Origin of the sequence: Brevibacillus sp. AF8 (genome assembly GCF_021270385.1) — a bacterium.
Taxonomy (GTDB): domain Bacteria; phylum Bacillota; class Bacilli; order Brevibacillales; family Brevibacillaceae; genus Brevibacillus.
This window is the reverse complement of the sequence record NZ_JAGQDN010000005.1, coordinates 1-115343: the sequence shown is the minus strand read 5'-3', so window position 1 is coordinate 115343 and position 115343 is coordinate 1. Positions and strand designations below refer to the sequence as shown.

General features: G+C 48.1%; 116 protein-coding genes, 2 pseudogenes and 4 riboswitches (1 of these 122 running past the window's edge). Of the genes and pseudogenes, 31 read left to right on the top strand and 87 right to left on the bottom strand.

Annotated features, from left to right (window positions below; translation table 11 throughout):
• From KB186_RS09860 to KB186_RS09835, 6 genes are all read right to left on the bottom strand, one after another.
• A protein-coding gene (locus tag KB186_RS09860) for a DUF4153 domain-containing protein (protein WP_221867900.1) crosses the window boundary here: on the bottom strand, positions 1-472 show its 5' portion. The gene continues 1010 nt to the left of window position 1, outside the view; 472 of the gene's 1482 nt are visible here — the first part of the coding sequence; its start codon is at positions 470-472; the stop codon falls past the left edge of the window.
• 122 nt (positions 473-594) lie between these two features.
• Positions 595-1512, bottom strand: coding sequence for a hypothetical protein (locus KB186_RS09855; RefSeq protein ID WP_370646663.1), 918 nt, complete (start codon positions 1510-1512; stop codon positions 595-597).
• Complete coding sequence (locus tag KB186_RS09850; protein ID WP_173610067.1) at positions 1487-2071, bottom strand: RNA polymerase sigma factor; 585 nt, start codon at positions 2069-2071, stop codon at positions 1487-1489. The genes KB186_RS09855 and KB186_RS09850 overlap by 26 nt, the downstream gene beginning before the upstream one ends.
• 99 nt (positions 2072-2170) lie before the next feature.
• A complete protein-coding gene (locus KB186_RS09845; RefSeq protein ID WP_232773509.1) occupies positions 2171-3412 on the bottom strand; it encodes a DUF5050 domain-containing protein in 1242 nt (413 codons plus the stop codon).
• Positions 3413-3572: 160 nt separating this feature from the next.
• Positions 3573-3932, bottom strand: a complete 360-nt coding sequence (gene erpA, locus KB186_RS09840; RefSeq protein ID WP_007716763.1) for an iron-sulfur cluster insertion protein ErpA — start codon at positions 3930-3932, stop codon at positions 3573-3575.
• Between the two features lie 150 nt (positions 3933-4082).
• Positions 4083-4304, bottom strand: coding sequence for an aspartyl-phosphate phosphatase Spo0E family protein (locus tag KB186_RS09835; protein WP_017251347.1), 222 nt, complete (start codon positions 4302-4304; stop codon positions 4083-4085).
• Between the two features lie 381 nt (positions 4305-4685).
• On the opposite strand from KB186_RS09835, the gene mqnE reads away from it, so the two are divergent.
• Complete coding sequence (mqnE, locus tag KB186_RS09830) at positions 4686-5789, top strand: aminofutalosine synthase MqnE (RefSeq protein ID WP_047072973.1); 1104 nt, start codon at positions 4686-4688, stop codon at positions 5787-5789.
• 103 nt (positions 5790-5892) lie between these two features.
• Here the strand turns inward: mqnE and KB186_RS09825 are convergent, their stop codons facing one another.
• On the bottom strand, positions 5893-6156 hold the full coding sequence (locus tag KB186_RS09825; RefSeq protein ID WP_047072975.1) for a DUF1450 domain-containing protein: 264 nt from the start codon (positions 6154-6156) through the stop codon (positions 5893-5895).
• Between the two features lie 173 nt (positions 6157-6329).
• Here KB186_RS09825 and KB186_RS09820 point away from each other — a divergent pair, with 173 nt between their 5' ends.
• Positions 6330-7397: an NAD(P)/FAD-dependent oxidoreductase gene (locus KB186_RS09820; protein ID WP_173610065.1), complete on the top strand. Its 1068-nt coding sequence runs from the start codon at positions 6330-6332 to the stop codon at positions 7395-7397.
• Between the two features lie 111 nt (positions 7398-7508).
• Positions 7509-8369 (top strand): MBL fold metallo-hydrolase, encoded by an 861-nt coding sequence (locus tag KB186_RS09815; RefSeq protein ID WP_232773508.1) that lies wholly within the window; start codon positions 7509-7511, stop codon positions 8367-8369.
• Positions 8370-8440: 71 nt separating this feature from the next.
• Here KB186_RS09815 and KB186_RS09810 read toward each other — a convergent pair whose 3' ends face one another.
• The 7 genes and pseudogenes from KB186_RS09810 to cysK form a co-directional block, all read right to left on the bottom strand.
• Entirely contained in the window at positions 8441-9199 is a 759-nt protein-coding gene (locus KB186_RS09810; RefSeq protein ID WP_173610064.1) for a carbon-nitrogen hydrolase family protein, read from the bottom strand.
• Positions 9200-9214: 15 nt separating this feature from the next.
• A pseudogene (locus KB186_RS28430) lies at positions 9215-9689 on the bottom strand (ATP-grasp domain-containing protein).
• Positions 9690-10230: 541 nt separating this feature from the next.
• Positions 10231-10572, bottom strand: coding sequence for a hypothetical protein (locus KB186_RS09795; RefSeq protein WP_173610062.1), 342 nt, complete (start codon positions 10570-10572; stop codon positions 10231-10233).
• A gap of 130 nt (positions 10573-10702) precedes the next feature.
• The gene (locus KB186_RS09790; protein WP_232773506.1) at positions 10703-11596 is read right to left on the bottom strand and encodes a hypothetical protein; all 894 of its coding nucleotides are present in this window, start codon (positions 11594-11596) and stop codon (positions 10703-10705) included.
• 245 nt (positions 11597-11841) lie between these two features.
• Positions 11842-12177, bottom strand: a complete 336-nt coding sequence (locus KB186_RS09785; RefSeq protein WP_232773505.1) for a YuzD family protein — start codon at positions 12175-12177, stop codon at positions 11842-11844.
• A gap of 29 nt (positions 12178-12206) precedes the next feature.
• Positions 12207-13340 carry a bifunctional cystathionine gamma-lyase/homocysteine desulfhydrase gene (locus KB186_RS09780; RefSeq protein ID WP_047072990.1) on the bottom strand — a complete coding sequence of 378 codons (1134 nt, stop codon included), beginning with the start codon at positions 13338-13340 and terminating at the stop codon, positions 12207-12209.
• 1 nt (position 13341) lies between these two features.
• The gene (gene cysK, locus KB186_RS09775) at positions 13342-14265 is read right to left on the bottom strand and encodes a cysteine synthase A (protein ID WP_007715789.1); all 924 of its coding nucleotides are present in this window, start codon (positions 14263-14265) and stop codon (positions 13342-13344) included.
• Positions 14266-14460: 195 nt separating this feature from the next.
• On the opposite strand from cysK, the gene KB186_RS09770 reads away from it, so the two are divergent.
• Positions 14461-14688, top strand: coding sequence for a NifU family protein (locus KB186_RS09770; RefSeq protein WP_007715787.1), 228 nt, complete (start codon positions 14461-14463; stop codon positions 14686-14688).
• Positions 14689-14739: 51 nt separating this feature from the next.
• Here KB186_RS09770 and KB186_RS09765 read toward each other — a convergent pair whose 3' ends face one another.
• From KB186_RS09765 to KB186_RS09755, 3 genes are read right to left on the bottom strand one after another with little or no spacing between them, the layout of a single operon-like run.
• A complete protein-coding gene (locus tag KB186_RS09765) occupies positions 14740-15660 on the bottom strand; it encodes an alpha/beta hydrolase (protein WP_232773504.1) in 921 nt (306 codons plus the stop codon).
• Positions 15657-16616 carry a 2-hydroxyacid dehydrogenase gene (locus tag KB186_RS09760; protein ID WP_232773503.1) on the bottom strand — a complete coding sequence of 320 codons (960 nt, stop codon included), beginning with the start codon at positions 16614-16616 and terminating at the stop codon, positions 15657-15659. The genes KB186_RS09765 and KB186_RS09760 overlap by 4 nt, the downstream gene beginning before the upstream one ends.
• Positions 16573-17658, bottom strand: coding sequence for a protein kinase family protein (locus KB186_RS09755; RefSeq protein WP_232773502.1), 1086 nt, complete (start codon positions 17656-17658; stop codon positions 16573-16575). Before KB186_RS09755 ends, KB186_RS09760 begins: the two co-directional genes overlap by 44 nt.
• 120 nt (positions 17659-17778) lie before the next feature.
• On the opposite strand from KB186_RS09755, the gene KB186_RS09750 reads away from it, so the two are divergent.
• Positions 17779-18294, top strand: a complete 516-nt coding sequence (locus KB186_RS09750) for a phosphatidylglycerophosphatase A family protein (RefSeq protein WP_232773501.1) — start codon at positions 17779-17781, stop codon at positions 18292-18294.
• On the opposite strand, the gene KB186_RS09745 is transcribed toward KB186_RS09750, so the two are convergent.
• From KB186_RS09745 to KB186_RS09725, 5 genes are all read right to left on the bottom strand, one after another.
• Positions 18289-19068: a TIGR01457 family HAD-type hydrolase gene (locus KB186_RS09745; protein WP_232773500.1), complete on the bottom strand. Its 780-nt coding sequence runs from the start codon at positions 19066-19068 to the stop codon at positions 18289-18291. The two genes, KB186_RS09750 and KB186_RS09745, sit on opposite strands and share 6 nt — an antisense overlap.
• Positions 19069-19287: 219 nt before the next feature.
• Entirely contained in the window at positions 19288-20529 is a 1242-nt protein-coding gene (locus tag KB186_RS09740) for a DUF4073 domain-containing protein (RefSeq protein WP_232773499.1), read from the bottom strand.
• A gap of 281 nt (positions 20530-20810) precedes the next feature.
• The gene (locus tag KB186_RS09735; RefSeq protein ID WP_232773498.1) at positions 20811-21377 is read right to left on the bottom strand and encodes a hypothetical protein; all 567 of its coding nucleotides are present in this window, start codon (positions 21375-21377) and stop codon (positions 20811-20813) included.
• A 105-nt stretch (positions 21378-21482) separates the two neighbouring features.
• Positions 21483-22112, bottom strand: a complete 630-nt coding sequence (locus KB186_RS09730) for a helix-turn-helix transcriptional regulator (protein WP_173610248.1) — start codon at positions 22110-22112, stop codon at positions 21483-21485.
• A 111-nt stretch (positions 22113-22223) separates the two neighbouring features.
• On the bottom strand, positions 22224-22658 hold the full coding sequence (locus KB186_RS09725; RefSeq protein WP_173610053.1) for a DUF86 domain-containing protein: 435 nt from the start codon (positions 22656-22658) through the stop codon (positions 22224-22226).
• Positions 22659-22929: 271 nt separating this feature from the next.
• Here KB186_RS09725 and glpX point away from each other — a divergent pair, with 271 nt between their 5' ends.
• The 3 genes from glpX to KB186_RS09710 all read left to right on the top strand — a co-directional run bounded on the left by glpX (position 22930) and on the right by KB186_RS09710 (position 24771).
• On the top strand, positions 22930-23904 hold the full coding sequence (gene glpX, locus KB186_RS09720; protein WP_173610052.1) for a class II fructose-bisphosphatase: 975 nt from the start codon (positions 22930-22932) through the stop codon (positions 23902-23904).
• Positions 23905-23916: 12 nt separating this feature from the next.
• Positions 23917-24186, top strand: coding sequence for a DUF3055 domain-containing protein (locus tag KB186_RS09715; RefSeq protein ID WP_048034538.1), 270 nt, complete (start codon positions 23917-23919; stop codon positions 24184-24186).
• 153 nt (positions 24187-24339) lie between these two features.
• Positions 24340-24771 (top strand): hypothetical protein, encoded by a 432-nt coding sequence (locus tag KB186_RS09710; RefSeq protein ID WP_173610051.1) that lies wholly within the window; start codon positions 24340-24342, stop codon positions 24769-24771.
• A 78-nt stretch (positions 24772-24849) separates the two neighbouring features.
• On the opposite strand, the gene KB186_RS09705 is transcribed toward KB186_RS09710, so the two are convergent.
• The gene (locus tag KB186_RS09705; RefSeq protein WP_173610050.1) at positions 24850-25515 is read right to left on the bottom strand and encodes a YutD family protein; all 666 of its coding nucleotides are present in this window, start codon (positions 25513-25515) and stop codon (positions 24850-24852) included.
• A gap of 79 nt (positions 25516-25594) precedes the next feature.
• On the opposite strand from KB186_RS09705, the gene KB186_RS09700 reads away from it, so the two are divergent.
• Complete coding sequence (locus KB186_RS09700; RefSeq protein WP_232773497.1) at positions 25595-26560, top strand: YhcN/YlaJ family sporulation lipoprotein; 966 nt, start codon at positions 25595-25597, stop codon at positions 26558-26560.
• A gap of 68 nt (positions 26561-26628) precedes the next feature.
• Here the strand turns inward: KB186_RS09700 and lipA are convergent, their stop codons facing one another.
• The 4 genes from lipA to KB186_RS09680 form a co-directional block, all read right to left on the bottom strand.
• Positions 26629-27531 (bottom strand): lipoyl synthase, encoded by a 903-nt coding sequence (gene lipA / locus KB186_RS09695; protein ID WP_173610048.1) that lies wholly within the window; start codon positions 27529-27531, stop codon positions 26629-26631.
• A gap of 101 nt (positions 27532-27632) precedes the next feature.
• On the bottom strand, positions 27633-29828 hold the full coding sequence (locus KB186_RS09690) for an ATP-binding protein (RefSeq protein WP_173610047.1): 2196 nt from the start codon (positions 29826-29828) through the stop codon (positions 27633-27635).
• Positions 29825-30952, bottom strand: a complete 1128-nt coding sequence (locus tag KB186_RS09685) for a metallophosphoesterase family protein (RefSeq protein WP_173610046.1) — start codon at positions 30950-30952, stop codon at positions 29825-29827. Before KB186_RS09685 ends, KB186_RS09690 begins: the two co-directional genes overlap by 4 nt.
• A gap of 136 nt (positions 30953-31088) precedes the next feature.
• A complete protein-coding gene (locus KB186_RS09680; protein WP_232773496.1) occupies positions 31089-31640 on the bottom strand; it encodes a DJ-1/PfpI family protein in 552 nt (183 codons plus the stop codon).
• A 206-nt stretch (positions 31641-31846) separates the two neighbouring features.
• Between KB186_RS09680 and KB186_RS09675 the strand changes: the two genes are divergently transcribed.
• The 3 genes from KB186_RS09675 (at position 31847) to KB186_RS09665 (ending at position 35121) form a co-directional block, all read left to right on the top strand.
• Positions 31847-32851 (top strand): M23 family metallopeptidase, encoded by a 1005-nt coding sequence (locus KB186_RS09675; protein ID WP_232773495.1) that lies wholly within the window; start codon positions 31847-31849, stop codon positions 32849-32851.
• A gap of 107 nt (positions 32852-32958) precedes the next feature.
• Complete coding sequence (locus KB186_RS09670) at positions 32959-33585, top strand: TetR/AcrR family transcriptional regulator (protein WP_232773494.1); 627 nt, start codon at positions 32959-32961, stop codon at positions 33583-33585.
• A gap of 6 nt (positions 33586-33591) precedes the next feature.
• Positions 33592-35121: an aldehyde dehydrogenase family protein gene (locus tag KB186_RS09665; protein WP_232773493.1), complete on the top strand. Its 1530-nt coding sequence runs from the start codon at positions 33592-33594 to the stop codon at positions 35119-35121.
• Positions 35122-35144: 23 nt separating this feature from the next.
• Here the strand turns inward: KB186_RS09665 and KB186_RS09660 are convergent, their stop codons facing one another.
• From KB186_RS09660 to KB186_RS09595, 14 genes are all read right to left on the bottom strand, one after another.
• Positions 35145-36269 carry a Ger(x)C family spore germination protein gene (locus KB186_RS09660; RefSeq protein ID WP_232773492.1) on the bottom strand — a complete coding sequence of 375 codons (1125 nt, stop codon included), beginning with the start codon at positions 36267-36269 and terminating at the stop codon, positions 35145-35147.
• Positions 36266-37354, bottom strand: coding sequence for a GerAB/ArcD/ProY family transporter (locus KB186_RS09655; protein ID WP_232773491.1), 1089 nt, complete (start codon positions 37352-37354; stop codon positions 36266-36268). The genes KB186_RS09660 and KB186_RS09655 overlap by 4 nt, the downstream gene beginning before the upstream one ends.
• Before the next feature lie 4 nt (positions 37355-37358).
• Complete coding sequence (locus KB186_RS09650) at positions 37359-38861, bottom strand: spore germination protein (protein WP_232773490.1); 1503 nt, start codon at positions 38859-38861, stop codon at positions 37359-37361.
• A 126-nt stretch (positions 38862-38987) separates the two neighbouring features.
• Positions 38988-39452: a 6,7-dimethyl-8-ribityllumazine synthase gene (gene ribH / locus KB186_RS09645; RefSeq protein WP_232773489.1), complete on the bottom strand. Its 465-nt coding sequence runs from the start codon at positions 39450-39452 to the stop codon at positions 38988-38990.
• A 16-nt stretch (positions 39453-39468) separates the two neighbouring features.
• The gene (locus KB186_RS09640; protein ID WP_173610038.1) at positions 39469-40668 is read right to left on the bottom strand and encodes a bifunctional 3,4-dihydroxy-2-butanone-4-phosphate synthase/GTP cyclohydrolase II; all 1200 of its coding nucleotides are present in this window, start codon (positions 40666-40668) and stop codon (positions 39469-39471) included.
• A 16-nt stretch (positions 40669-40684) separates the two neighbouring features.
• Positions 40685-41341: a riboflavin synthase gene (locus tag KB186_RS09635; protein ID WP_232773488.1), complete on the bottom strand. Its 657-nt coding sequence runs from the start codon at positions 41339-41341 to the stop codon at positions 40685-40687.
• A 19-nt stretch (positions 41342-41360) separates the two neighbouring features.
• On the bottom strand, positions 41361-42467 hold the full coding sequence (gene ribD, locus KB186_RS09630; RefSeq protein ID WP_232773487.1) for a bifunctional diaminohydroxyphosphoribosylaminopyrimidine deaminase/5-amino-6-(5-phosphoribosylamino)uracil reductase RibD: 1107 nt from the start codon (positions 42465-42467) through the stop codon (positions 41361-41363).
• A 131-nt stretch (positions 42468-42598) separates the two neighbouring features.
• A riboswitch (FMN riboswitch) is annotated at positions 42599-42743 on the bottom strand.
• Positions 42744-42855: 112 nt separating this feature from the next.
• A riboswitch (FMN riboswitch) is annotated at positions 42856-43003 on the bottom strand.
• 68 nt (positions 43004-43071) lie between these two features.
• Positions 43072-43740: an HAD family hydrolase gene (locus KB186_RS09625; RefSeq protein WP_232773486.1), complete on the bottom strand. Its 669-nt coding sequence runs from the start codon at positions 43738-43740 to the stop codon at positions 43072-43074.
• Positions 43741-43863: 123 nt separating this feature from the next.
• Entirely contained in the window at positions 43864-44796 is a 933-nt protein-coding gene (locus tag KB186_RS09620) for a c-type cytochrome (RefSeq protein ID WP_232773485.1), read from the bottom strand.
• 158 nt (positions 44797-44954) lie between these two features.
• Positions 44955-46334: a sigma-54-dependent transcriptional regulator gene (locus tag KB186_RS09615; RefSeq protein ID WP_232773484.1), complete on the bottom strand. Its 1380-nt coding sequence runs from the start codon at positions 46332-46334 to the stop codon at positions 44955-44957.
• 7 nt (positions 46335-46341) lie between these two features.
• Positions 46342-48528 (bottom strand): ATP-binding protein, encoded by a 2187-nt coding sequence (locus tag KB186_RS09610; protein ID WP_232773483.1) that lies wholly within the window; start codon positions 48526-48528, stop codon positions 46342-46344.
• Positions 48525-49520: an ABC transporter substrate-binding protein gene (locus KB186_RS09605; protein WP_232773482.1), complete on the bottom strand. Its 996-nt coding sequence runs from the start codon at positions 49518-49520 to the stop codon at positions 48525-48527. The genes KB186_RS09610 and KB186_RS09605 overlap by 4 nt, the downstream gene beginning before the upstream one ends.
• A gap of 293 nt (positions 49521-49813) precedes the next feature.
• On the bottom strand, positions 49814-50539 hold the full coding sequence (gene yunB, locus KB186_RS09600) for a sporulation protein YunB (RefSeq protein WP_173610030.1): 726 nt from the start codon (positions 50537-50539) through the stop codon (positions 49814-49816).
• Positions 50540-50606: 67 nt separating this feature from the next.
• On the bottom strand, positions 50607-51761 hold the full coding sequence (locus tag KB186_RS09595; protein ID WP_232773481.1) for an MFS transporter: 1155 nt from the start codon (positions 51759-51761) through the stop codon (positions 50607-50609).
• A gap of 402 nt (positions 51762-52163) precedes the next feature.
• Here KB186_RS09595 and KB186_RS09590 point away from each other — a divergent pair, with 402 nt between their 5' ends.
• Positions 52164-52649 carry a cysteine dioxygenase gene (locus KB186_RS09590; protein ID WP_232773480.1) on the top strand — a complete coding sequence of 162 codons (486 nt, stop codon included), beginning with the start codon at positions 52164-52166 and terminating at the stop codon, positions 52647-52649.
• A gap of 1 nt (position 52650) precedes the next feature.
• Here KB186_RS09590 and KB186_RS09585 read toward each other — a convergent pair whose 3' ends face one another.
• Positions 52651-53967, bottom strand: a complete 1317-nt coding sequence (locus tag KB186_RS09585) for a globin-coupled sensor protein (protein WP_232773479.1) — start codon at positions 53965-53967, stop codon at positions 52651-52653.
• Between the two features lie 128 nt (positions 53968-54095).
• Positions 54096-54887 carry a hypothetical protein gene (locus KB186_RS09580; RefSeq protein WP_232773478.1) on the bottom strand — a complete coding sequence of 264 codons (792 nt, stop codon included), beginning with the start codon at positions 54885-54887 and terminating at the stop codon, positions 54096-54098.
• Positions 54888-55327: 440 nt separating this feature from the next.
• Between KB186_RS09580 and corA the strand changes: the two genes are divergently transcribed.
• A complete protein-coding gene (gene corA, locus KB186_RS09575; protein ID WP_173610025.1) occupies positions 55328-56263 on the top strand; it encodes a magnesium/cobalt transporter CorA in 936 nt (311 codons plus the stop codon).
• On the opposite strand, the gene KB186_RS09570 is transcribed toward corA, so the two are convergent.
• On the bottom strand, positions 56264-57358 hold the full coding sequence (locus KB186_RS09570) for an HD-GYP domain-containing protein (RefSeq protein WP_173610024.1): 1095 nt from the start codon (positions 57356-57358) through the stop codon (positions 56264-56266).
• A 120-nt stretch (positions 57359-57478) separates the two neighbouring features.
• Here KB186_RS09570 and KB186_RS09565 point away from each other — a divergent pair, with 120 nt between their 5' ends.
• Complete coding sequence (locus KB186_RS09565) at positions 57479-58492, top strand: DUF2804 domain-containing protein (protein WP_173610023.1); 1014 nt, start codon at positions 57479-57481, stop codon at positions 58490-58492.
• A 73-nt stretch (positions 58493-58565) separates the two neighbouring features.
• On the opposite strand, the gene KB186_RS09560 is transcribed toward KB186_RS09565, so the two are convergent.
• From KB186_RS09560 to KB186_RS09540, 5 genes are all read right to left on the bottom strand, one after another.
• Positions 58566-58868 (bottom strand): YunC family protein, encoded by a 303-nt coding sequence (locus KB186_RS09560; RefSeq protein ID WP_047073052.1) that lies wholly within the window; start codon positions 58866-58868, stop codon positions 58566-58568.
• A 98-nt stretch (positions 58869-58966) separates the two neighbouring features.
• Positions 58967-59206, bottom strand: a complete 240-nt coding sequence (locus tag KB186_RS09555) for a DUF6154 family protein (RefSeq protein ID WP_173610022.1) — start codon at positions 59204-59206, stop codon at positions 58967-58969.
• Positions 59207-59253: 47 nt separating this feature from the next.
• Positions 59254-60708, bottom strand: a complete 1455-nt coding sequence (locus KB186_RS09550; RefSeq protein ID WP_232773477.1) for a bifunctional metallophosphatase/5'-nucleotidase — start codon at positions 60706-60708, stop codon at positions 59254-59256.
• Between the two features lie 24 nt (positions 60709-60732).
• Positions 60733-61557, bottom strand: a complete 825-nt coding sequence (locus tag KB186_RS09545) for a sulfite exporter TauE/SafE family protein (RefSeq protein ID WP_173610020.1) — start codon at positions 61555-61557, stop codon at positions 60733-60735.
• Between the two features lie 20 nt (positions 61558-61577).
• The gene (locus KB186_RS09540) at positions 61578-62435 is read right to left on the bottom strand and encodes a DUF72 domain-containing protein (RefSeq protein ID WP_173610019.1); all 858 of its coding nucleotides are present in this window, start codon (positions 62433-62435) and stop codon (positions 61578-61580) included.
• A 52-nt stretch (positions 62436-62487) separates the two neighbouring features.
• On the opposite strand from KB186_RS09540, the gene KB186_RS09535 reads away from it, so the two are divergent.
• Entirely contained in the window at positions 62488-62994 is a 507-nt protein-coding gene (locus tag KB186_RS09535; RefSeq protein ID WP_232773476.1) for a M67 family metallopeptidase, read from the top strand.
• On the opposite strand, the gene KB186_RS09530 is transcribed toward KB186_RS09535, so the two are convergent.
• The gene (locus tag KB186_RS09530; RefSeq protein ID WP_232773475.1) at positions 62925-64328 is read right to left on the bottom strand and encodes an aspartate kinase; all 1404 of its coding nucleotides are present in this window, start codon (positions 64326-64328) and stop codon (positions 62925-62927) included. The genes KB186_RS09535 and KB186_RS09530 overlap by 70 nt on opposite strands.
• Before the next feature lie 187 nt (positions 64329-64515).
• Between KB186_RS09530 and KB186_RS09525 the strand changes: the two genes are divergently transcribed.
• Positions 64516-65268 carry a polysaccharide deacetylase family protein gene (locus KB186_RS09525; RefSeq protein WP_173610016.1) on the top strand — a complete coding sequence of 251 codons (753 nt, stop codon included), beginning with the start codon at positions 64516-64518 and terminating at the stop codon, positions 65266-65268.
• 60 nt (positions 65269-65328) lie between these two features.
• On the opposite strand, the gene KB186_RS09520 is transcribed toward KB186_RS09525, so the two are convergent.
• The 3 genes from KB186_RS09520 to KB186_RS09510 all read right to left on the bottom strand — a co-directional run bounded on the left by KB186_RS09520 (position 65329) and on the right by KB186_RS09510 (position 68933).
• Positions 65329-66870 (bottom strand): flotillin lipid rafts scaffold protein FloT, encoded by a 1542-nt coding sequence (locus KB186_RS09520; protein WP_173610247.1) that lies wholly within the window; start codon positions 66868-66870, stop codon positions 65329-65331.
• On the bottom strand, positions 66870-67409 hold the full coding sequence (locus tag KB186_RS09515) for an NfeD family membrane protein (protein ID WP_221867872.1): 540 nt from the start codon (positions 67407-67409) through the stop codon (positions 66870-66872). The genes KB186_RS09520 and KB186_RS09515 overlap by 1 nt, the downstream gene beginning before the upstream one ends.
• An 87-nt stretch (positions 67410-67496) precedes the next feature.
• Positions 67497-68933, bottom strand: coding sequence for an aminotransferase-like domain-containing protein (locus KB186_RS09510; protein WP_173610014.1), 1437 nt, complete (start codon positions 68931-68933; stop codon positions 67497-67499).
• Positions 68934-69085: 152 nt separating this feature from the next.
• On the opposite strand from KB186_RS09510, the gene KB186_RS09505 reads away from it, so the two are divergent.
• Positions 69086-70027, top strand: a complete 942-nt coding sequence (locus tag KB186_RS09505; protein WP_232773474.1) for a DMT family transporter — start codon at positions 69086-69088, stop codon at positions 70025-70027.
• 50 nt (positions 70028-70077) lie between these two features.
• Here KB186_RS09505 and KB186_RS09500 read toward each other — a convergent pair whose 3' ends face one another.
• From KB186_RS09500 to KB186_RS09470, 7 genes are all read right to left on the bottom strand, one after another.
• Positions 70078-70542 (bottom strand): NUDIX domain-containing protein, encoded by a 465-nt coding sequence (locus KB186_RS09500; protein ID WP_229088160.1) that lies wholly within the window; start codon positions 70540-70542, stop codon positions 70078-70080.
• A gap of 16 nt (positions 70543-70558) precedes the next feature.
• Positions 70559-71095: a suppressor of fused domain protein gene (locus KB186_RS09495; RefSeq protein WP_232773473.1), complete on the bottom strand. Its 537-nt coding sequence runs from the start codon at positions 71093-71095 to the stop codon at positions 70559-70561.
• A gap of 334 nt (positions 71096-71429) precedes the next feature.
• Positions 71430-71594 (bottom strand): hypothetical protein, encoded by a 165-nt coding sequence (locus KB186_RS09490; RefSeq protein WP_173610010.1) that lies wholly within the window; start codon positions 71592-71594, stop codon positions 71430-71432.
• A gap of 558 nt (positions 71595-72152) precedes the next feature.
• Positions 72153-74750 (bottom strand): ABC transporter permease, encoded by a 2598-nt coding sequence (locus KB186_RS09485; protein ID WP_232773472.1) that lies wholly within the window; start codon positions 74748-74750, stop codon positions 72153-72155.
• Positions 74747-75430 carry an ABC transporter ATP-binding protein gene (locus KB186_RS09480; RefSeq protein ID WP_221868014.1) on the bottom strand — a complete coding sequence of 228 codons (684 nt, stop codon included), beginning with the start codon at positions 75428-75430 and terminating at the stop codon, positions 74747-74749. The genes KB186_RS09485 and KB186_RS09480 overlap by 4 nt, the downstream gene beginning before the upstream one ends.
• Positions 75431-75515: 85 nt before the next feature.
• The gene (locus KB186_RS09475; protein WP_232773471.1) at positions 75516-76517 is read right to left on the bottom strand and encodes a sensor histidine kinase; all 1002 of its coding nucleotides are present in this window, start codon (positions 76515-76517) and stop codon (positions 75516-75518) included.
• Positions 76510-77196: a response regulator transcription factor gene (locus tag KB186_RS09470; protein WP_221867866.1), complete on the bottom strand. Its 687-nt coding sequence runs from the start codon at positions 77194-77196 to the stop codon at positions 76510-76512. Before KB186_RS09470 ends, KB186_RS09475 begins: the two co-directional genes overlap by 8 nt.
• A 227-nt stretch (positions 77197-77423) precedes the next feature.
• Between KB186_RS09470 and KB186_RS09465 the strand changes: the two genes are divergently transcribed.
• Entirely contained in the window at positions 77424-77741 is a 318-nt protein-coding gene (locus tag KB186_RS09465) for a hypothetical protein (protein ID WP_221867865.1), read from the top strand.
• Positions 77742-77857: 116 nt separating this feature from the next.
• On the opposite strand, the gene sufB is transcribed toward KB186_RS09465, so the two are convergent.
• The 10 genes from sufB to KB186_RS09415 all read right to left on the bottom strand — a co-directional run bounded on the left by sufB (position 77858) and on the right by KB186_RS09415 (position 88308).
• Positions 77858-79255: a Fe-S cluster assembly protein SufB gene (gene sufB / locus KB186_RS09460; protein ID WP_048034589.1), complete on the bottom strand. Its 1398-nt coding sequence runs from the start codon at positions 79253-79255 to the stop codon at positions 77858-77860.
• Between the two features lie 39 nt (positions 79256-79294).
• Positions 79295-79732 carry a Fe-S cluster assembly sulfur transfer protein SufU gene (gene sufU, locus KB186_RS09455; RefSeq protein WP_007726380.1) on the bottom strand — a complete coding sequence of 146 codons (438 nt, stop codon included), beginning with the start codon at positions 79730-79732 and terminating at the stop codon, positions 79295-79297.
• Positions 79719-80945: a cysteine desulfurase gene (locus tag KB186_RS09450; protein ID WP_047073086.1), complete on the bottom strand. Its 1227-nt coding sequence runs from the start codon at positions 80943-80945 to the stop codon at positions 79719-79721. The genes sufU and KB186_RS09450 overlap by 14 nt, the downstream gene beginning before the upstream one ends.
• Complete coding sequence (gene sufD, locus KB186_RS09445) at positions 80945-82243, bottom strand: Fe-S cluster assembly protein SufD (RefSeq protein ID WP_047073087.1); 1299 nt, start codon at positions 82241-82243, stop codon at positions 80945-80947. Before sufD ends, KB186_RS09450 begins: the two co-directional genes overlap by 1 nt.
• Positions 82244-82264: 21 nt before the next feature.
• Positions 82265-83053: a Fe-S cluster assembly ATPase SufC gene (gene sufC / locus KB186_RS09440; RefSeq protein WP_047073088.1), complete on the bottom strand. Its 789-nt coding sequence runs from the start codon at positions 83051-83053 to the stop codon at positions 82265-82267.
• A 531-nt stretch (positions 83054-83584) separates the two neighbouring features.
• On the bottom strand, positions 83585-85168 hold the full coding sequence (pckA, locus tag KB186_RS09435; RefSeq protein WP_173610002.1) for a phosphoenolpyruvate carboxykinase (ATP): 1584 nt from the start codon (positions 85166-85168) through the stop codon (positions 83585-83587).
• 292 nt (positions 85169-85460) lie between these two features.
• Positions 85461-86603: a M20 peptidase aminoacylase family protein gene (locus KB186_RS09430; RefSeq protein ID WP_173610001.1), complete on the bottom strand. Its 1143-nt coding sequence runs from the start codon at positions 86601-86603 to the stop codon at positions 85461-85463.
• A gap of 59 nt (positions 86604-86662) precedes the next feature.
• On the bottom strand, positions 86663-87004 hold the full coding sequence (locus KB186_RS09425; RefSeq protein WP_173610245.1) for an SCP-2 sterol transfer family protein: 342 nt from the start codon (positions 87002-87004) through the stop codon (positions 86663-86665).
• A 448-nt stretch (positions 87005-87452) separates the two neighbouring features.
• The gene (locus tag KB186_RS09420; protein ID WP_007726371.1) at positions 87453-87845 is read right to left on the bottom strand and encodes a VOC family protein; all 393 of its coding nucleotides are present in this window, start codon (positions 87843-87845) and stop codon (positions 87453-87455) included.
• Positions 87846-87867: 22 nt separating this feature from the next.
• A complete protein-coding gene (locus KB186_RS09415; RefSeq protein ID WP_007726368.1) occupies positions 87868-88308 on the bottom strand; it encodes a hypothetical protein in 441 nt (146 codons plus the stop codon).
• Positions 88309-88614: 306 nt separating this feature from the next.
• On the opposite strand from KB186_RS09415, the gene KB186_RS09410 reads away from it, so the two are divergent.
• On the top strand, positions 88615-90669 hold the full coding sequence (locus KB186_RS09410) for a methyl-accepting chemotaxis protein (protein WP_221867864.1): 2055 nt from the start codon (positions 88615-88617) through the stop codon (positions 90667-90669).
• A 55-nt stretch (positions 90670-90724) separates the two neighbouring features.
• Here the strand turns inward: KB186_RS09410 and gcvH are convergent, their stop codons facing one another.
• From gcvH to KB186_RS09375, 7 genes are all read right to left on the bottom strand, one after another.
• Complete coding sequence (gene gcvH / locus KB186_RS09405) at positions 90725-91105, bottom strand: glycine cleavage system protein GcvH (protein WP_047073101.1); 381 nt, start codon at positions 91103-91105, stop codon at positions 90725-90727.
• 59 nt (positions 91106-91164) lie between these two features.
• Positions 91165-91617 carry a redoxin domain-containing protein gene (locus KB186_RS09400; protein WP_173609999.1) on the bottom strand — a complete coding sequence of 151 codons (453 nt, stop codon included), beginning with the start codon at positions 91615-91617 and terminating at the stop codon, positions 91165-91167.
• 34 nt (positions 91618-91651) lie between these two features.
• The gene (locus KB186_RS09395) at positions 91652-92842 is read right to left on the bottom strand and encodes an aminotransferase class I/II-fold pyridoxal phosphate-dependent enzyme (RefSeq protein WP_221867862.1); all 1191 of its coding nucleotides are present in this window, start codon (positions 92840-92842) and stop codon (positions 91652-91654) included.
• Positions 92839-93204: an arsenate reductase family protein gene (locus KB186_RS09390; RefSeq protein ID WP_041749627.1), complete on the bottom strand. Its 366-nt coding sequence runs from the start codon at positions 93202-93204 to the stop codon at positions 92839-92841. The genes KB186_RS09395 and KB186_RS09390 overlap by 4 nt, the downstream gene beginning before the upstream one ends.
• A 58-nt stretch (positions 93205-93262) precedes the next feature.
• Positions 93263-94108, bottom strand: coding sequence for a hypothetical protein (locus KB186_RS09385; RefSeq protein ID WP_232773470.1), 846 nt, complete (start codon positions 94106-94108; stop codon positions 93263-93265).
• Between the two features lie 81 nt (positions 94109-94189).
• Complete coding sequence (locus KB186_RS09380; protein WP_173609996.1) at positions 94190-94381, bottom strand: hypothetical protein; 192 nt, start codon at positions 94379-94381, stop codon at positions 94190-94192.
• Positions 94382-94427: 46 nt separating this feature from the next.
• Positions 94428-95240, bottom strand: a complete 813-nt coding sequence (locus tag KB186_RS09375; protein WP_232773469.1) for a DUF2797 domain-containing protein — start codon at positions 95238-95240, stop codon at positions 94428-94430.
• Positions 95241-95381: 141 nt separating this feature from the next.
• On the opposite strand from KB186_RS09375, the gene KB186_RS09370 reads away from it, so the two are divergent.
• Positions 95382-96083 (top strand): polysaccharide deacetylase family protein, encoded by a 702-nt coding sequence (locus KB186_RS09370; RefSeq protein ID WP_106785280.1) that lies wholly within the window; start codon positions 95382-95384, stop codon positions 96081-96083.
• Between the two features lie 59 nt (positions 96084-96142).
• On the opposite strand, the gene KB186_RS09365 is transcribed toward KB186_RS09370, so the two are convergent.
• The gene (locus KB186_RS09365; RefSeq protein ID WP_217367100.1) at positions 96143-96871 is read right to left on the bottom strand and encodes an amino acid ABC transporter ATP-binding protein; all 729 of its coding nucleotides are present in this window, start codon (positions 96869-96871) and stop codon (positions 96143-96145) included.
• 206 nt (positions 96872-97077) lie between these two features.
• On the opposite strand from KB186_RS09365, the gene sppA reads away from it, so the two are divergent.
• The 6 genes and pseudogenes from sppA to KB186_RS09335 all read left to right on the top strand — a co-directional run bounded on the left by sppA (position 97078) and on the right by KB186_RS09335 (position 101045).
• A complete protein-coding gene (sppA, locus tag KB186_RS09360; RefSeq protein ID WP_173609994.1) occupies positions 97078-98043 on the top strand; it encodes a signal peptide peptidase SppA in 966 nt (321 codons plus the stop codon).
• Positions 98044-98071: 28 nt separating this feature from the next.
• Positions 98072-98563 (top strand): RDD family protein, encoded by a 492-nt coding sequence (locus KB186_RS09355; protein WP_173609993.1) that lies wholly within the window; start codon positions 98072-98074, stop codon positions 98561-98563.
• Positions 98564-98681: 118 nt separating this feature from the next.
• Positions 98682-99692: a CAP domain-containing protein gene (locus KB186_RS09350; RefSeq protein WP_229088161.1), complete on the top strand. Its 1011-nt coding sequence runs from the start codon at positions 98682-98684 to the stop codon at positions 99690-99692.
• Between the two features lie 272 nt (positions 99693-99964).
• Positions 99965-100198: pseudogene (locus KB186_RS09345) on the top strand (DUF4280 domain-containing protein); the annotation flags it as partial.
• A 121-nt stretch (positions 100199-100319) separates the two neighbouring features.
• Positions 100320-100520, top strand: coding sequence for a hypothetical protein (locus KB186_RS09340; RefSeq protein ID WP_232773468.1), 201 nt, complete (start codon positions 100320-100322; stop codon positions 100518-100520).
• 15 nt (positions 100521-100535) lie between these two features.
• Positions 100536-101045, top strand: a complete 510-nt coding sequence (locus KB186_RS09335) for a DNA polymerase III (protein WP_221867856.1) — start codon at positions 100536-100538, stop codon at positions 101043-101045.
• A 228-nt stretch (positions 101046-101273) separates the two neighbouring features.
• On the opposite strand, the gene KB186_RS09330 is transcribed toward KB186_RS09335, so the two are convergent.
• The 9 genes from KB186_RS09330 to KB186_RS09290 form a co-directional block, all read right to left on the bottom strand.
• Complete coding sequence (locus KB186_RS09330) at positions 101274-101426, bottom strand: hypothetical protein (RefSeq protein ID WP_197245029.1); 153 nt, start codon at positions 101424-101426, stop codon at positions 101274-101276.
• A 132-nt stretch (positions 101427-101558) separates the two neighbouring features.
• The gene (locus KB186_RS09325) at positions 101559-102743 is read right to left on the bottom strand and encodes an MFS transporter (protein WP_221867855.1); all 1185 of its coding nucleotides are present in this window, start codon (positions 102741-102743) and stop codon (positions 101559-101561) included.
• A 28-nt stretch (positions 102744-102771) separates the two neighbouring features.
• On the bottom strand, positions 102772-104856 hold the full coding sequence (locus tag KB186_RS09320) for an ABC transporter ATP-binding protein (protein WP_173609990.1): 2085 nt from the start codon (positions 104854-104856) through the stop codon (positions 102772-102774).
• A 19-nt stretch (positions 104857-104875) separates the two neighbouring features.
• Positions 104876-106618, bottom strand: coding sequence for an ABC transporter ATP-binding protein (locus tag KB186_RS09315; protein WP_173609989.1), 1743 nt, complete (start codon positions 106616-106618; stop codon positions 104876-104878).
• 136 nt (positions 106619-106754) lie between these two features.
• A complete protein-coding gene (locus KB186_RS09310; RefSeq protein ID WP_173609988.1) occupies positions 106755-107330 on the bottom strand; it encodes a GNAT family N-acetyltransferase in 576 nt (191 codons plus the stop codon).
• Between the two features lie 98 nt (positions 107331-107428).
• Positions 107429-108469 (bottom strand): S-methyl-5-thioribose-1-phosphate isomerase, encoded by a 1041-nt coding sequence (gene mtnA, locus KB186_RS09305; protein WP_173609987.1) that lies wholly within the window; start codon positions 108467-108469, stop codon positions 107429-107431.
• Positions 108466-109695, bottom strand: coding sequence for an S-methyl-5-thioribose kinase (gene mtnK, locus KB186_RS09300; protein WP_173609986.1), 1230 nt, complete (start codon positions 109693-109695; stop codon positions 108466-108468). Before mtnK ends, mtnA begins: the two co-directional genes overlap by 4 nt.
• 158 nt (positions 109696-109853) lie before the next feature.
• A riboswitch (SAM riboswitch) is annotated at positions 109854-109999 on the bottom strand.
• A gap of 96 nt (positions 110000-110095) precedes the next feature.
• Positions 110096-111283, bottom strand: coding sequence for an anti-sigma factor (locus KB186_RS09295; protein ID WP_173609985.1), 1188 nt, complete (start codon positions 111281-111283; stop codon positions 110096-110098).
• Positions 111283-111801: a sigma-70 family RNA polymerase sigma factor gene (locus KB186_RS09290; protein WP_217367099.1), complete on the bottom strand. Its 519-nt coding sequence runs from the start codon at positions 111799-111801 to the stop codon at positions 111283-111285. Before KB186_RS09290 ends, KB186_RS09295 begins: the two co-directional genes overlap by 1 nt.
• Positions 111802-111931: 130 nt before the next feature.
• Positions 111932-112109, top strand: a riboswitch (SAM riboswitch).
• An 85-nt stretch (positions 112110-112194) separates the two neighbouring features.
• On the opposite strand from KB186_RS09290, the gene KB186_RS09285 reads away from it, so the two are divergent.
• From KB186_RS09285 to KB186_RS09270, 4 genes are read left to right on the top strand one after another with little or no spacing between them, the layout of a single operon-like run.
• Complete coding sequence (locus tag KB186_RS09285) at positions 112195-113409, top strand: 2,3-diketo-5-methylthiopentyl-1-phosphate enolase (RefSeq protein ID WP_232773467.1); 1215 nt, start codon at positions 112195-112197, stop codon at positions 113407-113409.
• Positions 113406-114074 carry a 2-hydroxy-3-keto-5-methylthiopentenyl-1-phosphate phosphatase gene (locus tag KB186_RS09280; RefSeq protein ID WP_173609983.1) on the top strand — a complete coding sequence of 223 codons (669 nt, stop codon included), beginning with the start codon at positions 113406-113408 and terminating at the stop codon, positions 114072-114074. Before KB186_RS09285 ends, KB186_RS09280 begins: the two co-directional genes overlap by 4 nt.
• 3 nt (positions 114075-114077) lie before the next feature.
• A complete protein-coding gene (locus KB186_RS09275) occupies positions 114078-114734 on the top strand; it encodes a methylthioribulose 1-phosphate dehydratase (protein WP_064201529.1) in 657 nt (218 codons plus the stop codon).
• Between the two features lie 13 nt (positions 114735-114747).
• A complete protein-coding gene (locus KB186_RS09270) occupies positions 114748-115260 on the top strand; it encodes a 1,2-dihydroxy-3-keto-5-methylthiopentene dioxygenase (RefSeq protein ID WP_015893125.1) in 513 nt (170 codons plus the stop codon).
• Positions 115261-115343 lie beyond the last annotated feature (83 nt).

The following is a 115343-nucleotide window of genomic DNA, read 5'->3' as shown; positions in this document are numbered from 1 at the left end:
ACTTCTCCTGGTCCACCCTGTCCTTGATCCGTTCCTTTGTCAGCCTAAATGGCAGGCGCGTATACTTCGGGGTGTAAAGGAGCAATGTCTCCACCATCTCCATGAAAAAGCCTGCTTCGTACCATTTCGCTTGATGACGCTTGGTGATTAGAATCGTTTGGATCACAAATAAAAACGGAATCAGTACCAGGTTGAACAGATGAAAATGAGGATTGGAAAATAGAAAAAAGGTTAGCGCCAGTAGAAAAATCGGAAGCGTCCATATCCAGTCGAATACTTGCTTTCGAGAAAAGCGTAAATGAATGCGTTGCCTAGCCTGCCAAATAAAAAGACCGTACAGGCCCATTACGAACAACAGATAAGAGATGCCAAAGCCTTTCCCGTAAAACATCCAGTCAAACAGTATGCCGATCCCAAATGCCCCTAGCAAAAGCCACTGCAAGCCTTTTTGTTCTTGCGTAACATCAGCCAAGCTCTTCACTCCTTACGACTTTTTGCCCCAAAAAATAACGTAAGAGCAGACTCCATAAAAGAGCTGCTCTTGTAAGTACGTGCATAATTGGTGAAATGTTACAATTTTTACCCAAACTGTTTTTACTTTAAATTCTCGGCAATCAACAGCAATTCTTTTTTCGTCAACGCTGGATTCATGGCACCCACTTCAATGAGCCTGTTTTTGTCCTCTTGATAAACCTTTACAAGTTTTTGTTCGGTTCCATCCAATAGCTTCTGAGCTACATACATTCCCTCATATTTTTGGACTTTCACTTTTTCTACAATTGCATCCTCTCCTGCTGCTTCTTCGATCCATTTCACACCTTCAAAGTTCGTGATGGCAATGTACACGTCCCCGTCCGTCCCTGCTCCTTCACTCCCTTTGTACAACGTAAAGACTCTATTTATTGTCGGCTTAGGAGATACTTTTCGCATGACGATTTGTTTCTTGTCCTTCTCCGCCTCCTTGTGCATTTCTGCGAATAATTCTGGTTGGCTATAATCAAATGGATACTCGACATGTCCTTTTAAGAATTTGTAGCCACCCGCTATCTCTGCTGGTACCTCATAAAAGCTGCCCACTTCTTTCTGCAATGGTGGTGTGGCCAAATGTTCAACAGGAATATATGTGAAGGAAACACGTTTTTTCGGATTGTCCGGTCCAGGTATATAAATAGCTGCCCCTTCTCCTTGCTTCAGCGAGTTTCGTGCGTCTTCAAAAGTTTTCATTGTTTCAGCGCTGCTTTTTTCCTGTGGAGTAGTAGTCTGCTGCACTTTTACTACTGCTTCCCCTTTTTCATTCTTCAATTCGTATACCTTCATGGCTGCATATGCGGATGTTCCTCCAAACACAAGAATAGCCGCAACCAGTAATCCCAATCTTTTTTTCATCTGTTTTCCCTCCGGTATATTTTTTCGTTCCTTAATTTTTTGAAGGACTTGATCCTTGACATCGAAATCATCGGCGGCTGCTAGTAACTGCTGTTTCCAATCATCGGGTTGCTGAGATCGAGTCATGTCTATCACCGCCTTCACTCACGAGCATGTAAGATTTACATTTTTTCAATGCACGCTCATACTGTTTTCGCAGCGTAGCTGGCTTTGTATCGAACAATAAGGCCAGCTCGTCGTAGCTGCGTTCTTCCACCACACGCAAGATCAGGAGATTCCGCTCCTTTACGGATAGCTTTGATATCGCTACATGAAGAGGGTTGTTCAAGTACTCGGTATCTTCTATCTTCTTTTCACCCTCATGGCGACTAACCGTCTGAATTCCCGCTCGCAAAAAAGTGACCACGCGATTCAGCTTCGCCCTGTTTAACAAGTTCAAGCAATGATGATACGCGATCTTATACATCCATGCCGAGAAAGAAACGTTGTGTCGATAGCTGTCCAACTGCTCGAATGCCTTCAAGAAAACCTCCTGGACAGCATCCTCTGCTTCCTGCCGGTGTCCCAGCATGTGATAGCAATACACGAACAACGGCTTTTGCATCGCATCGATGATCAAACCAAATTGGTCGATATCCCCGGATCTGACCTCCTTTAGCACTTGCTCCATTTCCCTATGATCCAAGCCCTCTCACCTCCGATTCGCACGTATAACAAACAAAGGCGTCATTTTGTGACAGATTGCCGCAAAAAAAAATCCATACCGAAGTATGGATTCCTTGTGTTATTTCCACTGAACCTTGTAAAGCTCATTGTTCGTTTTGGCATAAAGAATGTATTGTGCGGGTACGTTTATCTCTACAATCGCATCGCTCTTCAAGTCCATGATTTTCTCTGTTTGATCTGAAGCGAGCTGTGTCCGGTATAAAGCTTTGTCGCTGTCCAGATAGAAAATGTTTCCACCTACGACATCGACGATTTTTCCCTTGATCTGCTTGCCATCTTGCAAGTGTTTACCCTCTTTTGAAATCAGTACATGCCGAAAGTTGCTATCTACGTAGGAAATCGCGTCGGTATAAACCTCAAAGCTGCCGCCTTTACTTACATCTATTTTCGTGTCATCTTTTGTAAGCTTCGTTTTTTCTGACCCATTCAGCTTCATTTTATAAAGTCCGTGATCAAGGCTGTCATGGAAGTAATACCAGCCATTCGAAACCGTTGCTAAGTCTACATTTTCAAGCACTTCCTCTATTTTGTCCGAATTGGTTTTCGCTTTATACAGCATCGCGCGGTTGTCGTCCGTATAAGCCGTAAAGTACATATCGCTTTCATCCAAGACAAAGGACGTAATCTTGTCTCCCACAAATTTCACAGCTTCCGGCGCGCTGCTACCTTGCTTTACTTTGTAAAGAGAGCTTTGCTGCAGCCCTTTTTCCGCTGCTGGATCGTTGACCTGCAAGTAATAAATCTCTTGATTTCCTCGATAGATTTTACCGGTCACCTGATTGGCTGGAGTCACTTTCATCGGACTCTCATTGACCAATTTATCCTTGTAGATCGTACCCTTCAGCTTGCTGTCAGCATCTGCGACAAAGAAGAATTTCCACTCGTCTCCTACCCGAATGATGCCAGACGCCGCACCCTGTATCTCCTGCTTGTCCTCGCCCTTCATGGTTAGTGTGAGTTTAATCTCATATTTTCCTTTTTCCGAGGGAGTAAAGGTTCCTGTTATCTCATACTTCTCTTTTCCTTCCGTGACCTTCACGTCTTCCATCACGAGATCCTCATCAGGACCAGTGAAGTGAAACTCCGCATCCCCTTTTATCTTCCCGTGTTTTGCAATCGTTGCTGTTACCGTGACTTTCTCACCCACATTCACATCGAGTTGTGGAAATAACGTCAGATTGCCTGCCACATATCCTTTTGACTTCATCTGTGGTGCCGCGTCAATGGTAGCTGGAATAGCCGTACACAAAAGGATAGTCGAAAATACGCAAGCAGTAAGCCATTTGAATTTCTTCACCATAACAATCCTGCCCCTCATCCTTTCATTTCACTTCCGATTATTACCAACTATAAATGTCAGTTCATATTTTGTAAATTTCTTTTATTTCGTACAAAAAAATACCCCTTCAACTCGTGCGCAATCATTCACACAAGTCGAAGGGGTTCTGTCCTTATCCTTCTTAGTCGTCACATTTCTCCGCTTTTCCTTCAGCCAACGCTGTTTTGAACGAAGATCCACAGCCACAAGAAGCGACTGCATTCGGATTCTCGATGGAGAAGCCTCCACCCATCATCGATTCCTTGAAATCGATCTCTGTACCTTTAATGTATGGGTAGCTGTCCTTATCGACAACAATTTTCACACCGTTTTGCTCGAAGGTCTCGTCGCCTTCTTTCATCTCTTCGTCCCAGCCCATCCCGTAGGTAAAGCCGCTGCAACCACCAGTTCTGACACCTACCCGCAAAAACACATCGGGCTTGCCTTCTGCTGCCAGCATTTCTTTTACTTTCAGACTGGCGCGCTCTGTCAATGTAATCATGCTTCTTTCCCTCCTTCACAGGCTCATCATTCCTGCACTTGTTACAACCAGTATATTCAGTTTACTAAGAAACGCTTCTTCCCACAAGGTTCCCCTGCACTTTACGCGTTCATTCTCTCTTTCCAAATAAAAAAGAAGGGTTTCCCCTTCCTATGCAAAATGTGCATTGTTTTCCATTAAATAAAATCTATACGCTTTCTTCCGGTTCCCTGCCTTAGACAGACTATGATCGATCTGGTTCAGTTCGTTGTGTAGTTGATCAATTTGTATACTGTATTCTAGGACATCTGGATGATCTAACCCAAACTCTAACCCCATATATACCATACGCTGTCGAAGGAGTTCGATTTTCTCGAGCAAAACGTCCCGCATTTGAAGCTCCTCCTAATAATAGATCAGGCTTTCTTACTATATTTTACAAGAACAGCTAGAATTTCGCAAACGGAAAATTCCTACTTTCCCCAATTAATGCCGATATTTGTTAGTTTTTTACAATATTCCGTACATAGAAATAACGACTTTTCATGAACAATGGAGTGGAAAATCGGGCGAAGAGGAGCCGAGTGTAGAGTTGGAGAACTTATGATATTGTTCGTACTTACCAAGAGGTTTATAATATAGGTGCTCTTGTTGCCCGAGATTCGCTTTATTCCTAAGAGCTTATCCACTCCCATGGAACGAATATCGATTGGGTACGACTGGATTAAAGCTCTTTCATCTAAGAACCATTGACTTTGAAAGGAAGTGTTTGGAATGGCGCTTGAAACGATTGCCATACAAGACAAATCTCTCGCCGGAATTGCAGAAAAAGTTATGCATGGCGAAAGACTTACCTTGGAAGACGGTGTCACCCTTTTTAATTCCAACGATCTTTTGACGATTGGACAATTGGCTAACGTTGTTAACTATCGCAAGAATCAGGATAACGTTTACTTTTTGCAAAATCTGTACATCAACCCAACCAACGTATGTGAAGCTCATTGCAAATTCTGTGGCTTCCGCCGCGATGAAGGGGATGAAGGTGCCTACACGATGAGCATGGAAGAGTTGCTTCATTATGTAGAAACGCGCTTCCATCCGGGTATCCGTGAATTCCATATCGTTGGCGGACATAACCAGCACAAGCCATTTGAATACTACCTCGACACCCTTCGTACCTTGAGAAAAGCGTACCCGGATGTGACGATTAAATCGTATACAGGTGCTGAGATCGAGTTCTTCTCCCGTATTTCCGGTCTATCCATCCGCGAGGTTTTGCAAGAGCTGATGAAAGCTGGTCTGCAAAGTCTTACTGGTGGTGGCGCTGAAATTTTGACTGAGCGCTATCGTATGAAAATGAGCCCGGAAAAAGCAAGCACAGACATGTACCTGCAAGTACACCGCACGGCTCATGAGTTGGGCTTGAAAACACATACCACCATGCTGTACGGCTCCATTGAGACGTTGGAAGAGCGCGTGATTCACATGCTCCGCCTGCGCGAGCTGCAAGATGACACAAACGGCTTCATGGTTTTCATTCCATTGGCTGTTCAACCGATCAAAGCAACAGCTGGCATCAAACGCCGCAACTCTGCCATTGATGATTTGAAAACAATGGCAATCAGCCGTCTGATGCTCGATAACTTCCAACATATCAAAGCATACTTCATCAACATCGGTACCCAGCTCACACAGCTTTCTCTGCAAATGGGAATTTCCGATGCTCACGGAACCTTGATCGAGGAGCGCATCAGCCACTCAGCCGGTGCACTTACCCAGCAGGCTCTGACAGTAGATGAGTTGGTTTGGTTGATCAAAGGCGCAGGAAAACGCGCCCTGGAACGCGATACCTTCTACAACGTGATCAAAGAACATTAATCCATAAAAAAGCTGATGCTCCAAATCACTTGGGCATCAGCTTTACTATTTTGATACGTGCACGGTTGATCATGCTCCCCGATGAACATCCTAAGAGAACAATCTACAGAGGAAAATCTGCATCCAGCAGTTCTTCTTCCTCCCGTAATTTATTCTTGATTTTCACCAGTAATTCATCCGCTGTTGGAGCTTGTACCAATGTGCCGTTTACAAGCGCGAATGGTTCCATGTAGCATTCACCGCAATACCCTAGACAGCCGTACTCGAGTACGTCCACATCCAGATCAGGATCATTTTCCAATGCATCCACGACGGATTGCGTATAAGAGGAAACATTGCTCGCGCAAAATTCTACTAGTGGTTTCATCTATTGTCACCTACCGATTATTTCGACATCATCACGTACTTTATTGTACCGCGACTTTGATAAAAATCCAGCGGAGAAAACGGGAAAAAGATTCTGCTTGCATTTTTAGTGAAAGAGACTAAAAATAGAGTGGGTGCTGTAAAAAACGGACAGAAGAAAGGACTAGACCTTCTATGAAACGACTTGTGATCCTTGGAGGAGGATACGGGGGTCTTCGTATTATTGAGCGAGTCCTGTCCCCTGATTTACCAGATGACGTATTTATAACCCTCGTAGACCGTATGCCGTTTCATGGCTTGAAAACAGAGTATTACGCTCTGGCGGCAGGTACTACACCGGAATCCCACCTGCGTGTTACTTTTCCAAATGATCCACGCCTGACCGTCAAATACGGAGAAATTGCTGGCGTGGAATTGGACGAGCAGGTCGTCAATTTTGCTAACGGGGACACCCTCTCCTACGACTGGCTTGTAATCGGATTGGGTTGTGAGGATCGTTACCATGATATCCCTGGTGCTGATCAATTTACGTGTTCGATTCAAACCATGGGAGCTACTCGCAACACATACATGGCAATCAATAATGTGAACCCATACGGCACGGTTAGCGTTGTAGGCGGTGGTCTTTCCGGGGTGGAAATGGCTGCTGAGCTGCGCGAGAGCCGTCCCGACCTGAATGTACGCATCATCGACCGCGGTCAAAGCATTTTGAGCCCATTCCCGAAAAAACTTCAGGAATATGCTTCTCAATGGTTTATTGAGCACGATGTACAGCTTGTTTCCATGGCGAATGTCACTGGTATCGAGCAAGGGATCGTGTACAACCACAACCAGCCTGTTGAAAGTGATGTTATCGTATGGACAGCAGGTATTCAAGCGAACAAAATCGTGCGCTCTCTGCCGATCGAAACAGACAACATCGGACGCGCCAAACTAAATCAGTATCATCAAATCCCATCCCATACGAACGTGTATGTGGTAGGCGACTGCGCAAGCACCATCATTGCGCCGAGCGCACAAACAGCTGAGATCCAAGGCGATCAAATTGCCCTGATGTTGAAAAAAGACATCAAAGGTGAGGAGTATCCAGCCTCATTGCCTGTTCTCAAGCACAAAGGCTTCCTCGGTTCCCTCGGCAAAAAGGAAGGCTTTGCCAGCATGGGGAAAATGTCTCTGGTCGGTCAGATGGCTCGTGTCATCAAGAGCGGTCAGCTATGGATGTACAAAAAGCATATGGGATAGTGTACAAGCCTGTTGGCCGGATGGTCTAACAGGTTTTCTTTTTGTATATAATCTCCAAGCTGAATCGGCATAATATCGTAGACCGTAATAACCAGCTTGGAGGTTTTTTTAGTGGAATCAAACACATATGAGGATATGAATGATACGCTGGCTGACAACTACATGCCGATGACTTCCTTTCGAAGTGGAGTCGAAGAGACAGTCAGATCAGATGTAGCATGCTACACCATTCAAATTGTGAACATCGCGCTGGTCGGAGGTTCACATTCATGGGTTCTGATAGATGCGGGGATGCCGCAATCGGCGGAACAAATCATCGAGATTGCCCGGGAGCGCTTTGGTGAAGAAGCAAAGCCAAGAGCCATCCTGCTCACTCACGGTCATTTCGATCATGTCGGGGCAGTCGTCGAGCTCGTAAAAGTGTGGAGGGTTCCCGTCTATGCCCATTCGCTTGAAATCCCTTATTTGACAGGTCAAAAATACTATCCGGAGCCAGATGGAACGGTTGAGGGCGGGCTGCTTGCGAAGATATCACCGTTGTTTCCAAATGAACCAATCGATTTGGGCAGCCATGTTCATCCTTTGCCCGAAGACGGGAGTGTTCCCGGAATGCCTGGATGGCGCTGGATACATACGCCTGGACATTCGCCCGGGCACATTTCGTTCTTTCGTGATGAAGACAGAACTCTTCTCGCAGGAGACGCTTTTGTTACGGTAAAGCAGGATTCGTTGTATCAAGTCGTGACTCAGCAACGGCAATTGACCGGTCCCCCTGTTTATTTGACAACCGATTGGCAGGCAGCTTGGCAATCCGTCGAAAAGCTTGCCAATCTCGCCCCTGCGTATGCAATCACTGGTCACGGTCCACCTATGTATGGCCAGGAATTGGCCGATGGATTGGTCCAATTGGTTGCTGAGTTTGATCGGATAGCTGTTCCCAAGTATGGACGATACGTGGATATGGAGATGTAGACTGGTACAAAAGCTGACGTCGGGATCGTATGGACGTCAGCTTTTTATGGTTGGTAAGAAGATGCCTTTTCCTACTCAACCAACCTGGGCTGGAATCGCTGGGCCAATAATCGCGTAGCTTTCGCAGGATCAATCTCGAACACAAGCAGCTCTTCGCTCCCTGAAACCGCCACACAAAGCCGTTCCCCGGTCGGTGAGATCAAAGCTGTCGTCACTTGTTGATTTGGAATCGCGTAGTTCACACTGGCGAAGTAGATGTTGTTTTCCAAGCTTCGGCAAACCATTGCCCCGTTGTAAAAATCGGGATTGCTGACTTCTCCTGTAAACATCGGATGGAAAACGATGCTCGCCCCACGGCGTGCCGCCCACCGTACCGTCTCTGGATATCGCCATCCTTCATGGCAAATGACAATGCCAAACGCCACATCCTCTATCGTAAACATTTGCCGCCCTTCGCCGGGAATATAGTCAAACTGATCCTCATCTGGATCGATCTGATTTTTTATTTGCAGCCCAAGGTCTTCTCCCTGTTTCCCCACCACAAAGGCGACTAGATGATAGCCGCGCTCATCCTTCCATTCCATCGGTAAAATGACGGCGAGCTGGCGTTCCTTCGCCAGAGCACGAATCTCTTCCAAAGCTCTCCGTTGTACCTCATGATCGTATGCTTCCACTTCATAGCCAACACCGCGCAGCCCCGGAATCATCGATTCAGGAAAGCAAATCAGATCGCAATTGTTTTGCGCAGCATTTATCATCTGCTGCTTAATGATTGCAAGCCCCTCCGCCGCTGATTGGGGGAACCTCGTCTGAGCCAGGCCTATTTTCATGGGAAATCCCTCTTTCTATAGAAAATTTCTTTTTAACCTCGTGAAAAATTCAAATCTATCAGCCTGTTCAGGCAGAGCAGACACCTGTGCATCCCCTAGCTCAAGGATGGTCCACGAGCCATTTTCCAGCTTGGCGATATCCATAGTAAAAAAGCGGCTCTTGATTTTTTTCGCTACCTCTAAAAATGGCTTGAGATCTGGCAGCGTTTCGTCATATTGTCCTTCCTCCCAGTAATTTTCCATGTACATGGGTTCACCATCCAAAAAGAAAACGCGATATTCCTGGGATAATGGCATGTTGCTCTGCGAGTGATGGGTCAAAAATTGAAGCTTCAGAAATTCTCGAAAGACGACTCCCTCATTCAACTCATCCTGTTGCAGCCAAAAATCGGCTTGTCACTTTCTGTACCTTTTCATTATCGGAGGCATCGGGAATATAGCAGGCCTCATTCCAATCGTGTTTTCGAGATTTCACAAAATCTTTGATCATGATCGGAGCCTGTCCAAATCTCTTTACAATCCGATACACGTTTTCAAATGACGCGTCTATCTCTTCTTTGTGCAGCCAGACCGACAGCGGGGTGAAATCTTTGATGATCTCATAAGATTCAGGCAGGTAATGGCAATGCACGTACTTTTCGGGTGTATTGATTAACTCTATATTTTTGGCTAGCAGCGCGTCGTACAATTTTTGGTACAGGAACGGCTTTAGCATCCATCCCCTGTAGATAGCCGTTACTTTTTCAGGAGAGGGTTGGATTTGTTTCACTGCCCCTAACGGGTTGTCCTGGTATATCAGTTGTTCCAAGCTGATCAGATGAATGTCCAAGCCGAGTTGTTTTGCGCACGTATACTCATATTCATAGGTTTCATCGACTTTGTTTTCTTGAAATGGTTGACCGCAAAATAGGACTTTCATCTGCACGATCCTCCTCTCAGAAAAATTGGAAATATCATCCCATTATACAAGATAACTCTTTGAACGTAAAAACCGTCAAGACTAATCCTGACGGTTTTCTCATCTTGCTATTTTATCTCTTTTGGACACGTAAAACAGGCACTTTTTTCGGTTCAAAGGTGTCTGCCAGTATCTTCTCTTGAATGACATTCAGCTTGAGCAAGCTCGAAATTTTCCCGGTATCCGCCTTCGACATGAGGCGCCAAAGCGAAGGATCGGGCAAGGCGTTGTAAAGGCGATCATCGTTGTATTCTCGCCGCTCCTGATAGGAGATCAGCAGCTTGTATTCGCCTTCTTCTGCGCTGCCTGCTTCGCTGTAAGCTTCAATCAGTTTACTCCGCAGCTCGTTCAACTCTTCCTCTACCTGCTTCTGAATTTCCTTCAACTCGTAGTAGCGAGCAATCGGTTGGTCCATCCGCTTTTCCTCCTTTAGTTACCCCTGTACCCAAAATCCTTATGAGGAAAAGTCCGTTGGCAGAACCATTCGCTGGCAACGAAAAACAGCCTCCTTTTTTATAGGAGGCTGCGGTCAAGCTCTGCCATTATTATTTTTCAATTATCGTGTTGATCGCTTCACCCGGGTGTTTTTTCAAGAAAGTAGAATACTCTACTTCCCATGGATTCCATTTGCCTTCCCCTTGGTAGCCCCATACGGAATTGATGCGGGAAACGGTATCTGTGTTGTTCATCCCTACAAGTCGTTGCTCCCCGACGAGCTCAAATGTGCCGTTCGCATCCATATCGACTGGAGTCAAAGAGCCGAATGGATAGGAGAATACAGAAACAGCATCTTCTGTTGGCTGCACTTTGCCTGCTTTGTCATACAGCTTGGCAGCTACGTATACATCCTGGTTCGCACTTACGTCAAGCGTCAGGGGCTTATCCAGGTGGGAGCCTTTGCCCTCTACTTTAAAGCCATCTACGAATTTCCCCTCGTAACGAATTCCTTCGTTTTCCTTTTCACCAAAAATCACGGCTGGTTTGCTGTTTTCAAAGGTAGCGATTACGTGATTGTAGACACCGCCGCTTCCGCCAGTCGCTGTTTTCACGAAAGCATCCGCAACATGATCACCCGTGAAGTCTACGAGAGTCAGCTCGCCTTCATAGCCGCCCAGCTCTTTGATATCGGTTTGGCTATAAGCGCCTGATTTTCCGTCTTTCACTACAATGTTCATATTGGAGGAATAGATGTCATCCGCTTTTTCTTTTTCACCAATCAGATATACGACATCATCCTTCTTATCGCCATTCACGTCAGCCGTTTTTTGATCGATCACATAGGTGTTTTTCGCGAGCTTCAATTCAGTTGCGGCAGAGAACAGCTTTCCTTTTTCAGAGTCTGCGTGAGCTACTTGTGTATTCATTGCAGAAAATCCAGTAACGCCTACAACTCCTGCGAGCAGCAAATATGTAACAAGCTTCATCCATTTTTTATTCATCGTTATGGCCTCCACTAGATGGTAAGTTATTGGTTACATTTACTACTATAGGACGAAGCCTGCTCTAGTTCGTTACAGAATGTTTACGAATGATATACAAAAAGTAAACAGCACGTTATTTGTCGTTATCCAGCACACTTTTGATATTGCTGTCTCGCGGCTCCAGTCCCATACGCAATTGAAAAAAGCGACCAGGCTCATGCATCTGGTCGCTGTAAAAGATAATTGTCATTGCTCTTATGCTGTTATTCGGCATCTGCTGTCGAAGCAATCGGCCGCACGCCCATGCTCTCCAGCTTTTCATAGATATCCTTTAATTTCGGATTTCCCTCACCGACAATTTCCCCGGAAATTACGACAAGCGGATACCATAAATCTTCCTCGATAATGCGATTCGCCCAGCTTTTGTCATCGTCTGTCTGCGGCTGTTGAAAGTCGCTATAAACGATGCGGATGCTGTCACTCCTATACTTGCGAGAGAGTGCCGCCTCCAGCCACTCGGCTGTTTCCTTTGCAGATGGCAAATTGACGCAGCTCGCGCACAATTGCTCTGTCCCAAAAACCTTGATATCGACAGTCACTATATCCGCCCTCCCCCGGGTCAACTAGCTTAGGACAATGCTTGGTCGAGGTCCTCGATCAAGTCCTGAACATCTTCAATACCAACAGAGATGCGCACCAGGCCATCCGTAATGCCCAGCTCAGCACGGCGCTCTGCCGGGATAGAAGCATGTGTCATGCGTGCAGGTACGCTGATCAAGCTCTCCACTGCACCCAGCGATTCTGCCAGCGTGTAGTATTTTACCTTTGCCAACACTTCGTCAGCACGCTCTGCGCTGCCTACGTCGAAGGAAATCATGCCACCAAATCCACGCGCTTGTTTTTTAATCAGCTCATGACCGGAATGGCTGGACAGACCAGGATAAATGACGCGTTTGATGTCGCTGCGCTCAGACAGCCATTTTGCCAGCGTACGAGCATTGTGCTCATGCTCTTCCATTCGAATACCCAGCGTCTTCATACCGCGGAGCAAGAGCCAAGAATCTTGTGGTCCAAGCACACCGCCGATTGCATTTTGTACAAAATGGAGGTCTTCGCCCACTTGCGCATCTTTTGCTACGACCAGACCTGCTACTACGTCGCTATGTCCACCCAAATATTTCGTTGCGCTGTGGAACACGATGTCAGCACCGAGATCCAGCGGATTTTGCCAGTATGGCGTCATGAACGTGTTGTCTACCACGAGAAGCACGCCTTTTGCTTTCGCGATGCCTGCCAGCGCGCTGATGTCGCTCACTTTCAGCAGAGGGTTTGTCGGTGTTTCCATGATGATTGCTTTGGTTTCCGGGCGAATTGCCGCCTCTACTGCTGCCAGATCGCTCGTATCTACGTAGGTTGCTTCCAGACCCATACGGGAGAATACGCGTGTAACGACACGGTAAGTACCACCGTATACATCGTCACCTACCACGAGATGGTCACCTTTGTTGAACATGGAGAGGATGGTAGAGAGTGCCGCCATACCAGAACCAAATGCAAAGCCGCGTGCGCCGCCTTCGATTTCGGCGATGTATGTTTCCAATGCGTGACGGGTCGGATTCCCGGTACGGGAGTATTCAAAGCCCTTGTGAACGCCAATGGCTTCCTGTTTATACGTACTTACCTGGTAAATTGGAACGGATACGGCTCCTGTATGTGGATCTCCATCGATTCCGCCGTGGATCAGACGAGTTTTGATACGCATCTTAAATTCCTCCCTGGTAAATTTTCTTGCTTAGATAACGTTCGCTGCCGTCGGCAAACAGTGTAACGATATTCGTCCCTGGAGCTGCTTCTCTTGCTTCGCGCAATGCCGCTGCCATGGCTGCACCTGAGGAGCTGCCTACGAGCAAGCCTTCCTTGGCAGCCAACTGCTTGACCAGATCGAATGCTTCCACATCGAGAATCGTGTGAATGGCGTTAAAGTAGCTCGTATCCATGAACGGAGGCAAAAACTCCATGCCGATCCCTTCTGTTTTATGCGGGCCGGATTCTCCCCCATTCAAGATGGAACCTTCTGGCTCGACAATGACCGTTTTTACGTTTGGGTTTTGTTCTTTCAAGTAGCGAGCAGCCCCCATGAAAGTACCGCCAGAACCCGCGCCTGCCACAAATACGTTTACCTGGCCGTCCATTTGACTCCAAATTTCCGGACCTGTTGTTTTGTAGTGTGCGTCTGGATTCGCCGGGTTAGCAAATTGCTGTGGAACAAAAGCACCTGGAATCGATTCTGCGAGTTCTTTTGCCTTCGCAATTGCACCCTTAATCCCCAGCTCTGTCGGTGTATTGACGACTTCTGCTCCGAGGGCGCGCATCAGCTCTTGTTTTTCTTCGGAAAACTTCGCTGGTACGCAGAAAATGACTTTATAACCAGTTCCTACAGCGGCCAGCGCTACACCAATCCCTGTATTTCCTGCTGTCGGTTCAATAATGGTACCACCTGGGGCCAATTGGCCGTTCTCTTCTGCGGCACGAATCAGCTCCATGCCCAGTCTGTCTTTTACGCTGCCCCCCGGGTTAAAATATTCCAGCTTGGCGAACAAGCGGACACCCTCTGGAAGCTCAAATTGAGTAATTTCGACGATCGGCGTATTACCAATCAGTTCCTTCACATTGCGAAATACGTTCACGAAGATCTGACTCCTTATATTGAAGTACTTGCTTCTTTCTTTTTCATTATAACATGCAAAGATTACAAAAAGTCCATGCTGCTAAACTTCGGTGTGCCAACTGAACTTCAAAGTGTCAACAGGGCATGTAAGCCATGGATTTCTCACCATGGTATGATTATAATAAAGGAGAGGTTGGAAAGGAGTGAATGTAACATGGATATCATGGATCAAGTACAAGAAGTTCTCGATAAACTGCGCCCTTACCTGCAACGTGACGGCGGAGATGTACAACTCGTTGATGTAGAAGATGGCATCGTGAAGCTGCGCCTGATGGGTGCTTGCGGTAGCTGCCCTTCCTCTACCATCACCCTGAAAGCAGGAATCGAGCGTGCACTGGTGGAAGAAATCCCAGGCATCAAAGAAGTTCAACAAGTATTCTAATCCAGTCACATCGACATGAAAGCAGCTACAGCAACCGCGTAGCTGCTTTTTTCATTTTCCCTTTCCCATTCCTTTTTCCAAAAAGGCAATGACACGATTCTCATACTCTTCAGGAACTAACGCATAACTGCGGACGTGACCCGCTCGCGGTACGATCCAAATCTCGGAATCGTCGTCTTGGGTCAGCTCATACAGTCGTTCGCTGTTTACCATAGGAATCGTCGTATCGCCTGTCCCGTGTATAAAAAGAATCGGTTTTCTCGCTTGCTGGACTGCCTGATACGGATTGACGTCTCGCGGGTTGGCTCCGAGCAAAACGGGGCACAAGGTCAGAATGAGCCAGTTGAATGGAAACCGGGGCAGGCCCGTCCACTGCGGCAAGTTTTCAGTCAAGTATTCACGCAAGGAATAGAACGGTGAATCTGCCACAATTGCTGTGATGCGTTCATCCACTCCACCAACCATCAAAGAGGTTGCCGCGCCCATAGAAAATCCGACGAGACCGAGTCTGTGCTCCGGCTTCTTCGCTGCTGCAAAATCGATGGCCCCAAGGAGATCTTGCTGTTCTCGAAGACCGATCGTAGTCAGTGCTTTGCTGGACTCTCCCGCATTGCGAAAGTCGAACATCAAAACATCAAAGCCGGCCTGAACCAGTTTTGCAGCTAGTGACAAAGCAGGCAGATGTGGCTCTAATCTGTTTTGACTGTACCCGTGAGCAAAGACCAGCGTACTTCCATTTGAAACCTGCCCATTTTTTTCTGCCGACACGTACCATCCAGCCAACGAAATCGTCGTTTCCCTGCTCGAAAAAACAACAGGCTCCACCTGTTCGATTCCAAAGTCTTTGGGTTCCATGTGAAGCGGTTTTCGTACAGGATGCGTCAAGCGCCAGGTTACGTGAAACGAAACGGCTACTGCTGCAATCAAGAGAAGCACGAAGAGTCCTGAAATCAAAACAAAGAACGTGTTCATACCGCAGTCAGTGGTCCCCTTCCACTTAGCACCTCTACGATGTTAGCAGCAGCCAGCCTCGCCATCTCCGCCCTTGTTTGCACAGTTGCACTACCGATATGTGGCAAGGCGACTACATTCGGCAGTTGCAAAAGCGGGTTATCCATCGGGACAGGCTCGACCGCAAAAACGTCCAGGCCAGCCGCCCATATTTTTTTATCTACCAACGCCTGATACAGTGCGGACTCATCGACTGTCCCACCGCGAGAAACATTGATAAACACAGCGGTTTCTTTCATGAGCGAAAACTGTTTTTCCCCCATCAACATGCGCGTGTCCTCTGTCAGCGGTGTAAGCAGAACGACATAATCGGACTCTTTCAGAAGCTCCGCCAAATCCGCATACCGTGCTCCTGTCTCTTGCTCAGCCTGCGTTTTGCGATTCCGGTTGTGATACAAGATTCGCATACCAAATCCTTTGGCGCGTCTCGCCACAGCTTCTCCAATTCGCCCCATCCCGATAATCCCCAGAGTCGAACCATATACATTTTGCCCAGCCATGAGGGTCGGACTCCACGATGTCCATTCCCCCTGCAATAAAAATCGGTTGGCTTCCGTCAATCGGCGGCCTGTCGCCATCAGTAAAGCGAAAGCCAAATCGGCTGTAGACTCTGTCAGCACATCGGGTGTGTTGGTTACGATGACCTCGTGTCGTCTGCACGCTTCCAAATCAATATTGTCGTAACCGACAGCCATGTTTGCCACGATACGGAGTCGTTTTGTACTTGCCAAAAATTCTTCGTCCACTCGTTCTGTCAGCATGGTCAAGACGGCATCTACATGTTTAATCTTTTCCAGCAACAACTCACGCGGGATCGGCGCATTTTTTGTCCATTGCTCGACCTCGGCTACTTTTTCAAGCATCGCGATCACTTCAGGATTGAGTTTCCTCGTTACGAAAACTTGTTGCTTGATCATCTTTTTTCCTCCACAACCAATCAATTTGTGGAATGGATACGTCATAACGCTGGGCAATGAATAGAGGGTACTTTCGAAGTCCGTCTTCCATTTTGGTTAGCTCGTCTTCCAACTGCGTTTGCCATGCTTGGATGTTGACTTCCTGGCGCTCTTCTATCGGCAACTCCATATAAGTCTCCACGAGCTTCAAAAATCTGCCGGGGTAGAGCATGAGCGCATAAATCACGGCATATTCAGCTGGCAGCAGAGCAGAGACGCTGTTGTAGCCGTCGAGAAAGCTGGATACAGCCTCTTCATTCCAGCCGTTTCGCTTTGTCTCGGCTTTGATCCACTGCCCCACATCGCGAGTACGCATGTCAAGAACCCAGTTCCATTCACCGGCCATTAGACGTACATCCTTCTCTTTCCATAGCATATACCCTTGATCAAAATTTTGGTAGGCTACTTTCCCGAGACCAGCTGTTTCCTTCACGACTTTATCGTATCCAGCATCCAACAAATATTGAACGGATAATTCCCCGAGCTGAGTAATGTACGTGAAGCAGGTCAACAAATATTCATCCATTGGCGCGAGCTCTACATTTTCCTCATCCATCTCATCCCGATACTCATGAAAATTCCGCAGCTTTTTGCGCCACGTGCTGGGCCAGTTTCCAAGAGAGCTGTAGGGGATAAACATCTTGTCAGATGAAAAATCACTCGTAGCCAGATGGAACTGTGCGAGCGACTGCCCGCTGGCATAATGTGGATTTTCAGGAACCGCCTCTCGTACGCCTCTGTATAAATAGTAAAGCTGCTCATCATCAACGATGTGAGCCTGCCCACTTGTTGTGTTCACCAGCTTTAACAAGCGAATGTTTTGCTGTTGGCTTAAATGCGTTTTTACTTTCTCAATAAACTTGCTTTTGTATTTATATCCGGCTGGCGCCTCGAACATGTAGTAAAGGCCTCGATCCGTTTCCAGTATCTTGCTTGCCCCCGACGTGCGATATCCCTGGAGTTCAAAACCGTACTTCTCCTGAAGTAGCTCTTTTTCTTCCATACACTTGTTCACCCTCCTTGCATACTGCTCTTCTGGCATTGTATGTCGGTAGATCGGGATAGGTGCCTATCTGTATGCAGATACTATATACATTCATGCCGAAAAGGAGGAACGACAAGCATGAGTGAGCATCCACTAAATAGCGAGAGTTGTCTGGATTTCGTTATTGAGCTGTTGGAAAAACGAGGAGTCAGCATGAACGACATTGCTGAAATTGTCATGTTCCTACAGTCAAAATATATCCCGGACATCACCTTGGACTTGTGTCTCGACAGTGTAGGGTCCGTCTTGAAAAAACGTGAGGTCCAAAACGCATTGCTGACCGGGATTCAGCTCGACATCCTCGCCGAACAAAAGCAGCTGCTGCCCCCGCTCCAGGCGATTATTGAAACAGACGAGCCGCTATACGGCATAGACGAGGTACTCGCCCTCGCCATCGTCAACCTGTACGGGAGCATCGGATTCACCAACTTCGGTTATGTAGACAAGCTGAAGCACGGCAAACTCGCTGATCTCAACGACAAGCGTTTTGGTGTCCATACTTTTTTGGACGATCTCGTCGGTGCGGTCGCAGCAGCTGCCTCCAGCCGCATTGCCCACCGCCAGAAGCAGCAGGAAGAATGCGCTGAATCATAGGGAGATTCGCTGCTGCCATTCCGGCAAATTTTCCGCAATATGGGTTGGCGCAGCGTGATGCTGGTCTGCTTCTTCGCGGGTGGAATAGCCTGTCAAAACGAGCAAGCTGTCCAAGCCGCTGTTGGCACCTGCCTCAATGTCTGTATATAAATTGTCCCCAACGATCAGCGTGTCAGCCGCAGCAGTACCAAGCTGATTCAGAGCGTAACGGACGATAATGGACTCTGGTTTGCCAATCACGATTGGTTTGGTCGCGGAGGCAACGGAGACGGCTGCCACCAGTGAACCATTGCCAGGGAACAGACCAGCATCCGTCGGCAGGGCTGCATCTGCATTTGTAGCAATAAAAGCTGCTCCTGCACGGATAGCACGTGCGGCGATCGCCAGCTTTTCATACGTGAAAGCACGATCAATCCCGACAATGACATAAGCCGGATCTTCTTCTGTCACCACATAGCCTGCATCTGTCAGCTGATCACGCAAGCCTGCCTCTCCAATCACGTAGACCCGTGTACCCGCTGGTGCCTGCTCTTGTAAATAGGTAGCGGTTGCCATACTCGTGGTATACACGTCCCGAGCCTGTGCCTCTATGCCCATTGCTACCAGCCGTTCTGCGACGTGCTGTGCAGAGGCAGAAGAATTATTTGTCAGGAACAAATACGGTATCTGGTGAGTTTTTAAGTGGGTGATGAATGCTGCTGCTCCCGGAATCGCTTCTTTTCCCCGATAAATTGTCCCATCCAAATCTAGCAAGTAGCCTTTATATTGTTTCACGTTGTTCCATCTCCCATCTGTTGTCGTAAGCTCTCCTCTCTTAGTGTAAACCTTCGTCCTTCCTATCGCAAAAAGCAGGAAACGGCCTTCTACCGCTCCCTGCTTTTTGTCTAGCTGCTCTTCATCTACTGGTATGAATACTCGAACGAAGTTGAGTGGGGCACAAATAAAAGAGGACCTGATCGGCCCTCTTATGACGAACAATGCACCGCAGTTCCGTTATTTCTTGAATTTGACCATGATTGGCGTGCCGGCTTCTAGGTTCATTTCCCCTTTATGACGGACATACACGACCTGGTTTCCTGGAAATGTTGGTGGATTTTCGGGATCAAAATTCCGCCAGTTTTTTTGCTTGCCAACTGCGTACTCCATGTATTGCGTCGCGTTGACAAGCACATTATCATCATCGTCTGCCTGTACATCCGGCGGCAACTGCTCGATTTTTCCATTACGGATACTGAGCTTCTTAATGACTTTGTCATGTTGGTAATCATACGCTTGGATGACGACATCATTACCGTACACTTGCAAGCGCAGCCCTTGCTTGAAATCCCCTCCATCTGGCGTGACTTTCTCGCCGCCTTCTGGACCTGCTGACATCCATCCCGTTTCAATACCGGCCGTGTTTACGACAGTAAAACCTCGTTTGTCTCCGCCTTTGACTTTCTTTTTGCCTGCCCAGTCCGGCAGATTCAGGTCCCAATGGGTGTGGCTTGAGAAGAAAACAACTTGCGGATAGTCTTTCAAGATGTCAAGGAGCTTGTCCACATCCAGGTAATCGTTCGTGTATGGACTTTGTCTGGAGCCCGAGATACTGTCCGGGAGCACATGGTGGGAGAATACAAAAATGGGCTTATTCTTGTCCTTCTTGCTATAACGCTTCAGATTATCTTTCAGCCAATCCAGTTGCTCGTCACTCATGTATACTTCATCCCACAATTTTGGATCGTGGTATTTCATGTATTTTTCTGTGCCGAGGAAGAGAAAGGGATATCCGTTGATTTCTTTTTGGTGATAGACTTTGTCTTCTCCGCTGAATTGGTAGAAGTTATCGAACAACTCTTCTTCCGTTGTCCCGTTTGGCCAGCTACTTTGTGCAAGCGTTTGGGGATTCTTCCACTTCGGCACATAAAACTCATGATTACCGATGCTGTACCACACATTTTCAGGATGAGGATTTTTATCGAGCACATCTTGTACGGCTTGATATTCAAAATCGTAACCGCGAGGAGTAATATCACCGTTAATGATTAGCGCTTTGGACTTTGGATTTTCCTCATCGATGTCTTGCAAAACGTGACTAAAATCTCTGAGGTCTCCCTGGATGTCACTGATCACGTCAAATGTCATCGTCATCTTTTTCTCAGAAAATTTGTCTTTTGCATGAGCGGAATCAACGACTGGCAGAATTCCACCCAACAAAATGGCAGAAGCAGCTATACTAGATACCATTTTTTTCATTACGGATTTCTCCTCATCTGTTTTTCGTCAAGACGGCTATCCGGTTTTCTAGTATTTTCCTGATATCACTCCACCTTTCAATTGTTTTCATGTGTGTTTGGTTGTTTTCTTACACCACAAATAATAAATGTCCAACATAAAGAAAACATTAAACCAACATTAAGATTGCGAGAATGACGAAAAAAGGTACTTAATGCCTGCTTGATTATAGAAAAAAAGGCACAGGACCCTAACCCAATCCTCTACCTCCCTTGTTTTTGATTCTATAAAATATCATTTTCTTATTTTGGGAATGCCTGAATAACAATTTCTAGATCTTTCTTAAATGAATCAACCTTTTGCTTATCTTTACTGAAAAGCCGATCATCATTTATTTTCCCCATAAGTTCACTAAGTTTCTTGAATTCATCTTGTTTCCCTTGGATCTCCATAAGGTTATTCTCATTTACTAATGACTGAATCTTTTTTAGATATTCTTTTTTATTCCAGTACAACGTCACGATATCGGACTGTAATTGTTCATCGGTAATGATCTCTTTTGTTTCTTCATTGTTAAAAATAATGGATGGAAGGAAAAGGGGGTTTGGAATCAAATAGCTATCAATCATTCCTGATAAATATGCCAACCTCTCTTTGTCTTTTACATTGGAGAGTTCTTTCGTAATAAGTTCAAACTGATAGACAGAGGATGTGTGTTGATGTTTGAATACGTCGCTCAAAGTAATTTGGAATTGATTATGCGTAGGCTCCGACGATGTTGTGCTACAAGAGGCCAAAATGAGGGATAAACCAAATATGATGGAGAATGATCTCTTCATGAGGTGTTTTCTTCCTTTTTTAAATTTCATATTACAATACCACCAATGTATTACACCATCCTCCCAATATCAGGAAAATCCAGTAAACAAAAGAAAAAATCCACCCGGACTTGAGTGGACCTTCGCTATGGCTATTTATTTCGCTTCCTTAATGTGAAACACGCATTTGTCTCCGCCTTTTGCCATGCACGTGGTTTGCTCGACATTGGCTTTCAAAACCCGACGGAACAAGGAAAGCTCACAGCTACACGCTTGGTTGAATTCACGGGCTACTTGCGAGATTGGGCAATTGAACTCCTGAATCCGATAGCCGTCTCCATTTTCGTCCTTTTCCCATTCCACCATGTAGCCTTTATCGTTTTGCAACTCGGCAAGCTTGGCTACACGGTTTTCCAAGTCGCCTTGCATGTGGGAGCGATAATTCTCCTCCAAGCGATTCTCGCGGCGTCTAAATAGCATTTCGATTTTGGACAAACCATCGATTTCCTTTATGTCCTGTAAAAAATCTAATGTCAAATGAGAATAATTGCGCGGGAACAGTTCGTCTGCTTCCTGCGACAATGAATAAACATTCGTTGGGCGTCCCATCGCTTGGCGAACAAGCGTAGACTTGATCAAATTATCTCTCTCCAGGGTGTTCAAATGACGCCGTACCGCCATTTCAGTAATCCCTAGCTCGACGGCCATGTCGCTGACAGGGAGTGAACCTTTGACCTTGAGCATGTGCAGGATTTGATCACGAGTGGACGTTCCTTCGTTTGTCATACGTATCACCGTCCTTTCTCCCTATTGTAGTGGATGAAGACGTTTTAGTAAACAAACGAAAGTCTTTTGTATAAAATATCCGCTACGTTGGTGATGGATTGAAAACACTTTTTAAAACAGTTCTTTTTTCAAGAAGGCTCTCACCTGTGGCTCAAACTGACGAATGGTACCAGCAGCTTCTTCTACCAGGCTGTACATTTCATTAGCCGGCACACTTGTATAATCATTGACCAGATGCTTGCGGAAATCGGTCACACGCGTCAGGATCAAAGCCTGTTCATCCGTGATGACTTGCTCATCCCGCAAAATTTCCACGATGTCGCTGTAGCTACCTGGATCTCGCATAATGAATCCATCGATCAGTGCATTTCCGACATCCACTATTCCTTCGATAGACAAGTGCAGGGCTCGCTCCATCGCTGCAACAGCTACTTCATCTGCCAAAACCGCTTTGGCCCCTCGTTCGCTGAGCTTGTCCAACAGATCCAGCATACGAGACATATGTTCCAATACTTGGTCGATTCGTTTTGTATTCACGTCGTACATATATTTCTCCTTACTTTCGCTTTTTTGATTTGCGTTTTGAGTAGTAAACGGTAAACACAAATGTTAGCACCAGGACGAGAAGCACCAATTCCCCTTCCTGCAAATAGGAATTGCTCACCGGTTTCACCTCTTTTCATCCCTCAGTATACCAAATTTGTACGACCTGTCACGAATCACGTTCGGTGCTGAAAAGACGACTTTTTGATCGTTCACTTTATGTTACAATGATGGGGTGAATTTTTGTCGGCAAGCATAAGGGGAGGAACACACTGTGGAACGCGAATTGGCTCTGGAAATTGTGCGGGTAACGGAAATGGCTGCACTTGCCTCTTCTCACTGGATGGGACGCGGGAAAAAGAATGAAGCAGATGGAGCAGCGACCAGCGCCATGCGCGCCATGTTTGACACGATCAACATGAGGGGTACCGTCGTTATTGGCGAAGGTGAACTGGATGAGGCCCCCATGCTCTATATCGGTGAAAAGCTCGGTAACCCGGAAGCAGGCGGGCCTGAGGTAGATGTGGCGGTTGACCCGCTGGAAGGAACGACGATTGTCGCCAAGGGTCACAACAATGCCATGTCTGTTATCGCCATCGGGGACCGTGGAACACTGTTGCATGCACCAGACATGTACATGATGAAAATGGCCGTCGGCAAACGTGCTGCCGGACAAATCAACCTTTACGATCCCGTGGATAAAATGATAGAGGTTGTAGCAAAAGCAAACAACAAGCGCGTGCAAGATGTGACGGTCATTATTCAGGAACGCGACCGCCATCAGGCGATTATTGACGCCATTCGTGAAAAGGGTGCGCGAGTGAAGCTTTTTGGAGATGGCGATGTGGGTGCTGCGATTGCTGCCTGTCTGCCGCATACAGGGATTGACTTGTTCTTGGGTATCGGTGGTGCACCAGAGGGTGTGATCAGTGCCGCAGCGATCAAGTGCCTGGGTGGCGACATGCAAGCCCAGCTCAAGCCGCAAAACGACAGCGAGCGCGAGCGCTGCATCAAAATGGGGCTCGACAATCCAGAGCAGCTCTTGACGCTGAACGATCTGGTAAAAGGCGATGATGCCATTTTTGCAGCAACAGGCGTTTCTGATGGAGAGCTGTTGCAAGGCGTGCGCTACCTCGGTGATGATATGGTGGAAACTCACTCGATCGTCATGCGTGCCCAAACCAAAACCATTCGCTTTGTCCGCGCTGTACACAATACCGAACACAAACCAAATCTTTTATGGAAGTAGAGGGACACCCATATGGCAAACGATTTGTTCTACTTGTACGACGAAGCGGAGGATACTCGAACGCGCTTCGTCAGCTTCACGGGCGAAGCTACTCGTTTTGACCTGGCGATTACAACGACTAACCGTTTTTATGGAAAGGCGATTGTCATCAACATTCAAAATGGACGCTCCGCTATTATTGGACATGATGATCTGGAAGAAGAAGGCTATCTGGAATTCGCGTTCAACTTGAATGAGCGTGAAGCCGAAGAATTGAAAGCATTTTTGGAAGCAGCTATCTAATTCACCGAAAGGAAGAGCTATTGCGGGCTCTTCCTTTTTTATTTGAAGCCCCCGCCCATTTCCTGCGGGACAATGCTCCTTACAGGCGTATGCCTCGTATACTGCTACTGCACAGATGCACAGACAGATAACGAGAGGAGTGCGAATCGCATCATGCAATCTTATCCATACGACCAAACTTATGAACAAAACCAATACGATCAAACTCAATATGATTCAAACGAATACGATCAAAACCACTTTGTTCCTGCACAATATGACCAGCCACCTTATTACTCAGCAGACCAGGATTTTCAATACATTCCAGAAGATCAGGCTCATCCAGTTTTTTTCCGTAGAAGACGCGGTCCTGAGGTCGTTGTCGTCCCACAGCCATATCCTTGGTGGGGATGCAGTACTTGCTGGCCTGGTTATTGGCCCACATGGGGCTGGCCTGGTTGGGGACCCGGTGGTTTTGGTGGACCTGGCGGTTTCGGTGGACCCGGCGGTTTCGGTGGACCCGGTGGTTTCGGTGGACCTGGTGGTTTCGGTGGACCTGGTGGCTTCGGTGGACCCGGTGGTTTCGGTGGACCCGGTGGTTTTTGAACCCCTGAAGGTTTTGGCGGAGGTTATTAAATCGAAAAACGAAAAGAGCCCTAGCATACAGGGCTCTTTTTAGCGTTTTTAGGAATCGCGCTTCGGTGCGTTTGGTCCTGTTGGGACTTTATCGCGTTCACGATTGGGTTTCAATTGATTGGGACGGCGCTCTCGCGAGTTGGAGTCCTTACCGTTTTTATCGGGGCGATCCTTTTGGAACTTTGGCTTCTCCCCGCGTTCGTTTCTACCTGCCCCATTGCGATCAGCGCCAGCATTGTTCTGGCGATCCTGTTTATTTTGACGCGGGTGATAGCGTCTGCGTTCTTTTCGTTCTACATAAGGCGAAGAGCCACCCTCTTCACGAGGAATGTCCTGACGAATATCAATGATGACATCAAAGCCAGCTTCGTCTTGCCCGCTTTGGTCGTCACTGTTGCCGACATTTGCTTTTACCTTGCGCAAAACGAAGTACGGACAACCAAAATTGCAGAACTCATGCAGGTACTCATCCAAAGCGGCGATCCGCTGCTCGAACGGTACTTTGCGATTAGCGTCAGTATAAAACCCACGAAGACGAAGCTGACCATAGCCCCAGTCCCCTACAATATAATCGTACTTGTCGAGGATGTCGCTATAGCGCTCCTTGAACGCTTCAAGGTTCCAGCCGTCTCGATTTACTTCCATGACTTCATAAGTACCGGCTTGCGTGCGAATCAAACTCGCTTCCTCCTTACGCATGTATACTATGTCCATCTTATCATATTTCGCGTAACATGAGCTAAATTTCCCACGATAACTGACCTGTACCTTTGGACATTCTATCGTGTAGGGGGTGTTACCATTGAAAAAGACATGGTTGTATCCTGCAATTGCAGGTATTGTGCTCTTGGCTTCTGGTTGTAACAACAATGCTGCGCCTAATTACACGCATCCGAACAAGACTATGTCGTACCAGTCTGCTCCGCACGTTCGAAATTTTGATGGAATGCACGTCCGTAACTACGATGGCATGCGCTCGACGAACTTTGACGGGTACCACCATAATCGTAATTACACCACTGGTGCTGGAACCACTAGTTTCGACGGGCTCCACGTCCGCAACTACGACGGCATTCGTGATGGACTTCACGTCCGCAATGGCATGGGACTGACCAACAATGCTGGGTATAACTATGGTGCATATCCAAATGGTACTTACCCGCATGTAAACAACTACAATGCCTACACGAGTGGAATGAGACCGTACAATGCCTTTACGGATCATAAAGCTGGTATGGGTACCACAGGTGTTTACAATGCGCCAACTGGTACACACCATTCTATTTATCAGCAGCATGGTACAAACCGTGGTGGAGCAGGTGTCATGCAAACTGGAATGCCACGCATGGGCTATGTGCAGACGGATCGTCAGCATGTGAGAACTGCCAGTGTCGCCAACGTCTATGTAGACCGTGAAGCATTGGCAAAAGCTGTAGGAAATGTCACTGCCAGCTGCCCTGGCGTACAGCGTTCTACCGTCTTGGTAACGGACAAAGAAGTTTTTGTCGGCTTACACACACAAGGAGCAGATGCGCACACAGCGAAAAAACAGGCAAGAATGAACGCCGAATCGGTGTCACCACGCTATTACAAAGTGTATGTCACCGATAATCCGAATGACATCCAAGAAATCGCTCGTGTAGCAAGTCGCTCCAGCAACGTGAGTACAGCGCGTACAGAAGATGCGAAAAGCATTGACACACTCGTCAAGCGTATGGGTGGAACATCTCATAACGCAAAGGCAACAACCAGTCGCTAAAGCCCTTCCCCCGGTAGTAAAAAACCCCCTCATTTCCGCTCGAATTGGGCGGCTGAGGGGGTTACTTATTATTGCGCTTTCGGCATGGATTCTTTCGCAATCGTTTCCTTCGCGGCACTCGCCTGCTCGTGAGCGTGATACGAACTACGCACCAATGGCCCTGACTCCACGTGGCTAAAACCACGCTTCATTCCTTCATCCTTCAAGCGAGCAAATTCATCTGGGTGGTAAAATTTCTCTACGTTCAAATGCTTCTTGGTCGGCTGCAAATACTGACCAATCGTCATGATGTTGACATCGACAGCACGCAGGTCATCCATCGTTTCGATGATTTCCTCCATCGTCTCGCCTACCCCAATCATCAGACTGGACTTCGTCGGAATGCTCGGCTGGAATTCCTTCGCCTTTTTCAACAGTTCCAGCGTCCGATCGTATTTGGCTCTTGCCCGTACGCGATCTGACATTCGGCGAACCGCCTCAATGTTGTGGTTTAGTACGTCAGGCTTTGCATCCATGACCACTTTTAGCGCATCCCAGTTCCCCATAAAATCGGGAATCAATACTTCTACGGAGGCAAACGGCAGTCGACGACGAATCGCACGGATCGTATCGGCAAAAATCTGTGCGCCTCCATCTGCCAAATCATCACGAGCAACGGAAGTCACAACGACATGCTTCAAACGCATTTGTTCGGCTGCTTCTGCTACACGTTCTGGTTCGGCTGTATCCAGCTCCGTAGGTAGTCCAGTTTTTACTGCACAAAACCGACAGGCACGGGTACATATATCACCCAAAATCATGAAAGTTGCTGTACCGCTTGCCCAGCATTCGTGAATGTTGGGGCATTTTGCTTCTTCACAAACGGTATGTAGCGTCTTCGTGCGCATGGTTTGCTTAAGCTCTTTAAAGCTGGCTAGTTCTGATCCTGAAACAAGGTTGATCTTGAGCCACTCCGGCTTGCGTTGCGTCATAGGGCTCACTCCTCATGTGACATCATGGTACAAGACAATAACAATCTCCATTATAGAGGTTGGATTTCGGAGGGGCAACCTCTTTCCTCCCCCGGAAACAATTACCCGATCCGATGCACGGCATGGCGGTTCCCTTTATGAAGCAATGGCCCAAGTATGCGCAGCTCTCGCTCATGACAGGTGAAAAGAAACACTTGATGTTCTTGTGCCAGCATCGCGATATAGTCAAGCGTTCGATGCAGACGCTCTTCATCATAATGGACAAAATGATCATCGAAAAAGAGCGGCAATGGCTCCGACTGCTTGGCATGATGCACCAATGCCAAGCGCTGGGCAAGGTATAGCTGATCGGCGGTCCCAGTGGAACATTGAGCCTGTTCGAGCACCATTTGGTTGGTCGGATCAAGCAAACGAACGGCAAATCCGTCACGCGGATCGAGTCTGACATCCCGATACGCTCCCCCTGTAATATGCCCGATGATCTCCGAAGCCTGCTGATTCACAGCGGGTGTGCTATCTCGTTGCCATTCCCCTACTGCCTCCTGCAACATTTCCCGTGCCAGCTGAAGAGCATCTCGCTTATTTTGCAGCTGACGAAGTGCTGCCTGCGCTTCCTCAAGCTCATCTGTCGCGCGAGCTAATGACAGGCTCTCATGAACCGCCATCTCCCCATGTCCTCTGGCCATGTGTTCTCGCAGCTCCTGTAGTCTCTCCTCAATCTCCACTATCTCGATGCGTAATTTTCCTTGCTCGGTCTCAAGCGCGGTTTTTTCCTGATCCAGCAAGTTCCGAAGTCCCTCACCCCAGATTGCAGACAGATCAGCCTCCCGCTTCGTTTTCTCCATTTCCGATAGAAGATGCTCAGATTGTTGTTTGCTTGTGCTTTTCAGTAGCTCTTCCCGTCTTTCCAAAAATGTATCCCAATTACTCGCCCCCCATCTCTGAACGAGTATGGCGATTTCAGCATCGATGGAGGCGATCTCTTCTTGTATCCTTTGACTTTCCTGTACCGCATCATGATCTTCTGTCTGTTTGGCTCCGCCCGTACTTGCGCCTACTCGCAACAAGAAAACCCCAAAGCCGAACAGCAACAAAGCGGCAGTCGCAGAAATTCCTCCCAGAATGGGATGTCCACTCACGAAGCCGATTAACCCGAGAACAGACAATATCCCTGCGCCGCCCCACATAAGGGCAGCCCCGCGCTTCCTTTTTGCCTGATTGCCTTGTCGGGTGCTGCGTGATGCTGATCTTCGCGGACTTGAAGAAAGGGCGGATACAGCCAATGTCGCCAAACGAATATGCAATGCTTCTCGCTGTCTGAGCAATTGTGTTCCTTTTTCATAATCGTGTTGTAAGGGAATGAGCTGGTCATCCCCCTGGTGTACAGTTACCGTCTGCATGTTTACCTGAGTGAGAGCTCGTCTTGCCTCTTCATGAATGGCCAACTCGTCCTCTGAACGAGCTGTTTGCTCCCACCACGACCAGTCTTGTTGACTGACGGGAGCATAGCTTCGTTGCCATCGTTCCTGCAACGCTTTTGCTTGTCCAGTTGAGCGATCCAGACGCTGCTGCAATCGTTCGCGGCGCAGTTCCAATTGCTGGCATTCTTCTGTGGCTTCCGCTATTTGTAGCGTCAGTTGGCTGATCGTTCGCCAAGCTGCCTTTGCGTTTTCCTTCTCCTGCTCTTTTTGCGCCACCTTCGTAGCGGCTTTTCCCAAAAGTGTATTTTCGGCCCGTTCTTTTTTGCCGATGAGGGCAATCTCTCGATCCAGCTCCGCCAAAATTTGTTGGACAGCCGGATTGGCTTCTTCCGCAGTCGTAAAGGTCGGAATCAAATGCTCAGCCGCTTGAAGCGGTTCTCTCCTGATCCACGTCAAATCCGTAAATAGACTGCGTGTAAGGCCCGTATGCTTTTCAATAAAATTCCTTTCCTTGCGCCTGTCTTCCAAATAAAGATCAGTCAGCTCCGTCCATTCCGGGTCCAAAAAGAGGCGCGCCTCCTCTCGTTCCTTCGTCAATTGACGGTGCAGACGATAGGTTCTGCCCGCTAATTTGTATGTAATGATCGTTTCATACGAGCCACTCTGCCACGGACGGTACTTTTCATATTCGGGCAAGTATCGCGACGATTTGACGTAATCGCGCTTCATCCCATACAAGGCAGCGAATATCCCATGAAGGATGGTTGATTTTCCTGACTCATTCGGGGCATAAAACAGATTGATGCCTGGAGCAAAACGGAAGGTAGCATCCTGCCATTTTCCGAAGCCCCTTAGCACTAGCTCCTCCATTTTCATCGAATGGTTCCTCCAATCCGAGCCAAAGCCTCTTGCTTCGCTAACCTGACGATTTCTCGTTCGTCCTCATTTTGCGCACGGGCCTCCGCCTCTGCCAGCTTGGAAAGCCATCTCCCCCAGACGCCACCATCTGCGATCAGCTTGTCCTCATCTACATCAGGCCAGGTCCGGTCTGTCAGCTGCAGCACAAAAAAACGTGAAAATCGCTGTTGAAGGACAGACAAGGGAGGCTGAAAATGGGCTGCGCGTTCCCCTGTCAGCGTGATGTGCATGATAGCGGAATCCTTTTCCTCTGCGAGTTGCTCCTCCATCCGATCAATGAGCTGCTCAGTCGTTTCGACTCCATTCGCTTTGATTTCCAGCTTTTGAATTTTGCGTGACTGGACAGGAATCGCCGTGAGCTGCAATCTGCCGTCATGATCCAGTTCTCCATACAAAACATGTCGTTCTCCCGCTTCCTTGCTCGTCAGCCCTTCCGGAGAGCCTGGATAAGCGGCAAGCGGTTGTTTTTTGACAGGATGCATGAATTGTTCCGGCTTGTGGATGTGTCCCATCGCAACATAGTCCATGCCCGTCTGTACGAGCTGCTGCAAGGTGACAGGCGCATACGGATGATGCTCTTCATTTCCTGAATTGGAAAGCACACTGGCATGCAAAACCATCAGATGATGGGCATACCCTCCCAATTTGCCTGGAAACGTATCGAGTGGCGACTCATACACATGTGGCTGTCCGAAGCCCCAGCCGTAGATCACGCATGACTTTTCGGGAAATTCATACACGCCCCACTCGGGTGTAAACCAGTAGACGTTCCCCGGCCATTCCAATGTTTGATAAAACGAATCCGCTCGCCACGGATCGTGATTGCCAGGTGCGATCACGACAGGGATTGGTGCGATGCTGGAAAAAAGATCGCGTAAAAACATCGCAGTGGATCGTCTTCCTCCGTGGTATTCCAGCAAATCTCCGGCTATGAGCCAGAAGTCTGCTTCCTTTTCGCGAACGAGGTCACGGATTCTTTTCATCGTTTGACGAAAATCATCCTGACGCAGTTCGTAACGCTCCCCCAACATTTGAAGCGGCGCATCCAGATGGACATCCGCTGTATGGATAAATGACAGCACAATCAATTCCACTCCTCACATAAAACAGACGAACATACTTTCCCTTTATGATACAGAGGAAAAGGCTGGATGAAAAGCATCTGTCAGAACGAAAAAACTTCCGCCAGCAATGACGGAAGTTTGGAGGACTGGTTGTTTACTTGAGCAAATGGAGGAATTCACGCATGAAGCCTGGCAGGTCTGGCCATGCATGTCCGGAAACAAGATTGCCATCGACATGGAGCGTTTCCGTTTGGTAGATCGCTCCGCACGCTTCTACGTCGGGTTTGCAAGCCTGGTAAGCTGTGATTTCACGACCGGCTAAGTGCTCGCGAACGATGGTCAATACTTGGGAGCCATGGCAGATGGCTGCGACTGGCTTGTTCGTCTCGAAAAAGTGCGCCACAATCGGCTTCAAATGCTCATTGAGCCTGATATGCTCAGGTGCTCGTCCCCCCGGGATAATCAAGGCGTCAAACGCCTCAGGGTTAATGTCTGAGAATGCAACATGGGCGGGAAGCTGATAAGCGGGCTTTTCAGTGTACGTCTCACTGTGTGCTTCGAAATCATGGCAAACGGTGTGCAGGGTTTTCACGCTGGGTGCTGCAATGACCGTTTCATACCCTTCTTCCAAGCAGCGGTAATACGGATAGAAAACCTCCAGTGCCTCTACAGCGTCGCCTGTTACAATCAACACTTTTTTGCTCATCACACAGCCTCCTCATGGCGATTTTTAAGGAATACACTCCTCTTGATTTCAATTCTTTGACGATATGGTTTGCTCCTGCCTCATTTTGCCGCAAATTTACAAAACTTTCCTCGATAACAACCAAAAGCTCTTCCAAAAGTATCTTGGATAATCCACTCCAACTGGCAGAAACTACAGCAAAAGACTAGAAGCTGGAGGGAGACGGCATGCGAGTTTTCCGCCTAATCATTCAGATCAGCTTGTGCGTGGTTGCAGCTATTTCGCCACTAGAATCCGCCGCCGGAATCGCTCCGTCCGCCAAAGGACAAGACCCGGTTTTTCAAGAACGCTTGCAACTCTTTTTCCGCTTGGAATCGATGTACGGCATCCCATGGAATTACTTGGCAGCCATTGATCAATACGAGCGAACCATGAAAATACGCAAGAAGAAGCAGGAGCAAGAAAACGTCTCGCGGCTAACAGCCGTGGACATTCCAAGCGATCGTTGGGCAGGTGCGTTCAATCCCGATGCAGAAGATACGAATCCGGTATCCATTCAGTTTTTTCAAGGGGTCGGGATGGATGGCGACGGCGATGGGCTAGCGGATCGACACAACGATCTCGATGCACTCACTACTTTCATTCATTACCTATCTCAATACGGCTTTTCCGATGAAGATTGGCAAATTGGTCTCTGGTCTTACTACCAGCGAGATCGGTCCGTGAAGACGATCAGGCAGTTCGCGCAGGTGTATGCAAAGTACCAGCACCTGGCCCTAGAAGAGCGGCATTTTCCTATCCCCACGAGGTACGAATACAGCTACCGCAGTACATGGGGAGCGCCACGCGGCTGGGGTGGTCGTCGCATCCACGAGGGGACCGATATTTTTGCCAGTCACGGCACTCCCGTACTCAGCACAGCATATGGAGTCATTGAGGTACTCGGCTGGAACAGGTATGGCGGATGGAGGATCGGCATGCGTGACATGGGCAATGTGTATCATTACTTCGCACATCTGTCCTCGTTTAAAAAGGGATTGAAGCCGGGTGACATCGTGGAACCGGGTGAAGTGATCGGATATGTCGGCAGTTCTGGTTATGGGAAGCCTGGTACTTCAGGAAAATTCCCTCCCCATCTGCACTACGGGATGTACAGAGAAACAGGTGGCGCGGATTGGTCATTTGATCCTTATCCGTATTTACGACGCTGGGAGCGGCAAAGGAAGCGGTAATGAAGCCGCTTCTTTTTTATGGGCAGCTCTCTCATTGACAGACATCATCCGTAAAAATACAATAAAAACAGAAAAACTGGACAGTCGTCCAAAAACGAGGTGAGAAAGTGACTACCCCAAAAAAAGCCGAAGCAAAACGGGCATTTTTGATTGAGCAAGCGACTGCTTGTTTGGCTGAAAAAGGGTATGCTCATGTTTCCTTGCGCGACATTGCCAAGGAATCTGGCGTCTCACTTGGCATTCTGCATTATTACTTTGCAAGCAAAGAAGAGCTTTTGCTCGCTGTTATCTCTAGCTACAAGGGACGTTTTATGGAGGAGTTGGAACGCGAAGTGCTCGCAGCTCCATCTGGAAAATGGTCAGCAGCTCTAGCCCGTGTCCTGTGCCGTAGTCTACAAGAGGATCGAAATCTGCATCGGCTCTGGTATGACTTGCAGGTACAGGCCATGTACGTTGCCGCCTTTGGTGAACAGGTAAAAATCATTCGAGCCCGTCTGCATCAGCTCATCTCTCGTATGCTCGTACGGTTGCAGCGCGAAGAACAATCACCGTTGACCATTGACGAAAACTCCGCAATCTCACTCATCTACTCTGCAATCGACGGATTCCTTTTTCAATTTTTGCTCGATGACTTGCAGAAGCCAGAAGAAGCGATTGCTCATTTTGAACTGGCCTTTGCCCATTTGATGGATACACTCTTCTCTTCTGAATCTTTATCTCCTGAATCGAGGTGAATTAGGATGGCAGTCCTGTCCATGCAAAATCCCGCCACTGGAGAGCTGCTTGGCGCTTTACAGGAAGCGACTCCAGAACAAGTAGAAGACGCGATGGCACGTGCACGTCTTGCCTTTCCAGCTTGGTCCACGACATCGTTGGCCGAGCGTCTGGACTATTTGACACGGTTGCGGCACTATTTAGTCGATCACGGCGAAGAAATCGCCCGAAAAATTAGTGAGGCTACCGGAAAAGTTACATTGGAAGCGTATATGACCGAAATTTTCGTCACTGTCGACACGATCCGCTTTTATGAAAAACATGCCTATCAGATGCTGGCCGATCAGCCAGTACCAACCTCTATCGTACTATGGCCGAAGAAATCGTATATCCACTACAAGCCGATGGGTGTCGTCGCGGTCATTTCTCCGTGGAATTATCCGTTTCAGCTTGCCATTATTCCCGTATTATCTGCGCTGGTAGCAGGCAATACCGTTATTTTAAAACCTTCCGAGGTGACTGCTTCTACCGGACTGCTTATGGAAGAGGTTTTTTCCGCTGTTTCTATGCCAGTTGGAGTCGTAACCGTCCTGCATGGAGGACGCGAAGCTGGACAGGCGCTGGTAGCTGCGCGCCCAGATAAAATATTTTTCACAGGCTCTGTTGCGACAGGCAAAAAAATTATGGCAGCAGCTTCGGAGCATTTGATCCCTGTTGAATTGGAGCTGGGCGGGAAGGACCCGATGATCGTATTTGAAGACGCTCATTTGGAACGGGCAGCAAATGGCGCGGTGTGGGGGGCTTTTACGAACTCTGGACAGGTGTGTATGTCTGTTGAACGTCTTTTTGTCCATGAAAAGGTATATCCTGAGTTTCTCAAACTAGTCACTGAAAAAACAAAAGCATTGCGCCAAAGCTATCCGAATGAGGCCGAGGTCGGTTCGATGACGTCTTCCCAACAAATCGGCATTATCCGTGAGCATGTGAGCGAAGCACTGGCTGCGGGCGCGACTTCAGTCACCGGAGGACTTCCTTCCTCTGACAGCATGTATATCGCGCCGACCATTCTCACAAACGTGACGACTGAAATGAAAATCATGCGGGAAGAGACCTTTGGTCCAGTGCTGCCCATCATGACTTTTTCCACCGAAGAGGAGGCTGTTCGCCTGGCTAATAGCTCACCGTACGGACTGAATGCCTCCGTATGGTCAGCCGATAAAACAAAAGCGGATCGCGTAGCTCGTCAGATCGACAGCGGCAATGTGTGCATCAATGACGTCATTATCAGCTACGCCAATCCCCATCTTCCTTTTGGCGGGGTCAAACAGAGCGGTATTGGTCGTTATCGTGGACCTTCAGGACTGCAAGCCTTTACGCACAGCATCTCTGTCATCCATGATCCGGGCAAGCGCAAACGCGAGTTCAACTGGTATCCGTATACGAAAGATCAAGAGCTCACCTTCATCGGTTTGACGAACCTGTTACACGGCAAGCTCCAAAATGTAAATCGCCGGACTTTGGGTGCGATCTGGCGCGAATTCAGGCGTCTGTTCTAACCACGCCGGAATGCTGCTGCTCCTTATTTCAGTGTCCCAAAACCAACGATATCCACATGAACTCTGACATTAAATTTCGCTTTTTTATATAGGGCGAGACCCGTTTCGCGTGTCCATTTGCCATAATATTTTTGGCGAATGCTCTCCTCTAGCTGCGCCGGGTCAACCCCTTGCTTTTGAAAACGCACCAACATCTCCATGCTTTCCTTTTTGATCCGTTTCTCAAGCTCTTGAATCAAGGTCCGAAATTGAGCCCGCTTCTCCAAATCCTTGTTGCCTGAATAGCCTACCAGCATTCCTCTTACCTTAAGATCGATGTGGATAACAGGCTTTTTCAGGCTGCCTTCGCTTCTTACTTTCGTTTTTGCCCGCACAAAATCGAAGACGACCTTTTCCCTTTGTTTTTTACCTGTTTTCGTCTCGTGCTGGAACTCGAAGCTCATACGTGGCAAGCGTTCTCTTCCCAGAAAGCCCTGAACCAGCTTCCCCTCTCGCTGTGAGTACATTCCGATCATCCTGTCCACTCGAAAAAGGGCAGCCTTGGTGATCTGAATCTCTCCGTCTCTGTGAATGAGATAAGGAAGATTGGGGTCCATCGTGTTGCTGGTCATCATAAAAACAAAATCGTGAATGGTCGCAAAAGACGAAAAGGCCGTTTCCACTCGCGGACGAAGCAAGTTGTTCAAATACGTGTTGATTTCCGGCCTGTGGTTATAGGTTTTTTTGATGACATCTTTCGCTTTTCCTTGTACGACGGCAATGTATACATTTTCTCCTACAATCGGATTGCGGTAGAGATCAAGGATGACTTTTCCGATCCCTACTTTGCGGGCGTATTCTTCACTGAACAAAATCACACGCAATTGAGAGAGAGACATGGTCCTCTCTGCTTTTGTCGCGAGATTCAGCATCGCCTCGCTCGTCATCGAAGCAAAAGTCGAGTATACCTGCGTGGATTCCTTATTTTTGGAGGGAACCGGTACAGATACGGTGACATCTATTTTTTCACGATCTACATAATCGAAGCCCATAACCCCAATCATGGCCATGTCTTCCAGTGATGGCCGTTCGAGTTCGAGTTCGCGTCCGCACCCGCAAAGGCTGAATAAGAGGATAACCGTAACAATGAACCAGCTTGCCCTCTTCATGATACCCGCTCTCCTCTACCGAACCTCAAGGAATGAAGCAATAACAAAAAAATAGGCCATAAGATCAATCCATAGGCTATGTAAACAGTCACTTTGTCATAAATGTAGCGTTGTTTTTCTACAGATAATGGCCCTACAATGAATAAAAACGAAATAATGGTCGGTAAAAGCAAATGCCATAGCCGAGTCTTTTCTGCCATTTCTTCAAGACCTGTACGTGCAACCCACAAATATCCCGTACTCGTGCTGAGAATGAGGAAGACCCAGAGACCAATCCCGAGATTTTCGATCCGCTCCAAAAAAGACAGCTCTACAGCCTTAAACAAATTCAATATGGGATATATAAGATTTTCCATTTGCCATTCGGAAAAATAAGCTACGCTTGTGAGCAAGACCATGACATAAAACAAAACCACGATCCATACCCCAATCAGCACATGCTTGTGTGCCTTGTTCTTCTCTTGGATATACGGGTAGAAAAACAGGACCAATTCATACCCAAGCATACTCGCGTAAGAATTGTGCACGGTTTCGGCTATACTGCGCCAATCTGTATTAAATAGAGGAAAAATATGTGTGTATCCTCCCTTTTGAAATCCGTACTGCAAAAGAAAAACCATCCAGCCCGTAAAAAAGAAGGTTAGCAGGCAAAAACGCGCGATTAATTTGATGCCGCCATTTGTAATGTAGACCATCGTCAAAGTCAATCCGAGCAACGGCAATGTGGCAGTCTGATTGCTCAGCATGGAGGTTTGCACCAGCCTGACATATCCTTCATTGGCGGTAGATACATTCAGAATGGCGTAGACGATAATCAAGATATTGAAACAGCGTCCCAGCCATTTTCCCAAAAGCTTTTCGTGAATCCGAAACAGATTATCCTCTGGATAGCGACGGCACAAGGCCATCATCGGAATTAACGTTAAGCTGACGATGCATCCCAACAGAATCGGAGACCACCACAGATTGTAGCCTAGTTTGCTGGCAGAATGAGCCAGTCCAAGTAAATTGACCCCCACCATCGTATTCATAATCAATCCGATTACCAGGATCGGATTCAGGCTGTGAATTCTCCCTCTATCCATCTCCTTAGTCCTCCCCAACTGGCCGGACATGCTTTTGCTTTGCCCGGGACATGCGGTTTCGATTGACGATAAACCTCAATGGCGCACGTACGAGACTATTCATCAAATCGGTCCATTGACGCGGAACTCCCGGGGTCATGTACGGAGTCCCGAGCGAAGTCAGATTGAGCAAATGCGCGAATAAAAACGACAGTGCCAGCATCTGGCCGTACATGCCCAATACGCCTGCCATCAAGATAAAACCATAGCGAACGAGCCGAATCGCATTACTCATCAAAAAATTGGGTGGCACAAAAGAAAGCAGCGCTGATACAGAAACAAGGACGATCAGGATATTACTGGCTAACCCTGCTTGTACGGAGGCTGTCCCGATCACGATACCGCCAACGATACCGATTGTTTGACCGATTTTAGTCGGCATGCGTATCCCTGCTTCTCTCAAAATCTCGATGACGAGCTCAATAATGAGCACCTCGATCACTGGCGGAAAAGGCACACGACTGCGCGATTCAGACAAAATCGTCAGCAAAGCGGGTGGAAGCATTTCCGGATGATACGTCAAGACAGAGACATAGCTGGAGGTAAGCATGATAGTGATAAATAAACCGAAAAAGCGAATCACCCGCAGCAAGCTCGCCGTTGACCATCGATTGTAAAAGTCTTCGGGGCTACTAAACATCTCCAGAAAGGAAGTCGGACAGATAGCAGCATCCGGACTGCCATTCAGCATGATCACGATCCTGCCGTCCAACAAGGCTGCTGTTGCATTGTCAGGCCGACCCGTCAAGCCAAATTGCGGGAACGGAGAGTACGGCTTATCCTCCAGCATTTGCTTTAAGACAGGCATCCCGACAAATCCAGGGTAAATGACATTGTCGAGCCGTTTTTTCACGCGCTCCACATTTTCTGCGCTCGCGATGTTGTCCAGATAAATCACAGCTACCTTGTTGTGCGCCTCGGTGCCAATCGAGTAGCTCGATACTTTCAGATGAGGCGTAGCCAGTCTTCTCCGAAGCAAGGACAAATTGATCTCCAGCATTTCAACAAAGGAATCTTGCGGTCCAAGGACGGTCGCCTCCGTCTCGGATTTCGTAATGGAACGATGCGCGACCTGAAATGTATTCACATGCAGAATGAGATCCCTTTCCAGGAAAAACAAGATGGTATGACCGCGTAGCAAGTTACTCATCAACGTCTCCATATCGTCAAGAAGACATTCCTGTGAGAAAGGGAGCACCTGCATCGGGTCTTTCCCGTCGGAACGCTGCAACGGAAGAAAGACATTCTCATAAATCCGGGACACATCCACCAGCGTATCGAGAAAAAAAACGTGTACCTCTTCGTCATTCATCTTCAATGACAAGCTGCTGAGGTCATCCACGTTTTGCATGCACTGTTTTACCATTTCCGGTGTAATTTGTTCACTTCGCCGCGCTTGTACCGAACTGATGCGCCGCTTTGTTTGTATGGCCTCTACCTGCGCTCTCCACCAATCAGTCGGCTTCACGTTAGATCCCCCTTTTTTTCAGGAAAATCTTTCTTACTTTGACCTACCCGTGGTGATTTTATCCAAAAAAATAGAAAACGGGAGCCAAAGCCCCCGTTGAACTATCTCGCTACCCATATGAAATGATTAGGCGAACTGCTTAGATAAGTTAGCCATTTCGATCGCTGCCGTTGCGGCTTCCCAGCCTTTGTTGCCTGCTTTGGTTCCTGCTCGCTCGATGGCTTGCTCGATATTGTCTGTCGTCAAAACACCAAAAATAACGGGTACCCCAGTGGATAAAGATAGGGACGCGACTCCTTTTGCGGTCTCATTGCAGACATAATCGAAGTGTGGAGTGGAGCCACGAATGACAGCTCCCAATGTAACAACTGCATCATAGCGACCGGATTCCGCCATTTTTTTGGCGATCAACGGAATTTCAAATGCCCCCGGAACCCATGCCACGTCTACCTTCTCCTCTTCTACGCCATGACGCTTCAAGGCATCAAGGGCCCCTCCGACCAGCTTGCTTACGATCAATTCATTAAAACGTCCTGCCACAATCCCTACACGCAAACCTGTTCCAACCAAATGTCCTTCGAATGTTCTCATCGCTTATTCCCTCTCCTTATCTGTGCAGATGAAGCAGGTGGCCCAGCTTCTCTTGTTTTGTTGTCAGGTACTGTTTATTGTGCAGATGCTCCGGCATTTGAATCGGCACCCGTTCTTCTACTGTCAAACCGTAGCCAGTAAGCCCACGGATTTTTCGTGGGTTATTGGTCAAAAGCCGCATGCGTTGCACACCTAAATCCCGCAAAATTTGCGCACCAATACCGTAATCTCGCAGATCAGCAGCGAATCCTAGCTTTTCATTGGCCTCAACCGTATCCAAGCCTTCCTCCTGCAGCTTGTAGGCACGGAGCTTATTAATCAAGCCAATGCCTCTGCCCTCCTGGCGCATGTACAATAAAATGCCGCGTCCGTTCGCTTCGATCTGTTCCAATGCAGCGTGCAGCTGTGGACCGCAGTCGCAGCGGTATGACCCGAAAATATCGCCTGTCAAGCACTCCGAGTGCACGCGGACGAGAATGGGCTCATCCGGTCCGATCTCCCCCTTAATGAGAGCCACATGCTCTTTGCCATCCAGCTCGTTCGTATAGGCCGCTATTCGAAAATCACCGTAGGCGGTCGGAAGCTGCACTTCGATTTCCTTTTTCACCATGGATTCCGTCCGCATCCGATACGCTATCAGGTCTGCAATCGTAATCAGCTTGAGCTCAAAGCGGCGTGCAATCTCTACCAATTCCGGCAGACGTGCCATGGAGCCATCCTCGTTCATAATTTCGCAAATGACTCCCGCTGGAATGCCCCCCGCCAAGCGAGCCAAATCAACTGCCGCCTCCGTGTGACCCGCTCTGCGCAATACACCGCCAGACTTCGCGATTAACGGAAAAATATGTCCCGGTCTGCGGAAATCTTCTGCGGTCTTCTGCTCATTGAGCATCGCCAAGACCGTTTGAGAGCGCTCGTGAGCGGATATCCCTGTGTGTGTGCTCCCTTCATCGATAGACACGGTAAAAGCCGTTCCTTGCTTGTCTGTATTGGCATTCACCATCGGAGCCAGCTGCAAGCGAGTTGCGTGCTCTTCTGTCACCGGCACGCACACGAGTCCCCTGCCATGCGTGACCATGAAGTTGATCATTTCAGGCGTAGCCGCTTCGGCCATGCAGACAAAATCTCCTTCATTTTCCCGATCCTCATCATCTACCACGATGACTGCCTTGCCCTGACGCAAATCTTCCAATGCTTCTTCTATGCGATGAAACATGCTTACTCCCTCCTACTCACGCGAAGCCATTTTCCTGCAAAAAGGCTAGACTGAGCCCGCCAGATTTTTCTGTACCGCCATGGTTTTGATAACCTAACAAGCGCTCCACATATTTGCCGATGACATCCGTTTCGAGATTCACCAAGTCCCCAGGTCGTCTGTCTGCAAGACTCGTATTCGCCAGCGTATGCGGAATGATCGAAACCGTAAAACCGCTATCGCTTACGTCCACCACGGTGAGACTGATGCCATCTATGCAAATCGATCCACGGGCAATGACGTACTTCAACAGCTGCGGTTTGGCCTCAATCCGAAACACAACTGCATTCGCATTCACCTCTCGTGAAGCAACTATTCCGGTCCCGTCTACATGTCCGGAGACGATATGCCCGCCGAATCGATCTCCCAGCCGCATCGCCCTTTCCAAATTCACTCGCTGTCCACTGCGTAATTTGCGCAAGCTCGTCTTATTCATTGTCTCTGGCATCACATCGACGCAAAACTGACGATTGGTATAAGAAGTAACCGTAAGGCAAATGCCATTGACCGAGATACTGTCGCCGAGCTTCACCCCTTCAAGTACCTGCTGTGCGCGGATGACCAGTCGACTCGCCTGTTCGTTCCCTTGAATCGATTCCAACACGCCCACTTCTTCGACCAGTCCCGTGAACATGCTCTCTCCTCCTCACCTGCTACGTCTGATCCTCCCATTGTGGGTACCCGCTGATCTGTAGATCGCCTTTCCCAATCGGAGTGATCATGACATTTGTCAGCTGCACTGCTTCTCCCATCGTTGCAAAACCTTGACCACCGAACGGCGAGGGTGCACCGCTTCCTCCGATCAGCTTTAGCGCGATATGACTCACGACCTTCTGAATCGCTCTCGCCTGCAAAAAGGAGCCGTTTACTTCCTGTCCGCCTTCCACAAGCAACGAGGTAATCCCCAGCTCCCCCAACGTATCCAGCACCTTTTCCACGAGAATTGGCCCTACCATTGTGATGACCTTAACTCCTCTTGCTGCAAGCAGCTCCTGCTTTTCCCTTGGGGCTGCATCTGTCGTAAAGATCCATGTCTTCGCATCTGTATTCTGAACGACACGGGCATCCAGCGGCGTACGTAATTGGCTGTCCAAAATCACGCGAACTGGCTGGCTCCCAAAACACTGCTCTCCCTTGCGCGCCGTCAACAGTGGGTCATCAGCGAGAATCGTCCCAACTCCAACCAGGATTGCATCATGCTGCCTGCGAAGTTCATGCACCTCTGCCCGAGCCTCTGCACCAGTAATCCACTGACTGTGTCCCGTGACCGAAGCAATTTTTCCGTCCAATGTACTGGCCGTCTTTACCGTCACAAATGGACGTCTGGTTTGGATGTAATGGAAAAAGACTTCATTGAGCGCCTTCGCTTCCTCTTCTCTCACGCCCACCGCCACTTCTACTCCTGCTGCCCGCAGCATCTCGATGCCTCGTCCCGCCACCAATGGATTCGGATCGAGCGTAGCTACAACCACACGACGTACATCAGCTGCGATCAATGCCTCTGCACACGGCGGTGTTTTCCCATAGTGACTGCAAGGCTCCAGCGTCACATATACGGTCGCACCTTGCGCTTTTTCCCCAGCCATCCGCAGTGCGTGCACCTCAGCATGGGGCTCTCCTGCCCGCAGATGCGCTCCCATTCCCACGATGGTTCCATCTTTCACAATCACAGCTCCGACCATGGGATTCGGACTGGTTTGGCCTCGTGCCGATCGTGCCAGCTCCAGCGCCAGATCCATGTACTTGCTGTCCTGTTCCATACCGCACTCCTTTCTGTTCCATCATTCCAGCCAACACAACGCAAAAAGCCCTTGAAACCTCACAGCGTTTCAGGGCATACGGAAAGAAGCCTTACCTCATCTGTTTTTTGAAAAAACAAATGAAGAAAGCAAAAAATCTTCTTCCATCCGGACTGTACCGTCGGCTCTGGACTTTCACCAGATCAGTCGCTGCAAGCGTGGTCAGCGAGTCGCGGGCTCAGACGTACGTACGCCATTACCGCCGGTCAGGAATTTCACCTTGCCCTGAAGATTGTCGCTATGAAGTTTTATGAAAAATAAAAACGCCCATGAATATTATGCTCAGGGCGTTCAGAAAGAAGCCTCGCTTCTACCGTTTTTTGAAAAAAACAGCGAAACAGGCCGTTCCAAATACCTTCTCCCATCCGGACTGTACCGTCGGCCTTGGATTTGCACCAAGTCAGTCGCTATCAACTGCTTCGATAGCGAGTCGCGGGCTCAGACGTGCGTTCGTCATTACCGCCGGTCGGGAATTGCACCCTACCCTGAAGGCTGGTATTCAGTTAGGCAAAGTATAGCATATTTTTCGCTATTGTCTGTAATCATTTATTGGAGAAGTGCACTTTTACTCTTGCTCGCACATTTCGAGGACCGTCAGGAGTTCTTTCAAATCATTGATGTACGCTCTTGGCACAACACCATTTCGCTCCATGTCCAACTCATTCCCTTGATAGGCAATAAAAGCAACTTGTCCATCACAGGCCGCCTTGCCATCGATCCACGAATCCCCGATCATCGTCCAGGCCGAAACAGGCCAATCTGGCTTTCGGCTGCGAATATAGTGAACGCCGGAGGGAGATGGCTTCAATGCCGTCATCTGCTCGCGGGCGACGATTTCAGCGAAGTAGGAGGCGATTCCCGTCTCGTTCAAAGCCTCCATTGCGGCAGCATGCGCGTTGTTGGTTAAGATATACAGCTGGTAGCGGTTCTTCAACTCCTCCAGCACTTCTACCGCGTGTTGCTCCAGAACAGCACCATGCATCCCTTCCTTCTCGATCGCGGTTACTGCATCCCACATCGCTTGCTCCAACTCTGACGTCATCTGCTCCGCTTTTCGCCCGATCTCAATGAGCTGTGATGCGGTATGCTTTTCCCATTCAAATGTTGGGGAAACGATCCCATTGTCCACCCATAGTTGAAAAATGGCCCGCTTCATCTCGGTAAAATCGATCCTGGATTGCAACAAGGTGTTGTCCATATCGAAAATAATGCCTTTTTGAAAGGTTCTGCTCATTTTGTGCCTCCTTTTTTGACAATAGTCGTGAATGATCCTTCCATTTTATCAAAAAGAGGACTATCCCTCCGTCATTTTATAACTTTTGGGACAGCCCCCATTTTGGGGTTCGATATTGAGTTCCTATTGCTTCTTCTTGGCGCTATCTACTTCATACGGCACATCCTTTGGAACCCCTCCAGCTGGCCAATCTTGTGCCTTTTTGGCAAAGTCTGGACGTGGCTTGGACAAAATATAGGCAGCTAGGTCCGCAGCTTCTTGATCGGTTAACGAGCCTTGCTTGATGCCACCCATTTCCCCTAAAGGCATATTACGCTGAATGTAGCCAGCAGCTTTGGAAATTCGAGCCATGCCTGCACCAATATTGAAGGAGTTATCCCCCCATAGTGCTGGGCCAGAGTTTGGACCTGTACCTGATCCATCAGCAGCATGGCATTGTAAACACGATTTTTGGAAGAGGGCTTCTCCATTTGCCACATTCGGTTGAGGTACGCTCTTCATATCATTTTTCTCTATCCACGGGCGCTCTTTAATTCCTACTGGTACATCTGTTGAGATATATGTCAGATAGGCAACCATCGCTCTCATTTCGTCGCTGTTGTAAGGCAATGGCTTTCCGTTCATGCTTCGTTGAAAGCAACCATTGATCCGATCTTCAATAGTAATCACTTTTCCAGACCTTGGAATGTACTGGGGATAGACTGCGGTGACACCCGTTAATGGGGAGGTCGCATCCATTCCTGCATTACCGTGACAGCTGGAGCAGGAAAGCTTATTCCCTGTGTATTCAGGGATCACTGTGCTCGTTTCATTCATTAACTTATGTCCATACTTAATCGATTCTCCCAATGGCCCTTCTGGCACCTTGTCCATACTAGGCGGGGTGTAGGAATCTAAATTGATTGCTCCCGTTGCCCCACTCGCTGTTTTATCTTTGGCCTCATTCGCTGTTGAGGTGGGTTGAGCGGTCTGCTGTGTAGCGCAGCCTGCAAAGACCAGCATCGCCACTACAACCATAGACAGCTTCTTCCAGCCTGTCTTCTCTTTTTTGAACATAGGTCTCACTCCTCCATGTTGATCGTGCATTCACACCATGAAAGTAGCAAGAGGCGTGCCAAACCATAGAAGCAGGAAAACGAACGACTTGGCGCTTCCAAATAGCAAGAAAAAGAAAAGACCATGCCAAAATGTCATGGTCAGTACGCGACAAAATGTCACGGTCGCAGCTCGTACTCTTCGATTTTTCGGTACAGATTACGCACGCTGATCCCCAGCTTCTCAGCTGTCTTGGTCTTGTTCCATTGCAGAACGTCCAGCACATGCTTGATATGTTCTCGCTCTACGTGTTTCAGTAAAAACGCCTCTTCCTCCCCCGATTCTGCAGAGAAAAGGAGCTTTCGATCTGACGGGTTGTGATGCACTGGCTGTTCATGAGGAAAGAGATCCTTGTCCTCAATCTCCTCTCCTTTTGCCAAAACGACAGCGCGTTCGATCATATGAGCCAACTCCCGAACATTCCCAGGAAATGAATAGGCCAAAAGCGCGGCCTGGGCTTTCACAGAAAGCGGTTTGACTGGATACTTACGCTTCAGTCGATTCAAAAAGAAAGCCGACAATGGCAAAATGTCCTCTCTTCTCTTGGCGAGGGGTGGAATCGTTATATCCATGACATGCAGCCGGAAATAGAGATCGGACCGAAACGTTCCTTCTTCCACTTTCTTCTCCAGATCGGCATTGGTAGCAGCAATGATCCGAACATCCACTTTGTGCAAAATCGGGCTCCCTATTCGGCGAAATTCACCCGTTTCCAGAAAACGGAGTAGCTTGACCTGCAAAGGAAAAGGCAAATCCCCTACTTCATCCAAAAAGAGCGTCCCCAGGTGAGCAATCTCTACCAGTCCCTTTTTTTGGGCAGTTGCGCCTGTAAAAGCTCCCTTTTCGTGTCCGAACAGTTCACTTTCCAGCATCGTTTCTGGTATCGCCCCTAAATTGATCGGTACGAATGCCTCAGCTGCTCGCTCACTACATTCATAGATGAGTCTCGCAATGACATCCTTCCCTGTCCCACTTTCCCCTTTCAAGAGAACGAGAAAATCCGTACTGGCTACTCGCTTGGCAGTTGCTAAGACCTCTTTAAGCTTCGGGCTTTCCGCAACGATTTGAAACGTCGTTTTCCCATTTGTCGACAGCACTTCTCTCAACTGTTGGTTTTCCTCGGTCAACTGCTGTTTTTCTATGGCCTTGGAAATCAATACCTCCAATTCATTGAGATTGTAAGGTTTTGTCAAATAATCATAAGCACCGCGTTTCATCGCTTCGATAGCTGTTTCGATGGTTCCGTGTCCCGTTACAACAATGATTTGAATGGCAGGAGAGGCTTCCTTGCACCATTGCAGAAAGGCGAGACCGTCCATCCCGGGCATTTTCAAATCAAGCAGAATCACATGAATCGTTTCGCTGGTTACTAGCTGCTGCGCGCTGATTCCGTCAGGTGCTTCCAGCGTGGTATATCCCTTTCTCTTTAATCGACTGGTTAATAGATGGCGGAAATCTGCTTCGTCATCAACAATGAGTATCCGAGTGTCAGTGTGCATCTTTTGTTCATTCCCCCTTTGCCGACGGCAGGATGACCGTAACAGTCGTGCCTATGTTTGGCGTACTTTCGATCTCGATTTCTCCGCCTAAATTCGTCACAATCCCGTAGCAGACCGATAACCCGAGACCAGTCCCTTTTCCAGGAGGCTTGGTTGTATAAAAAGGCTCCAAAACATGTGGCAAATCTGCTGCAGGTATACCGCATCCATCATCTTTGATCCACAGACGGAGCCGATCATTCGATGGAGAATCAGTTGCTATCTCAATATTTCCCCGCTCCTGGGTCGCGTACAGTGCATTGGTTAACAGATTGAGCAAGATCTGCTGAAGTTGTCCAGGGGTAGCGAGAAGAAACGGAGCAGAGGCCAACAGAGACTGGTTTACCGTTACATGTTTGACACGTATTTCATGGGATAAAAGAATGAGAATGTCTGATAGGACTTGATGAATATCTACTTGTTCTACGGTAACGGGTGATTTTCCCGAAAAGTGCAGCAACCGGGTCGTGATTTCCTTGCAGCGGTTAATTTGTTTGTCCATCGTGTCCAAGTATTGGGTAAGCTCCCCTGTGTCCTGTAAATCTCGAATATCCTCTTCCACGAGACGGTCCCGCAAGTCTTGTCCATACAACGACAGAATGCCTAATGGATTATTGATTTCATGGGCGATGCCCGACGCCAAGAGTCCAATAGCAGCGAGCTTGTCTGCTTGTGCGATTGCGGCTTCCAGCTCTCGTTTCTCCGTGATGTCCTCGATGACCTCCAGAAAAGCCGACGATTCTTTCTCCGGATGCAGAAGGAAAACCTGATGTCGATAGGAACGGACACGTCCATCCTGATCGACTCTGGAGGAAATAAGGTCAGTCTGATTTTGGTTTACCATTTGTCGTGTTCGGAGCATGCAACCACTGCATGAGCTGAAATGCTGACCAATCGTCTGATGGCAGTCCTTCCCCAGGAGATTTGCCGTATCCTGAAACCACGCCGCCGCCGTTTGATTAATCCAGCGAATACGAAAACATTCATCTACGAGAATCAGTCCCATCCCCATGCCACTGACGACGAGATCAAGCCGTTTCTTTTCTTCCAGAAGTTGATTGGTCTTCGTCTCCAGACTCTGTGCCATTTCATTGCAGGACGCTGCCAGCCTGCCAATTTCATCTGAGGTCGTCACTGGTATTCGTACGGATAAATCGCCACCCGCGATTTTTTGCACAGCGGATTCGATCTTTTCCATTAATCGGCTAAATGAGACAGAAAACACAATGCTAATCCCCAACACGATAAGTGCGATGAATAAGGTCGTAAAGAGCAGAGATTGTTCCAATTTTGAAAAGGCAGCAAACGCCGTTTGGCTTGACTGTTCCAGCATAATGACCCAATGGGTGACGGAAGAACGCATGGCATAGTTGACCATGACATCTTCATTGGAAGCCTGATACGTACGGATAACAGGCTTGTCAGTTCGATCTGGTAGTGTCCAGGAGGGAGGAACCGCTTGTTCATAATAGGTCAAGGAGCCATCAGAAGGCTTGCCCAACATAAACGGATCTGCAAACCCATCGCTTTTCCCATCCGTGACGAACAAATAGGCCTCGTTTTCATATCGAGCTCGCAGTGTGACCTGTTCGAGCAACTGTTTTACATTGAGCTTTGCGTACATGCCGCCTTTTACACCGTTGGCAGATACGTGAGGGATCGCGACCGTTACCAGCAGCTTCCCTTCCGCTGATCGGACAATGCTTCCGATGTATGGTTTTCCCGACTGGATGGTGGGAAGAAGCTGGTTGTCTTGCTCACTGACTATATCCACTCTTTGGTGTTTCCAGCGATTCAGCAAAAACTGCGGCCCTCCATCCTGATGAAAAAGCGCGACCTCCTCCATGTAAGGGGAGGTTTTTAATAACGTATTCAACAAAAAATATGCATCATCATCGCTAGGGCGCTCTTTGAGAAAACGCTGCTGAACCACCTGCATGGATTGGGTCGTATGTAAAAAAAGCATATCCAACTGCGCCAATATATTTTCCACGTAGATCTGATTGGCTCTGTCTACCTCTACTCGAACCTTATCTTTACTCGTTTGCAAATTGATATAACCAAGAATCAGAAAAGGGATGATGGACATGCAAAGCCCAAACAGGAGCATCTTTGTCTTTAGTCGATTGATGCGCGGTAGTCTGCTCCTCCTCATTTGTTCTTCACTCCATACCATTCTTGTGCCAATGACCACTGTTGATCGGTTACGGTAATAGGCAGCTTGGACAGGGAAGCAGCATTGACAACCAGCCGCACGTCATCCGGCCATTCGATTGACAGATCGGTTGGAGGGACTCCATCCAACACCCGAGCCACCATATGAGCAGCCTGCATGCCTTGTGCATGAAAAGAAACGCCGTAAGCGGCAAACAAGCCAGCCTTCACCTGCTCGGGGTATGCGCCCATGACAAACAATTGCTTCTCGATCAAAAGAGGCAAGCAATCAGTAATCGCATCTTCCAGAACATAGCTAGGTAAAGGAAGCATGGCGTCGTATTCTCCTGGAGAGAGCTTACTGAGCAATTGCTCCAAATCTCTTGAGGAAGCAACCTGCTCCACCTGCAAGCGAACACCAAGCAAGGAAGCGGCTGACCCTGCTTCTACGATTGCCCGCTCTGTCGTAGGAGCATGAGAATCGGCAATGATCAGAATCCGCTTGGCATCAGGCAACAAACGAGTTGTCAGCTCCAACCTTTTCCCAATCACATCCATTTGGCCATTGCTGATTCCACACGTAACTGTCCCCTCTGTCTCAACAAGCGGTAGCTCGACCAGTGAGGCGACACCGATAAAAACAATGGGAACCGTCGTTGTCTCCTGTTGAATTAAAAAGGTCTCGTGCGCCCCTGTCGTGACGACTACATCAGGCTTTTGGGAAATCAAGTCCTGGACAAGGGAGCGCTCCTCTTCAAGGGTTTGAGCCGCATTCAAATAGACAGGTGCATACTGAACACGTACTCCTTCACCTAGACCCAGCGATTGCAATCCCGCCTTCAATCCCGCTACTTTATCTTTTCGATCCTCATTGGCAATCACAATTCCTATCGTATATAGATCGACGTCCTGTTTTTGCTGACTACTGGACCAATCGAGCAAAGTTCCTGCCACTAACAGGATGAGAAAGAGGATTTTCCTTTGTTTTTTCATAGGTATCACATCCAACTCTCATCATAGCGGCAAATGATGGCAGAGAATGTGAATATTTAACAAACCTTGGTCAATGAATACGGACTTCCCTAAATAATATGTTTTTCCTGTTGTGTCAACGGTGGTTGCGTCATATTCAGTTGCTCGCAGCGTGATTGAAATGCAGTTCTTCTGCTACTGCAATATGTTAGCGCAGTTTTTTCAAGTCTATGCTTACGCTATTCCTTCCTTCCTTCCTAAAGCCTTATAAAAAAAGCGACAGCAACGCGCTGCCGCTTTTTCCTATTCAGCGATTACGGAGTGCCGTCCGGTGTTTCCCCAGGAATCCGCGGCACATCCGGCTTGCCTTCCGGGTTGTTATACAAATACGTCGGTACATCGCCAATGATCAAGGAGTGGGTGATCGGGATTTTCGTCGTGACCGTCTGCTCCTCAGTTGCAAAAGGGATCACGATGCGCAGATCAACCTCCACAAAAATATATACCGTCGCCAGCACCATATTGATGCCAGCTTCCTTCAGCTCTGTCTCCAGCTTGGTTTTGACCGAGCCGATGGGCACGAAAGTCACCGGCAAATTCGGCCCCATTGATGCCAAAAAGGAGTTCCCGGTAGCCAAACCAAGCGGAATCGTGCGGTCTACTTTTTCTTGCTCGAACTCTTGGAGCTTGTTCTGGACTCTCGCTGTTGTTTCGCCCACGATTCTTGCATATTCCTTGAAGTTGAACTGATACGCCTGAATCTGTCCCTCGTTGTTCTTCTCGATTTTGACAATCTGATTAAAGTCGACGCCCTGCTGCGAAATCCGCTTGGTTACGGCATCGGTTATCGCTTCTTTCGCCAATTGCTCGGCTTTTTGCGTCGCCAGGATCAAGAGAGTTGGCTCCAACCGATTTTGCAAAAACACAAGGGTCTGTATCGTCAAAACAAAAAAGATAACCAACGCGATCAAAAACGCTTTCGTACGTGAAAGCGGGTTTCTCCAACGCCGACGGGGTCGAAATACGGCCAATCCCGACACCTCCCAACTGGTACATCCTATGGTTAGGAGGTGGAAAAAAGACTACGTGTATCGAGAGCCCGGATTTCTATTTTTTTGAAAGAAAAACAAGATACAAGCCAAATCCGATCAACCCTGCGACAAGCATCAATTGGGCAAAGACCAGCATTCCGAATAAAGTGAAGGCACCCGCCAAGAATGGAGCCATAAGAAAACCAGCGAAGTACCCGCTTCGACTCAAGAGACCCTGCACCCCCATCACCTTGCCGCGCAGCTCGTTTTGGGCTTGTTGCAAAAGTGTGCTCTCATATACCTGTGCTGCCCCGGAAAAAAGACCAGCGAATACCAGAAGCATAAGTACAGACACAGCATGGTTTGCCGCGAATGCCCCTACAATCCCTACGGAAAAAACAGCATAAGCGATGAGCATCCCATTCACGAGCTTTACCCGCAAGCGAGCTGCCACGTAGGAGCCAATCAAGCCTCCGATACTCATCGCCGTCCACATCAATCCGTGCAGGGTAGCGTCACTACCGTGCAATTGATCCGCCAAAAAAGGCAACCCGTAATTATACGCAGACGTACTGAGCGATACGAGAAAGGCTAACAAGCTAATCGTCAATAGCACAGGCGTTTCCCGCAAGTAACGAAGGGTGACACGAAAGCTGCTTGCTGCTTTTGACATAGCTAGCGCATTGTCCCCCTTCTCCTCCCACCGGAGTCCCGTCAGAATCCATGCTGAGAAAAGAAAGCTGGCGGCATCCAAAGTGATCACAATGGTATAACCATAGTGATCTGTCATCCATCCTCCCAGCATGAAGCCCATGATGCCTACCAAAGACTCCAGCCTGACCTTTAATCCATTGATCTGGACCAGTTGCTCACTCCCAAATATTTGTGGCAAGGATGCCTGAAAGCTAATATGAAACAGCGTATACAGCATTCCGTTGAGAAAAGCCGCAGCGATTAATACATACGGTGTCGGATAAAAAGCGATAGCCAAAATAGCAAGACCGGCCCCCATGTCGCTTGCGATCATAGTGCGCCTTCTGTCCATTCGATCAGCCAACATGCCTGCCAAGGGACTAAACAGCATCCCCCCTAGCTGTCTTGCCACAAAAAAAGCGGTCATCCAATAAGCACTATGTTCAAATGTAAAAATCAACGCGCTACACGCGATCAAATTCATCCGTGATCCCAAGGATGACAACGCATTGACATACAAATACCATTTCTTATTCATCTGCATCCAAACCTCCCGATCATGACAGGTGGTTTGAATCAACGCCCCCCTCTAGTGGGTGCGTACACTGATTATGGCAGTTGACATGCGCATGCCTCCTCTTGAATGAAAATCAGAAAAAAGCTCATGTTCTCGAAACATTTCGATGGGGGACGTTTCCCCAAATCGTCCTGTACGGCACTTGTTGCCGTACCTTCATAATAGTTGGTGGGTGCGCTGATTGTCGATAGCACAAAAAAGGACGCTTTTTCTCCAAAAGCGCCCTAAACTCAAGTAATCCTGTTGATTTACAATGTAAGAATAATGGTAAATAATTTCCTTTTGGACAAGCTCATGCTATCACTACTCTTGAAATTTGATCATATGGTGTAGGGAGTATGACTTTCGTTTGGGAGGTTATTTATGAATCTGGAACGTTTGGAACAAGCATTTGGCTCCCTCGTTTCTCCTACTCCTGCCCAGCTTAGACACGCTCTCGTCTCCCTCTCTCCTTGCATGGAACAACTTGGTCCATACATCCCGGAGCCGCTAAACCTACCCTATGGACGCAAAGTATTATTCTCCACGCCACATGTAGAAGTTGTCTTGATCCATCTGCCGACAAATCAGGAATCCATCCCGCATAATCACGGTGATTCTTTTGGTTGGGAATTGGTAGTCTCAGGTACGCTAACGAATATGATTTATGTCCAGACGAATAATGAAAATGAAGTTCAACGAGCACAAACAACTCATGTCAGCACAGGTGAATACTATTTTGTAGAGCCTGGGGAAATTCATGCCATTCGCAACAATGGACAAAGTCCGGTTATTTCCGTGAACGTTTACAGTCCACCATTGCGTAATTGCCGCCAATATTGTCCCTTTGAACCACCATCGCAATACTGATTTACAGGTTTTCTGTTATTTCCGACAGCTCATCCGCAGAGCTGGCTACCTGTGCCACCGCTTGGTTCATATCTTCCATGACTTTGAAGAAGTTTTCCAGCTCCCGCTGAATCCGTGAGCTCTGTTCTTTACTGTCTGAGACAGCGCTCATGATTCCTTCAAAAAAGGCATTCGTCTCGTTTACTACCGCCGTGCTCGATTGGACTAGCGCCTGAATTTCTACCACGACAGATGAGAGGACTACTGTCTGTTGGTTCGTCTTCTCAATCAGCTCACGCACACCGAATACGGACTTTTTGGTCTGTTCTGCCAGCTTGCGTACCTCATCGGCTACGACGGCAAATCCGCGTCCCTGTTCGCCAGCACGTGCTGCTTCAATCGCGGCATTTAAAGCCAAGAGATTTGTCTGCTCGGCAATCGCCGTCACGACCTCTACAATCCCTTGGATTTTTTCGGCGTTTTCCTCCATCGCGTTCATTTCTTCCGAGATTTGCTTGACGCTACTCTGAATCAAGCGCATTTGTTCCTGTTGTTTTTCCAGCTTTTCTTTGCCTTCCCGGGACAGCTCTTGTGCTTTCGTGGAAAAGCCCGTGCCATTTTCAGCAAAACGAAGCACTTCTCTCGACTGTTCTGTCAATTGCACAACAGACGCGCTGTTTTCTTCTGAGACCGCTGCCAGTTCATGCGCAGAATTGGTCAGGAGGATTCGCAGCTCGTCCTTTTTGTCTTGATCCAATTGCCGCGCCTTTTCATGCTCGTTTTCATATTCCTCCAGCACAATTTGCTGTTCGATGTTGAGAATCTTGGTGACGGCCGTGACGGCTTGTACGAACTCGTCCTTGTCCGCGATGTTTTTATGCAAGAGATCAATCAAGGTAACCAGGATGTTTTGGAATGCGCTCAAGTACCATTTTGGTTCCAAGCCAATTCGCATATGAATAACCGCAATTCTACTACGCTGTTCAATGTAGGCGCTGTCGATGCGTCCGCTAAACATTTCACAGATATGGCGGTTCAGCGTTAATTTCAACCGTTCAATCGTGCTGTTTTGGTTTACAATCTTCATTAAAAGCGGTTCATTTTCAATACTGGCATAAAAATAATCTACAATAGCGTCAATATTTTGAATGATAAGTGGCTGAAGTGCTTTCACAATGCTCAATTCTTCTTCGGTCAGGTTGATCATTGCTAGTTGCTTCGCAAGGGTGTTTTTCCCTACAACGTTCACTTCCCCCTTTTCCTTCACCCCCTGAAAAAAAGATTCACTTTTTCCTTTCCCTTTCAAACCAAAAAAGGTGGAAAACGGACATGTGCTCATAGCCTGAACTCCTTTTATCCGAGTACATATATCTCTGGAATATCCTTTCAATTATATACTCCTTTACAAACGGGTGTAAACCGCCCACCTTGACCATGGGCGGTTGAATATGCCTAGCTAACTAACAGCTACATTTCCGCTTTTCTCACAACAACTCGTTGCAGCTTCCAGCTTGTCTTGTCCCATTTCCAGTACGACTCCACATACGCGATCGTATCGGCGTTGGCAACACCGCTGACTCTCTGCTCCCCTTTTAATTCACAGATGCCATCGCGGTTCTCATCGATGGGCTTGAGTACGCTGAACGTATTAGGCAAGACCTCTACTGGAGAAACCAGCTTCCCGTTCTTGTAGACACCATTTTCTTCATAGATTTTTTTGCGATCAGACAAATCGAGAACGACAGTCTCCCCCGTCTCCTTGATCGTCAACGGCACTTTGTATTGGTCCTGATAGGAGCCCGAAATCGTCAAGGGCTGCGGGACAGGCAAAATCGCCGGCTTATTGTCCTTGTCTGCGAACAAATAAAACTCAGACGTCCCTGCACTGCCCCCAGTCGGCGCCTGAAGCAAAATTTGTTGCACACCCCCTCCGGTAAAATCACAAAAGGACATCTCCGGCTGATAAGCGCCGTACGGTGTTGTAAAAAAGGTTGTTTTTTTCGCAACGGGGTCTTGAACCATGATTTTTAAGTGTTCAAAGTAAGGACTGTCTGCCGCAAACCTCTTTCCTAGCAACGTGACGAGATCCGGCCGACCATCTCCTGTCACATCCTGCCGTTTGACCTGGATTTCCTCAAACACTGTCGGAGGAGGCTGTACGTCTCTCGCCTCCAAGGCAAGAACTGCTTGTCCCCACCCGGCTCCTGCCAACATCCATACGATACAGCCAATCATACCTGCCCTCTTGCTTGTCCACATGTCGCTACATCCACCTTTTCATCTGTTCAGCTTATCTGTAGTATGCAAAAAATGGCTTTGGTCATACCATCCGAAACGGTAAAATAAGAGAGAGGGATCGAAGAAAGTGAGGAACACTATGGCAATGAAACGAGCGGTATTATTTGGAGTGACCGGACTCGTCGACCGTGGCCTCTCTTGGACTGGCAGGTGCGCATGAGTACGAATCCAAAGACTTACCATAGCTAGCCGCAGCGGGAAAAAGGACGAGTTGACGTTCATACATATAGGATGAAGGCTTTCATCGAGGAGGCGAACTCGCATGACGACTCAAAAACAACAGCGCGCATCAAAGGCTCCGCCTAGCCGTCGAGCACTTCGCTCCGCTTATGAACTGATTCTCACACAAATCTGGCCCCGCCTACCCGCCGCAACCGAATCCACTTGCAGGAGAATCAAACATGAAGATCAGACTTGTACAAAACGGAATCATTACTGAGATAGAAGACATCGAAGAGACTGCTACTCCACCTGTAAACGGGTTTTACTGGATTCATGCCGCTCCATTCGATTTGGATATTTTACAGCCGCTGTTCGGACTGCATCATCTGGCTGTCGAGGACTGCATCGACGAGGAAGAACAGCGGCCCAAGTTGCAAAACTACGATGATCATTACTTTATAGTCATCAATGGCATTACTTTCCACAATCATGATATCTTCTTGCGTGAGATCAATATTTTTTTGGGCAGCAGCACCATCATCACTGTAACGAAGCAGGAGGCCCCCGAATTTACTACCATGTTTTCGATCATCCGGGAAAAAGAAGTCAATCGCCCCGATGCGTTTCTGTATTACTTGGTCGATCAAATTGTCGATCGTTATTTTGATGTGACTGAAAAAATTGAAGACCTGCTCGAAGATCTGGAAGAACAAATTTTGATGCACACGAAAAAATCCCATCTGGATCAAATTATCGGGCTGCGCAGTGAAATCTTGTACGCCCGTAAAATGCTTGTTCCCCAGCGAGATTTGATTGATGCCCTACATAAAAAAGAACTCCCGCTGATTCAACCTTATCTGCGGAAGTACTTTGGCGATATTGTAGAGGATGCCAGCAAAATTGTAGAGAGCTTTGAAGCTTTTCGCGAACTCATCGGGAACTTGCGCGAAGCATATCAAGCAGCGCTTGCTGGTAGAGCCAACGATATTATGCGTGTTTTTACCGCCTTGACAACGATTTTTATGCCGTTGACAATTGTGACGGGTATATACGGGATGAACTTTGATGTGATGCCTGAGCTGCGTTCACCCTACGGCTATTACATCGTTCTGGGATGTATGGCGGCGATAGGCACGACGATGTATATCATTTTTAAAAAGAAGGACTGGCTCTGATTATACCAAATCTCCACAGGCGATGATCATGAGCGTCAGCATTTTGGACAAGTCACACTCATAGGGATGCTCGATATCCCGCCCTTCCTCATCTACCAGAACTCTGACGATCGGGCGGCTCGGCATTCCTTTGTTCGAATCGACAACGACACCAGACAAACCATTGTTCAGCGTGACGGTCAGACCAACAGGGTAGAGTGCAATCGTATTTCGCAAAGCCTCTACATAAGCCTGGTCAAACAGTTTGCCTGAACCGGAGTAGAGCACCTCCATCGCTTCATGAGGAAGCATTCCGCGACGGTATACCCGATGCGACGTCAGAGCATCGAAAACATCAGCCACTGCCATCAAGCGACCAAACGGGTGAATCTCTTCTTTTTTCAGGTGCCGTGGATAACCGGAGCCATCCCAGCGCTCGTGATGCTGAAAAGCGCAGTGGGCTGCAAGCAACGGAATGTCGTCTTGCCGACGAAGCATCTCAAAACCGATCTCCGTATGTCTTTTCATGATTTCAAATTCTTCTTGCGTAAGGCGGCCCGGCTTTTTCAAAATGTCGTCTGGGATATGCACTTTTCCGATATCGTGGAGCATACCGCCAATACTTATCTCCAACACATCTTTTTCCGAGCAGCCGGTATTTATGGCGAGAGCTGTGCTGTACAAGGCAACGTTAAATGAGTGCGTGAATATGTAATTGTCGAAGGCGCAAGCATCTGCCAATAAATTCATGGCTGAATCACTGTTGTTCAATTCATCCGCAACGATTTGCATGACATCCCGGAGCTTACGTCCCAAACCCTTGTCCGAAAAAAGCTGCTGCCATTTGTCCGGGACTTGATGAACGGTTCGGAATGCATCGTGAATCATGGACATTGCTTGTCTGCGAGTATTTTCGGAAATGACTGTCTCCACGATAATATCATCGGTGCGCTTGTCTTGGATGTAGAGACTGTTCACGTTTTTATTTTTGAGTCGAGCTATCATTCGTTGGGTCAGTTCTACTCCAGCTCCAACGAGAATCGTTCCATTCTCTGTATAGATGGAACGAGCCAGTTTATCACCCGGCTGGCATTTTTGAATGGATTTCAGTCGCATTTCCTTTCCTTCCCTTTCCTCAGGGTATCCCTATTATAGCGTGATTCGACTTGATTCTACATGAAATTTTTTCTAGATATTCTTTTCGGAAGAATCCTTGTTTGCAAGGGAGATGATCGTATGCCGCTTATCGAAACAGAATTAACACAGCCTCTTTCATTATGTGACCAGGATGGCCGCTTGCTTCCCGAAGCGATTGGCTGGTCCCGCTATCCGTTGCACGACTGCCAATTTAGCGGGCATTGGCTTCGCCGGAAAAAATGGAATTTTTGGTTTATCACCGCGCCTGAATGTGCGATGTCGATTGCGATGGTCAATCTGGATTACGCTGGCATTGTCTTTGTCCATTTTATTGATCTGACGACAGGGGAAACCGCGGACAGTGCTGTTACGGTTCCTTTTGGTGCAGGGATTCGGCTTGGTGCCACCGTAGATGAGCCTTGCCATTTTGCGAGCCGCAAGCTCTCCGTCTCCTTTCAACCAGGAGCCAGCGGAACGAGTGTAGAAGCGACTGCCATTTGCCCCGGCAATAAGCCTCTCTCGCTCGACATCGTGATTGATCCGCCAGCCGAGTCCTTAAATGTCGTGATCCCGTGGAGTGCAGAGCGCTTTCAGTTTACATCGAAGCAAACGGCCCGACCCGTGCACGGCACCATTGCCTATAACGGGAAAACCTATGTGCTCGATCGGCAGAATGCTTTTGCCAGTCTGGATTTTGGACGTGGCGTTTGGCCGTATCACACTCGCTGGAACTGGACGACCTGCTCTTTCCGTCACGCGGAGGGTGTCGCAGGCTTTAACTTTGGCAAAGGCTGGACGGACGGAACCGGTATGACGGAAAATGGCTTGATGATTGATGGTGTCCTCTACAAGCTGAGTGAACAAATTCGTTTTTCTTACAATCCTGACAACCGGATGCTCCCTTGGACGCTTGCGAGTGAAGAATCTTCTGCGGTACGCCTCACCTTTACGCCGCTCTTTGCCCGAACCGAGCATAAAAATTTTGCGGTGGTGCGGACCACTCTGCATCAAGTAATCGGCCGATATGACGGGACACTCTCAACACCTGATGGAAAAACGATTGCGGTGCAAAGCAAGATCGGAATCTGTGAAGAACAAAATGCCCGTTGGTAGACAAGGCGCGAAAAAACTGAAAAACCTTTGTCCCGGGACAAAGGTTTTTTCTATAGGCAAACCGTTTGTTGTTTTACAGCATTTTCACGACAGCATCCCGCCCAATCATCCCAGCAGTAATCCCCTTCTTCTCCGCCGTCGTCGTCACGGACTCCAGCGGTGCATCCAGCAATTCCTGTATGGTCTTGACCCCCACCGCACGACCGGCAAGAATTTCTCTCGCTGCTAACCTTTCGTTTAATAGCCCCACATCCAGCGCTCCACACATAATGTATCCATGATCGGTCGTTACAGCCAATAGCGTCGTCTTGGGCAAACGAACGGTGACAGCAATAGCCGTCCCCTCTGGAAAGTGGATTGGCACTACCTCGACCATCAAGATTCCTCCCTTTTCTCTCCTGTCTGTTAGCGTTACCATCCTATGACTTTTAGCAGAGAAAGGTGAGGTTTCAATGAGAGCTCCCTGATCGAATTTTAATGCATGATGCCTGTCGGAAAGTGCTCATCCTCCATCGCGACTTTCCGTTTCATGACTTCAATCATATACGTTGCAAGCATGTGAAACAGCTCTTCCTCGTCCATTTCCTCGACCAAGTCCAACAAATCATCTCGAGACTGCTCAGCGAGAATGCCAACGACAACTGCTGTAATGTCCTCTTCATCGCCATTAAAATGTCCTCTGTACAGCTCGTAAACTTCATCAATGAAGCGCATCACTCGTCTCCTCCCGTTTTTCGATAGCATTCCCGAAAAAACGGTCTCTACGATTGGTTTTTTGACGTGGGCGATATCTTTTCCCACCGAGGAAGAAACGCATTTTGCAGCATCTGCTGGTCCTGTATCGTGGTGGCGAGCACTTCACGCAGCATCTCGGGTAAGAAAAACGTAACCTCACTGCCGAGCAGCAATTCAGGAAACATGCGATTGTACATAAACATGTCGATCGTCCCGACTCGATACAGACGTTCGCGATCAAGCGGTTGCCCGTTGACTTCAATCTGGATAATTTGCGGTTGGTCATTCTCACTGTAGCGGATGTGCAATCCGTCCACACACATCCAGCCTTCTATTTTGCCGCGAAAACCGTACCCTCGCAGCTCCCGATGAACCATTTCCGGTTGAATGGCTTGCTCCAGAACAGTGGTGAGCTGCGCCCCTGTAATCGTGACAGCGCAGGCATTGATCGGGTGGGGAATACTGTGCAGCAAATCGGCAAAAGACAAGCTGCCCCGTGGCAAATCGGCAAGCAACAGCCCGCCATTTGCCATGCCGATCTCAGCACCCGTCCATTTGCGAATACTCGCTGCGATGAAGGAGCCATAGGGGGTCTCCTCCGTCCAGCCTATGTGCATGTCTTGCTCCAGTTGAGCAATTGGCTGAAACAAACGAGTTTCTGCCCATACTTTTTCACTCTCGATGAATTGGCTCAATGATTCGTCTACCTGATACTGTTCTGTGTGAAAAAGCTCTGCACGCACGTCTTTGATGCCATTATGAGTCCTGTCCCAGACGAGCTCTACATGACCGACATACTCGCCAAACCGCCCAGCTTGTGTGATCAAGGTGCCTCCCAGGTGTTCTCCATGAAGCAGTGCCCGGTGAGAGTGTCCGCCCAAAATGATATCCAGCCCATCGACTTCACTAGCCAGCACACAATCTGTCTGATAGCCGAGATGCGATAGCAAAATGACAACATCCACTGACGAGCGCAGTGCCGCAATCTGCTCACGCAATATCGGAATCGGTTCCTTGATTTCCCAGCCCATACTCTGATAAGAGGGTCCAAAGGGAATCGTCATTCCCAAGATCGCCAGCCGCAGCTCGCCTATGGTATGAATTGCGTATGGTACAGCCCAAGACGGGACAGAATTGGTTGTCGGTTCAAACAGATTGCCCGTAATGATCGGGAAGTGTGCATCTGTGTACAGTTCATTCAGCTTGTCTTTTGGGAGTGTGATGCCTTCGTTGTTTCCGATCGTCGCGTATTGAATCCCGCTGCGGTTCATGATCTCGACGTTTGTTTTCCCAAAGCTCGCTTCTGATCGGATATCCATTCGATCCATATGGTCCCCAATATCGACCGTCAGCACATGCTCTCCCCTGCCCTCCCACTCTTCTCGGTGTATGCTCAGGCAGGTTGCAATTCGCGGCATCGTATCAAAATGGCTGTGCAAGTCATTCGTGTGCAAAATGTGTAAGGTACAGGTGTCAGCCACGACTTTCCCCTCCCTCTCGTCTCATTATCCAAAAATCGCTTCTCCGATCATTTGTATGGCAATTCCCAATATCAGAACACGCAAAAACAGCACGATGGTGCGACCTTTCATTTTACTGGCAATAATCGCTCCGAGCTTTCCGCCCGCCCATGCCCCCGGCGCGAGCATCGCTGCATACAGCCAGTGTACGTTGTCGTGGAAGATATTCGTGATTGATCCAACCACCGCTGATAAAAAGATGACCACCATAGAAGTAGCCGTGGCAATGTGTGGCGGGAAACGAAACAAAATCATCATGGCTGGAACCATCAGGATGCCGCCCCCCACACCAAATAGCGACGAGGTAATCCCTACAAAGAAGGCAATCGTAATCACGGACCATTTGCTATACCCGTACACATATTCATTTCCTTCGTTGTCGACGAAGTGGCGTTGGACTTCCCACTTGATGCTGCGTGGTTTGATCTTGTCTTTGACCATCAATACGACGAACATACAGAGCTGAAACAAGCCAAACAGCAGCGAAAAGCCCTCCACTGCTAGTAATGTATTAAGATACACGCCCACAATAGCACCTGGGGCACTCCCGATGAAAAAGAGCATAGCACTCTCTTTATCTACTTTTTTTTGTTTGAAATAAGAAAGGGAGGAAGACAGGGCCGTTACCGCAATCACGATTAGCGAAGTCGCCGCTGCTACTTGCGGGTTCATCGATCCAGGCATGTACCAATTCCCAAAATACAGCAGAGCAGGCACGAAAAAAATCCCACCACCCAGACCCGCGATACTGCCAATGACGCCAGCCACGACTCCAATGATGACAAACAAGATGGCAATTACTGCAAGCATGATACTCCCCTTCTTTCTTGCTACGTGGAGAACAGGTCCATCTGACGAGGATTCAGACCAGTTGGTGCAAGGCCAAGCATCTCCGAAAACTGCTTCGCATTTGCTGCTGCATCTCCTCCAGAGTTATTGTTGAACAAAATGCAGACTTCATCCGCTTCCCTTTCGAGCAGTCTGATGTGTTCAACCCACTCTGCAAGCTCTGTCTCACTGTATCGATATAAATAACGGACATCTCGCCAATTTTGTCCCTCTCCGGGATCTCGCCAGCCCGCTTTGTTGCGCCCATGAAAGCGTACCAACGCCAAGGATGGCTTCGTTACGGCAGGAACAATCGGGACGGAGCCTTTTCCGACCTGCGGTTCATCACATACCACATGTGTCGCTTCGATCTTGTGCAAGAAATCAAGCGTTCGCTCTGAATACCGTGGTTCAAACCAGCTTTGATGGCGAAACTCCACCGCAAACGGATACGCCTGCATGGCTTGGCGGCAAGCAGTCACATACTGGACATGCTCCCGGGTACAATCGAACCACGGCGGAAACTGAAACAGCAATGCTTTGAGCTTGCCTGCCTCCACGACAGGCTGAATACTCTCCTCAAACAGACGAAACAATTCCCGTTTGCTTGCCGAAGCGTCCCCTCGTTGATGTCCCGTCATCCCTTGATGAGGCTTGACGATAAAGCCAAATCGTTCAGGCGTATCCTTCACCCACGATTCGTAATTTCGCTGTGGTAAAATAGCGTAAAAAGAACTATCCACCTCTACAATTGGAAAGTGGCTGGCATATACGGACAGCTTGTCTCGATTGCGCACCCCTTGTACGTACAATTCGTGCTGATCTCCCCAGCCGCAAACTCCCACTTGTATCGTAGTCATCAAATGCTAACCTCCAAATCATAGCCGAATAGAGAAGAAGGACGAAAGCCGAATGAAAAATCCCGCTTGGTTGGGTGACCCCTTTGCGATTAAGGATAACAAAATATTCCTGACGAAAAAAGTAGCGAAACGCCTCCTGGCCGAAGCACAAGAGGCGTTTCCTTATGAGTATTCTGCTTTGCTCGCAGGTCATGGAGCAACCATTACGACCTGTATACCAATGCCCATCTCACCTGACAAGCACGTGTTCGCTTGGGATGGGACAACGTTTCTTCAAGCCTTGCAACACATCCGCAAGAACAATCTTCAATGGCTAGGTGTCTTGCATACACACCCACATACACTGCCAATCCCTTCTGCACGCGACATAGCAGGCTGGCATTATCCCACGCTCAGCTATTGGATTGTGGGACTCGCATCCGCACAGCCAGCATGGCATGTCTATCAATGGGTACAGAATGGCAATAGCGGATCATTTGAAGCACGCAGCTATACACTGACAGAAGCGGCTTGTGACGATGGGGAAACCACTGGTTCCTCTCCTCCAAAAAACTCTTGATACAAAGCAATCACAGCACGGTCTGCCTCTTCGGCTTTTACACCGAACATCATGCTTACTTCCGATGACCCCTGATTGATCATTTCCAAATTAATTTTCGCAGCAGCCAACGCCGTAGTGGCTCGCGCAGTTGTCCCCACAGATTGACGCATGCCCTCCCCGACAATCATGACGAGTGCCAGACTATGCTGAACAGCGACATCATCAGCGAGCAGCTCTCGGCGGATGCGCTCTACAATCCGCTGTTCCTTCTCTTCCGTGAGATCTCGCTCTCGGAGAATGACAGAAATGTTATCAATTCCAGATGGCGTGTGCTCATACGAAAGCCCTTCCTCCTCCAGAATTTGCAGTAGCTTGCGACCAAAGCCAATTTCGCGGTTCATCAAATACTTGCTGACGTAAATGCTGCAAAAGCCGCCGTCACTTGCAATCCCCGACACTCTGTTTGTAGCAGATCCTCTCTCCGCCACAATCATCGTACCAGGCGCAGACGGATTGTTTGTATTCTTGATGCATACTGGTATATCTGCTTGATATGCGGGAATCAACGCTTCCTCGTGGAACACACTAAAACCGGAATAGGACAGCTCCCTCATCTCTCGGTACGTAATCTCTGTCACTTTTTTTGGATCGGCAATCAGGTTTGGGTTGACCACATACACCGAGTCGACATCTGTAAAATTCTCGTAGACCTCTGCCTGAACTGCCGCAGCCAAAATCGATCCCGTAATATCCGAGCCACCTCGTGAAAAAGTAACCAGATCACCGGCACGCGAATAGCCGAAAAATCCTGGGAAAATGACGATTCCCTCCCGCTCTCGCAATGTCGCCAATTTGGTATACGCTTCAGGGAGGATATGAGCATTGCTTGCTTCATCTGTAACCAACATTCCTGCGTCCTTTGGATTGATGTAGGTCGCGACCTCACCCAGGCTCTGCAAATAACGAGCGACAACTTTGGCGCATGTATCCTCTCCGGCAGCTTTGACCGCATCCATGAATCTGTCTGCGGACAAGCCCGCCTTGTTTGCGAGAACCTCCTCGAGCTCCGCTTCGATCGCTTGGCCGATCTCGGCAGAAAGACCGAGATCGGCCACAATCTCCCGGTAGCGCAGGAAAATGGCTTGTTTTGCTTCCTCTGTAGGCTCCCCAGCCAAAGATCGCTCAGCATAGGCAATTAACAAATCAGTAACCTTCGTATCTTCCTTGTTCCGTTTCCCAGGTGCCGATACAACAATCAATCGTCTGTCCCGATCCGCCATAACAATTTGGCATACTTTTTTTATTTGCTCGGCATTCGCCAGAGATGTTCCCCCAAATTTTGCTACCTTCATGATTGATTCCTCCACCCAACTCTCACGTCTTATGCTTTTACTAGCTTAATTTATCCACACAAAAAGAACAAGTGTCTTTTCCACAGAGACACACAGGAATATTCATCAAGATTTGTCGCATAGTAACGGTGAGTACATCATCACGTACAGCTACCTAGCACCATAGTCTCTGCAACGAGGTGAACGAATGAAAAAGCTTATCCTCTTTTTCCCCCTTTTGCTCGCTGTCATTCTTGCTCCTTCCTTCAGCGAGACAGCCAATGCCATTCGGGGAAAAAATCGCGAGTATTACGAAACAAGAGGAGATATCGTTTGGGAAGTGCCGACAGAGAGCAAGGTGATTGCCCTTACCTTTGACGATGGTCCTGATCAGGTATACACTCCTCAGATCGCAGCGCTGCTGAAGCAGTATCAAGCGAAATCTACCTTTTTTGTCGTCGGCAATCGTGTGAGCGAGTACCCGGAAATTGTCAAATCTCTCGCGAATGATCAACATGAGATTGCCAATCACACTTACAGTCATCCTGATATACGAAAGCTGTCAGCGAAACGACTGTTAGAAGAGGTGCAAAAAACACAGGAGACGATTTATTCGGCAACAGGGGTTCGTCCCACCCTCTTTCGTCCTCCGGGGGGATATTATGACGAGACCGTAGTCGATACAGCCAAGCAAGCCGGTTTTCTCGTGATCATGTGGTCATGGCATCAAGACACACGTGATTGGAGCGACCCCGGTGTAAAAAAGATCGTCAACAAGGTTTTGAACAACGCTCGGAATGGAGACATCGTGCTATTTCACGATTACGGAGGCAATCGAAAACAGACTGTACAAGCTCTCGAGCAAATATTGCCTGAACTGAAAAATAGAGGGTATAAATTCGTCACGGTCAGCGAATTGTTGAGAGGATACGGACGCGCGAAACAGGTAGACTACCCTTGATTTTCTGCATAAAAAAGTGCCCCTCACTAAAAAGGGGCACTTCTCCTCTGATGGATTTGATTATTTCTTTTCGTCCTCCGAAATAGAATCGGTCTCAACCTGAACTTTTACAGGTACAGGCGGTTGCTGCGCGGGCACGTTACCACCCTTTTGCATAAAGTCCGAGATCATTTTATTCATATCCAAACCAGACACGTCTTTTAACATCTCCGGCAGTTGGGCCATCAGCTTCGTAACATTCCCGCTCAGACGATTGACGCCATCTCCCTGGCCGCCTCCTGCATCCACGATTGTTACTTTGTCGATCGCTTTCATTGGCTCGGCAACTTTCTCAGCCAGCTCAGGGAGCATTTTCGCAATAATATCGAGGACAGCCGCATGACCGAATTTTTCAAATGCTTCAGCCAGCTTCTCTTTCCCTTCTGCTTCGGCTTCGAGCTTGAGGCGTGTGACTTCTGCCTCAGCGCTACCACGTGCTTTTTCAGCCTCGGCAATCGCCAAGCCTTCCAGACGCTTCTGCTCGGCATTTGCTTTTGCCTCAGCTTCAATGCGGTACTTGATCGCGTCTGCTTCTCTCAGCTTCTTCGCTTTTTCCGCTTCTGCCGCCTGTTCCACTGAGTAGCGGTCGGCGTCGGCCTTTTTCTTCACTTCCGCATCATATTGCTTTTCGCGGCGAAGAATTTCTTTTTCCTCCAGCTCGATTTCCTTCTGCTTGCGGACGAGATCGATCTTCATCTCTTCTTCTGTCACCTGCTGCTTGGCGACAGCTTCTTGCAGCTTGTAGGCTTGGTCCGCGCTCGCCTTCGCTTTGTCCTGCTCTTGCTTAAACGCCGCTACCTTCAGTTCTTTTTCCTTTTCAGCTTCGGCAATGTTCGTTTCCTTCAGCAGCTCTGCCTTGCGTGCCTCTTCCTCTGCCTGTGCCTGCTTGATCCGCGCTTCTTTGTCCGCATCAGCCTGTGAGATGGTCGCATCGCGCTTCACCGCAGCGATTTGCGGTATTCCAAGCGCAGCTAAATAACCGTTTTTGTCCCGGACATCCTTGATCGTGAAGCTGACAACGGACAGCCCCATTTTCTTCAAATCCTTTGTCGCTACCGCTTGCACCTCTTGTGCGAATCGCTCACGGTTCTTGTAAATTTCCTCTACCGTCATACTGCCGAGGATTGCCCGCAAATAGCCTTCGAGAACCTCCTGTGCTTCTCCGCGCAGCGCCTCGTCACTCTTGCCCATAAATTGCTCGGATGCAGTCGCGATATCTTCAATCGAGCCGCCTACCTTGATGATTGCAACGCCATCTGCCATGACAGGAACGCCCTGCTCGGTGTACACCTCAGGAGTCGATACGTCCAGCTTATGAGACAGAAGACTCAGAAAGTTTGCTTGTTGAAAAATAGGGAGGATAAATGCGCCGCCTCCGCGGACGATCTTCATCTTGCGCCCGGATTCGTCACTGAGTACGTTTTTCGAGCCGAGATAGCTACCCGTCACGATCATGGCTTCATCTGCACCCACTGTTTTGTAACGGGCCCAAAAAGCAATACCCAAAACGAGAAAGACTGCGACGACAACACCTACTATCGTCAAAATGCCAGGATCTACCATCATTTCCCATCTCCTTCGCCAGATTCAGTGTAAAAGGGGATCACATACAAGACATGGTCACGGACCTCGACTACGACGACACGGGTTCCTTGCGGGATAATCTGGCCCTCCAGACTCGCTGCCATATGGTAAGTGGTTCCACTAATCATCGGCAGCAGCACCTCTCCCAGTCCTTCTGCCGGAATTGTCGTCCCGACTTCTCCCAGCTTTCCTCCTAGTTGACTCATGGAATAGCTCGTGGAATTTTCCGCATGACTCATCGGCTTTACCCACAGGAAGTAAGAGACAAGAGCCAAAGCGAAGCCAATGACAGCAGCTAGCATCAATCCGACAAGCGCACCAAGAGAAGTGTACCTGGACAACAGATACCCCGCTCCGCCAAAAGCAGTCATGCCGCTGACCAACAAAATGGGCTGAGCAAAAGGCAGATGCAGATGTCCCAGCCAATCCGAGAGCGTATCGCCGAACAACAGTGAGATGACCGTGTAGAGTAGACCAAGTACAAGGCAGACCATGTAGACGGTTTCAAGTACGCCCACGACTGTCCCCCCTTTCTAAAATTGCCTCTATAGTGCATACGAGTGAGGTGGAAATTAGTTTCATAAATAAGGAATTAATCCCTTTTCTTATCGTTTTTTCTGCTGTAGGACTCTTTGGATGCGTCGAATGCCTTCCTCGATATTCGTCGGACACTCCCACGAATAGGTCAGGCGCAGCCAGCCCGCTTCCGCTCCATAGACGCTACCGGGTGTAAAGACAACGCCCTCTCTGATCGCATCATCAAGCAATTCCCTTTCGTCCCTGGGAGCCAGCAACCGACACCAAATATGATAGCTGCCACCCGGCTCCTTCCATACGGCGAAATCGGAGAGATGATTGTGCATAGCGCGTACCATTGTTTGTTGCTGCTCCAACAAGTAACGAGACATCCGCTCCTGCTGATTGTTCCAGCTCTCTCGCTCAACAAACCGCCGGGCGAATTGCTGGGAGACGCTGCTCGTGCCAAAGTCCATTTGCTGCTTGGCATCGGCTAGTCTTTCTACAACAGATCTAGGTCCCACCAGCCAGCCAATCCGCAAGCCTGGCGCAATCGTTTTCGAAAGACTCCCGACATACAGAACAGCCCCTGTCTTGTCGATGGCTTTGATCGGCTTGGGTGGTCTAGGGCTTCCAGCCAGTGTCAATGCGCCGTAAGCGTCGTCCTCCACAAGTGGCAGGCGCAGTTCCTGACAAATATCGAGCAACTGAGATCGCCGTGCCTCACTTAAAATCGTCCCGGTTGGATTATGATAGGTCGGGTTGGCGAAAACCATGCGAATGCGATGCTCCCGCTGCAAGTCGTAGACAGCCTCGGGTATAATTCCGTCCTCATCCATCGGCAAGCGAAATAAACGCAGCCCGGCTGAACTGAATAAGGGCAAGGAATACGAATAAGAGGGTCCCTCCATTGCGATTGCATCTCCTGGATTCAAGAGACACAGTGTAATGAGATGCAATGCCTGCTGCGCTCCTGACGTCACCAAAATTTCGTCGGGAGAAGCGTGAATGCCGTAGTTTTCTTGCAAATGCACAGACAGTGCCTCACGCAGACGCGGCTCCCCCTTTGGGTGCGCGTAGCCCAGCTCAAGTTTGATCTCGTTTTCTTCCCTCGGCGTCGTTGGTATCCATGACGGGATCATCGTCGTTGCCAATTCTGCCTTTGCCAGATTGATGATTGAAGAATCGAAGCACGCATCCTGAATTCGTTTCGCGAGTGGATAAGCTGGCAAGAATGCCCCGCCATTCGTGTAGGTATACCAGTTTGGCATTTGTTTGACGCCCCACAGATCCCGACTGACCCAAGTACCGCTCCCTTGCCACGATTGTAAAATCCCTTTTGCCCGCAATTCTTCGTACGCTGCCGATACCGTCCCACGATTGACGCCAAAGCGACGTGCCAACACTCTTTCCGGCGGCAGAGATGTACCGGGGGACAGCACTCCTAGCACAATCTGTCGTTCCAGCTCTTTGGCGATTTGCAAATAGATCGGAACTCCCGCATCTTTGTCCGGCTTCCATTCCATCCTGATCCGTCCCCCAAATTTCCTGTTTTCGTTTTCCTCACTTTCGACAAATTGGCTTACTGCTCCTGCTGCCAATTGGCTCTACCGTTTATGCTCGGTCGCCTCTAAGATAAAACAACAGAAACTTTTATTCGATAAAGGATGGGATTCGGATGAGTGCACAGCTTCCTATCGAGAAGCAAGCCTTACAAAAAGAGCAACCAATCACTCCTGAGCAGCTGCATACAGAGAAAATGGGCTTGTTGTATGGCTTCATCGGGGTGCTTAGCTTCAGCTTGACCTTGCCAGCAACGAAGGTGGTTGTTACCGTGCTCTCTCCCCTCTCGGCAGGGTTGGGACGAGCGTTGATCGCGGCTGTACTGGCTGCTTTGGTGCTCCTAATGAAACGTGTACCGTTTCCTACCTGGCAAGAGACCAAGAAACTGTTACTCGTATCTGCCGGAGTAGTAGCAGGCTTCCCGCTTTTCTCGTCGTGGGCGATGGAGAGAGTGCCCGCTACGCATGGTGCAGTCATCATCGCACTATTGCCATTGGCCACGGCAGGCGCAGCGATATTTTTTTCAGGCGAACGCCCCACCCGGAAGTATTGGATTTCAAGTGGGATCGCCTGTGTGACGATTATCGCCTACGCAATCAGTTCTGGTTTTGGTGCCCTCCAATGGGCGGATCTCGCCTTGCTCGGGGCGGTCATCAGCGCGGCGATCGGATACGCGGTCGGCGGTGAGCTCTCCAAGACGATGGGTGGTTGGCAGGTCATCAGTTGGTCGTTGATCTTTGCCTTTCCTTTTCTCGTCATTCCGCTCGCAGGGCCTCTGCTTGCTGAGTTAAAACAAGCCACTTGGCCTGTCTGGATCGGTTTTGGTTACATTAGCGTAATCAGTATGTTTCTCGGTTTTTTCGCCTGGTATCACGGCCTGGCACTCGGTGGCGTCTCCAAGGTAAGTCAAATCCAATACCTTCAACCCTTTTTATCGATCATCGCCGCCTGGCTCCTCCTGTCAGAGACATTGACACTCGGTGCTGTTCTTTCCACTGTCATTGTCGTGTTTGCTGTCGCAAAAGGAAGAAAAGCTTCCGTACAGCAAAAAGCGTAAGGAAAAAACACCGCTCCTCTTCACTAGGAAAAGGGCGGTGTCTCTTGTTTTTATTCTGCTTGTTTCAGCATATTTCCCAAGTACATCGGTTGATAAGTGGGATCAGACAAGACTTGCTTGACTTGATCCGGTCGTGTTTTGTGGTCATTCGGCAGTTGCTTCCACTCGTCTAGCGTGACCCAGCCCGCCCATTCGATTTCTTCATCGACGATACCACCTGGCGTAGGGTTTGTCTCTTCTCCGACGAGCTTCGCCAGAACTCCTACTCCGACTGTATGCTTTCCATTCCCTTCCTGATCGATCCGATCGTCTATCCAGATCAATCGCTCCATTTCCACGAGGAGTCCAGTCTCTTCCATCACTTCTCTTTTCGCCGCGTCTGGAATCGCTTCCAAATATTCTACGATTCCCCCTGGCAGATTGTAAAAGATGCCTCGTTGTGTCTGCTCACGGATGAGGAGGACCTTCCCTTCGTGTTCCACTACTACGGTGACTCTCAAGCGAATCGCTGACATTTCGCTCGCTCCCTTCTCAGATGGCAGGCGTACGCGTAACATTCAGGGAATCGACACCGGAGTGCGCTAACCATTCCTGTAATGCCATAAGTCCATATTGTTCCAAAAACTTTGCTTCAGAATCCGCGATTGCATGAAGCATCATGAACCTGATTACGTCCTTGCCGTTTGTATAATATTCAAGTCCAGCCTCTTCATAATAGGCAGGGGTCAGTACCATATGATTCAAAACCGATTTTTCCACGATTGTATCCCCGAGCGAAAAGATGCTCCCAGACTCCATACGGGTAGATTGACTCTCCCACTGACGAATTACCTGGGCTGCTACTCTTGCCAAATGCGTAATCATTCTCTGCTCAAACTGATAGGAATAGACGAGGTACTCTGTGGCCCCCATCTTGTGCAGCTCAAGCGTGGCATACGTCCACCATCCTCGCTTGCGCGTAGCCGGATAGACGGCAATCAGGATATCCGCATCTTCCGATTGATACAGAACGCCTTGGCTCCCAAAAAAGTGGTGGCAATGATCCATTAATTCCTTCACCACTATCATATGTGCAACCCCGCTCCAAAAAGTATGAAAACCTCTATGGCTGCCTGCTCATAGAAGAGCAACTGCGCATTTGTGAAAAGGTTTGTGCTCGCCCGAAAAAAAGCATGCCTGGATACGTAGGCATACTTCGTTGATGCTGGGTAGCGTAATCTTGTATATACGAACATTTTATCATTGTGCGGAGTGAATGTACATGTTTGAACACGCACAAAAAAGCCACCGTTATCCCGAGGGAACTGTTCTAGTTTATTTCGTGACTTTTACCGAAATCGTCATGCTTTTTCCTTGGTACTTCACCTTGAGTTTCGTTGTTCCTTTTGTGATCTCTTCCTCTTCACCTTCTGCAATCGTGACAGATCAGCTCAGCCCCACCGACATAGACTGTCAGCTTGGATGTTTTTCCGGCATATTTGGCTGAAATAACGGTTACACCTGGCGCAAGCCCGATGATTTCTCCGTTCCCATTGAGCGTATCGAAAAAGTAACCATTATTATCCATTTGCGTAATAAAACGTGAAGGAGTGAATTCCGCATGACCGACTTCGTATCCATCATATTGATAACACTCCCCCTACTTAGTTGGGGTTTTATCGTGAATTCCCAGTCACTTCGTAAAAGATGGCTGTATGTACTGTTCACATTTATCCTTTTTTGGGGGATTGTCGGATTAGAATGTTACTTTGACCCTCCATCCCCTCACTATGAGTAACCGACTCAATAGTTAAACAGCGTGATAAGTGAAAACTGCTCGACCATTACGACTTTGACATGGTACGATTTAGGAAACGCTTTTGGTGGTGTTCCCGTGTTTAAACTCGATTGGATAGCTTCATAAAAGGATTTCTTTTGCCCGATCTCATGGTCGGGTTTTCATTTTTTCCTCGCTGTGCTTGATCCACTATTTACAGCTCAGGTGCAATAAAAAATACGTATCTGAACGAATCAGACACGTATTTTTCTAAGGCGTTATTCCTTCGTCAAGAACTGTTCACTACTTGTCTTTATGAGCTTTTGTCTCTGCAAGGTGCAAGGTTCCTTAAGATCATTACTCCCTCGTTCAAATGTTTTCGTTCTTCAACGAATTAACGATACTGTATTCTTTGTATTTTCTATTCGCATAAAAGATCGTCAACCCCACAATAAAAAACACACCTATCCCAGCAATGATAAGATCCGCCCAAGGCAACGTAAAAGCAAATTCAAAATTACGGTCAAGGATCTTGTAGATGAAAAACATCACGCATAAACTAATCGGTAGTCCGTAAATAAGCGACTTCATTCCATAAAAAAACCCTTCGAACCGTAGCATTTTCTTCACGCCCTTTGGCGTCATGCCGATGGAAGCCAACATCGCAAACTCACGTTTTCTCAAGGCCATCCCTGTCGATATTGTGTTGATAATATTTGCCATACAAATGAGTCCGATGAGAACCACAAACCCATAAAGGAATACGGATGTGACTGTGGCGCGATTCATTGCATCCTGACGCTCCTCAATCAGATTGGTCGTATAGACATGTACATCTGGATATCTGTTAATAATCGGGTTTATTTCATTTTCCAATGCCGCAGACTGCTCAGTTGTAAATTGAACCTCGCTAGTAACTTGCTCAGACAGCATATTGTTCCCACGTTCTCTTAACTTGTCAAATCCTCGTTCAGAAACAACAAATGTAACCATAAAAGCATCTTCCTGGTAGCGTAGCATAAAAGGTGGACGTTTATCCGTGATAGAAGCAATTCGGACTTTAGCTCCTTCAATCAAAGTGAGAGGCAGTTCTGATCCTTCTTGGACTGTTAATTGAGAGATATCTGTAAAATTATGTTCTTCTTTCAAGGTGAACCGATTGACAAGTATTGCAGAAATCTCGTCACCTTCCAATTTCTTTGCATCAATCCCAGCGGATTGCAGGTACGCTGCAAAAGAGGCCTCATCCAGAGAAACAATGTTTGCAGACATGAAGTATTTCCCTTCTGGATTAAGAGTATGGCGACTGGAGATGTCTGTGGTAACCTCGTTTTCGTTGAGTAATAGATCAGCACCGATAAGTTGGGTCCGCACCTTTGTTGTTGCGTTTTGGACAGACATCAATTCATTTGTTAATGACCTTACCCTTTCCAGATCGGCTCCCCTTGCGTTTACTGACAGATCATATGGTAGCGGTGCTTGTGCCATATTGTAGGACTTATCCATATACAACGAAAAGGAAGAAGCTGCTAGGTACAAGATTACACTGATCGCAAGAGAAAAGACAGTTGAGCGATAGTGATGTTTATTCCTTTTCAGATTTTTTAATCCTAATTCCGCTTCAAATCCAAACAACTTCCGGATCATTTTGGATGTACGAACATCTTTTCCTTTTATTTCGATATCCTTTGTCTGGCGGATTGCAGTTATCGGTGTAATTCTCGAAGCCCTCACTGCTGGTAACCATGCAGAAATGAGCAATGTCAAAACGGAAAACAAAACGACAGCAATCATACTGTACGGCTCTATCACCAGTCGCATCGGTTCACTAGCGACAAACATTTTTTGAATGAATGGGCTGAGCAAATGGAGAGTAACTCCAATGCCAATTGACCCAAAAAACAACCCGGCTGGAATAGCTATGATCCCGATTACCGTAGCTTCAAAAAATACAGAAGCCCTTTTTTGTTGTTTGGTTGCCCCTACGCTAGATAACATCCCTAAAGTGCGACTACGCTCTGAAAGTGAGATCGCAAACGCGTTGTAGATTAGTGAGACAGATCCAATCAGAATGATAATTCCCACGGAAAGAACTGCCAGATACATGGTGTTAAGAAAGTGGGAATCATTCGAAATCCCGGAATAAAGCAAAAGGTCCCGATTGTACTTGATTTTTACTCCATTCGATTTAACTTGATCCTTTACTCCGCTTACTTTACTAGCAATCGTGTCACTCGTTTCATAAATGTTATTTCCTAAACCTTTAAAATCCTTATATTCAACACTTACCGTATAGGGAAAACCCTCCTCTAAATCACCCTCGGAGAGTCCACTAAATGCACGGTATGCGGCCAGTGCATCCCGCTCTCTAGCTGGCGCTTGAACAATCCCGGTAATTGTGTATGTTCTTGTCTTTGTAGGCGTAAAGACTTCCTTTGATTGATAGACATAATCGGTGTCTAATGTCTCGCTCTTACCATCTATATTCAAGCTACGTTTACCAAAATCTAAGGTGACTACATCTCCAACCTTCCAGCTTACCCCTGCGGTTTGGAGAAACTGTGATGAGAGTGCCAGTTCATTTTCATTTTGAGGCAAACGCCCATCAATTAGGCTCACCCCTATTACATCATGCTTACTGTGTCCAGTAATATACAAATAAGGCTTCACGCTGCTTGGAGAGTTAGAAAGTCGTGCAAATCCGAGTTTCTGTTCAATGTCGTACCTTTCAATTCCTTCTGCATTTGTAATAACCGCAACATCTTCTCCTGCAACATCGAGAAAAGCTGCCTGCCATTTACCAGAGTAGGCAATCGCGTTTCTCTGCATCATTTCCATGAAAGAACTGCTAATCGAAAATACAGCTGTAAGCATTGCGACAGAAATGACAACCCCAATGATTGTAACAAGGGTACGGCTCTTATTCTTCTTCATATAACGTAAAGTGAGCTGATTTACGATATTCATCGCCTGATCACCTCATCTCTGGAAATCCTGCCGTCCTGAATGCCAATAATACGGTCCGCTTTCAAGGCAATGTTTTCGTCATGTGTAATAACGATCAGTGTTTGATGCCGTTCTTTGTGTAGTTTTTTCAAGAGCTTCACAATCTCAGCACTATTTTGGCTGTCTAAATTCCCTGTTGGCTCGTCAGCCAATACAATGGCGGGACTGCTAATCAAGGCACGGCCAATAGACGCACGCTGCTGCTGTCCTCCAGAAAGCTGGTTTGGCAGATGCTTTAATCGCTGTTGAAGGCCTAGAGTCTCTACGATACCGGAAAAGATATCTTGATTTACTTCTCTACCGTCCAACAGCAATGGCAGGGTGATATTTTCCTCCACAGTAAGGACAGGGATCAGGTTGTAAAATTGATAGATAAGCCCAATCTGTCTGCGCCTGAAGATGGCCAGTGCCGTTTCATCCATCGCGTACATATCAGTCTGGTCAACGATCACTTTACCCGATGTAGGCGTATCAACGCCCCCCAGAATATGCAAAAGGGTAGACTTACCTGAACCAGATGGTCCAATGATCGCCACAAACTCCCCTTTTTGTACGGAAAATGAGATATCGTTCAATGCAGTAACAGCTGTTTCGCCATCACCGTACGTCTTTGACAGGTTCTCTACTCGCAAAATCTCCATCATGATCCTCCCAGATAAGTTATTACGTTGAGAATAGCTGCCAAACATGTCTCTTCGGTGACATTCATTCTTACAATTTTGTCATCTAAATGATTTGCTTGTAAAATTTGATTCTGAATGTTGTACCTGCACCAATCTGACTTTCCATAAACACATCGGCGTTTTGACTTTGCAAGATTGTTTTAGACATCGCTAGCCCTATTCCAATACTATCCGCTCCCGCATTCTTCCCTTTATAAAATCGTTCAAAAATGTGTGGGGCATCTTCCGGACTAATCCCCTCTCCACTGTCGGCAATGACAATTTGTGTATACAAGGGTGTTTCCTCACACGAAATAGCAATCTGTCCCCCGACCGGCGTATGCTCAATCCCGTTTTTAATTACGTTCAAAATGGCTTCTACCGTCCAGTTTTCATCTCCATGCACGAAAAGGTCTTCTTTACAGGAAAAAGAGAGCTCCTGATTTTTTAATTCCATGGGGACAAGGAGTGGTTCTACTGCCTTGTTTATCATTTTCTTGACAGATACAAGTTCCTTCTTGAAAATAACACTTTGCACTTCGATTTTGGACAGCTTGAGCAATGAGGTTACGAGCCATTCAATACGCTTCAACTGATTGATAATTTTGCCCAAGAATTCCTCCCTCTTGTCTGGGGGCAGACTAGGGTTGTTTAACAAATCAGCCATGACAAACATAGAGGTAAGTGGCGTTTTTAATTGATGGGAGATGTTCGAAAGAGTATCTGCCAAGTATTGTTTTTCCTTTTTCAGTAGAGTAGACTGCTCGGACAACGTTAATGTGACTTTATAAATATCATTTTTCAAAATGCTCAATTCACCCTCAACGTTATCCCTAATATCCATCGTGGGTTGGCCTGAATATACAGAAGCCAAATAATAAGCGAGCTTCCTGATGTCCTGATAACGTTTGCGGGTAAACAGGAAAAAAATTGAAAGGAGCAGAAATACCATTGCAACTCCGACAATCCCCGCTTTCCAGTCTATCATCCATAGAATAGTGATCCCAATGAAAGAAATAAACATGCTATACATGCATAACTTCCGTATTTCTTTGTTTTTAAGCATGGCTGCCACTCATTCGATAACCCAGTCCGCGTACGGTTTCAATCACTTTAGGATTCTGGCTATCATCCTCCAACTTTTCTCGAAGCCGTTTAATGTAAACAGAAAGGGTATTGTCATTGATAAAGTTACCATCTATATCCCAAATGCCCTCCAACAACTGATTCCTGGACAGAACTTGTCCTCTATTATTTATGAATGCTAACAGCAAACGGTATTCTAAGGCAGTCAGCATCACTTCCTCGGTTCCTTTGTACACTTTAGCCAGTTTTGTATTTACGACAATATCTCCAATCTTGACTTTGTCAGACAAGTTGGGTTCTTTTTGGTAATGTCTAAGGGATGACTTCATTCGGCTAATTAGCTCCCTGATACGAAACGGCTTTGTGATATAGTCGTCTGCCCCCATATCTAACCCTCGAACCACATTGATTTCATCATCACACGCCGTCAAGAAGATGACAGGTGCATCCTGATTTTCTTTTACATATTCGCAAATCTCATAGCCATTACCATCTGGGAGAGTCAGATCGAGTAAATATAGATCAAAACTGTGCTGTTTGATTGTTTCGAGTGCAGTTTGTTTTCCTTCGCAAAGAACTACTTCATAGCCCTCACTGGAAAGCGAATAGTGCAAACCATCTGCAATGGTCTTGTCATCTTCCACTATTAAAACCTTCATGGTTCATCCTCCCTCTACTACCATAAATCGCAATCAGCAACTCTTATCTTCCCATTTTAGTAATGATTATCGGTGTTTTCATAACACAATTGGTATTAACCTAATTTACTTAATTGGCAAGATACTTTGCAAGTTGGACTGACGAAATCATATGAATGGTTACCTTTTTCAACCTCCTCTCGTCTTGTTTGTTAGCAATTCCACTTTTTGGGAGGAATCAGGCACTTATGAAAAACAAGACAGCTTGTCTCATCCTTTCTATTACTCAAAGCATATATGCCATTTTCTTATTGGCTTGGGCCATTTCTGTTATTTTTACCATTGTGCTTCTACCTGAAGATAAATATGATACTGGAGCGCCAGGGGTGTTCTATACGATCCTATCGTATCCGCTTGTACTACTTGCCTCAACGTTGGGCAGTTGGTACTGCTATCACAAGTTGAAATTCAAAACGAGCTACGCACTCAACGCCATTCCTTTACTTTGGGTCATTCCGATGGCGTTATTTATGATCTTATTATGGAAATTTAGTAAGTCCTCATAAAAACAGCCCTCTGGCGAATTACCGTCAGAGGGCTGTTGCGTTTTCCTTCATCAAGCAGGGCACAAAAAATACGTGTCTGAACGAATCAGACACGTATTGTAACGTTATCGAAACGCTTATCCGATAGAGCCTTCCATCTCGAATTTAATGAGACGATTCATCTCTACCGCGTACTCCATCGGCAATTCTTTAGTGAATGGCTCGATGAAGCCCATTACGATCATCTCAGTTGCTTCTGCTTCTGACAAGCCGCGGCTCATCAGGTAGAAGAGTTGATCCTCGGATACCTTGGATACAGTCGCCTCATGCTCAAGCGTGATGCTGTCGTTCATGATCTCGTTGTACGGGATCGTGTCAGACGTGGACAGTTTATCCAGAATCAGCGTATCGCATTTGATGTTGGACTTGGAGCCTTCCGACTTGCGTCCAAACTGCGACAGACCACGGTACGTTACTTTTCCGCCATCACGGGAGATCGACTTGGAAATGATCGTCGATGTGCAATCTGGCGCCAAGTGAATCATTTTCGCACCTGCGTCTTGGTGTTGTCCTTTTCCTGCTACTGCAATGGAAAGAACGGTACCTTTCGCGCGAGGTCCTTTCATGATTACTGCTGGGTATTTCATCGTCAGCTTGGAACCGATGTTACCATCAATCCATTCCATGTTCGCATCCGCGTATGCAACCGCACGTTTGGTAACGAGGTTGTATACGTTGTTGGACCAGTTTTGGATCGTGGTGTAACGGCAACGAGCGCGTTCTTTTACGATGATTTCTACAACAGCGGAGTGCAAGGAATCCGTGCTGTAGATTGGAGCTGTACAGCCCTCTACATAGTGAACGAAGGAATCTTCATCGGCGATGATCAGCGTACGCTCGAATTGACCCATGTTCTCGGAGTTGATGCGGAAGTATGCTTGCAGCGGAGTTTCCACTTTTACACCTTTTGGTACGTAAATGAAGGAGCCACCGGACCATACTGCCGAGTTCAACGCAGCAAACTTGTTGTCTGCTGGCGGAATCACTGTCGCGAAGTATTCTTTCACGATTTCTGGGTGAAGCTTCACCGCAGAATCCATGTCGCAGAAGAGAACGCCCAGTTTTTCCAGGTCTTCCTGCATGTTGTGATAAACTACCTCAGATTCATACTGGGCAGATACACCTGCGAGGAACTTTTGCTCTGCTTCTGGAATACCCAGCTTGTCAAAGGTTGCCTTGATTTCTTCCGGCACCTCATCCCAGCTACGGCCTTGCTTTTCAGAAGGCTTTACGTAGTAGGTGATGCTGTCAAAATCGAGGTCGTCCAGATCGCCGCCCCATTTTGGCATCGGCATGCTGTTGAAGATGTCCAATGCTTTTAGACGGAATTCCAGCATCCATGCTGGCTCATCCTTGATCTTCGAAATTTCTTCGACGATCTCGCGGGTCAAACCCTTTTTCGTACGGAATACAGAAACGTCCTTGTCGTGAAAGCCGTACTGATATTCCTGTATTTCTGGGCCTTTAACAGCCATCGTTGCTCACTCCTTCGTGTTCATTTCCCTTACCCATCACTATTCCTGCTCCGCCTGTTTGACACCTTGCTCCAATGCTTTCCAAGCCAGTGTCGCGCACTTGATACGTGCCGGGAACTTGGCTACGCCAGACAAGGCTTCGATATCACCAAGGTCAATCGAATCATCGATTTCTTTGCCTTGCATCATATCAGAGAATTTTTGCGACAGCTCCAGTGCTTCTGCTACTGGCTTACCTTTGACAGCATCTGTCATCATGGATGCAGACGACATACTGATCGAGCAGCCTTCGCCGAGGAACTTCGCGTCCACCACTTTGCCGTCCTCCACTTTCAAGGAGAGCGAGATGCTGTCGCCACAGGTCGGGTTATTCAAATTCACAATGAGTCCGTCGGATTCCTCCAGCTTGCCGCGGTTGCGCGGTTTCTGGTAGTGATCCATAATGACGCGGCGGTATAAATCATCAAGAGAAGACATTGCCGAAATACTCCTTCGTCTTCTTCAAGCCCGCGATCAGCACATCTACTTCTTCTTCTGTATTGTACAGATAGAAGCTCGCCCGAGCGGTAGCTGTCACATTCAGCCAACGCATCAGCGGTTGTGCGCAGTGATGCCCGGCACGAACTGCGATTCCGTAACTGTCCAGCACCGTCGCCAGGTCATGCGGATGTACTGTATCCAGGTTGAATGTAATTAAACAGCTGCGGTCCTGCTGTGGGCCGTAAATCTTCAGTCCTTCTATCTCGCGCATTTGTTCCATCGCGTACTTGACGAGATGTTTTTCATGACGCTCGATATTGTCCATACCGATCTCTTCCAAAAAGTCGATTGCTGCTCCCAATCCGATAGCACCTGCGATGATCGGAGTTCCTCCTTCAAACTTCCAAGGGAGCTCCTTCCACGTGGAATCGTACATATCCACGTAGTCGATCATTTCTCCGCCGAACTCCATCGGCTCCACACGCTCCAGCACCTCACGCTTGCCGTACAGGACGCCTACGCCTGTCGGTCCTGCCATCTTGTGGGCTGAAAACGTATAAAAATCGCAATCCAAATCCTGGACGTCGATTTTCTTGTGTGGAGCACCCTGCGCTCCATCAACAAACAAAAGTGCGCCATGCTGATGAGCGATTTGGGCAATTTCCTTGATTGGAGTAGTATCCCCCAATACGTTGGAAACATGGTGAATGGCAACGATCTTGGTATTGTCCGTAATCGTTTCCTTGACCGCCTCCAGAGTAACGGTACCGTCCTCTGCCAGCGGAATGAACTTAAAGGTCGCTCCGGTCGCCTTGGCTGCCTGCTGCCATGGAATGAAATTGGCGTGATGCTCCACCAATGTGGTCACGATTTCATCACCAGGCCCCAGGTACTTGCGAGCATAGCCGTACGCTACCGTATTACAAGCAGAGGTCGTACCACGCGTAAAGACGATTTCTGCGGCTTCACGGGCGTTGATGAAGGCGCGAACTTTCTCACGCGCGCCTTCGTACCCATCTGTCGCTATGTTACCCAAGGTGTGCACGCCACGGTGCACGTTGGAGTTATACTCCCTGTAGTATTTATCCATCGCCTCAATAACCTGAATCGGTTTTTGAGAGGTTGCACCATTATCCAAATAAACGAGCGGATGTCCGTTTACTTCCTGGTGTAGGATGGGAAAATATTTCCGAAGCTCCTTGGCGTTCATTAGCCTAACTTCCTTTCAAGCGCCTGACGGAGTCTGTTCTTCACTTCTTCTACTGGAATCTCAGCGACAACTGGCTCCAGGAAGCCGAGAATGATCAGACGTTCTGCGCCTTGACGGGAAATACCACGAGACATCAAGTAGAAGATAGACTCTTCACTAAAACGTCCTACCGAAGCTGCGTGACCCGCTTTAACGTCATCCTCATCGATCAACAGGATCGGGTTGGCATCACCGCGAGATTTATCGCTCAGCATCAGGATGTTTTCCGCCTGTACGCCGTTTGCCTTTTCAGCGCCTTTTTCGATTTTCGTGATACCGTTCAAGATACTCACTGCTTCATCCGTCATAACAGCCTTGCTCACCATGTCAGACTCAGTGTGCGTGCCGATATGCTGAACTTGGGAAGTGAGGTTTTGGCGTTGGGAACCCGTACCTACAGAAATGGATTTGGTCTCTGCAATCGAAGCAGTTCCCTTGAGGATGGTGGTGTTGTTGGCAACGGTATTGCCATCGTTCATCTCACCCAAAATCCATTCCATTTTTCCATCGCGCTCAACCGTTGCACGACGGAAGCTGTAGTCGTGAACGTCTACAGACAGAGAACGTACAGAAGCTACTTGCACAGATGCACCCGCGCCTACATATACTTCAACTAGGCTGTTCGCAACCATGCTTTTGCCCTCGCCAGATACATATGTGTCCACGTAGGTTACTTTACTGTTCGCTTCTGCCACGATCAATACATGTGGAGCCAACAGAGCGTTGTCGCCTGCGATTTCATACACAGCTTGCAGGGGAACATCTACTTCCACGTTTTTCGGAACGTAGAGGAATACGCCACCATTTACTACTGCCGTATGCAAAGCAGTCAGCTTGTGCTCATCAAGTGCGATAACGTTCAGCAAATATTTTTGCACGAGATCGCCATGTGATTGCAGAGCATCAGCAAAAGTCGTGAATATCACGCCTTGTGCCTTCAACTCATCGGATACTGCTTGAAAAACGGTAGAAGCATTTTTTTGTACCAACAGGTTTTTCACGCTGTCGACATCGATTTGTGCTTTTACCAAATCGCTGAGTTCATTCGCCGCTGCCACCTTCGCAGTGGTTTGGAACGGATCGAAATCAACGGTATTCCATTTATCAATCTTCGTTTTCTCCAAGGCAGGGAGCGCCAGCTCTCCCGCCGCCTTCAGTCCAGCGAGGCGCTTTTCCAGGAACCAGGCAGGCTCCTGATTAGCTTTGGAGTACTGGGTGATCGCCTCGGAATCGAAGCGTAGCTGTACATCCACACTCATTTCACTGCTGCCTCCTTCATCCTACACGTTGGCGTTTACGGTTTCGTCCTCGATGCCGAGCTCTTCCTTGATCCAGTCGTAGCCTTCTGCCTCCAGGCGTTCAGCCAGCTCAGGACCACCGGACTTCACGATACGACCTTGCATCATGACGTGTACGAAGTCAGGCTTTACATAGTTCAGCAAACGCTGGTAGTGCGTAATAATCAAGAATCCGCGGTCTGCGGAGCGCATTTCGTTTACACCAGCTGCAACGATTTTCAATGCGTCGATGTCCAAACCGGAGTCGATTTCATCCAAAATACAGATGCTTGGCTCCAAGAGCATCATTTGCAGAATCTCGTTACGCTTTTTCTCACCGCCAGAGAAGCCTTCGTTCAGGTAACGGTGGGAGAAAGATTCATCCATTTCCAGGGTGTTCATCTTTTTGTCCATCTCACGGATGAATTTCATCAGGGAGATTTCGTTTCCTTCGCCACGGCGCGCGTTGATTGCGGAACGCAGGAAGTCAGAGTTGGTTACACCGCTGATTTCGGACGGGTATTGCATCGCCAGGAACAGACCTGCACGTGCGCGCTCGTCTACTGCCATTTCCAACAAGTCTTCGTCATTGATCAGCACTTCGCCATCGGTTACCTCATATTTTGGGTGACCCATCAGCGTGGATGCCAATGTCGATTTACCGGTACCATTTGGTCCCATGATCGCGTGCACTTCGCCGCCCTTGATCTCCAAATTCAGGCCTTTGAGGATCTCTTTGTCCTCGATCTTGGCGCGAAGGTTTTTTATTTGCAAATGCGGTACTGCTGTCATCTGAATTCCCTCCATACACGTCAAAAGTGAGTTGGTAAATTCTCAATCCATTCTCAATAACTATCTTATAATAAGAATAATTATAAATCAAGGAATGAAACATATCTGTATTTTTTATATCATTATATTTAGAAAGTCCGATTTTGCGCATGAATCCCTTCCTAAATATTCTTGCCTCCGCAGCATTTTTCCCTTTGTAACTTTTGGACATACATTTCCGTCCAAATTGCAGGTGCTTTTTGTAAAAAACACCAATGGATAACTCGAAATGGAAGGATCATTTTGAAAAAGAGTAACAAGAAACTTATGTATCGCTATCACTCTATTTTTGAAGGGTTCCCTTCGGAAGCTTACCTGACTCTATTCCGTCAGTCAAATGGAAAAGTTGTACCAATCCATACTTCGAAAGTATTCGATGGCAACAAGTAACGGATAAGCTCAAAACCGTCGGTCATACGTTGACGGTTTTTTCTGTTTTCACGAAGAAAAAACGGATAGACCTTATCGTCTACCCGTTTCTTTCCTGTTCGATTACTTTACTTTTGGACCCGCATTCGCGATATCTGTTGCATTCGGGAATTTCTTCTCGAAATTCTCAATGAAGCGTGCAGCCAGATCAGCCGCTTGCTTGTCGTATTCTTCCTTGTTTGCCCATGTATTGCGTGGTTGCAGAACTTCAGCAGGAACGTTCGGGCAAGCAGTCGGCACTTGTACCCCGAAAATCTCATCAGCTACATAGTCTACTTTTTCCAGCTCACCGTTCAATGCTGCTGTTACCATCGCACGTGTGTAGGACAGCTTCATACGTTGCCCAACACCTACCGGGCCACCAGTCCAACCAGTGTTCACCAGGTATACTTGAACCTTGCGCTCGTCAATCTTCTTACCGAGCATTTCTGCATATACTACTGGATGCAGTGGCAAGAATGGAGAACCGAAGCAAGTAGAAAACTCTGTTTGCGGAGCAGTTACGCCACGCTCTGTACCTGCCATTTTGCTGGTGTAGCCAGACAGGAAGTGGTACATCGCTTGCTCTTTATTCAGCTTGGAGATTGGCGGCAATACACCGAACGAATCGGCTGTCAAAAAGACGATGACATTTGGTTGCCCGCCCACGCCTGGAATCACAGCACCCGGAATTGCTTCTACTGGGTACGCAGCGCGTGTATTCTCTGTATATTTGGTGCTGTCGTAGTCTGCTACACGAGTCGCTTCATTTACGTCTACATTTTCAAGTACGGTACCGAACTGGATTGCTTTCCAGATTTGCGGTTCGCCTTCTTCAGACAGCTTGACGCATTTTGCATAGCATCCGCCTTCGATATTGAAAACGCCATTGTCAGACCAGCCGTGCTCATCGTCACCGATCAAGAAACGGTCCGGGTCAGCTGACAGCGTTGTTTTTCCTGTACCGGACAATCCGAAGAACAGGGCAACGTCTCCTTCTTTGCCTACGTTCGCAGAGCAGTGCATGGAGAGTACGTTGCGCTCTGGAAGCAGCATGTTCATTACGCTGAAGATCGACTTTTTCATTTCGCCAGCATACTCGGTGCCACCGATCAACACTGTCTTTTGCTCAAAGCTCAATACGATGAAGGTCTCGGAGTTCGTTCCGTGCACCGCAGGATTGGCCTTGAAATTAGGCGCATAGATCACCGTAAATTCTGATTCGTGCGCAGCCAGTTCTTCTTCAGACGGACGGATGAACAACTGACGTGCAAACAGGTTATGCCAAGCGAATTCGTTCACTACGCGGATTGGCAGGCGATAGGTTGTATCTGCACCCGCAAAGCCATCGAAGACAAACAGTTCATCTTTTGATTGTAAGTATTGGAGCACGTCTTGTTGAAGTGCTTGGAATTTTTCAGTACTGATTGGTTGGTTAACCGGACCCCAGTTGATTTTATCGTGTACGGAAGCTTCGTCCACCACAAATTTGTCCTTTGGCGAACGGCCGGTAAACTTCCCTGTTAGCGCATTGAGCGCCCCCTTGTCGGTCAAAATCCCTTCGCCACGCTTCACTGCCATCTCAACAAGATTAGCTACAGGCAAGTTATGATACACTTTCGTAGCTCCAAGAATGTCAGTAAGCTTTTGAACCGTATTGGTTTCCATGTGTGAACGATCTCCTTCCCAAAATGTGTATCATTTATTGTGACTTTCTAATTGTCGCTCGATTTGTAATTAGTATATCACATTTAGCTAAATAAGCTACATAATTTTATAATCTCTTATGGAGAATGTGTGAATAACCCTCCTCATGCGTATTATTCCCCAACAGCAGTATTTTGTCCACAAACCAATCAGTCTATCGACTATTCGTGGAGTACGCAGAGACATTTTCCCCACAAAAAGAGCAACACCAAGAGTTTACTCCCTTAGTGTTGCTCTCACAAGGCATAAAGATTTACGTATTTTCAAACGTTTTTACGACTGTCTGACACAAAATCGCCACACCTTTTTCCAATGCAGAGCGGTCAAAATGCATCTGCGGATGATGCAGCCCCGGTACCAAATCGCATCCAAGAGCCAGCATCGTCGCCTTGATATGAGGGCGCTCCACCGTATAGTAGTGGAAATCTTCCGCTCCCGGACTGACAGGCGCCGCTCGCAAATTCTCTTGACCGAGCACATCTACGATCGCCTGCTCCATAAATGCCTTCGCTTTCTCATCGACCTCTGCCGCTACCATGCGAGAACCGGACTCTACCTCTATGCGTGCCTGGAAAGACTCCGCGACTCCGTTAATCATTTGACGAACGCGATTCTCGAGGGTCTCCATCGCCTCATTCGTCTGCGCTCGTAGATCAAGAGCAAAACGCGCCTTGTCCGGAATAATGTTGTAGCTCTCTCCCCCGGCCTGCAGCATAGTCATTTTGACAGTGGCTGGCACCATCGGGTTGATATGTACTTGCCCGAGACCCGAAATAATCGCTCCCGCTACTTCAATCGCATTGATCCCGAGATGTGGTCTCGCACCGTGCGCCGCTACTCCTGTTATTTCTCCATAAAGGAACATAGCTGCTCCGTTGTAGATGGCGGGTCCTGCCGTGCCATTTGCCATCTCCTGAATCGGTCTTAAATGAACACCGTACAAATAATCGATGTCATCGACGACACCCTTCTCCACTAGCTTCAATGCTCCCGTTCCTTTTTCTTCTGCTGGTTGGAACAAAATTTTTAACGTTCCCGGCGGTTGATATCCAGCGGCAACCAATGCTTCTACCGTTTCCACGATCAATGTCATGTGGGCGTCATGACCACAGGAATGATTCGCGCGCCACTCACCGTTCACTTCTTGCCAGAGAGCATCGATATCTGTGCGCAAGCCGACAACTGGCTTTCCTTCGCCCCATTCAGCCACTAATCCTGTACAATCGTCAAAAGTCGTAACACGCAGTCCCAAGGCACGCATGCGCTCCGCCAAATAACGAGTCGTTTCTACTTCCTTCCAGCTTATCTCCGGATTCTCATGCAGATGACGGAATGTTTCGGCAATAGCATCTTTACGTGCAGCAACCGTCTGTTGCAACGACATAACAGTAGACATCAAAGCGCCTCCTCCAAAACCGTTTCTTCCTATTATATCACACCGCCCCATTGGACAGTTCACCGACAGGTTAGTCGCAAAATGGCATCGAGCTTCAATTGATCGCGCAATGTCCCTGCTATTTGCACCTTTTCTTTGGCTAAAACATAGACGAGCTCATCGCCACCAAAGAGCATGTGCATTTGTTTCTCCCCTCCTCTGATGATCAGATCGGCAGGCTGCTCTTCTGTCCATACATCCCAGGATGCAACGCCTTTTGCTATCGTCAATTGCCACTGTGACGGTGAATCATCCACTACAATTCCGATCCTGCGCTCCCATCCTGCCGTTATGAATCGCAAGTGTGCTTTTCCTTGCAGTCGCTCGCCCAGTTCAAAAAGCAGTCTGCCCATTCCGATCATCTGCACGCCACCCCTCTCTTCCCAATTGGGTTCGTGGCCTGTGAAGTCGAATCCTTTGGCGAGGAATGAGAGTCACTGTCGGCTGTTGTCAGGGGGAGCATCTTTTTCTCGACATCGTTAGAAAGGCCGTTTGAGCCAACATAGTGGAGGAGAAGAAAAAGCACAGTTCTCTTCGACTCTGACACGCCCGCAAGGAGGATTGACTGCTCGTCTCCACATAAAAAAGGGAACCGTCGAGCCAAAGCCACCCTACGGGCGGACGTTTCTCAGGGAAGAAGTGTTCGACAACCGGGTTCCCTTTTTTAAGTTCCGACTGGGTAGGCGTTGTCAAGGTCTACGAGCCCTGTGCTTTTTCTTCTCATCAGGTTTTGTGTGTTCGTCCCGCACCACAGCAGTAAGATGGCAAAAACAAAAAGCATCCGCTTTACGCAGATGCTTTTCGGAAACACTACTCATCGAACTCGTCTTTATCGAGTCGCACCTCAAGGTGGTGACCATCAGGTGTCTCAAAATACAAATTATAGCTGGTAGGCTGTGTAATTGGGCCACGATAGCAAATATTCTCTGCCTCCAGCTTATCAACCAGATAGTCCAGCTCAGCACGGCTCTGCACAGAGAAGGCGAGATGATCGACTTGCCCTACGCCGCCTTTCCCAGCTTCCCCGCCATGAGGATGAAGACCGATCCGTGTGTATGTGCCAATTTGAAAGTAGACAGGTGCTCCTTCCGTCATATTCTCTTCCGGGATAGGGACTTCCAAAATGTCCTTAAAAAAACGAGCTACCTTCACAACATCACTACAATTCAATGCGATGTGGTGAACGGCTTTCAAATGAAACATTCACACTGCCTCCCACGTCAACTCAGGTCATGCGCTCTTGTGCGACATTAGCTTTTCTTTTATTGTACTGCTTCAATCGCTCGCTTAACCGTCTTAAACGAATCATCAATGCTTCCCGCCAATCGTCATCCTGTAACTCCTTGGCGATCCCGAGCAGATCAAGTGATATATCAATCTGCTGCTTTAACACTTCGGCGAAGCTGGCTGCTTCATCCGTCATGGTACAATTCTCAAACAACTCGGATGTATTGTCAACACTCACAAAGTCAGCAAAATCCACTTCTGGAGCCTGATCTCCCTGAGCATATTCTACTAAAATTTCGTATTCTCCCTCAATACCAGGATGAACCTCAATTCTGTCACATACAGGACAAAACATGATCGGGACATTGTGTACAAGCGTTTTATAATGACGGACTGAGCCTACGGAACCTACCATTCCAGCACCACAACAAAAACTCATATAGTCTCCCTCCCTATTCGCCAAATGAAACGTCCATGTCCGTTTTTTGGTCGAAACTTTGTCTGTATCCGCATTGTAGCGTATATGCCCACTAACTCTCCACCCGCAAATGCTACCAATAAAGGAATCGAAGTAAGATTTGGTTTATCCATTTTACTCGATTTGTTTAGATTCCTGCAACATTTTCTGACTAGTATGAATACTTTACCTCATTTGCCTAAATCCATCATAAAAGGTAGTCTGAATCTATCCGATAATAAGGAATAATAATCATTTTAGCAAAAATTCAAAAAGGAGAGCGGTTTCATGCTTCGTTTCAAAAGTCTTCGTGCTCGAACACTAACCATTACTCTGCCTGTCATTATCTTGACTCTTTTGCTCGTCGTGGGCATCGGTTTCTGGTTCTCTGTCGACCAACTGAATCGGGAAATTGAAGACAAAATGAACTATCAACTAGATATGGTCGCCAGTAATGTGGAAAAGCAACTGGAAGCCCATAGCAAGGTAACGTTGAGTATGGCTCGCTTTATTGAAATGGGTCCTATTACAAATTCGCTGGAGCAATTAAATTCCCTGCTGTCCAAAACCGTTCTCATTAATGATACGACGGTTGGAATGGGAATTTTCATGGAACCTTACGCTTTTGACCCAAACAAGAAACTCGTTGCTACCTACGGGGCTAAGAACGACGGCAAGGTTAACATTACAGGTGAATACAGCAGCGATTCTTACAACTATCCCAATCAAGACTGGTACAAGGTCGGTAATTCAACCAAGAAGGAAACCGATTATTCCGAGCCGTACTTTGACGAGGTTTCCAAGGTCTCCATGGTGACGGTAGTCGCCCCTTTTTACACTCCGGATAAAAAGCTTCTGGGTGTGGCCACAGACGATATTACACTCACTGACGTGGAAAAGCTCGTCTCCAGTACAAAAGTAGGCGAAACAGGCTGGGCCTTTTTGGTGGATCAAAAAGGGAGATACCTCGCTCATCCTCAAGCGGACAAACTGATGAATCATTCCGTTCAATCTGACGAGAATGCTTCCTTGGCAGCAATCGGTCCTTCTCTTCTGGAAGAGAAATCAGGGATGAAGACGTTTACCGATGAAAATGGCGCCAATCGTGTTTATTTTCAAGAGCTCGGAGATACAAACTGGACAATCGCTCTCGTGATGCCAGAAAAAGAAATTGCTGATCCACTCTATGACTTGTTCTTTGAGCTTTGTACGGTGAGTCTGATCGGTCTGTTGATCATGATTGCTGTCATTTATTACTTCAGCAAATACTTGACCAAACAAATCGATCGCGCGAACCAGCTGGCGCATGCCCTCTCCAGTGGCGATTTTACCGCTTCCATGGATATTCAGACAGCAGATGAGATGGGGGTTATGGCAAATCGCTTCAACTCCATGACGGCAACCTTGCGCGAAACGCTTGGGCAAGTCAGCTTCAACGCTCAACAGGTTGCTGCTACGTCAGAGCAATTGATGGCCAGTGCGGAACAGACGAGCAAAGCAACAGAGCAGATCGCTCAATCCGTTCAAGAAATTGCCTACGGTACGGAGCAGCAAGTGGATGCAACTGTTCAAGGCTATGAGGTCATCAACGAGATTGCCGTACACATCGAAGCAATGGAAAAAGGCATTGAGGATGTCAATCACTCTACACAAGAAGCGAACCGCCAAGCCACAGATGGCAATCAGATGGCAGCCAAAACGGTCGAGCACATGGATGTGATCCATAGCCAAATGGCCAAGACCTCTACCATTGTCAATACGCTAGGCCAACGCTCTCAAGAAATTGGAGAAATGATCTCACTCATCACGACGATCGCCAATCAAACCAACCTGCTCGCTCTGAACGCCGCTATCGAAGCAGCTCGCGCCGGAGAACAAGGACGAGGCTTTGCCGTTGTAGCTGACGAGGTGCGCAAGCTCGCTGAACAGTCCAGCTCCGCCGCCGAGCAGGTCAGTCACATCGTCACAGTGATTCAGCAGGACACAGGCTCAGCAATTGCGGCAATGAATCATGGCGCTTCGATTTTGGGAGAAGGCATGACTCTCGTTCGCTCAACAGGCAATGCGTTTGAACAAATTACCGACTCCACGTCCGGGTTGCTCGTTCGCATGAATGAAGTGACAGCGGAAATGAGCAAGATCAGTCAGCAAATGCAAACGATTGTATCCGCCATTACACATATTACACAAATCGCAGAGCAATCAGCTGGCAACTCTCAAACGGTTGCAGCAGCAGCGGAAGAACAAACCGCTTCCATGGAGGAAATCTCTTCAGCTGCAACGATGCTGGCGAAAATGGCAGAAGAGCTTAATGATGCAGTACGAACATTCAAGTTGGAGTAGCCCGCCCATAAAAATAAGAAAAGCCGGAGCACAAAAGCCCCGGCTTTTTTGTTTCCTATTCTTTTACCATCGCTTCGTATTTGTCTGCATCCATCAGCTTGTCCAGCTCAGCTGTATCAGACAATTCGACGACGATCATCCATGCTTGCTCGTATGGCGAAGAGTTAACCAGTTCAGGTGCATCTTCCAGTTCGCCATTTACTTCTACTACTTTACCAGTTACAGGAGCGTACAGTTCAGAAACGGTTTTTACCGATTCCACGCTGCCAAACGGCTCATCCTGTTGGATTGTCGCGCCTACTTCAGGCAATTCGACAAACACGATGTCACCCAGCTCTGATTGAGCAAAAGAAGTGATTCCGATGTACGCCTTGTTTCCTTCTACTCGCACCCACTCATGCTCTTCACTGTAACGTAGATTTTTCGGGAATTCCATCGTTTACATATCCTCCTATCGGGTACAATCCATTACACATACATAATTAGACGAACATTCTAGGATTCCTCTTCGATCCCCAAAATTCTGAACAAGCGTTTTTTTACCAGTTGGAGACCCTTCTCTCCTGCCTGAAAATGACGTAACTGAAGAGCCTCGTCAAACAAATAAAAAGCGGGGACGTATTCATTCTGGAATGCATCGACTGTCTTTCTATCATTATCGATTGCAATAGGGTGTGTCAAATGTTGTTCTGCAATCGCTTTTTTGATCAGCTCGATATCAGTATCTTTTTCCGAATGAGGCGTATGAATTCCAATGACCTTCAAACCGTTAGCAGCGTATTGGTCTCGCCATTCATTTATGCTTGGCATCGATTCCTTGCACATGTAACAACTGACGGACCAGATATGCACCAAAACAGGACTTCCAGCCAAATCAGCTTTGGTTGTTTGCCCGTTGATCCACTCCGTAATCCCGGAAAAGTCAGGCATTTCTTCGCGCAAACGCATGAAAGCTCATCCCCTCTTTATTTGACTTCAACTGTTACACACTTGTTTTCATGCGGAGAATCCCGGATTGATCTATGGCAGCCACCGCCTCTAACAGAATATCAGGAGGTTGGACGAGAGCAATTCGTACATACCCTTCTCCTTCTTCGCCGAAGGCACTTCCCGGAACGACCACGACACCGGCTTTCTCCAGTAATGCGAAAGCAAACTCTCGTGACGTCCAGCCGTCCGGTACAGCTGCCCAGACGAACATAGTCGCCTTTGGAGATGGAATGCTCCATCCCGCCTTTGCCAATGCCCCCAGCAGCACATCACGTCGTTCCTGGTAAACGGAGGCGACTGTATTTGTCCTACCTGATTCCCGATCGTTTCGCAAAGCCTCAATGGCCATTTGCTGCACAGGCAAAAAGACGCCGTAATCGATATTCGATTTTACAATCGCAAGCGGCTTAATGATGTCTGCGTTCCCTACAACGTAAGCGATCCGGCAGCCTGCCATGTTGAAGCTCTTGGAGAACGAATTAAATTCAATTCCCACTTCCTTCGCCCCTGGCACTTGCAAAAAGCTCGGCGCTTGATAGCCGTCAAACACCATTTCCGAATAGGCCAAATCATGAACCACGATAATGTCAAAACGCTTGGCAAAAGCCACAACCTCTTCAAAAAAGGCAAGGGTAGCGACCGCGGAAACCGGATTATTCGGATAGTTCAGAATCATAAACGTTGCACGAGACGCAATCTCCTCTGGAATGTCTGTCAGCTTTGGCAAAAATTCATTTTCTGCCCGCAGAGGCATCCGGTAAGGTACCGCTCCCGCCAAATAAACACTGCCTTCGTAGATCGGATACCCAGGATCGGGTACAAGGACGATATCTCCAGGATCGGTCCATGCCAAAGCAAAGTGAGCCAAACCATCCTGTGACCCCATCAAGGAATGAACCTCCCCATCTGGCGCCAGCTCCACCCCAAAACGATATTGATACCAGCGGGCGACCTCTTCTCGGAAGGCCGCCGTTCCATCGCTCAATGGGTAGCGAAAAGCGCTTGGTTGCTGGATGGCATGGATTAACGTTTGCAGAAGCTTCTCGTCAGGCTGCTGATCAGGACTGCCGATGCTCAAGTCGTATACTGTTTTTGTTTTGGCAACTTCCCTTTTGCGAGCCTCCATCTCTGAAAAAATATCGGCGGAAAGATGGTTCAGTCTCTTGGATGGTTGGCGCATCATGCCTTCCCTCCCCAAGCCTTCTCCAGTTCTTCTTCTTTAAAACCAAGAGTTACGGTACGATCACTTGCGATAAGAGGCCGTTTGATCAGCTTGCCATTGGAAGCCAACAACTCAAGCATTTCATCCTCGGACATCGTAGGCAGCTTGTCCTTCAAGCCCAGCTCGCGGTATTGGACACCACTCACATTGAAAAACTTGCGCAAATCGAGGCCGCTTGTCTGCCAAATTTGGCGCAGCTCTTCTTTGGACGGCGGTGCATCGACAATCGGAATTTCTTCGAAGCCAATATTTTGATCCGTGAGCCATTTTTTTGCTTTGCGGCATGTATCACACTTGTTGTATAGGTAAGCTTTCATCGTCATATGTATTTCCTCACTTTTGGTTTATGTCGTCGTTTCTTTCATTGTAAAAGAAGTAGACCTAGCGGACAACGGTTACCGTATTGTAAAACGTCACACCAGATTCTGCAGTTTCCGGCACTTCAATCAGCAAGTAGTTATTAAGTATGGAACGATCTGCCCCTTCTCCAAATTCATATGTTTGATAATAGACGAGCATTTCTTCCACCCAGATTCTAATTCTCTCAATCTCCACCGAATCTGTTTCACTCTGCGATGTTTTGATCAAGAGATAGGTTTTGCCGTTTAGAGCGGTGTTAAATGTATGACCCTGACTGTTTTGAATAAGCTGCTTTGCCCACGCTTGGATTTGCAAATCTGCTTCGGCTAGCTCCATCACACGATAGGTTGGATACATATCTTCCGGCAGGTCTTGCTCTTGCTCCACATCCGTTCTATATCCAGCCGTCATGTTGTACCCTTCTACCGTCCACATTTGCCGATGATTACTCCTTTTTTTCATCGTCACCTCGTACAGCATGCCGTCTGTCGTCGCTACAAGAAATCTTCTGGGATTTAATTGACTGCCTATCGTTTGAAAGCTCTCGATTTCCGTTTTCAACTCACTCTGCACAAAACGGCGGAGAATTTTTTTGTAGTTATGGTTGTCCGGATCTTTTTGCATTTGTAACAGCTCAGCTTCGTTATACTCGAGGCCTACACCCTTGTCGTCTGTCCAATCAAACGCTTCAACAACAGCGTCACGGTCCACCAACTTCTGACTCGCTTGTGTGGAAGTAACCGGCGTTTCAAGTGCTGCTTTTTTCGTATTCATATTACCAATCTGCTTTGCCCCGATTTCGTACATCCCCCACATGCAACCGATTAGCACCATCGCTACCCAAAAAGAATGCAACCAGACTTGCATACCTCTGCCTCCTCACGTATTCACCGTGCTAAACAAAAAAGACAGCCATGACTGTCTTCTGGCTGTCGTTCATACGTGCTGCTATTGCGGCAAGTTGCTTTCATTGTGCCTGCTTTTCACAGTCTCTTCTTCATTCGTCCGAGCATCCGGATTTACCTGCCACATTTGCGAAAGCGGCGAGAAGGGCACCCCTAGTTGCTTGGCATTCTGGTCTTCCACAGCCTCAGCCAGTGTCCCGGTTAAAGGCATGGTGTACTCAATGTTCTCATCCATCTGCCATCCTCCTTCACTTGTCCTAGTGTGAGGAGTTTGCAGGTCATTATGCAGACGTTTTAGCTTTAATCTCGACTTGGTATCCAGCGTGCTTTCTCACCTGAAATACTCCATTTTCAAAAATCAAATACTGTGCTTTCACACCGATCAATCGTCCGCCGAGCTGTTCTTCTTTATCGAGCGTTTTGGAATTAATTTTATCCAGTGATTCCAAGATCGGATAAGCAATGTCTACCCATTCGTCTTCGCGATATTGGAATGCTTTAAACTGTTCAGGAAAATGACCGTACACTTCGTCCCGCATGGCGAGCAAGTCGATTTCCTTCACATCTCCCTTGAGCATTTTGCGCCAGTTGGTCTTGTCCGGCAAAAACTGACTCAAGTGAAATTCAAGCTCCCCAGCCATTCGACGAGTCGGAACCTCCGCAATCGGAATCGCGCGAATTGCGCCTTGATCTACCCAGCGTCTCAATTCATTATGCTTGCGAGTCAATCCTACCTTTATATCACTCGACACTGCCAGATAGACAAAATGAGGAATCATGCAATATCTCTCGCCAAAGCTCTCGTCCCGGCAAGTCCCCAAGTCAAAATGACATTCATGCGGCTTGACGATGCACAGGTCATTTTCCGGCAGTTTGGTAAAACAGGGATAGCAATACCCGCTGTTAAACGTCTTGTTTGTTTTGCGGCCACAGGCAATGCAGTTTTTTTCGCCTAAAAACGAAATCGTCAATTCACTGCCCAGCCATTCGTTAAGCGGAAGTCGATCGTCACCGATATTCAAATAGTAGTCTACCGGCTTGTCCCTTCCATGGTACTCGTGTGTTAGTCCTTGCAAAATACCGCGGAGTTCCACCAAACTCTCTCCTCTCCTATGTACGGTTCTTCCATTTTAACATAATCGCCACCTACTCTGACCGCTGTTTTCTTTTGGTAGCATGTTTTCCCTGGCAGGAGGTGAACCTAATCACATCCCAGAAGAAGGAGGCGATTGTTCATGCGCAAATGCATACGGTACGCCTTGCTACTCGCCTGCCTTCTTGGCTACGGCACCCTACCTGCTTTTGCCCAGCAAACACTGCCTTCATATGAGCCGATCCACAGAATCGACACAGAGAAAAAGGTCGTCGCTCTCACTTTTGATGATGGGCCAGATGCTATCTATACGCCCAAAATTCTTGAGGTGCTGCATCAGTACAACGTTCGCGCTACGTTTTTTGTCCTTGGCTCCCAAGTGGACAAGCACCCAAAGGTCATGCAGTGGATTTACAAGGCTGGGCATGAAATCGGCAACCACGGCTACCACCATTTTGATCTGAACAAGCTGACCGAGCATGAAGTGTACGAAGAAATCAAGCATGCAGAACGCTCCATTTTGAAGACGACCGGCATTTTGGCGCAATACTACCGTCCTCCCTACGGCATCCTGACACATGACGTCATGAATGCGGTTCAATCCAGTGGCTACGACATTATTCACTGGTCGATTGATCCTCGTGATTGGTCTTTGGCACGCACGGCTAACGTCATTGCCAAAAGCGTCAAGAGTAATGTCTCCTCCGGTGATATCATCCTGTTCCATGATGGGGGCTTAAACCAACGGCAAACAGTCGCTGCACTCCGGGAGCTCATCACGGATTTGCGTTCGCAGGGCTATCGATTTGTCACGGTTAGTCAATTGTTGGATGCAGCAAAATAATACGGCACCAGTGCCTCGTTTTTCATGATACGAAACGAAGCAACTGGTGCCCTTCTTTTTTACGCCAATACCTTGCCCAAGAACGAACGCAAGCGATCGTTGACGTTATTGCCAAATACCTCACTGGGATGACCTTCTGCCATGATGATACCTTGATCCATAAAAATGATTCGGTCGCCCACTTCCTTGGCAAAATTCATTTCGTGCGTCACAATCACCATTGTCATGCCTTCTTTGGCTAAATTTTTGATGACGGCAAGCACCTCTCCCACCAGTTCTGGGTCCAGGGCGGATGTCGGCTCATCAAACAGCATCACCTTTGGATTCATGGCGAGCGCCCTTGCGATTGCCACTCGTTGCATCTGCCCCCCAGAAAGCCGCTCGGGATACACATCGGCCTTGTCCTGAAGCCCTACCTTCTGCAAAAGAGCCAAACCTTGCTTGCGGGCTTCTTCCTGAGACATCTTCTTTACTTTTACAGGGGCCAGCATGACGTTTTCCAGCACCGTTTTATGCGGAAAGAGATTAAAGCGCTGAAAAACCATCCCGACCTCTTCTCTCACTTTATTGATATCGGTTTTGGGGTCTGACAAATCATGGCCGTTGATGACAATCTTTCCGTTGCTCATGTCCTCCAACTGATTCAAGCAACGTAGAAACGTGCTTTTGCCCGAGCCTGACGGTCCAATGACACAGACTACTTCCTTTTCTGCTACCTGAGTCGTAATGCCCTTTAATACTTTCAGATCGCCGTAGTTCTTCGTCAAATTCGACACCTGTATAATCATTTGTCTGTCCCCCTATTGCGATAAAACAAGCTTGATTGTAATTCTTGCCCTCCATTTTACCGCAATAGTCTAAAAATTGCATGAATTTACTGTTCAGTTGTTGGAAGCCAGCCTTATGTACGATTAGCTCCATCCCATTTTTTCCAGTGCTTGTCGCATGCGTAACTATGCTCCCGGCGGCTCATTCTAAGTGTGAGGTGGTTTTCATGCATCGAAAAAAATGGATCGCTCTTGTAATTGTACTGGCCGTTTTTCTATTAGGGCTTTTGGTGGAAGGGATTTACGGGACTTATACAGATCTCGTCGACCATCCCGGGTTCGCTTGGGAAGAAAATGTGGTATCGGGCTATGGCAACAGCAAAATTGTGCAGCTGTTTGTGAACGGCGTTATTTCGGGGCAACAGAATAGTGCTGGGGTACCTTCGATGACAGAGCTATTAACTGAACAGCTGCGCCGAATTGAAGAGGATGATCTGGTGAAAGGCGTGGTCCTTCGCATTGATAGTCCAGGTGGAGAAGTCGTCGCTACCGATGAATTACACAGACGCTTGTTGCGGCTCAAGCAGGTCCGCAATCTTCCCATCGTCGTCAGCATGGGTTCCACGGCAGCCTCTGGCGGCTATTACTTGGCCACGACAGGCGATGCGATTTTTGCCAATCCCAACACACTGACCGGCAGTCTCGGCGTGATTTTCAATCTGTTTAACTATAGTGAAGCCGCGAACAAGCTTGGTGTGCATCAATACGCAATCAAAAGCGGACGCTTCAAAGACATCGGCAGTCCATCCCGGCCGCTGACGGACCCAGAACGGCAAATTTTCCAAACACTCGTCAACGAAAGCTACAACAATTTCGTCGACGTCATCGTCAAGGGCCGCAACCTCTCCCGTCAACGCGTACTGGAAATCGCTGACGGCCGCGTTTATTCCGGTGAGCAAGCAAAACGCCTGGGACTCATCGATGAATTCGGTGACTTGGAGGAAGCGACACGCTACGCGCTTTCTTTGTCTGGAGAAAAAGAAGCCATGGTCATCCGCTATGCAGACCAGCTCTCCATCAGCAAGCTGTTATTCAGTATGAAGCAGTACTGGTCGAATCCTGATCCGCTTGGTCTCAATCGAATATGGGACCGCCAAAGCTCCCCTCGCCTCCTGTATCAATTCATGCCTTAGCCTGTTATTACGGAAAGGAGTGGTTATCATGAACCAGCTTCCCGACGAAGAAAAAGCACGTGAGCCTGATTCCTTTGAGCCATATTCAGAAGCCCATCCACAACATTTGTATGCTGGCTTCTGGATTCGTGTGGTGGCCTCGCTCCTTGATTCGATGTTCTTGATTGGGGTTAGCTACCTCATTTTCAATCCGTTGCGTCGTGTTTTTGCGGTTCCTTACGCCTCTTTTCCGTTCATAGATTTGTTGGAGATTTTGTTTGATCTCCTCTATATGATCATGCTGACCTGGTGGACCGGACAAACCTTGGGAAAGCTGATCACAGGCATCCGTGTCATCAGTGCCAAGCAGACGCGAGGCAATCTGACAGGCGGACAAGTATTATTACGAGAAGTCATCGGCAAATTCCTCGCTTCGCTCGTATTCGGACTGGGCTATCTATGGGTTGCATGGCACCCACGTAAGCAAGGCTGGCATGATCTGATCGCCAAAACGTATGTCATCCGGGATCGTCGACCATAACCTCCGCTCCATTGCGGGGGTTTTTATTTTTGCTTCCTTGGTCCCTATTTTTGTAGAAGCTTCCTGCCGATACCATTACCAACAAGGCAGATTCTATCCCAACCGAGGAGGAAGATACATGCGTAAACACAAAGTAACCAGCATCCTCGCCATGAGCCTTTCGCTGGCTCTGCTCGGCCACGTTGCCCCTGTCCTTCCTGTTTCAGCTGCAACGGCTGCCCCTCAAGCAACAGCCGTTAAAACGAATAATGTCTATAACCTTCAACTAGGAATGAGCACAGCGCAGGTAGAACAAACATTAGGCAAGCCTGCTCGCATTGATCCTAGTCATACGGGTGTGGAATGGTGGATTTACAATCAGGATTTGAACAACTACATTCAAGTCGGCATGCAAAACGGCAAAGTCGTAACATTGTTTACCAATGGCGCCAAGCTGAATCTGAATGGTGTCACGATTGGATCTACTACTAAAGACCTACAAAATAGCTGGGGTGCACCGCAAGAAACGCTGACGATCATCCCGAGTCTGCGTATCCAAAAAAATACCCTTGCTCACCCGACCTATATCCAAAACAATCAGGCGATCACCTTCTCTATCGATCAGCTGGGTGGAAATAAGGTCGCAGGAGTGCGCATCTCTACTCCTGAGCATTTTGCCACCATTGCGATTGGCTTGATGTATCCCATTTCCTATACAAAGTTACCTGAACTGCCGAAACTGGCAGACGTACAAATAAAGCAAGCAGCGCTTGCATACGAGAAACAAAATTTGGACTTGCTCAACGTCGCAAGGCAACGTGCCAAGCTGTCGGTTGTCACTTGGGATGAACAAGTTGCAGCAGTGGCCAGAGCCCACAGCCAAGACATGGCCCAGCATAACTTTTTCAACCATACCTCCCCATCTACGGGTAGTCCGTTTGATCGTTTGAAGAAAGCTGGCATTCGTTACAGCTCAGCTGGTGAAAATATTGCCTACGGACAGCTAGACGGGGTCGAAGCCCACATAAGCTGGATGAACTCCGCAGGTCATCGTCAAAACTTGCTCTCTCCAAAATTCAAGCAGCTCGGTGTCGGTATCGTTATGAAAGACGGCCGCCCGTATTTCACACAAAATTTTGTTACTCGCTAAGTTTTGGGTAACTGATACAAAAGACGACCCTGTCCTCAAATTTTGGGGAATAGGGTCGTCTTTTCTCTGTTCCATCTAATATTTCTATCCAAGCACCTATAGATGTACGGTACATTCGAGACTTTCTATCTATTGTTTGTCACCACTACACATCCGATATCTCAATATATGGGCATTATTCCCTTTATTTATATAGATTGGATATCAGTCATCATCTTTCAACACAAGCATCTTCCATCTGTATAGGAATCTGCCTGAGAGGAGGAGACTGCATGCCCAATATTGAAGATGTCACCGTCCAGAAGTCGAATGCGGAACGAAAGAGTTACGTGGTTGTTGGTGCCATTCTATCATGTAGCAACGGCAGTAAGGTAAGTCGGTTAAAAATGCCATTCAGTCATGGTGTTTTTGTAAAAGGGAAACCCCAAATGAACATCATGGATTTTGTCCCCAATGTAAACATCATGCCTTTTGGTAAATGCAGTAGCTTGAAAAATCCCGTAGTCGCTTGGGAGCGATCCAAATAATTTTGTAAATGAGCATGCGAAAAAACATATGTACGATCCTAGTAAACCTTCATCCCAGTATGGTCAGGATGTTGATGTAAAAGAATTGAGAAGGGAAACCATGACCAATCCAGATAAAGCTTATACAAATTGGCCCAATCCTAATAATCCAAATCCAAATAAAATAACGAAATATTATAAGGAATTTGACGGGAATATAAGCACAACTGACACACCGACAGGAAGTCACAGGGTCTTCGAAAATTTAGATAATCCGAAAAACAGTTCCCACTTTCCGCATGTTCCTAGAAATAAAGAATAGAAAGCAGGTACACAAATGACTATGTTTCTATATCATGCAATATTGCCTGAAGATCATGATCATCATGTTTCAATCGAAGAAATTATGAGTCGAGGGATAAACTATTCAACAAAATCTAATAACTGGTATGGAAATGGTGGGGAGATTAAGTCACAGATAGCTGATAAGTTAAAACCTCTTAATGCACCTATCTGGGTGAACTTTCAGACAGCTATAGGAGTAAACTTAGAGCCTCACAAGCCGAAATCGTTTTACTTTCCTGTCTTTACTGAAAAAATTTTAGTTTTTGATGGGAATATTACAATGAATATATATGACCAATCTTTCTATGAAGATAATAAATTCACCTTTGAAGAGGCGTTGGATTTTGATACTGGTGAATCTCTTGAGCATTGGATCAATTTGTATTGGAATAGTATGATGACACTAGAAGAGTACTTGTTAAAAAAACCTTACCTAAAACCAGAAGTATTGGTTTTTGAGTCAATACCTAAAGAGATCATAGGTGTATGTGAAAATTCGTAAATATGTACATATGTCGATTTAACCTCTCAAAATTTCAGAAATACTTCCTTATTCTTCTCGCTTTGTCACCTGCATGCCCTTCAAATCTATAGGAGTCTTGGAAAAGATATCAAATAAGCACAATCGCATTTTTTCTAAAGGAAAAAAGGTACAGTCTCCTCATCTTTTGTGAGTGACTGTACCTTTCTCAGATCAACCGGTCTTTTTTTGTAGCCTCTTTGTCAGTTGCTATGGCTGCGAAGTTGCATTTGTAGTAGCAGGTGCAGGTGCAGACGGTTTCGGAGCCTGATCGTCATCTGAGAAAAACGGGATGATTACCAGACTAAGCACGAAAAATAAAATCCAGGCAATGCCTCTTCTGAAAATGCAAGGTGTCAGCATCGGGTAACCCCTTCCAATCATGCTGTTCTACTTACTATTCATACGCTTCCCTCCTTGGTGCCCGTTTATGCTTTTTTGGGCAAAAAATAAAAGCCTCGCCAAAAACTTGGCGAAGCTTATCCCTCATGGTTCTTACCCCTGTTTTTGCAACGGCATTGAATACGTCTGTTCCTGGGTTGCTTTTTGCTTGAAAAACAGGCAAGCTGCCGCGAAAACAATGAGCAGCGATCCCATCAGCCAAAAGATCGTCCACGGCTCCCACACGTCCATCAGCAGGCCATTCACATTCGGAGCCAAAATACTGGCGACACCAAAATTGACGCCCGCGATGATTCCTGCGGTAGGAACCATCGATGCTGGTAAAATATCTGCCGAAAAAGCCAAGCCCAGCGAGTAAAAGGAACCGACAGCCGCTCCTGCTATGGCCAACAACAGCATCATCAGCCATACGTTTTCACCTGCAAACGGGAACAGGAAGAAGGCCAATCCTCCTACAAGCGCACACACGAGCATGACCTGCTTGCGTCCTACACGGTCACTCAATGCCCCCAATGGCATCTGCAAGATAATGCTTCCCACGACAAACGACGGAAGGATCAAGGAAACCCATTCAACGGACAAGCCGGTACGCAACGCGTAAACAGGAAAACTGCCGTTGAGTGACGTTTCCATGAATCCGTACAAAAACGAAGGAATCAGCGCCAGCCAGGCAAGTCGCAAGACAAACGCATATTTGTTTTGCTTCTTTTCCGTTTGTTCGATCTGTGCCGGGAATTCATTTTTGATCCGGGATAATAATAAGAAGGCAATCAGATACAGAACGAGCAGACCGCCAAAAGGTACCCAAATCCCCAAATGCAGCACGCTTAAGCCTAGTGGACCAACACTAAAGCCCACGCCATATGCCAACCCGTAAATGGAAAGATCACGTCCACGATTCTCCGGAGCTGCGATCTTGGTCACCCACATTTGGCTGGCATAATGTAAACCACTATCGCCCACACCCATCAGTAAACGCAATACGAACCAGACCGCCAAATGACTGAACAGTGGGATGAGCGCTGTTGCGATTGTCACTAACAGCAATCCCCATAATATCGTGGCCCGGTATCCAATGCGCCGCAGTGGGATTTCCAAAAATGGATTGACCATGACCATCCCAATATACAAGGCAGCGGCGTTGAGTCCGTTCATCACGGATGAAACACCTTGTTTTTCCAATAAAACCGTCAGCATCGGGATCGTCAAGCCTTGGCTCACCCCCGCAATACCGACAACCAAAATCAACACCCAAAAGGTGTAACGTGACTGTGACATGGTGTTGTTTCTCCTCCCCAGCCCCCTACTAAGCACTCTCTACGGAAGCACTCCCCTGCTGAAGCTGATACATTTTTTGATAAAGACCATTTTGCGCCATGAGTTCATCATGGGTACCTCGTTCCATGATTTCTCCACGGGACAAGACAAGAATCTGGTCGGCGTGCTGAATCGTCGACAATCGATGTGCAATGATGAATGTCGTCCTACCTTTTGATAGTACATGCAACGCTTCCTGAATGGCTAGCTCGGTTTCACTGTCAATGCTTGCCGTTGCTTCATCCAAGATCAACATCGCGGGATCAGCAGCCAATGCACGTGCAAAAGAGATCAATTGGCGTTGACCGGCAGATAGTGTCATGCCTCGCTCGACGACTGGCTCGTCATAACCGCCCGGCAGCTTGGAAATGAATTCATCAGCACGGACGGCTTTTGCAGCCCGCTTCACTTCTTCATCCGTAATCGTATCCTTGTACATACGAATATTGAATCCAATGCTTCCCGTAAACAAGAACGGGTCCTGCAAAACGAGACCGACATGACTGCGCAATGAGTGCGTATCAATCTGTCTCATATCTTGTCCGTCGATCAAAATGCTCCCTTTCGTCACCGGATAGAACCCGAGCAGCAAATTCATCAAAGAGCTTTTTCCCGATCCGGTGTGCCCTACCAGCGCAATCGTTTGACCAGGCTGAGCCGTAAAGGAGACGTTTTTCAAGATATAATCGTCACCCTGATAGGCAAAAGAAACGTTATCAAAGACAACCTCTCCACGCGGGCGCTCGATTTGTGCACCCGTTTCTTTCTTCTCTGGCATCTCATCCATAATCTCGAAGACACGTCCCGCCGAAATAGTCGCCTGCTGCATTTGCGACAACCGATTCATGATCATGTTGATTGGTTCGAAAAAACGTCCCATGTAATCGACAAAAGCAAAAAGCGCCCCGAAGGAAATCGCGCTATGGAAGGAAGTTGAGCCGTAATACCAGACGATCAGGGTCAAGGAAACTTTCCAGATCAAATCCACCGCTGGGCGCAAAAGCAAGGATTCGAGGTTGATTTCTTTCATCCGCACCTTGAAGTAGCCTTCGTTTACATCAGCAAACTCCTTTTGTACACCTTTCTCCCGACGAAAAGCCTGCACGATCGTCATGTTTTGGATCATTTCATTGATCGTAGTGTTCATATCACCGAGCTTCGCGCGAATCACGGCATAGTAGCGAGAGCTGTACCTTTGATACACGTAGACTAACAGGACGAGCACTGGCACCGTCAAAAAGCAGAAGAGGGCGAGCTCAGGCTGCAAAAGGTAGAGCGCGATCAAGATTCCAATCAAGTAAAGACCGTTCTGTACAAATGTGGCGAGCACACTTACATACAGCTCACGGATGGCTTCTGTATCATTGCTCACACGGGAGACAAGCGCACCTACTGGCGTTTTGTCAAAAAAGGCAACCGGGAGCTTTTGCAAATGGATAAACAGCTTCATCCGCATTTGCTGAATGATGCGCTGGGCGATCTTTTGCAGCCACAAAATCTGGACGTAGTTGAAACCAGCTGAGAGCAAGATCAATGCTCCATAACCTACGGACAGCCAAACAATGGGCAAGACATCCCCCTGATACATCTCCTTGACTTCCTCTGCGGTCAGCCGAATGCCTGTGGAGGTCATCTTTTGACCTGATTGATCCTTCGTTGTTACCTCGAAGCGTTCCCTGCCGTTTTCTGGCGTAATCGGGGTGAATTGCTTCTCCGTGTTTGGATTCACTTTGCCGGACACCAGGTAATAGGTCGTGCCCTCAGTCAGTACCGTTACTTCTTTTTGATTGATCCTGTCCAAAGCAAGACCCGTCTTTGCTGCGACATCTTCACGAATATAGTTCGTACCGTTCAATGAGGCGACTTGCCCCGCTGCTTGTGGTGGCACTTCGTCCAGTTGATACCAAGGTTTTTGGATCGCCAGAATGTGATTATCAATCATGACCTTGGCTAAAAAAGGACCCGCCAGCTCTGCACTCGTCCCCAGCAAGAGCAGGAACAGCGCGCCCAGTATTTGCTTTTGAAATGGCCTGGCGTACTCGGTCAAACGCCCCCATACATTTTCTTTGCTCATGAAACGCTTTCCCCCTCTCTCAACCAGCCACATCCTGTTCCATTTGCTGACGACGGTACTGCTCTGCATACCAGCCGTTGCGTTGCATCAGCTCATCATGTGTCCCCCGCTCGACGATCTGCCCCTCATCCAGCACGAGAATCAGTTGAGCGTGCTGTACCGCAGACAGACGATGGGCCGTAATAATGGTCGTTTTATCCGCGCGCTCCTGTCGCAAATGACGAAGGATGCTTTCCTCCGTCCGCGCGTCCACAGCCGATAAAGAATCGTCGAGAATCAGAATACCCGCATCCATCAAAAGCGCGCGTGCAATGGAAATGCGCTGTTTTTGTCCCCCGGAGAGGGTGACCCCCTTCTCTCCAACCATGGTTTGCAATCCATCTCTGAATTGCTCCAGATCTCTCTTCATCTCCGCAAGCTCCAACGCATGCATCACTTCCTCGGTCGTCGCTTGTGGTTTTCCGAATGTAACATTTTCTGCAATCGTCCGTGAGAACAGCAAATGCTCCTGAGGCACGTAGCCGATTTTTTCCCGCAGCGTATCAAAAGCAAGCTCTTCAATCGGGATGCCCCCGATAAACAGGGCATGTTCCTTCATCTGATATTGATGCAATAAGGCACGGCACAACGTCGACTTGCCGCTCCCTGTCCGTCCGACAATCCCAAGCGTCTCTCCTTCACCCAAACGAAACGAGATGTCGGTGAGTGCCGGCTTGTCAGTGCCCGGATACGTAAAGGAAAAATGGCGTGCTTCCACGGTATTGGCTATTTGACTCGTGACCGGATTCGCTGCCTCTGTCACATCTGGCTGCTCCACCATTAGCTCTGTAAAACGCTTATGGGATGCGCCACCGCGCTGCAACACATTGACCAGCCAACCAAAGGCGAACATCGGCCAAATTAAAAGTCCCAAGTATAAATTGAACGCAACCAAATCCCCTAGGGAAATGGCGCTGGTGAACACCAAATACGTCCCATAGCCTAGCCCGATCAAAAAGCTGAAGCCAATAATAATCGCGATCGTCGGCTCGAACAGGGCGTCGATCCGCGAAACGCTCACATTTCGCTCCAACGTTTTCTCACTAACCCGGCGATATGCCTCGATATCGGCCTTTTCCTGAACAAATGCTCTCAATACCCGAACGCCAGATACGGATTGTTGAACATGATCATTCATCTCTCCGAAGGCTTCCTGCGCCAAGTAAAAACGCTCATGCAGCAGTCTTCCATAGTACGCCGTTGACCAAGCCAAAAACGGCATCGGGATCAGTGCAGCCAGCGTCAGCTTCCAATCAATTGCTGTTACCATGACGCCTAGTGTTAACAAGGTCATGAACAACGCATCGACAAGCGTAAGCACCCCTGTACTCGCCGTTTGTTCGATGGCAGGAATGTCGTTGGTGGCGACAGCCATCAGATCACCACTGCGTTTGCGATGAAAAAACGACGGGGTCATTCTGGTCAAATGGGCAAAAAGTCGCTCGCGCAACGTCCTCTCGAGAATTAAAGCTCCTCCATTTAACAAATACCGCCAGAGAAACCGCAATCCATACAAGCTAACACCCAATACGAGCAAGATGACCACTGTTTGCGTCAAATCAGCGTCCGTCAGGGAACTGTTGCGAATCGAATCCACCGTGTCCCCGATTAATTTCGGCGGCCAAAGCATGAGGACGTCGATGATAAACAGCACAGCGATTCCAATGACGTACCGTTTCCAATAGGCGCGGAAAAACCAAGATAATTGCCGAAGTGTCTGCATGTATTTCACCTCTATTTTTTTCAAGCCTAACAGCACGACTAAAAAAGGGCTTGCGAATCACACGCAGCCCTCTTGATCTGTCTTCACCATCGTAATTTACAGAATTTTCATTGTCAATCGAAGCATACAGTTCAATCTAAGATTTTTTATCGGCTTTCCAGTCAAGCCATTCCTCTTTTAGCAAGCTGTAAGTAGCATGATCCACGTAATGATCGTACAGGAATTCATTCCGGCGCAGTATCCCTTCCAGTTGAAAGCCTAGTCGCTCCGGGATCGATCTGCTCTTATAGTTTTCTGTAGCAGCCTGAATCGTTACTTTTTCCAAATCCCATGACCCGAAGATTAATACGTCCAAGTAGGTCGCCACTGCTTCTGTCATCAGACCCTTGCCCTGAAATTGCGCACCCAGCCAATAGCCAATGGACGTCTTTTTGTTGATCCAATCTATCGTATGTACGCCGACTGTGCCAGCCAGACGTCCTTGGTACCAAATGCCATAGTTGATGCCGCGATTATCGTTGTACTGATGGATCGTCGCTTGGATGAATTGACGAGAATCCTCTACCTTCTTCGTATAATTCAGCCACGGCAGCCATTCCATAAGACTTTCCCGGTTCGAATCCGTAAGCAAAAATAACTCCTCAGCATCAGCTAATTCTAATTGTTTCAAGTACGTATCTTCATTGATGGCTATCCGTTGAATCGTTTGCATACGAATCTCCCCTTTTCTTGGATATTTTACTGGAAAACACCAAAATGAGCAAAAAGCGCCCGCCAGCAACAAAAGGCGAACGCTTATAAAAAGTTCTTTTATTTTTTGCTATTGCCGATCTCTTCCGGCTTGAAAATGCCTGTCTCCGTGACGATCGCTGTAATGTACTTCGCAGGCGTTACATCGAACGCAGGATTGTACACTTTGATATCGTCTGGAGCTACCTGTTTGCCCAAGCCATGGGTAATTTCCTCGGCTGGACGTTCTTCAATCGGAATATCTGCGCCTGTCGGTGTCTCCAGATCGACGGAGGACAAGGGAGCTGCCACGTAAAAAGGAATGCCGTGAGCTTTTGCCAATACCGCAACCCCATACGTACCGATTTTATTGGCGACATCTCCGTTCGCTGCTACGCGGTCTGTACCCACGATGACAGCCTCTACTTTCCCTTGGGACATCACCATCGCCGCCATGTTGTCGCAGATCAGCGTCACATCAATCCCTGCTTGCTGCAATTCGAATGCAGTAAGACGAGCGCCTTGCAGGACAGGACGAGTTTCGTCCGCGTACACCTTTAAGTTCCAGCCGCGTTCCTTTGCCAAATAAAAGGGAGCGGTAGCCGTACCGTACGCTGCCGTAGCCAATGCTCCTGGATTACAGTGCGTGAGAATTCCCATACCGTCATGCAACAGAGTCAGCAAATGCTCTCCGATGGTCCGGCATACTTCAGCGTCTTCCTTTTGAATCGCCAGTGCTTCATCGAGCACGGACGCCTTCAACTCGGCAATCGACGCACCGCTTTCTTTTTCAACACGAGCCTTGATGCGATCCAACGCCCAGAACAGATTCACGGCTGTCGGACGGGAAGAGCCCAAGTAGTCTGCCTGCTGGTTCAGTTCCTGCCAAAACTCGTCGTAGTTACTCGCTTCACTGCCACGAATGCCCAGGTAGAGCCCGTAAGCCGCCGCCATGCCAATCGCTGGTGCGCCACGGACTTCCAAGCGTCGGATGGAACCCCATACTTGCTCGGAGGTGGTCAAGTTCAAATAGATCGTTTCTACTGGCAGACGCGTCTGGTCAAGCAAGACCAATGCGTCATTCTCCCACTTAACAGGTGCCAATTGGGTGCTGGTTGTCATACTGTTGTAGCCTCCTGATAGTAACGTTCGGTCACAGTGCGTACGATGTCCGTGATATCTGTCGATTCGTCGATGCCGCCGCGACCGAGAATCAACGCTTCTCCTATCGAGAGCGCCAGACGTTCTGCTTCTGCGCGAGTCTGGTCGTCTTCAATGGCATTCAGGTCTGCTACGCCTGCCAAACCGATGACACGGCGCAAGATTTTGCAGCCGGCATAGCCTGCTGTATCCTGAATCAAGCGCTTCACGTAGCTTTGCCACAGCCCTTCGACATGGGCGCTGCGCTCTTTGGCGTGCTTGTGCCAGAGTTGAACGAATTGCGAAACGAATTCATTCCAGACATCCTCGACCGTTTCCAGTAAGTATTCGCGGTACGCTTCCCGTTCTCCTTGATCTTTTTGCAAACCGTGCTGGCCTGCGTAGTTGAGCAGCAGATTGGCAATGACCGCCCCGATGTCAAAACCGATTGGGCCGTAGTAAGCAAACTCTGGATCGATTGCTTTCAAGCTGTTCTCCGTGATGAAAATACTTCCGGTATGCAAGTCGCCATGCAGCAGCGCTTCCGAGCGCGTAAGGAAATCGTATTTCAGCTTGGCGATTTCCAGCTTCAGCGGCCGGTTGTTCCAGATCGCCTCGACTTCGCGGCGAATCAACGGATTGAAATCGTTGGTAGGCGCATTTTCATATGGATCGGTAAAGACGAGATCTTCTGTAATTTTGCATAGTTCTGGATTTATGAATGTTCCGACTAGCGCTTTTTTATCGTACGGATGCGCGCCCAGATCGGATGTGAAGAACAAGGTTTGCGCGAGAAAACGGCCAATTTGCTTCGCGAATAGCGGGTACCGCTTTCCTTCGATCAAACCTTTGCGCATGATGATGTGGTCCCCGACGTTTTCCATGACAGTCAACGCAAGCTCCCCGTCGAAATGATACACCTGCGGCACCAGGTCTGGAACGTATTTGTGCTGAATGCGGAGTGCCTCGCTCTCGATGCGAGCCCGATCAATCGTAAGCGGCCAAGATTCTCCCACGACGCGGGCAAAAGGCAGTGCTTGCTTGACAATGACGCTCTTACCGGTTGCCGGCTCCAGAATGTCAAAAACCAGATTGAGGTTACCATCCCCAATTTCACGGCTGGTCAGCTCTGCTCCTTCGCTAAAAAGATCCGGTATTCCTTTTACGTACTCCACTGCTTCCTGTTCAGTCAATGCGCGATATGCCATGATTCCAAAACTCCCCTCTACGTATTTTTCCTCTATCTCTACTTGTTTTGTTTGTGTCCCGAGAGTATTAATTTTAAAATTCTTATCGACGAAAAAAGACCTCTTTTCCCGAAGAAAAGAGGTCGCCGTCGTCACGTGTAAGAACCGTGTTGATGTCCCCCTTATCTTCCAGACCACTTTTGTTTCTGCAGGAATTAGCACCGTGCATGTCGCCTGTCAATCAGTCGCTTCCTCGCGTCTGAATGGCGTCATGTCGGTTGCCGGGTATCATCGGGCCAGTCCCTCCACCTTCTCTGGATAAGGTATCCAAAACGTATTCGGTTTTTGATTTAGTTTGAATCATACAACCAACGCTTCCACGATGTCAACACCCTTTTGTGCAAAAATTCGCACCTTGCTATCAATAGCTGGATTGTGTTCCCGATGCCGCAGGGTGATCCCAATTCCACCAGTCTACTTTGCCTAAAAACGCTGCTGTTATCGACTTTTCGGCCTTGAGCTTCAACAGTTCTTTCGTAGGTCCAGTGAGGACGGCGCCGTAGATTCGCACTCCGTTTTGCTGCATGTAGTTGTATCGTTCGGCTATCTGAAGGTCGCTACGAAATAGCAAAGATCTGCCGACATCGCGAGCCAGATCTTCTTGCTCAGATAAGTACTTCATCTCTTCTAAGTAGGCGGCCATTCTTCTGTTCCCTTCCCCGTTTACCCGAATGGGCGCATCTCCGTAATCCAGTTCATGCTGCGCAAATCCCCACACGTACCCGGGACCGAGAAATCGATTTGCCCCATCGTCTTCTGCTTGCTTTCGCTCCACCCCTGTGTCTACCGCAAACCAAACCGTATCTTGTCCCGAAGAGGTGACATGGCGGGAAACCAATTCATAGTACTCCTCGTATGTTAGGAAGTGATCGAAGGAAATCGCGAGCTGAGAAACGGTCCCCTCAGGTAGCTTCTCCATCGTTGTCCAGGCAGGTGCAGTGCGAGATTCCGTATCCCCCATTTCCCCGTCTGTCGGATAACGGAAATACAGCTTCTGTTCCCTAACCCCGTTCGTCCATTGCGGCTTCGTATTTACGTTCCATAGCACATTCGTACTCTCAAAACGACCAGCGACCTTTTCTTCCCCCCCAACCCGCTCACGTAGTTCCATGCTGATGTTTCCGTACAGCAATCCGACCTGCGAGCCACTACTACCCACTCTCACACCTGGCTGAGTAAAATTGACTATCGACTTCGCAACGCGGAACAGATCTTCATGCATCAGCGACCCGACCCAGCCATTCAAAATCAGCAACACAACTCCGGCCAAAAAGGGAAGCCCTATGGTGAACCCAGCGTTGGACAACCGATTTTTCCATTTCCCCCGGCGCACAATGGCACGCTGTTTTTCAGCCGACAGTGCTTCAGGCTGGTTTATTTTCACCTTGTCCTCCCCCGTTTCTTCCCCCAACAAAAGCCTTTCCAACCGCTGTGCGTACTCCACGTCAGCCGCTATTTCTTCCTCGAATAGTTTTGAATCTTCTTCCGCCATTTCCCCACGCAAATAAGCAAGCAGCCTTTGCTCGCGATGATTCTCATCCTTGTTCATCACTGGCTTTCCTCCCTCCACAACTGCCGCATCTTTTGTCGTCCCCGAAACAAGGAACGCTTGACGTCTGCCAGCTCAATCCCGAGTACCTCTGCCATCTCCGCATAGGAAAACTGCAATGCAGACAACAAAATGACCTGTCTCTGCTTTTCCGGAAGCTTCTCCAAATAGTCGTGGGCCACTTCCCACAGCTCCTGATTCACGACATGCTCAGCCGGATCAACAGCCGAATGATCAGGTCTTTCTGGCAGGGCTTCTACAAACGCAAATCGTTGTTTCGTCCTCTTACGATAACCATCCACGAAAGCGTGATAGGCCACCTTGAACAGCCAGGGCCGTACTTTTTCCCCACGGTAGTCGTCCAAGGAAGAGAAGGCGCGACAAAAGGTTTCCTGTGTCAAATCCTCTGCCAGCTTCTCATCTCGTGTCAGCCGGAAAAGATAGCGGTAAATATCGTTTACATGCAGCTGGTACACATCCTCCAGACCTACTTTCCCAAACCGTTCACACCCCTTCATCCCTTACCACGAAGGAATTGCCAAAAAGTTTCACCTTAGTCTCATTTTTCTCATAACTTGCTGCACATTCTCTGCAAAAACAAAGATTGACTCCTGACAATGAACGTCATATCATGGGGGAAACGAATAACTCTTATCGCGAGCTGGCTGAGGGACTGGCCCTATGATGCCCGGCAACCGGCGCTATACCATGATTCGTACGCTCATAATTGCGTACCTTGGATAGCGAAACGGTGCTAATTCCAACGGATAAGAGTCGAGATCGAGCACTTTGGGCTCGTTTCGGCTACTGACCCGAGAGATGAGAGGAGACGAGACGCTTTCATAGTCGACAACCGCCTCCCCGCTCAATGGGGAGGCTTTTTTAATAATTCAAGGAGGATTAGGCGTACCATGAGTGAACAACGTATCCTCGTCACCTATCTCACACAAGCAAAAGACTTGAACAAGAAAGCGGAAGCCATTGCTGTCGGCATGACAGTCGGTTCCTGGACGGACCTGCCGCTTGCCAAGCAAGCTGAGCTAGCGCCTTATCTCGGTGAAGCCGTGAGCGCGACACCGATTGCGACACTGGAAAACGGAGAAACACGCGGTCTGATTACCGTTAGCTATCCGACTCGCAATTTTACAGCAGACATTCCATCCTTGTTGACCGGAATATTCGGTAAACTGTCGATGGATGGCAAAATCAAGCTCGTTGACGTTGTTTTCCCTGACTCATTCCTTCGGGCCTTTCCTGGACCGAAGTTCGGCATTGATGGTCTGCGCGAACGTTTAGGGGCACATGACCGTCCACTCTTGATGAGCATTTTCAAATCGTGCCTGGGTCTTCCTTTCGACGATTTGAAGACACAATTCCGAGCACAAGCCTTGGGCGGAGTTGATCTCGTGAAAGATGACGAAATCTTCTTTGCAGACGACCGCGCTCCTTTTATCGAACGGATCAAAGCGTTTAAGCAGATCTCCCAGGAGACCGAAGCCGAAACAGGCAAGCCCGTCCTCTATGCAGCCAACCTGACTGGACCTGTGCATGAGCTGAACGAAAAAGCGAAGCGTGCGGTAGAGGCGGGTGCTGACTGCCTTTTGTTCAACGTGCTGGCGTTTGGCTTCGATGCTCTGCACCGTTTGGCAGCCGATCCTGATGTACACGTACCGATCATGGCACATCCGGCTTTGGCAGGGGCTTACTATCCTTCACCTGACTACGGTATCGCCACCCCGCTTCTACTCGGCACGTTGATGCGTGTAGCTGGGGCAGATTTGGTACTCTTCCCGTCTCCGTACGGCAATGTCGCCCTGGACAAAACAGAAGCGTTGCAGCTCGCCAAGCATTTGACTGACCCACTGAATGGTGTACGACGTTCCTTCCCGGTTCCATCTGCCGGCATTCATCCGGGGCTGGTTCCACAGCTGTATCAAGACTTCGGTATCGATCAAATCGTCAATGCAGGGGGCGGAATCCACGGTCATCCTGGTGGAGCAACCGCAGGAGCAAAAGCTTTCGTTGCCGCGATTGAGGCAGTCACCGCAGGTCGAACATTGGAAGAGGCTGCTGCTGAATCACAAGAGCTGGCGATCGCTCTGGAAAAGTGGGGTGGCGCACGATGAGCAAGAAGCTCGTCCTGTTCTGCGATTTCGACGGAACGATTACCGAAAAAGACAACATTGTAGCGATTGTCCGCAAGTTTGCTCCCCCTGAGTGGGAAGGCTTGACGGAGCAAATCCTTTCGCAAAAAATAAGCGTTCAGGAAGGGGTTGGCAAGCTGTTTCAACTCTTGCCCTCCTCCTTGCGCCAGGACATTATCGATTTTATTGTCCATGAAGCGACCATTCGCCCGGGATTTGCTGAATTTGTGAGCTATTGCCGCGCAGAAGGCATCGAGCTGTTGATCACGAGTGGCGGCATCGACTTTTTTCTGGAGCCTATCCTGGCACCCTTCGATCTTACCGATGTGCCGATCTACTGTAATGGCAGTGATTTCAGCGGCGAGCGTATCACCATTACGTGGCCCAACGCTTGCGATGAACATTGCACGAACGGCTGTGGCATGTGCAAGACGACCATCATCCGTCGTTACGATCCAACAACTCATTTCCGCATCGTCATCGGCGACTCCATCACTGATTTGGCTGGAGCCAAAATCGCTGACTATGTGATTGCCCGTTCCTTCCTCGCTGACAAGGCGGAAGAGCTGCAATTGCCGCATAGCAAGTTTGCCACGTTCCACGATGTGATTCGCATTTTACAGCAAGTCCAACAGGAGGTCGTCTAATTCATGACTGCAACACTCGAACAACGTCTGGATGCCTTTCGCCGTCTGGATGACGCCAAGCTGACATTTGCCCGCCGGGACTGGTTTCCCGGCACCAGTGGCAATCTCTCTATTAAAATACAAAACGATCCCTTGCAATTTGCTGTAACGGCAAGCGGCAAAGACAAAACCAAGCTGTCCCCCGAAGATTACCTGGTTGTGGATCAAGACTCTCGTCCAGTGGATGAAACTGCTCTCAAGCCGTCCGCAGAAACACTCATCCACGCCGTCGTATACAAAACGTTCCCGAAGGCAGGGGCTTGCTTCCACGTCCATACCGTATGGAACAACCTCATTTCCGAGCTGTACTTTGGACAACGGGCTTTCTCCATACAAGGACAAGAGCTGATCAAGGGACTCGGAATCTGGGAAGAAAACGCACGCATTACTGTTCCGATTGTTGAGAACTTTGCTGATATTCCGACCTTGGCTACCGAAATTGAAAAAGTGATTACACCAGAAGTTCCCGGCGTACTCATCCGTAACCACGGTATCTACACGTGGGGCGGCAATGACTTCGAGGCTAAGCGCCACCTGGAAGCTTTTGAGTTCCTATTCGAGTATCACGCCCGCTGGCTGCAATTGCGCCAAGCAGTCGTGTCCACTACAACCACCAATTAAGGAGGAATAAACGATGGCACAAATTCGTTTTCACGACAACAATGAGTACATTTCCGCACCCGAGGAAGTTGTCTCCTTCCTGGATACCCAAGAGATCATTTATGAAAAATGGGGCGTGGATCGCCTTGATCCAAAGCACCGTGATAACTACAGCCCGACAGACGAGGAGAAACAAGAGATTCTCGACACCTTTAAACCGGAAATCGATGCAATCAGCCAACGTCGCGGTTACTTGACAGCGGACATTATCGTCCTCTCTGACAAAACACCTAATCTCGACGAGCTGTTGGTGAAATTCAAGGGCGAGCATCACCACACCGACGATGAGTGCCGCTTCTGCGTCGATGGTCACGGTATTTTCGCTATCAAGGGCAAAGACGGTCGCTACTTCGACGTCGAGCTGGAGCCGGGCGATCTGATCTCCGTACCACCGAACTACCGCCACTACTTCACCCTGATGGACGACCGCAAAATCAAGGCGATTCGCCTATTCGTCACTCCAGCAGGCTGGGAAGCGATCTATTAATAACGACCCCCTGGCATTTACTGATTGCTGGTAATATCCCCTCATGGTTGACTGTGTTTAAAACCCCACTGTTACAATTGGGT

Coding starts and splice junctions, on each gene's coding strand:
- KB186_RS09855 (WP_370646663.1), bottom strand. CDS start 1,512: ATGACTCGATCTCAGCAACCCGATGATTGGAAACAGCAGTTACTAGCA.
- KB186_RS09845 (WP_232773509.1), bottom strand. CDS start 3,412: ATGGTGAAGAAATTCAAATGGCTTACTGCTTGCGTATTTTCGACTATC.
- erpA (WP_007716763.1), bottom strand. CDS start 3,932: ATGATTACATTGACAGAGCGCGCCAGTCTGAAAGTAAAAGAAATGCTG.
- KB186_RS09835 (WP_017251347.1), bottom strand. CDS start 4,304: ATGCGGGACGTTTTGCTCGAGAAAATCGAACTCCTTCGACAGCGTATG.
- mqnE (WP_047072973.1), top strand. CDS start 4,686: ATGGCGCTTGAAACGATTGCCATACAAGACAAATCTCTCGCCGGAATT.
- KB186_RS09825 (WP_047072975.1), bottom strand. CDS start 6,156: ATGAAACCACTAGTAGAATTTTGCGCGAGCAATGTTTCCTCTTATACG.
- KB186_RS09820 (WP_173610065.1), top strand. CDS start 6,330: ATGAAACGACTTGTGATCCTTGGAGGAGGATACGGGGGTCTTCGTATT.
- KB186_RS09810 (WP_173610064.1), bottom strand. CDS start 9,199: ATGAAAATAGGCCTGGCTCAGACGAGGTTCCCCCAATCAGCGGCGGAG.
- KB186_RS09795 (WP_173610062.1), bottom strand. CDS start 10,572: ATGGACCAACCGATTGCTCGCTACTACGAGTTGAAGGAAATTCAGAAG.
- KB186_RS09790 (WP_232773506.1), bottom strand. CDS start 11,596: ATGAATAAAAAATGGATGAAGCTTGTTACATATTTGCTGCTCGCAGGA.
- KB186_RS09780 (WP_047072990.1), bottom strand. CDS start 13,340: ATGCGTATCAAAACTCGTCTGATCCACGGCGGAATCGATGGAGATCCA.
- KB186_RS09770 (WP_007715787.1), top strand. CDS start 14,461: ATGGATATCATGGATCAAGTACAAGAAGTTCTCGATAAACTGCGCCCT.
- KB186_RS09765 (WP_232773504.1), bottom strand. CDS start 15,660: ATGAACACGTTCTTTGTTTTGATTTCAGGACTCTTCGTGCTTCTCTTG.
- KB186_RS09760 (WP_232773503.1), bottom strand. CDS start 16,616: ATGATCAAGCAACAAGTTTTCGTAACGAGGAAACTCAATCCTGAAGTG.
- KB186_RS09755 (WP_232773502.1), bottom strand. CDS start 17,658: ATGGAAGAAAAAGAGCTACTTCAGGAGAAGTACGGTTTTGAACTCCAG.
- KB186_RS09750 (WP_232773501.1), top strand. CDS start 17,779: ATGAGTGAGCATCCACTAAATAGCGAGAGTTGTCTGGATTTCGTTATT.
- KB186_RS09740 (WP_232773499.1), bottom strand. CDS start 20,529: ATGAAAAAAATGGTATCTAGTATAGCTGCTTCTGCCATTTTGTTGGGT.
- KB186_RS09735 (WP_232773498.1), bottom strand. CDS start 21,377: ATGAAATTTAAAAAAGGAAGAAAACACCTCATGAAGAGATCATTCTCC.
- KB186_RS09730 (WP_173610248.1), bottom strand. CDS start 22,112: ATGACAAACGAAGGAACGTCCACTCGTGATCAAATCCTGCACATGCTC.
- KB186_RS09725 (WP_173610053.1), bottom strand. CDS start 22,658: ATGTACGACGTGAATACAAAACGAATCGACCAAGTATTGGAACATATG.
- KB186_RS09715 (WP_048034538.1), top strand. CDS start 23,917: ATGGCAAACGATTTGTTCTACTTGTACGACGAAGCGGAGGATACTCGA.
- KB186_RS09710 (WP_173610051.1), top strand. CDS start 24,340: ATGCAATCTTATCCATACGACCAAACTTATGAACAAAACCAATACGAT.
- KB186_RS09705 (WP_173610050.1), bottom strand. CDS start 25,515: ATGGACATAGTATACATGCGTAAGGAGGAAGCGAGTTTGATTCGCACG.
- lipA (WP_173610048.1), bottom strand. CDS start 27,531: ATGACGCAACGCAAGCCGGAGTGGCTCAAGATCAACCTTGTTTCAGGA.
- KB186_RS09690 (WP_173610047.1), bottom strand. CDS start 29,828: ATGAAAATGGAGGAGCTAGTGCTAAGGGGCTTCGGAAAATGGCAGGAT.
- KB186_RS09680 (WP_232773496.1), bottom strand. CDS start 31,640: ATGAGCAAAAAAGTGTTGATTGTAACAGGCGACGCTGTAGAGGCACTG.
- KB186_RS09675 (WP_232773495.1), top strand. CDS start 31,847: ATGCGAGTTTTCCGCCTAATCATTCAGATCAGCTTGTGCGTGGTTGCA.
- KB186_RS09665 (WP_232773493.1), top strand. CDS start 33,592: ATGGCAGTCCTGTCCATGCAAAATCCCGCCACTGGAGAGCTGCTTGGC.
- KB186_RS09660 (WP_232773492.1), bottom strand. CDS start 36,269: ATGAAGAGGGCAAGCTGGTTCATTGTTACGGTTATCCTCTTATTCAGC.
- KB186_RS09655 (WP_232773491.1), bottom strand. CDS start 37,354: ATGGATAGAGGGAGAATTCACAGCCTGAATCCGATCCTGGTAATCGGA.
- ribH (WP_232773489.1), bottom strand. CDS start 39,452: ATGAGAACATTCGAAGGACATTTGGTTGGAACAGGTTTGCGTGTAGGG.
- KB186_RS09640 (WP_173610038.1), bottom strand. CDS start 40,668: ATGTTTCATCGCATAGAAGAAGCATTGGAAGATTTGCGTCAGGGCAAG.
- KB186_RS09635 (WP_232773488.1), bottom strand. CDS start 41,341: ATGTTCACGGGACTGGTCGAAGAAGTGGGCGTGTTGGAATCGATTCAA.
- ribD (WP_232773487.1), bottom strand. CDS start 42,467: ATGGAACAGGACAGCAAGTACATGGATCTGGCGCTGGAGCTGGCACGA.
- KB186_RS09625 (WP_232773486.1), bottom strand. CDS start 43,740: ATGAGCAGAACCTTTCAAAAAGGCATTATTTTCGATATGGACAACACC.
- KB186_RS09620 (WP_232773485.1), bottom strand. CDS start 44,796: ATGTTCAAAAAAGAGAAGACAGGCTGGAAGAAGCTGTCTATGGTTGTA.
- KB186_RS09615 (WP_232773484.1), bottom strand. CDS start 46,334: ATGCACACTGACACTCGGATACTCATTGTTGATGACGAAGCAGATTTC.
- KB186_RS09610 (WP_232773483.1), bottom strand. CDS start 48,528: ATGAGGAGGAGCAGACTACCGCGCATCAATCGACTAAAGACAAAGATG.
- KB186_RS09605 (WP_232773482.1), bottom strand. CDS start 49,520: ATGAAAAAACAAAGGAAAATCCTCTTTCTCATCCTGTTAGTGGCAGGA.
- KB186_RS09595 (WP_232773481.1), bottom strand. CDS start 51,761: ATGAATAAGAAATGGTATTTGTATGTCAATGCGTTGTCATCCTTGGGA.
- KB186_RS09590 (WP_232773480.1), top strand. CDS start 52,164: ATGAATCTGGAACGTTTGGAACAAGCATTTGGCTCCCTCGTTTCTCCT.
- KB186_RS09585 (WP_232773479.1), bottom strand. CDS start 53,967: ATGAGCACATGTCCGTTTTCCACCTTTTTTGGTTTGAAAGGGAAAGGA.
- KB186_RS09580 (WP_232773478.1), bottom strand. CDS start 54,887: ATGTGGACAAGCAAGAGGGCAGGTATGATTGGCTGTATCGTATGGATG.
- corA (WP_173610025.1), top strand. CDS start 55,328: ATGAAGATCAGACTTGTACAAAACGGAATCATTACTGAGATAGAAGAC.
- KB186_RS09570 (WP_173610024.1), bottom strand. CDS start 57,358: ATGCGACTGAAATCCATTCAAAAATGCCAGCCGGGTGATAAACTGGCT.
- KB186_RS09565 (WP_173610023.1), top strand. CDS start 57,479: ATGCCGCTTATCGAAACAGAATTAACACAGCCTCTTTCATTATGTGAC.
- KB186_RS09560 (WP_047073052.1), bottom strand. CDS start 58,868: ATGGTCGAGGTAGTGCCAATCCACTTTCCAGAGGGGACGGCTATTGCT.
- KB186_RS09555 (WP_173610022.1), bottom strand. CDS start 59,206: ATGCGCTTCATTGATGAAGTTTACGAGCTGTACAGAGGACATTTTAAT.
- KB186_RS09545 (WP_173610020.1), bottom strand. CDS start 61,557: ATGCTTGCAGTAATTGCCATCTTGTTTGTCATCATTGGAGTCGTGGCT.
- KB186_RS09540 (WP_173610019.1), bottom strand. CDS start 62,435: ATGACTACGATACAAGTGGGAGTTTGCGGCTGGGGAGATCAGCACGAA.
- KB186_RS09535 (WP_232773476.1), top strand. CDS start 62,488: ATGAAAAATCCCGCTTGGTTGGGTGACCCCTTTGCGATTAAGGATAAC.
- KB186_RS09530 (WP_232773475.1), bottom strand. CDS start 64,328: ATGAAGGTAGCAAAATTTGGGGGAACATCTCTGGCGAATGCCGAGCAA.
- KB186_RS09525 (WP_173610016.1), top strand. CDS start 64,516: ATGAAAAAGCTTATCCTCTTTTTCCCCCTTTTGCTCGCTGTCATTCTT.
- KB186_RS09520 (WP_173610247.1), bottom strand. CDS start 66,870: ATGGTAGATCCTGGCATTTTGACGATAGTAGGTGTTGTCGTCGCAGTC.
- KB186_RS09510 (WP_173610014.1), bottom strand. CDS start 68,933: ATGGAATGGAAGCCGGACAAAGATGCGGGAGTTCCGATCTATTTGCAA.
- KB186_RS09505 (WP_232773474.1), top strand. CDS start 69,086: ATGAGTGCACAGCTTCCTATCGAGAAGCAAGCCTTACAAAAAGAGCAA.
- KB186_RS09500 (WP_229088160.1), bottom strand. CDS start 70,542: ATGTCAGCGATTCGCTTGAGAGTCACCGTAGTAGTGGAACACGAAGGG.
- KB186_RS09495 (WP_232773473.1), bottom strand. CDS start 71,095: ATGATAGTGGTGAAGGAATTAATGGATCATTGCCACCACTTTTTTGGG.
- KB186_RS09490 (WP_173610010.1), bottom strand. CDS start 71,594: ATGGATAATAATGGTTACTTTTTCGATACGCTCAATGGGAACGGAGAA.
- KB186_RS09485 (WP_232773472.1), bottom strand. CDS start 74,750: ATGAATATCGTAAATCAGCTCACTTTACGTTATATGAAGAAGAATAAG.
- KB186_RS09480 (WP_221868014.1), bottom strand. CDS start 75,430: ATGGAGATTTTGCGAGTAGAGAACCTGTCAAAGACGTACGGTGATGGC.
- KB186_RS09475 (WP_232773471.1), bottom strand. CDS start 76,517: ATGCTTAAAAACAAAGAAATACGGAAGTTATGCATGTATAGCATGTTT.
- KB186_RS09470 (WP_221867866.1), bottom strand. CDS start 77,196: ATGAAGGTTTTAATAGTGGAAGATGACAAGACCATTGCAGATGGTTTG.
- KB186_RS09465 (WP_221867865.1), top strand. CDS start 77,424: ATGAAAAACAAGACAGCTTGTCTCATCCTTTCTATTACTCAAAGCATA.
- sufB (WP_048034589.1), bottom strand. CDS start 79,255: ATGGCTGTTAAAGGCCCAGAAATACAGGAATATCAGTACGGCTTTCAC.
- sufU (WP_007726380.1), bottom strand. CDS start 79,732: ATGTCTTCTCTTGATGATTTATACCGCCGCGTCATTATGGATCACTAC.
- KB186_RS09450 (WP_047073086.1), bottom strand. CDS start 80,945: ATGAACGCCAAGGAGCTTCGGAAATATTTTCCCATCCTACACCAGGAA.
- sufD (WP_047073087.1), bottom strand. CDS start 82,243: ATGAGTGTGGATGTACAGCTACGCTTCGATTCCGAGGCGATCACCCAG.
- sufC (WP_047073088.1), bottom strand. CDS start 83,053: ATGACAGCAGTACCGCATTTGCAAATAAAAAACCTTCGCGCCAAGATC.
- pckA (WP_173610002.1), bottom strand. CDS start 85,168: ATGGAAACCAATACGGTTCAAAAGCTTACTGACATTCTTGGAGCTACG.
- KB186_RS09430 (WP_173610001.1), bottom strand. CDS start 86,603: ATGTCTACTGTTATGTCGTTGCAACAGACGGTTGCTGCACGTAAAGAT.
- KB186_RS09425 (WP_173610245.1), bottom strand. CDS start 87,004: ATGATCGGAATGGGCAGACTGCTTTTTGAACTGGGCGAGCGACTGCAA.
- KB186_RS09420 (WP_007726371.1), bottom strand. CDS start 87,845: ATGTTTCATTTGAAAGCCGTTCACCACATCGCATTGAATTGTAGTGAT.
- KB186_RS09415 (WP_007726368.1), bottom strand. CDS start 88,308: ATGAGTTTTTGTTGTGGTGCTGGAATGGTAGGTTCCGTAGGCTCAGTC.
- KB186_RS09410 (WP_221867864.1), top strand. CDS start 88,615: ATGCTTCGTTTCAAAAGTCTTCGTGCTCGAACACTAACCATTACTCTG.
- gcvH (WP_047073101.1), bottom strand. CDS start 91,105: ATGGAATTCCCGAAAAATCTACGTTACAGTGAAGAGCATGAGTGGGTG.
- KB186_RS09400 (WP_173609999.1), bottom strand. CDS start 91,617: ATGCGTTTGCGCGAAGAAATGCCTGACTTTTCCGGGATTACGGAGTGG.
- KB186_RS09395 (WP_221867862.1), bottom strand. CDS start 92,842: ATGATGCGCCAACCATCCAAGAGACTGAACCATCTTTCCGCCGATATT.
- KB186_RS09390 (WP_041749627.1), bottom strand. CDS start 93,204: ATGACGATGAAAGCTTACCTATACAACAAGTGTGATACATGCCGCAAA.
- KB186_RS09385 (WP_232773470.1), bottom strand. CDS start 94,108: ATGCAAGTCTGGTTGCATTCTTTTTGGGTAGCGATGGTGCTAATCGGT.
- KB186_RS09380 (WP_173609996.1), bottom strand. CDS start 94,381: ATGGATGAGAACATTGAGTACACCATGCCTTTAACCGGGACACTGGCT.
- KB186_RS09370 (WP_106785280.1), top strand. CDS start 95,382: ATGCGCAAATGCATACGGTACGCCTTGCTACTCGCCTGCCTTCTTGGC.
- KB186_RS09365 (WP_217367100.1), bottom strand. CDS start 96,871: ATGATTATACAGGTGTCGAATTTGACGAAGAACTACGGCGATCTGAAA.
- sppA (WP_173609994.1), top strand. CDS start 97,078: ATGCATCGAAAAAAATGGATCGCTCTTGTAATTGTACTGGCCGTTTTT.
- KB186_RS09355 (WP_173609993.1), top strand. CDS start 98,072: ATGAACCAGCTTCCCGACGAAGAAAAAGCACGTGAGCCTGATTCCTTT.
- KB186_RS09350 (WP_229088161.1), top strand. CDS start 98,682: ATGCGTAAACACAAAGTAACCAGCATCCTCGCCATGAGCCTTTCGCTG.
- KB186_RS09340 (WP_232773468.1), top strand. CDS start 100,320: ATGACCAATCCAGATAAAGCTTATACAAATTGGCCCAATCCTAATAAT.
- KB186_RS09335 (WP_221867856.1), top strand. CDS start 100,536: ATGACTATGTTTCTATATCATGCAATATTGCCTGAAGATCATGATCAT.
- KB186_RS09330 (WP_197245029.1), bottom strand. CDS start 101,426: ATGCTGACACCTTGCATTTTCAGAAGAGGCATTGCCTGGATTTTATTT.
- KB186_RS09325 (WP_221867855.1), bottom strand. CDS start 102,743: ATGTCACAGTCACGTTACACCTTTTGGGTGTTGATTTTGGTTGTCGGT.
- KB186_RS09320 (WP_173609990.1), bottom strand. CDS start 104,856: ATGAGCAAAGAAAATGTATGGGGGCGTTTGACCGAGTACGCCAGGCCA.
- KB186_RS09315 (WP_173609989.1), bottom strand. CDS start 106,618: ATGCAGACACTTCGGCAATTATCTTGGTTTTTCCGCGCCTATTGGAAA.
- KB186_RS09310 (WP_173609988.1), bottom strand. CDS start 107,330: ATGCAAACGATTCAACGGATAGCCATCAATGAAGATACGTACTTGAAA.
- mtnA (WP_173609987.1), bottom strand. CDS start 108,469: ATGACAACCAGCACCCAATTGGCACCTGTTAAGTGGGAGAATGACGCA.
- mtnK (WP_173609986.1), bottom strand. CDS start 109,695: ATGGCATATCGCGCATTGACTGAACAGGAAGCAGTGGAGTACGTAAAA.
- KB186_RS09295 (WP_173609985.1), bottom strand. CDS start 111,283: ATGAACAAGGATGAGAATCATCGCGAGCAAAGGCTGCTTGCTTATTTG.
- KB186_RS09290 (WP_217367099.1), bottom strand. CDS start 111,801: ATGAAGGGGTGTGAACGGTTTGGGAAAGTAGGTCTGGAGGATGTGTAC.
- KB186_RS09285 (WP_232773467.1), top strand. CDS start 112,195: ATGAGTGAACAACGTATCCTCGTCACCTATCTCACACAAGCAAAAGAC.
- KB186_RS09280 (WP_173609983.1), top strand. CDS start 113,406: ATGAGCAAGAAGCTCGTCCTGTTCTGCGATTTCGACGGAACGATTACC.
- KB186_RS09275 (WP_064201529.1), top strand. CDS start 114,078: ATGACTGCAACACTCGAACAACGTCTGGATGCCTTTCGCCGTCTGGAT.
- KB186_RS09270 (WP_015893125.1), top strand. CDS start 114,748: ATGGCACAAATTCGTTTTCACGACAACAATGAGTACATTTCCGCACCC.